Below are 115343 nucleotides of genomic sequence, written 5' to 3' on the forward strand. Positions count from 1 at the left end.
AAACACATCATTATGGGCAACATGAATGTTGTCACTCATACCCACATAAATTGCGGCATCTTCAATGCCTGAGATCACGTTGTATTCAACAATGCCATTCTTGCCAAGCTGAGGGAATATGCCGTAGACACCTGTGTCTTCGATAATGTTGTTGCGAATTTCAAAGTTATTGCCCGCTTGGCCCATCACCCCATTACCCTTGTATCGAGTGATCAAGAAATTCTCCACGACAAAGTTATTACCAGAATACAAAAACGCGTCGTTTAGCACGCCCTTACCATCGAGCATGGCACGTTTGCCATCTTTAATGACACCAATAATGCGGATGTCGTCTTTATCGATATATACAGTTTCATGGTAGGTCCCTGGCATAACCTGAATAGTGTCACCGGGTTTGGCCGCTTGCACCGCCGCCATAATACTGTCGCCATCATTGACCACATGAATTTCGCCCACTTCCGTGCGCTGTTGCACCGCTGATTTCTTGGTTGAAGTTTGCAGCTCTGCATCTTTGGCTTGGTCGTAGCCGCCACCGTAACTGGCACCGCTTGCAGTGTTGGTGATCACAGGTGCTGCATTTTGACTATTGCCGTAATACACCCCTGCGGCAAAGGCACCTGCTAGCAGCAGCACACCGATTACTTTTTTAGTCGCCATAGTTTTCTCCGCATTATCAGTTTGTTGTGATTCTTAGTTATTGTTTTTATGTGCTCGGCAAACACCTAGGGGGTTATTGCAATGCACGGCTTTTGGCATACTTTTCATCAACGACAGCCAACCCTGAAGGCACTTCCTCGGGGATCGGTGGCGTTAAACTTTCATCCGTTAGCGCCCCCATAAACTCCACCAGTAACTGCATTTCTTCATCGGTTAAATTAGGTTCTGAAATATGCCAATGCAGCAGCAAATCTTGATCTTCGGGTACTGAATTGCCACGCCCATCGTTATAAAATTTCACCGTATCGAGGAGGTTGTCGTAACGACCAGAGTGCATATAAGGCGCTGATTTAGTGATATTTCTAAGCGTTGGCACTTTAAAGCCGCCACGTAATTTAGGCGCGTTGTAGGTTTTCTCTGCGCCAATATCAAATGGCCGACCTTCTGGCTCTGGTGCACCAATCACCGCCACTTGGTTATTGGTAAAAAGCGGCGGTTGATGACACTCAGCACAACGGGCTACGAATGAACGAAACACATTCATTCCGGCAATTTCGCGAGGTGTCAGCGCCTCATGATAACCATGAGCGTATTGGTCATAGCGACTATTGAGTGAAATAAGCGAAGCTTGGAACGCTGCCAGCGCTGTGTATACCTGCGGTAATTGAATATCACTACTTTGCGCAAAATCATCGGCGAAGGCCTGGGCAAACAGGCTGTTGTACTGTTTATTGCCACGCAACGTTGTCAGCAATTGCTCTGGCGTATTGCCCATTTCTTTGGGGTCAAACAATGGGCCTACGGCTTGCTCTTCTAATGTTTTTGCGCGTGCATCCCAAAAGAACTTATCTACAAAAGCCACATTCCATAGCGTGGGGGCTGAGCGCGCTACCTTGTCACCCGTAATGCCGATACTGCGGTCTTCACCATCACTAAAGCCTTTGTCAGGTTGGTGACAACTGGCGCAAGATAAAGAGCCATCTTTAGATAAAATCGGATCAAAGAACAGATACCGACCTAAGTCGATTTGCGCAGGGGTAAAACCATCGCGATGTGGTGGTAAGTTCGTTTTGGTGCCGCCCAACCCTTTGTTTTGCACCGAGTCGTAAAATTGATATTGGGTTAGTAGTTTGCATACCCCAGTTTCAGTCAATTCGAAACTCGGTGGGCAACGTTGTGATAAGGAAAAGTGCTCAACGTCAAGATCTGCTGAAGTTAACACTGCGTGCTCATCAACTTCATAGAATTCAGGCTCTGGTGGCATGATACCGAGTGCATGCACTGCGGAGTAAAAACCAAACAACGCAATGCTAACAGCGAAAAACAGCACCCACTTCTTCATCGCCAATTACTCCTGAACCGCGATGTAATGCAAAATGTCGTCGAGTTCTTTACCAGAGGTCGTTTTAGCCATCATCGCCATTTGCCGACCGTATTTATCTTCGCTGTGCGTACCGCGCAACCCCGTTGCAAAGTTGTGCATTTGTCTTTTCAGATAATCAATATCCTGACCAGCGAGACGCGGTGCATTAAAAGCCTCATTACCCTGCGCTTGGCCACCATGACAGGCGCCGCATTTACCTTGGTAGTAACGAGTGCCATTGGTTAAATCACCTTGAGTTTGTTGCGCTACATTCACGGGAGTGAGATTGGCCAAATAGGCAACGAGCACTGGGATGTCTTTGTCTTTATCCAGCCCTTTTGTCATCGCCTGCATCTGCTGGCCTAGTGTGTCTTGTGAGTCACTGCCGCGTATACCAGAGTGAAAGTTAACTAATTGACGCGCCAGATACGTTTGCGAAAGCCCCGCAATAGCTGGTGCATTGAGCGAGGGATTTCCTTCACCCGATGCGCCGTGACATGCCGCACATTGTTGATACTGTGCTGGCGATTTAATCTGCTGAGCATTGGCGATAGGAGAAAAAGCCACATTGAAAAATAATACTGATGTTACAGCAACGACCGCCCTCATTGTTGCAACATAGTCGGTGTAGAGTTGGCGCGCAGATGAAAAGAAACAACGCATAGTAAAGTACACTCAGAAGTTACGGTGACCCCACTATAGAAAGCGCGCTTGAAAATAGCTGACGAATTCCAAAAAAAGTCTGACGAATTCTAAAAATTGCGTAACGGATTACTTTAAAAACTAAAATAGCCTTTAAAAATCATAATATTATGATTTTTACTTTTGGCATTATTCGGCAGGGGGAAATAACAGAGTATGGGATGGCGGCTCAGATGTACTCGTATTTTGAACGTGTTTTTAAGTCAAAGCTGCCTAAAAGAAACTCACCAACATCAGTACTGCGATGATTATCGTTGCCCACAGAAAGTATTTTCCAAGCGTATGGTGTCCTTGATGCTCGCGTTCGCGCTGCGATTTTAATCGAGAAAGGCCCTGCTCATCTAAGTGACCACAATGTTCACACTGTGGCAGTTTGGCGGTGTACTGCAAACCACATCGAGAACAACGCTTCTTTTTTGGCTGCATTAAGCGCCACGCTAAATTGTGAATCATCTATCGCTTCCTTTGCGTTTTGGCAATTGCGCACTCAGATTAGCAAAGGAAGATAAAATCCCTAAATATTTTTTATCCGAAAAAGAACTGTGACAATGGGTGCTAGCAACACGAAATGCTGGCACCCGTGCGAGAAGTTATTTTGGCAAAATAGCGAATGAGTTTACCGCCATGCCAGTGGCGCCGCGAACGCGAGGCGGATTCATCACCAGCATAAACTCGAAGTTCTTTGCGCTAGCGAGCGCTGCACTTAGCGCTTCAAGGTTCATGTTTTCAACAATGTAGATACCGTTATCTGCTAGCAAAATTCGGTGCGCAGGGAAAATGGTGCCAGACTCCGGAACCACTTCGTAGCTTAATTGATCTGCGCCCGTCAGAAAAATATCTTTTTGTGCCAACCAGGTTGCCGCTTGTGCACCTGGGCCTGGACGCAAGCCCATGTATTTTTGTGCATCGTCATTAAAAAACTGGCCAAATCCAGTGCGAATAAGCACCGACATACCCGCTTCAATCGTCACTTTCTGCGCTTTTGCTGTTTCTTCTAGGTCTTGCACAGTAATTTCATAGCCCGGTGCTAAGTGATCAACGCCCTTGTAGCGCGCGACATCAAGTAACACTGCGCGGTTTAGTAAGCGTTCAGTTGGGTATTCTTCAATGCCTAATGACTTTAATCCGCGTGCCCCTTCGATTTCCTCGGTACTGATACCACCAAACGCTTGACCATTGTGGCCAATATGGCCGATCGCATCAATGTTTGGCGCCCCATGCTGACCACTGAAGTACATCATATCAGCAGCAAACGACAACTCAGGGATCATCCCTGCGGTGTCTTTGTGGCTATCAACCATACCCATGGTATAAGGCGGGTTAAAGCTCAATAGCGGAGAGTTAGCATCCCATACATGGTTTAACTCAATCACTTGTGCAGACGACAGCTGCTCCATAAGTCCATTGTTGGCAGCGCACGCTGAAGTGGTCGTCGCCATTGCCAACACAGCCGCAAGCCACGCGCTGCGCTTAACTTTATTAAATAGGTTCATTTATCAATCCCTTAAGACGTTGTTATTCGGACATTTGCGGGCAAGTATAAGCTAAAGCATCTCACAACATGTAAATAAAACGTAAATTAGATTCGTTAAGGGATGTAAACATTACCATCCATTGGTACTGAAGCAGCACGGCTTAGTCTCAACCACATAGGCCCGATTTCTGCGCAGTGCCAATCTGTGCTACATTTGCCGCGTTTTTCACCATATTGAGGCGGCTGTCGCAATGCTTGCGATTATTCTTGTTTTTCTAAGCGCATTTTTACTATTCCAAGTGCAACCCATCATGGCCAAAATGCTATTGCCAAGCTTTGGCGGTGGCACGCAAGTTTGGACAGCTTGCTTGTTGTTTTTCCAAACATTTTTACTTGCGAGTTATGGTTACGCACACCTTATTTCCAGCCGCTTGGCGCTCAAAAAGCAGTTTGTCGTACACGCGGGTGTGCTACTGGCTGGCGCTGCCGCATTGCCCATTGGCACGCAGATGCTGCAAGCGCAAAGCGAGACTCCCGCGTTGAGTGTGCTTATTCAGTTGGCAATGGCCGTGGGATTGCCCTACTTCGCTTTAGCAGCAACCGCTCCGTTAATGCAAAGTTGGCAAGCTAAAGTAGACAATGAGCATGCTTACAAGCTCTACAGCTACTCCAACATCGGCTCCTTCTTGGCATTATTATCTTACCCTTTTGCCCTCGAGCCTTGGCTTGGATTATCAGAGCAATCATGGCTCTGGAGTGGTGTATTCATTGCGTTCGCTGCGACGTTTTATGGCTACATGGCACATTTTTACAAACGCGCAAAGCAACTAGGTAGCACAGAACAAAGTGCATTTCGTGGCGGTGTACACCGCCACTGGTTATTATGGCTAGGACTCAGTGCTTGCGGTGTAATGGTGCTCACGGCAAGCACAAATGCCATGACACAAAACATTGCGCCCGTGCCATTTTTATGGATTTTGCCACTGGCGCTGTATTTGCTGACATTCGTGTTGTGTTTCCACTCGCCAAGAGCCTATCATCGACTGTTTTGGCTCGCGACCTTGGCAGTTTCTGTGTTTATTGCCTGCTTCTTGTTCTTCATCGGCAGTCAATTCGATATCGTCAGCCAAGTGATTCTCTATTCCTTGGTGCTGTTTGCCGCCTGTATGATTTGCCACGGAGAGCTAGTTCGCGCCAAACCAAGTACACAATTCCTCACCCAATTCTATTTAGTGATGGCGTTAGGTGGAGCCCTTGGCACCGCAGTAATTACCTTTGTTGCCCCACAAGTATTCACACTCTACTACGAATATCCGTTAGCTATCGGTGCCGCCTTGGTGCTGTTCGCTACAGGTATTTGGCTCGATAAAAACTCGCCTAAACGCACCCTTTTGAGCGCCAGCGCACTGAGTTGCGCCGTGCTCGCCGCTGGCTTGTTTGTGTGGCTCGATGGCCAGTTTAAAAGTAACGACATTGAACGCCTGCGTAACTTCTATGGCCTACTAACCGTTACCGAAGTAAACATTGAAGGGCGCACAGAGCGCCGTTTGATTGATGGCACGACGACACACGGTGTGGAAGTACTTGAAGGCGCAGGTAAAGGCGAACCACAAAGTTATTACCGCCCAGAAACCTTGGTCGGCCACTTATTGCAAGACTTACCTAATGGTTCTCATGTTGGTTTTATTGGCTTGGGTGCAGGGACGCTGGCAGCCTATGGTAAAAGCCAAGACACTTATACCTTCTACGAGCTAAACCCGAATGTACTCACGACCGCTCAGGCGCAGTTTAGTTACTTGAATACCTCGCAAGCGGCACTGGAATACCACTTGGGTGATGGCCGAGTTACGCTTAGCGCTCAGCAGCAACAAGGGCAAGAACATGGCTTTGATGCACTGATATTGGATGCTTTCAGCGGGGATGCGATTCCCATGCATTTGCTCACGCAAGAAGCAATTGCACTCTATCTAACCCAGCTAAAAGACGACGGTGTATTGGCGGTGCATATCTCCAACACCCACTTGGACCTTACCCCGTTGATGCGTGGGCTCGCACAGCAATTCGATTTAGCCATTGTCTACGGTGAAGCCAAAGCCCAACAAAGTCATGGTCATGATGTACGTTGGGTATTGCTTAGCCAAGACCACGCGCGCTTAAGTGCTTACCGCAGAATTCAGTCGCCATGGCCAAGCGCCACCGCCACCTTTGTGTGGCGCGATGACTACAGCAACCTGCTGCAAGCCATGAAGTTTATGGGTGAGTAGGCTTGTTTAATATTTAGTGGCGCAGGGCTAACAAAGACTGCGTCATTGTTTTATTTATCGCTTTTACTTCATTTTCAGAAAAGAGATGTCTAGTTGTTTGGGGGAAGATCAATTTCAAGTACACGTTGCTTTTACTCGCAAACCAAATAAAAAGAACATGTACTCCATTTCTTTTTAAGGTGGCTGTCCTGTTTAAGCCTGTCCTGTTTAAGCCTGTTCTTAACCAGTATCAGTTGGTTTATGCGGGTGCTCAACGAGGATATTGCCCGACAAGCTAATAAAGAAGATAACTGCACCGGTCACTTTTGGGAAGGTAGATTCAAATCCCAAGCCCTGCTAGATGAAGCAGCGCTCGCCGCATGCTTAGCCTATGTCGATTTAAATCCCATTCGCGCGAAAATGGCTGAACTGCCTGAAAAATCAGAGTTTACCAGTGCCAAAGTGCGTATTGAGGCAGCCAAAGAAACAAAACAACCAAAAAGCCTTCTTCGCTTTGCCGGCAACCCGCGCAAACATATGCCCAAAGGACTGCCATTTGAGCTCTGTACTTACCTCGAGCTCCTTGATTGGACTGGCCGTTGTATGCGAGAAGATAAACGCGGAGCTATTCCCGATGCAGCACGCCCTATATTGGAACGCCTCGATATCAGCCATGATAACTGGCTCAAACTAACCACCACTTTGACTAAGGTATTTAAAAATGTCGTTGGCAAAGAGTCTGCAATCACCACCTACGCCAACCATATGCATCGACAGCGACGAAGTTGCCTTAATAACAGCAAAGCCTTATTTGCTTAACTCATAGACCACTACAGATTTCATAATGAGCCAACCCGCTTTGGCCAACCTATGTCTGAAATTCGTAAAAACAGATATTTCAGGTGAATTAACCGTTTGCTTTAACCACATTGAGTACAAAAACACGCGTTTTTACCAGCAAACCAAAGAGAAAAGTCATGAACTTTTTTCTTTTTAAGATGGCTGTCTTGTTTAGTTTAGCTGGAGTTGACCAGAACAGCCATCAAACAACGAACAGACAGGATAAAAGCAACAACAGCTATCAGACTATTTTTGAAAAATGGGTCTGAGGGCTAAAAAGAGCTTGCATCAGCGGGAGCGTCCATATATGTCTTGGTTATTTGCTTCTACTATGTCGAAGCAGCTCCCCTAACTCCTCAGCAGAATATTTATACCCCTTCTTCTTTTTATAAGAAACCACCTCAAGATTCGGAAACTCCATAAAGTCTTCTACATCTTTATCGAGAATTTTTGTTTGCTGTCCAAGAACAATTTTCTTCAAGGTAGGTTTGGGTAGGCATCGCAATGACCTCAACTCTTTGTTCTCAAAAAATAGCTCTTCTAAATTTGATATTTTTTTTAGAACAGCTTCATACTCGATTGAATTACAGCTTTCAATTTGTAAACATTTTAAATTCTTACATAATTCCAACTCTGAAACATCCTGTAATTTTCTCATATTCCATAGGCTAAGCTCACGTAAATTAGTGAACCGCTTAAGTCCATGCAAACTAGTTAAAGAGCCCGTAAGACCAAGTGTACTTAGATTACTGGCTGTCTCCTCGCAAAAATCTAACAGCTGTCCTGAAAACTTTGACAAACTAAGGCTTCTTAGCTTTAAGCGGGACGAAATAATTCCCTTGGAGGTAGCGCACCAATCTATTTCACAATGGGAAAGTGCTTTCAATTTCGAAAAGTCGATACTCCCTTTTATTTTTCCCTTTATCGATAATGAATCGATAGAACTCAACATGCTGACCCAAGATACATTTTGAGCTTCAGAGCATTGAAGTTTCATTTCTCCATGAATGCATTCGAGAGGAAGCTTAACCATCTCTTCAAAATTACCATAGTAAAGCCAAAGACAATCATATTCATTTTTAAGAATCTTTTCGATTGCAGGCTTTGTCAGTCCATTTCTGAGAATTAGCGTTCTCTTTCCGTTAGAAAGGACCTCAGAATAAACATCATTAGAAATCATTTTTTTTCATCTATCATTTGGGACATATCTTAAACTTATCCATTAAATCTTTGAGATATTTTCTCTTATCTTTGGTTACATCTACCTGGTTTCGCTTGTTCGCTGAGCCACCACTTTGACCCTTCTTTCCCCCCGGCCCATTAAAGTCATCGATAAAAGACTGCTCCAATGCATCAAGAACGTCATGAAGCTTATCAGACACACCGGGAGCAACAGACACCGGAAGCACATGTGTTACATTATCTATATACGTTCGAGTAACCCTAAAATGAGAGTTTAATCTATCTACGATATTACTTTTGGATTGCCCTACATACGGCTTGTTGACTAAGATATCATCAAAAATATAAAGACCCACAGCTTGTGATATTGCAGCCTCGGCCATTTCTTCAACTACGAAACATGCGCCATTCCATAATAGACGCCTTCCAGCCGCATTAGCACCCGCCCTTGTCCCGATTGTGGTTAATACGCCTTGAACATTGACCGCACCCATAACATCGGATAATCCGAAGTACCCACTCGGATCCACAAAATTCACAGGATCCGCATGAGCATACACATACTTATTCAGCGTAACAGGTTCACCATCACGGCCCATCCACTCATCTTGCTGAGTAAACCGCCCTACACTCTGGTCGTAATAACGTGCACGCAGATAGTACTGGTCTAAATCGCCATCAAACTGCTCACCAGCGAATAAGAAGTTATTCTCCGTGGTGCCCGTTTGATTAAGCAGCTCACCAAAGGCGGCATAGGTATAGCTGTCGCTTTGTGTGCCTGAGTCGTCACTGAGTAAACGCGTTGAGCCTAGGCCGTCGTAGTGATAGGTATTGGTGGTATTGCTGGTGTCTGTTTGACTGAGTAAGTCATCACCGTAAAGGTAGGTTTTGAGGCGTGTGCCAAGGTCGTTACTCTCAGCAATCACTTGTGCATAATCACGGTTGTTATCAACCAGATAATGCGTTGCCTGCCCATTAAGGGTTTTCGCAATACGAATGCCATCAATATTGTATTGATAGTCAGTCTTATCACCACCGACTGCAGTGGCATCCAGCGATATCATGCGGTTACGAATATCGTACACATACTGCACCTGCGCATTATCGATGGTTTTAGCTAGGGTATTGCCGTTGTCATCGTAGCTGTAGGTGGTGTTTTGCGTCGCACTCCTCTCACTGGTTATACGGTCATTGTCGTCATACACGTAGGTGGTCGTTTCACCATTGATGGTTTGTGTTAGACGGTTGCCCACATCATCATAGGTAAAGCGTGCAAGGTAGTTGCCTTGTAGTGCGTCAGTGACGCTTTCAGACGTGAGACGATAACGGTTATCGTAGCCATAATCTGAGGTTCTGCCTGTGCTTTGCTCTAACTTAGTACGGCGGCCAGTGTCATCCAGTGTGTAGGTAAACGCTTCAATTAACGCACCTTGGGCATTGTAATGTTGCACCTTGGTGAGGCGATTAAGCACATCGTACTCATAGGTTGTGCTGGTGCCGTTAGCGTTAGTTTGCGAGGTGCGATTACCATTATCGTCATAACCATAGCTTGCTTGCATCACGCCATCAACGGCTACCGAGATTAAGCGATTGAGCGCATCGTAATCTGCGCTTTCAGTGCGCGTTTGACCGTCTTGATAGGTGATAAGCGTTTGCACTTTGTTGCTGTTGTTATCATAGCTGTATGCCAACACCTCAGAGCTTGGCTTGGTTTCTTTTATCAAGCGGTTTTGCGCATCATACTCGTACTGCCATGTACCTTGTGGGCCTGACGCTTGCGTACGGTTACCATTGCTGTCGTAAGTGAAGGTTTCTACATCACCCTGTGAGTAAATCACTTTTACTAAGCGGTTATTGGTATCGTACTCATAACGAGTCAGTTCACCGTTAAAATCAGTGTGGGTAAGTTGATTGCCCACTTCATCGTAGGTGAAGTGCTCTGTTTGACCAAGGGGCAAGGTGCGGCTGAGCACATTACCACGTTTATCATACGCCCAGCGTGTAGTGCGGCCCAGAGCATCTGTTTGCGTGAGCTTGTTGCCTAACTCATCATAAGTGTAAGTGGTCGGGATACCCTCAACATCTTCCACCTTCGTTAAGCGGCCTGAGCCATCATAGTGGTAACGGGTGATAATACCTGCTTGGTCTGTTTGTGCAGTTCTACGACCACGAGCATCGTATGTTGTGGTTGTGAATGTGCCATCTGGGAAGGTGGTTTTGATTAACCTGTCTGCTAGGTCATAGTCATACTCGTAACGGTGCAACAATGCATCCACCATCGCAATGCGATTACCCCGTTTGTCGTATTCATAACTGGTCACTTGCCCATGCGCATCTTTCACTTCTATTTGCTGGCCAGCAGCATCGTAGCGATACTCAGTGCGGTTGCCTCTGCCATCAACAGTTGCCACCATGCGCCCTGCTTTATCGTACTCTTGGCGCATAATTGACGCATCTGGGTAAGTGGTTTTAACCAAACGATTGGCAGCATCGTATTCATACTGAGTGACTCTGACGCTGCGATCGGTCTCGCTAATTAGGTTATTCTCGGCATCATATGTTTTGGTGATCTGGGTGCCATCCGGATAACGCGTTTGCGTGTGGTTGCCTCGGGTGTCGTAATCCATCTCAGTGCGGCGCCCAAGTTCATCAACCATCGCCGTTTCGTTGTCGAATACGTCGTACTCTGTACGTGTTTCGTATCCCATTGGGTCTATGGTTTTAACTAATCGGCCTTTGTCATCATATTCATACTGAGTGACTAGCGATTCGGCTGTGCCATTGGCGAGGGTGCGCGTCATAGTTTCGCTCAGCTCACGGCCCATTGCATCACGCTGGTACTGAGTCACCACGCCATCAGCATCAGTTTTGCTGCCAATATAAAAGGCATCACCATATTTCTTATAGGTGAAGGCAGCTTGTGTACCTATATCGTCAGATAAAGATGCGAGTTCACCCAAAGATTCATCGTAGGTGAAATTAGAAACTTCACCGAGCGCGTTGGTGCTCTTTTCAATGTTACCGTCTCGGGCGTATTCATTTGTGATTAGGCGAACACCATCTGGGTCGTCTTCTGTCAGTAACCGATTGAAATTACCGTAGCTGAAGTTAACCGTATGGTTTAATGCATTGGTTTCACTCAGCTTGTTACGATTACCATCGTATGTCCACGCTGTGGTATTGCCTTCACCGTCGGTCATTGATAAGACGTTTTGTTCGCCATCATAGGAACGAGTGATGGTTTCACCTAGTGCGTTGGTTTGCGTAAGTACATTGCCCATGGTGTCGTAGGTCAAGACTTGCGTGTTGCCACGGCGATCTTTAATAAGCTGGCGATTCGCATCAAGCTCGTGCGTAAACTCAAGGCGATTGCCATCCGCATCTATTTGCGCAATAAGACGACCTTGTTCATCGTATTCATTACGCACAACTCGAACGCCATTTGCAGCAATAATATCGAGCAAGCCATGGCTTTTGTTGTAAGTAAACTCTGTACCTTGCTGCAATTGATCTTTGTGGACGATTAAATCGCCACTTTCATCATATTCGTAACTAATACTGGTGTTATCTGGCAATAGTATTTTTTCTATGCGGTCATTGACATCGCGCTCAAAGGTGATGCTCATCCCGCCACTGTGAATAATTCCATCCTTGGTGTAAGTGAGCGTGTGGCCAGTTGGCGTAGTAATACGCTCAATAGTAAAGCCTTCGTTCAAGTCAAAGGTATAGCCATCTGCTGTTATTAATTGATAATGAGTTGGATCAACTGCGTTTCCAGGGTCACCTAAGTCAACTAAGTCACCTGCATTTACACGTAGCAATCCATAGTCCTTTTGCGTCAGCGTAGAAGTAGTGCCTTCTATCGCCTCAAATTCCAAGGTTACGTCTTGTATCGGGATTATTTGATTACAATGCGGATTGGCCTTCGCTTTAAACTTCTCAACTCGGCCATCCGGTAAAGTGATAGTGACAATTGGGTCGCCATTGGGTTCCACACACCAGTTACTGAAGAAACCAGAACGATATTCGTTCAGCCCCCAGCCTTTACCAAGAATGCGAGATTCCTGAATACGGATATTCTGATAATCAACTCGCCAACCGTAACCGAAATCTAAATTTTTATGCTTATCGCGCGTATCATAGGTTCGCGTCACGCCAATGGGCATTCCCGCAACGGCAATATTTACATCTTCAAAGGTGATGGAGAAGTTACCCACTTTTAAGTCACCCTCAACCGCAATATTAACGCTTTCTTGAGACAACTGCCCAGATACGTCTTGCGCCTCTAACACCAGCGTATACAAGCCGTTGTTGAGCATCGTTGGGTCAAAGGTTGCAACAGCCTGTTGCTGGACATTCTGTTGACCATTTGCCAGCTCAATTGGGTTGTTGCCTTCAGTTCCACGCTCAAAATACACTAACCGCCAATTTGCCAGATTGGTATCTTCAACATTGATAACGACTTCTGTTGGTTCGGAAACTACTGCGTTATTAATTGGCGCAACTATCGCGAGTGTCGGTGGCTCAAGATCACTTGGATCCTTAACATAGAAGCTCGCGGTGATTTCAATACTGTTGTATGCATCTGTCACCGTCGCTTTGATTGGGTGTTCACCGATGCCTAAAGCGGTAATTTGCGCACTGTATGTTGAGTCTGTTGCAACAACCTGACCATCAACTTCTAATGCCACTGTAACAGGCGCAATAGCATTAATTGGATTAACTTTAATAGTGACTAGTTCGCCTTCATCAGCAAAGCCTGGTGAAGCGCTTATCGTTGCATGAAGCACAGTATCCGCACTATTAACTGTGATAGTCCAGCCTTGCTCTACATAGCCTTGGCCGTCACTGACTCGTACGCGCACAGCGGCCTGTTGTTGCGCATCTGGTTGCCACGAAATTGCACCGGCGTCATCAATGCTCATGCCATCTGGGGCTTGTTCCAAGGTATAAGTGAGTGCATCACCTTCAGCGTCTGACGCCTCAATTTGATATCGGTATAGGTAGGTTGCCCGTGCAACCGTCCCCGGCATTGAGCTAATAACAGGTAATGTGTTAGTTGCCGTGCCATCACTTACATTCAAGGTGAATGATTGGGTTGCGTAACCACCGCGGCCGTCTGACACAACTATAACTACTTCATTAGCGCCCAAAGTGGATTGCAATGGAGTCCACAGAACAAGTCCTGTTTCAGCATTGATGGTCATTCCTTGTGGGGATGACTCAAGTGCGAAGTTCAATGGGTCACTATCAGCATCCTGCGCGATCACTTGGTATGAATAATACTCCCCCAACCTTGCATCTAAACTTGGAACCGAAGATATGGTTGGAGGCTTATTGCCAGTGCCTGATTGAACTGAAAGATAGAACGATTGGCTACTAATACCACCAACTTGGTTATTAACACTGAATTCTACATGATATTCACCGCCCCAAGAATCCTTTGTCTGCCATGAAATCACGCCGCTGTCATTGATTTCCATACCGGAAGGCCAGCTCGTCAATGTGTAATCAAGCTGTGTTCCAGAGGAATCTTCAACTATAACCGAATAAACATAATTAGCACCCGCCTGAACGCTTGAAAGCGGCTCACTAACGATCTGAGGCTTTATAACTTCAGATCCATTTGGTAAATCTATATTCAAGACCCACTTCTGTCTTCCGATTAAACCCTGCTGATCTCTGACTTCCACTTCAAGTAGCGCGTATGCGCCACCCGGGTTCAAATTATGAAGGTTATGTGCCGCGTACCAATCGTATTCTTCTCGCGTTGGCGTCCAAGTCAGAATATTTTCATTGATTTGTGCACTATTCGGCCCAGAAGATAGGGCGAAAGTGAGTGTATCGCCTTCCTTGTCAACAGCTTCAATCGCGTATTTATATTGTTCCCCCACTACGGCTTGAGTTGGTGCAATAGAAGTTATCTCAGGCGCTATATTGTTGAGCGCTTTCAATACTTCTAAAGAAATGTGTTGGGATGCAGAATTATTGTCTTCGTCTGTAACAGTTACAACGAAGTCGTGAGTTCCCACCTGAGTAACAACAGGGCTCCATGATAAAACTCCTTTATCATTAATTTCCATGCCATTTGGCCCACTAACACTAAATGAATATTGGCCACTCCCGCCACTTATAGCTGTTGTATACACATAGTTGGCGTCTTGGTATACCTTGAGTGGAGCTTTGCTCACAAAGCTCAGCTGTTCATTTAAAGTAGACAACCAGAACTGCTGTTTCTTCTTCGAGCCTTCTATAGAAGTCGCCTCGACCGCGAACTTAAATAAATCCACTTCTGAGTTTCCAACATGACACTCGAGTAAGTCATTCAGAGGCTTTACAACAATTCGGATATCGCCATCAATTTCCTTATCGTATGTATAGGAATGTGTTACCTCTTTACCAGCACTTACGCCTGTGAATTCCTCGCTGTGAATGAGTTCTAAAGTGGAGTTAATCCTGGTGTATATTTGGATTCGATAGTTTGCAGAGGTGGTTAGGCCTCTGTTAAACACATCAAAATTGATATTGCTATTTGCCATCGAAGCTGAACTTATGACTAAATCAGCTTGCCATTTTGAAGGTTGCCCGACATTTTCAAGAACAGAAAATGCCCCCCATCCTTCTACGACACAATCTTCCCATGCATCATTATGCTGCCCGTTTATAACCCCAAAGTTATTTTCGCGCTCACAGACATCATGGCTGAGCCTTCTAGCCCAAGTATCATTATGAAAAGCTAATGCACGGTCTTTATAAGACTGTGTTGCAGGCACTTGATAAGCGTAAACCCCTGCCTCAAACCCAAGTAATTCTTCCCCATCATTACGAACGACAAGTCGCGTTAGGTAACCTTCCCATTCAGGCTCTTGAGTTGTATAAGCGAAAGTATTGAAATCACTAAACCAGCTTTTGGCAGCTAGCTCTCGAGCAAAAATACTGACTTCTTTTTGATTGTCGATAATACTTGTGTCGACATATTGATCTGGAATCGTCCCATAGAGTTTGGGTAGAACACCTGCCATGTGGTGTGATTCAACTGTTAATACGTGACTTCCAGGAGAGCCCACAACTAGACTTTCATAATCAACACAGGACAGAATTTCGAGTTTAGGCTCTAGAACATTTCTGTGATTAGGCTGCCAGTGAACTACGTTTCCAATAACATTTGCATTATCTGGGCCTATTAATAAGCGGTAGTCATCTGCAGGCGCGCCCGAAGTCTCAATTGAGTATGTATAGTTCTGAGTGTTGCTTGCTACTAATTCTGGCGTCGATGTTATGGCGAATTGATTCGTAACTGTCAGTACAAATGATTGATGAGTTGTCGCTTGTTCTACGTCAGTAACACTAACGCTAAACTCGTAGTCACCACTGTTTAAGGGGAGCCACTCGATTATACCTGTGCTTTGGTCTATTAAAGCTCCTTCAGGCCAAGTGTTCAGAGAGTAGGATAATGCTCCGTTATTATCTGGATCGAATGCTTGAACCTCATATGTATATAATTTATTCACCTCGCCAGAAGTTGAAGGGCTAGAGGTGATTACCGGTGGCTGATTGCCATCTGAAGGCCCAACAGTAAACGCTAAATTTAATACCGCTGAATAGCCTGCAAGGTCCTCAACTTTTATAGCAAATCTATGAGATCCGATCTGTGAAACTGTTGGTTGCCACGAAAACTCCCCTGTGTATTCAGCAAGCTTTGCGCCTACAGGAGGGTTGAGAAGTGTATATCTTAAAGCATCACCGATATTAATATCTGTTGCTTTAAAACTATATCGATAGAAGTCATTAACAGGTAAATTATGTGTCGCTTTGAGGTCTTCAAAAAATGGCGCTAAATTACCTTCTCTCGTGACAAGAATGAATATTTGCTCATCAGATAGTCCTGCTATATCTGTTACCTGTACTCCAAACAAAACAAACTTGCTTGCGTTGTTGTTCTCGATACATTCGGATACAAGTTGTTCCTCGTCAAGGACAATGATTAAACTATTCCCAAATTCACTTTTAGGAATATCTGGAAAGTCCAAAATGACTCTTTCGCCACTTTGAATCCTATCAATGATTTGAGCGCCGAGCAGTGTTAATTCACCATTGTCTGTCTCGCTGTATAATTTAACGGTGAACTGGCCGTTAACCTCCATTAGCCCCCGATTGAAAACCTCAGCTGAAACTATATAAAAATTACCATCTAGGTTATTAATAGTTAGGTTTGAACCCACAAGATCTGCTAATCCCGTCGGTTGCGAATTTTGAAAGCTGTTGAGCCTGAATGTATTTGTTGTAAGCCAACTTTGCCTTGGTTTTTGCGGAATAGACAAGTCATCATTTATATTTTCAATGCTGTAAGCATGTTGATTCCAGATACTTCTAGTAGCAACCCAAGAGTTAGACTGTGAGCTATACGCCCTCAAACCATTACCTGACGCACTGAAGTTAGATCCAAAAAGAATATCCGCACTACCATCTTTATCGATGTCAGCTACAACTGGATATTCTAATGTTGTACCTGACTCATTTGGTATTTTAATTAACTCATCACCTGTTTCGCCATCAAGTACATAAAAGTATATTTCATCGGCATATAAAACTTCAGCCCTTGAGTCCTGATTGAAATCAAATACAGATGACCCTGTTCTACTAGAACTATGATCTTTAACGAACTTAGTCCATTTAATAGCTCCATCATGTTCTAGCACAACATAACGATCTCTTCCTGCCACACCTATTTCAGGTAAACCATCGTTGTCGAAATCAGCAATCGTTGGCGCTCCGCCATAGCCACCACCGGGTATTGCAACTGACCAAATAATGTTACCTTGATGTTCTAATAAATGAACTTGTCCGTTAGCAACTAAGACAATCTCAGCATACTGATCGTTGTCAAAATTCCCCACTGCGTTAAAACCATCAGAAGGCAATTCCTCTTGATGCCACAATACATTCCCTTGGTAGTCGTATACCGTTCGTCCAGCGATAATTTCTTGAAACCCGTCTAGATCGATATCAGCTGCAAATGATAGATACCCATAACTTTGATATCCTCCTGAGTCCTGATCTCCACTCCACAACAAATTTCCATTTGCATCGAAAACGTTAGCCCCATGAATAATTTCAACATTTCCATCAGCATCGATGTCGGCAAGTGCAATTGCATCTCTGGGTTCTTCACTATGATAAGGTCCTGTTGCAGCCCGCCACTTCAATGTGCCGTCATGTTCAAATGCTAGTAACTCTTTCCTGCCATCGCCTCCAGCAACAACTATTTCAACGATGCCATCCGAGTCAATATCTCCTAAAGCTAAACTCCCATATCTACTGACATCAAACTGTTCAGAAGAAAAGATCTCTTGACCGGTCTTGCCGTCAATAATGTTCAACACTCCCGTACCACTAGTACTTCCTGAAGTGAACGCAACATCAGGAGTGTCCAAATGGTTAATTTCGCCATCGTCATTATCATCCGTAAATTGAGCAACAGATACCGGCCCAAAAACGCCATTTTTCGAGGGAGCTACGCTTGGTGATGTCCAATTCCACTTTATTACAGGGTCAAACTTCAGTTCGCTAGGGGATGCATAACAAAATGCATTTTGTAGGTCGTTAGAAAGTACGAATTCATGAGTGGGTACCCAGCTAATAGCGCCTGTTTTGGGATCAATATCCGATGCTCTTGGTCGAATTTCCAGAGCATATTGAAGTTCATCAACCGTATTTGGGTCTTGCGCTTCTACATCATACGAATAGATTGTACCCTCTGAAGCGTTTAAAGGCGGTGTACTGGTGATCACAGGAGGCTTATTGGCCTCGATAACATTAATCGTTACTTGCCCTAAATTAGAAACAAGGTCTTGATCTTTGGCAACAAAAGTAAAGTTATCGGGGCCAAAATAGCCTGCGTTTGGCGTATATGTGACTTGGTTGCCTGCTAATACAGCTACCCCGTTACTGGGTTGTGAGACTATCTCAAAGCTGAGCTCATCGCCTTCAGGATCAGTTGCCGTTAACTCCCCAACGAGAGTTGTGTTCTCGAGTGTCTGCCAATTTTCATTTTTAGCAATTGGTGCATCATTTACTGGCGTTACACTAATTTTGATTACTACTGATTCAGATTCTAATAATCCATCCGAGACTGTAAAAGTGAAGGCATCATCACCAAAAAAGTTGGGATTCGGTGTGTAAGTAAGAGTGGGTGGTTCACCAGAAATAATTCCATTGCCTGGAGCTGTATAATGCCCAACAGAGATAACATCGCCATCAACATCTGCGCCCGATAGGGTAATTGAAAGTGCTGTGTCTTCAGCCGTCGTGAGTGTTTGTGCAAAAGCTACTGGAGCATCATTTACAGGTGTGACAGTGATAGTCACAGTGGCAGTATTTGAGTTTTCTTCACCGTCGTTAACACTAAAAGTGAACTGATCACTTCCCACAAAATTAATGCTTGGAATGTATGTAAATTCAGGACCATCACCACTCAGTATACCGTGTTTAGGCAAACTCAATTTAGTGTAACTTAGGGGATCATTGTCTTCATCACTCGCTAGAGCAATAAAGGTTATTGCCGTATCTTCTTGAGTCGTTACCAAGGTGTCGTTCGCTACAGGAGCAACATTGTAGCATGTAGTGAACCCCTTGAAATTGAACGATAGCCAGCCTTTGCCACCTAGTCGATAGTCTGTTAACTCAACAATACCAAACTCTTGAATACGATAGTTTAAGCCTGCCCCTGAACCTGAATTCTCACCCCAAAATGGGACTATTATTTCCTTGCCAACCAACTTACTTAAATTCGCGTTGAGTTCTTTCGAGTTTTTAACTCCTGGAATACCTTGAACCCAATCACCAATCTCAACTAAGTTATCTGAACTGTCGTAAGGGCTAACATATTCATCGCTAGTACCCGGAGGGACAAGGCCCTGAGCTAATGTGTTGGCGTCATTTTTGCCACTCCAAGTTAACCAACTAAAGTTGCCGGAACCATTCCCTAAAGTCACTTTGTCATGATGACGGAGAACACCATCTTCAACGAGTTTATGGGGAAGCCCAACAGGGTACACTTCACAGAAGTCTTTGCTCGCAGCGGAGGCGGAACTAGCCGCAAAAACAAGGGCGACAAAAAGGAAGGGTTGAGATAGAAGTTTCATAATCGTTCCCACAAAAGAGACGTAGGAAACCGTGCTTATGTTGTTGATTCTGAGCACAACTTCCGTGTGTTAAATTCGAATTCCATTCGTAAACTAATAAAATGTTACATTATTAGGAACTTAATAACAATAATGTTCACATTAAATTCATTTTTTCAATTCAAATAGTAAGCAGCATTATGTTCTCACACTCTCGCGTAAAAACGTTGCCTTAGTTGGGCGAAGCTATTACTATCTAGTTTGACTACTTTTTGAGATCTATGCCAATGAACAACTAATCCTCCTTAGCTATCCCACATTATATATTTGGTTTACTAGGGTGATTGGTGCGCGTCATTTGGGCTATCTTCACTTCACATTTTATCGAGTCAATCCGCTGTTTGATGCGCGACATCACCCCATTTTTAAGGGGCGATTATGTCTGTATTATCTGTTCACGAACTTAACGTATGCTTTGACAACGGTGTACGTCTTTTTTCCAACCTTAGCTTCTCTCTTGAACACCCAGTTACCGCCTTAATGGGTCGCAACGGGGTGGGAAAATCGGTGCTTATTGAGGTATTAACTGGACGTAAAAAAGCCACCTCAGGCAATGTTGTTAGCACTCTATATATTGGTTACTTTAGTCAGCACTTAAACACTGATTGGCAGCAAAGCATAGCTCGCTTCCTTGGAGTTGATGACACACTTGCAGCGTTAGCGGCTATTCAGTCTGGCAGCTATGAGCAACAACATTTTGATGTTGTTGGCGAACAATGGCAACTACAAGAACAACTCGAAAATGAACTATTGCGCTTAGGGCTTCCCGCTAACACTCAATTACCTTTGGGCCACTTAAGTGGAGGCCAGCTTGCTAAGCTAAGGCTTCACGCATTGTTCTGTGCAAACTATGAATTACTGATTCTCGATGAGCCAAGTAACCACCTGGACGGTGAAGGAAGAGCATGGCTTTTGGAAAAAATAGCCACCTATACTGGCCAAATTTTAATTGTTTCTCATGATCAAAAACTGCTTGAGTACGTTGATTGCATTTTAGAGCTTACTTCGCTTGGCATAAACCAATACACAGGAAACTATCGTCACTTTAAAACCTATAAATCCATGCAGCTCAAAGCATTAGAAAGCCAACAGGCCAATCTCAAGCAAGCCATTAAACAACACGCTTTTAAATTTGAGAGAAATGCTCAAAAGGCGCAAAAACGTGCAACTCAGGGCAAGAAAAAAATCGGTAGCCAAGCGAAGGTGGTACTTAATGCGCAAAAAGAAAGTGCGGGGCAAAATCAAAAATCCCAACGTATTCGTAGTGAGCGAAAGCACACGCAACTCACTCAAGAGCATAATGCGGTGCGTGAAAAGGTAGAGGTGAATAAAACACAGCAACTTCACTTCAATAATTCACGCCCCGACTCACATAAAGACATACTTGTTCTTGAGAATGTACTCGTTCCCTTTGTAGAAAACGCCCCTATAAACCTGCTTATGAAAACTCACTGTAAAGCCCGTTTACACGGTAGTAATGGTTCAGGTAAATCCACACTGCTTAAGCTCATCGCAGGTGAGTTAACCGCCATATCCGGTTCCATTCATTGCAATTCAGATATGGTGTATCTCGATCAACATTGCAGTTGGCTGAATCATTGCGACACTCCCTTAATCGCCAAAGAACTTACGCTTTCTACATTGAGTGACAGTGAATGGCGCACGGCGCTTGCAGGAATCGGGTTACGCGGTGACAAAGCACTCCAAGCCATTACTCACTTAAGTGGAGGTGAGCGTATGAAACTCGCCTTGCTTGTTGTCACTCAGCGCCCCAATGCTCCTCTATTACTGCTTGATGAGCCTGATAACCATCTAGACCTTGAGGCGCAACATTATATCAGTGAAGCCCTATTCGAGTATGGAGGCGCTTTTATCCTTGTAAGTCATGATGAATATTTTTGTACGAGTTGCGGTGTAGAAAAAACAATCTATTTAACAGCGGGTTAGGCTTCAAAAAGTAAAGCAAACCAAACTCAATGTAAAATACACTTGACTTAAAGTCTAGCCAGGCTAACATTTAGTCAAGTTAAATTGCTTTCGAGGTGAAAGATATGAGTCAGACGGAACTATCGTTTAAGCAGCGTAATAAGCTAAACACATTGAACTTAGCCAAGTGGACAACAGCGTGGGTACTTACCTTAGCGGTTGCGTCATTTGGGCCCCACTTGATGTGGTCCAAAGAGCAAACCGTGATTAGCATTATCGCTGTTGCCGTAAATGTGTTGGTTGGTGTGATGATGATCATAGCCAACAAAAAACAGGTTTTAGGTTTGGATGAAATGCAACAACGCATACAGCTTAATGCCATGGGGATTACATTGGGCGCAAGCGTGGTATTTGGGTTAGCTTATTCTGTGGTGCAGTCTAGCGGCATACTCAACTACGATGAAGACATCTCCCATTTAGTCATCTTCATGTCGCTAACCTATCTAACAACCCTCATAGTGATGAATAAACGCCTGAATGATGAGGGCGAAGAATGAAAAATCGTTTAAAAGTGCTTCGGGCCGAGCGTGATTGGACGCAAGCTGATCTGGCTAATGCATTGGATGTCTCGCGACAAACAGTCAACGCCATTGAAAAGGGCAAGTTTGACCCGAGTTTGCCACTGGCATTTAAATGCGCACGTTTGTTTGGAATGCGTATTGAAGAAATATTTGAGGATGAATCTGCGTAGGTTAGCTGGTTCAAATACCCAGCCAATAAATAAGCCGCTCATGTGAGCGGCTTTTGTTCTCTCATCGGGGGTCTGTGATGAGCTTAGAAACTATAACGAGCACCGATGCTGTAACGTGGACCATACTGACGAGCAAATAGGAATTGCTCTTCGTAACGACCATAGCCACGCTCGGTTTCGTTGTTAAGGTTGATACCTTCGAAGAACACAGTCACTTGTTCATTGATATCGTAGTTGACGCTCAGATCCCATTGACCGTAGGTGTCACCAAATTGTGGTGGCGCATCTGAAGAACCTTGTGATTGACCCACACCTATCAAGTAAGAGTCACGCCATGCGTACGTCACTTTTACTGACAAACCATCTTTGTCATAGAAAGCTTGGAAGTTGGCAGAATCACTCAAACCAGTAAGCGGTGCTTGCTGCGTTAGGCTATCTACATCAAATTCAACATCACCATCAACGAAGGTTGCGTTGACACCTAAGCCGAAGCCCGTTTCGCCGAACAAGTGCTGTAGTGCGATTTCAAAACCGTCTACAGATTTGCTATCCGTGTTCTGTGGCTGCGAGATATTCCAAACCATAAGTGGATCAGAGCTCGTTGGCTCAATCGCGCCATCGGCATTGCCATAACCAAGCGCTAGCAATTCATTGAAGATTGCGTCACTGGTTGCTTGCTCACCACGCGCTTCAAGCGCCGCGACAGCTTCTTGGTAACGTGGACCATTTAAGATGTCGTATAGACCCTCAATGGTAGTTTCCGTAATTTGCGTTTGAATGAAGTTATCTACGTCTTTTTTGAAGTAACCTACAGACGCATAGCTACCTTCGCCGTAATAATATTCAAGCGACAAATCAAGGTTTGTTGACTCAAACGGCAACAAGTTCGTATTACCTTGGCCACCTGTACGTGAACCAGGTTTTGGGCTGCCTGTTAAGCTACGGCCACCGGCAAGGTTACCAAGTGGCGCTCGGGCCATGGTTTTACCCCAAGATGCACGAGCGACTAAATCTTCTGTCAGCTCAACTTTTACGTCCACATTCGGTAACCAAATATCGTAGTTACCTTCTTCAGTGTAGAAGTTGTCTGTGCCACCGGCTTCGTATTGCATAATCCATTCAGATGCACTTACCCAATTCACTTGTTTTTCAACACGTTGACGCACAGTACTGGTAACATCTGTTTCTTCGTAGCGAAGGCCAGCATTTACCTGTACGAAGTAATCCGCGACATCAAACTCCCACAAGGTATTTACGTAGAAGCTTTGCGTTTTCTCTTCAACATAGCTTTCACTGTCAATACCATCAAAGAAAGGGTCGATTGAGTAATAGTTATCACCTAATAGGTCTTCGTTTAGGAACGCAAGCTGGCGTGCTAGCGCTTCTTCAAAACTGTAGGTGTAGTAATAGTTCGGTTGTAAATCACTGCCGCCACCATCGAACTGATCAAGCAAGTCACCTGTTTCATTGTAAGTAAACATGCCATCAGGGAAGATTTCCGTGAATGATGGATTGAAGCCTGGACCACCGCGCAAACCACTCCATGCTGTGAAGCCACCCATGGTTTGTTTGGTGTGTGCCGCACCGAATTTCACTTTCACCAATGGGATTTCAAAACTGTCGTTTAACCAATCAGCGTGAAGCTGTGCTTGCTCAACGTTCGATTCACCCGGTGAGTAGATAAACTGGCTGAAGTTCGAATCAATCTCACTTGGATCAAGGACTGTAGTACCATTTTTCCAGTTAACGTAAGCATGTGGAATTTCACCAGTGCGGTAATCGTAAATTTTGCTACGTAGCTGATCAGAGCCTAGGATGATTTGACCATCTGAACCTAAACCGTCATCAGCACCATTGTCAGTTTCATTTTTCGAGTCGTGGTAATCGAATTCAACTTCCCACTCGTCATTGATTTGCCAATCCAGATTCAAACCGATAGAACGCGCTTTTACTTCAGTAGTGCCGCGGCTTGCGGTAAATGAACCATCGTTACCGCTGATATCTGCGTAAAGGGCTGTACCATTTTCGTCTAGCTCGTAACTATTGATGTTACTGCCGAACTCGTTCCAGATACCCCAACCCACCGTATTCACACCGGTGATTGCACGGCTAGCGGTGTAATCCAATGTCGCAACGAAGTTATCAACGGGCGCATACTGCAAGGTCACTTGGCCGTTAGTACGCTCACGTTCAACATCAGCGATGCTGTAGTTCATATCTTTCGGGAAGAAATGATTGCCAACGCGATTACCTTCGCCATCTACGGCACGTGGGTCGATAAACTCACCTTCTTCAAGTGTTGGTAAATCTACATTTGCCTGCCAACCTTGGATGTTAGCTGCTTGTTGTTGGAAATCACGCTCTTGATGCGAGAAAGAAACCGCAAAGCCAAGTGAATCATCCGCATAGGTATTGCTATACATTGCTGAGAACTCTGGCGTTACATCATCGCCTTGCTCGTTCGATGAGTCGTGAATCGCCTTAATCGATGAGCTAAATTGCTCACCTGGGCGTTGCAATGGACGCGTAGTCACAATGTTCACAGTCGCACCCAAACCACCACTTGGCACGTCTGCTTGCGCTGATTTAGCCACTTCAAGCGCGCTCACACCGTCCGCTGCAATGTTTTCTAGCGCATAAGAACGGGTGTAACCTGTGCCCGGCATTTGGCGACCATTTAAGGTGATCAAGTTAAACTCAGGACCAAAGCCACGCACGGTGATTTCACTGCCCTCACCGTTTGAGCGGCTTACTGAAACACCTGTGATACGTTGCAGTGATTCAGCCAAGTTTGTATCTGGGAACTTACCCATTTCTTCTGCTGAGATAGCATCGACTACGCCCGTTGCTTGGCGTTTCATATCCATGGCGCGGATCATACTGCCACGGATACCTTTGATTTCGATGACTTCCATTTTCTTTTCGGCTTGTTGCTCGTCTTCAAATGCATATGCATTTGAGATGCTGCCCACTCCTGCTGTCAGGATCATCGCTACCGACGCTGCAAGAGGTGTTTTTGTAAATTTTGTGCTTCTCATGATTACCTGCTTTTGCAAATTAATGTCATGTAATGAGGGTGCCTTTGTTGGCACCCATGGCCTGTTGTCTGATGTGGTTATGGGTTTGCGATTACCGCATTATCGATGCGATACACCGCACCTTCACCCATTCCCCATGAAGGGAATACCATGACAACGTCGATTGCACTGATATCAAGACCTGCGCTTAGTAAGTCAGAGAGCGTAAACGTATAGGTCTGCCACTCGCCAACCACAGGCTCAACACCTTCTTGGCTTGCGCTCAACGGTAGTTCAACTGCCTGACCGGCATCATTTGACTCAATTTTGAATAACCACTGTGCATCAAGGTTGCTTGCATTTGAAACAATCTTCATTTCAAAGCGAACGACACCCTCAGAGAGCATGTGTGATGCATCAAAATACACGCCATCCGCAGCTAGGAAGCCCATTACTGTTGGTTGCGCGCCGATTTGGAACTCGGCAACTGAACCGTGCGCTTCGTCATCGGTTTCTACAGTCGGTGTACTACCCGCGCAGCAATCCCAAATACTCCATTGGTCAGCAACATTGTCTGCAAATAAAGTGAGGTCAGACTGCGGCTGAGGTGCGTAAATACGGGCATTATCCACTCGGTAAACCGCGCCCTCACCTTGACCCCAAGCAGGGAAAATCATCACAACGTCGATGGCGCTCACATCCAAACCAGCTTGTAATAGTGTGCTGATTGGGAAGGTATATGTTTGCCACTCACCGGCAACCGGGTCAGCACCTTCAACACTAGTGTTTAGATTCACTTCTACTGCAGTTGCACCGTTATTAGACTCAACTTTTAGCAACCAAGGCGCATCTGGAGTGCTTGAAAGTGACGTCACTTTCATTTCAAATTGCAGCATACCGTCATCAACAAGTGGTGTTGCATCAAACATAGTGCCGCTGCCACCAAATTCAGTGCGGTTAATAAAGCCCATTACTGTAGGACTTGCACCGATTGAGAACTCAGCCGTTACACCGTGCGCTTCATCGTCAACAACTTCAACTGGCGTTGAACCACCACAGCAATCCCATAATGGCCAATCCGTGTTGGTTTCATCAGTAAACAGTGTCAGTGAAGGAAGTTCAGCCCCACCGTTAGTGATTTCTACGTTATCAACACGGTAAACAGCACCTTCACCTTGACCCCATGCCGGGAAGATCATTATCACATCGATAAGCGATACATTCAGACCCGCGTCTGATAACGCTTGTAGCGGGAAGGTATAGGTTTGCCATTCGCCAGCAACCGGATCAACACCTTCAGTACTGGTATTAAGGTTAACCTCTACGGCTGTCGCACCTTCGTCGCTCTCGATTTTAAATAACCAAGGTGCATCGGGCGTGCTCGGCAATGAAGTTACTTGCATGTCAAAGCGCACGTAGCCATCTTCTAACATACCGCTGGCATCAAATGGAGAAGCTTCGCCGTTTTCATCTGTAATAAATGCATCGCGACTAATAAAACCATTTACAGTTGGGCTTGCACCTACAGTAAATTCAACAACATCTCCACGGTCAGCGTCAGCAACAAGACCTGGCGTTGAACCACCACAACAATCCCATGCAGGCCAGTCTGGATTAAACGTGCCATCAAATATAGTTAAAGGCGTGACCGTGCCAGAACTTGGCGGCGTTGGCGCAGGCGCTTTACCTTCAACCAATGCGTCATTCAAATCGTCATAACCTGGACGAACTGTTTCACAACCTTTACCTGTATCTGGGTCTTGAGCACATTCGTAAACGCGAACATAATCAACTTCAAATGTTTGGCCGTTTTCAAACGCAGCTACATCGATACCCGTTTGGTTTACATTCTCAGGCCAATCGCCACCTACAGCGAAATTCAAGATCATGTAGAAGGTTTGATCGTAAGGTGTTTCGTCCCAGTGCGTTTCTAGTTCACCAGTAACTTGGTTGTAATACTCTGAATACCAACCGCGGTGCTTAAGCGCGAGCGCTTCGCCATTGGCGTTGTACAGTAATTCAGATTGGCGCTGTGTAGCGTAGAGATAGTTATCTACATACCAGCGAATTTCACCTTCTTGCCATTCAATTGCATAAGTGTGGAAGTCATCCGCTGGGTTAGAGTCTTGTGGGAAAGTATACGCTTTACCGCTTTGATCGTTATTTGGCCACTCACGACCATAGTGCAGCGTGCCGTAGATATTTGATTCTACGCCGTCATCAGTTGGCACTTTAAGGTTAACTGACTCAACGATGTCTATTTCACCTGATCTAGGCCAGCCACCGTATACTGAATCGGTTGGCATCATCCAAAATGCAGGCCAAGAGCCTTGACCACTTGGTAATTTCGCGCGCATCTCAAAGCGACCATATTTAAAGTCTGCTTTGTAGCGCGTATTCAAGCGTGCTGAGGTGTATGGCTTTGCCGCGCCTTCTTCAGCTGGTAACGCAACGATATTGAGAATACCATCCGCTACGAAAGCATTTTCTGCACTGTCTGTGTAACACTGTTTCTCATTGTTACCACCGCCTGCACAATCTACTTCGAAGTTCCATTTACCTTCGTCGATTGAATCGCCGTTGAAATCGTCTTCCCATACCATTACCCAATCTGAAACGGGTTCACTTGGGTCAATGGTATCAATTTTGGTATCTGTGGCTGAGCCACCGCACCCTGCCAGCGTCGCTACCGAAAGCGCGATGGCTAATTGCGTTAAGTGTGTTTTTACTCTGTTCATTGCGTTGAACCCTAACATCATTAGTTTGTTAGCATCTAGCTGATATATAGACGTTTTTATTAAAACCAGCTAATTTGTAAGCGCTTACAAATTACTTCAAATAAAAAGCACTGAGAATGTAAGCGCTTTCATAGAGTATGACAAGGTTGTTAAAACGTCAACAAAGTAAACGGTTTTTTAACCCATCCAAGCTAAATATTGATGATAATTTACACAAAATTTCGTTCATATGCCTTTGCAAACAAACGTGACATTGCTCAATTAGCCGGCAAAAAAGGAAGAGTTGGAGTCTAATGGCATCGATAGTGACGGCTGGTGTAAAATTAAAATCGATACCACTAGCTGCTATTTGGGATTGTTAATGGTTGTAAAGATTAGCCGGCTAATGTTGTGCAATAAGCTCGTAAGAGCGCAGCCTCGCCTTTTGATCATAGATGATCGCATTAATCATGATTTCATCTGCGCCAGTGCGTTGCTGTAAGCCTCTTAAACCTGCATGTACTTTGTCTTGGTGGCCAACAATAGACTCTCTGAGCATACGCATTACCTGCTGGCGCTCCGGTTCACTCCAAATCATATCCATGTTATCTGTTGGAGGAGGTATTAACCCTTCTTGTCCGCGGAGCATACTCAAAAACTTTTGCTGTCCTGTGGTTGCTAGGTATTGCGCCTCAGCGTCAGTGTCCGCAGCAATGGCATTAACCGCAATCATCACATAAGGTTGTTGCAACTGCGCGCTCGGCACGAAGTTCTCACGATAAAGCTCAACGGCCTTCATCATATAATCAGGTGCAAAGTGAGAAGCAAAGGCAAAAGGTAAGCCTTTTTTAGCCGCTAAAAGAGCCCCGTACGTGCTCGAACCTAGCAGCCAAATTGGTACATTGGTGCCCACACCAGGATAAGCTCTGACCTTCTGATTTGGTTTAGCCTCAGATAAAAAATACTGCAGTTCGTCTATTTGCGGCGCTAAGTCTTCAGCGGCTCTGATGTCTCGACGTAAAGCTTGTGCTGTGACCCCATCACTGCCGGGTGCTCGGCCAATACCTAAATCAATACGATCGGGGAAGAGTGTAGCCAAGGTACCAAACTGCTCAGCAATAATCATAGGTGCATGATTTGGCAGCATGACTCCACCTGAGCCAAGCCGAATTGTTTTAGTATGCGCACCAATGTATGCAAGCAAGGTCGACGTCGCCGCACTGGCGATGTCTGGCATGTTGTGGTGTTCGGCCATCCAAAAACGGTGGTAACCCAGCTGTTCGACGTGTATTGCGAGTTCTTTCGCACGCTCAAACGCCTCTTTTGCATTACTGCCCTGAACTACAGGAGCTAAATCTAAAACGCTTAACTTTGGTAACTGAGTCATGGTTCACCCGACAAGACGATAACAAGGTGGGCACAATAGCAAGTTTGCGTTATGTATTGCAGAGTGAAAAGGGCAAAGAAAAGTTGCCCATTTGGCATCAATCTTTATTGCTTTTGATGTCTGGACGGAAATTAAAGTAGGACTGATCCATCAACATTCGATGCACACCCGCAATATTTGCCTCTCGCCACTGTGCAAACATGGGTAAACTCTTAAACTCTGACAAAGTCAGCTGTTGTTGAATTTCCTCAACAGATAAACCGCTCAACATGCCATCGCGAACGCCGTCATACAGAGCTTTGATATATGAAAGGTAGTACTTAACATCATCACGCGTGCCCATGTCGGCATGCCCTCCAACGAGTACATCAAACGGCGCCATAGCTAAAACTTCTTCGGTGGAGCGGATCATGCCATGAATATCGTAACCTTGGAGGTCTTGGTACGGCATACGCCCAAGCACTATCCAATCAACAATATAGAGCACGTTCGCTGGCATAAAGCGCATACTCACAGAACCCCTGCCATTATTCGGGCCATGGTAAACAAGCTCTACCGAGTTGCTTCCCATGTTCACTTTAAGCTCCTGAGCAAAGGTAATGTCAGCCATACGTGTAGGCGCATCCGTCCATCGTAAGTCTTCATCTGCATAACGGTGCGCAATAACTTGCGTAGTGCTATCAGCTAGAAAACCACCGCCTTGAGTATGGTCGATATGATTGTGGCTGTACGCCATATACTTAATTGGCACATTAAAACGGCGCTTGATTTCGGCTTTGAGCCACTGAGCTGCATCACTATTGATGGGGTCGGTAACAAAAGCAGCGGATTCAGTAATCATAAAAACACTGTAATAGTGCCCCGCGTTAAAGCGATAGACGTTGTCTTTAACAGGCTCAATTTTGTACTCGTTCGAAAAGCAGGATAGGCTCAATACAACAAACAGACTCATAATCCATTTCATTTTTATTCCAACGCAGATGCCCAAATACAGAGTGTAGATTACGTTGACTCTATTGTATTAGTTCATAGCTATAATTGCTTCAATGCACTTGGTTTGTGTCATAAAAATAAAACACCCATTCACTAATATCGATGACTGGCGAATAAAAAGGACTTTATGTCAATGCGTTACCTACTACTCACACTTGTACTTTCGACAGTTGTGCTGGAGGGCTGTACCTTCCAACAAGTTCCAACAATCACGCAAATTGATGATACCCCCGCAGGATCGCAACCTAATGTGCACCTTGGTCCTCGCCCGTTCATGCTGATAGAAGCGATGCCTCAAAGTGAGCTAAAGGATAAGTTAATGTCCTGTGCCAACGCTGATTTCAAACCACACGTATTTTCAATTGGCCACCGTGGTGCACCTATGCAATTTCCTGAACACACCAAAGAAAGCTACATAGCTGCAGCGCGAATGGGAGCAGGCGTGTTGGAGTGTGATGTCACTTTCACTGCAGACAACGAATTGGTATGCCGTCATTCACAATGTGATTTGCACACCACCACCAATATTCTAGCTACAGACCTTGCAGCGAAATGCAGTGAGCCCTTTTCACCGGCTGCAAATGGTGAGCCTGCAAGAGCTAGGTGCTGTACCAGTGATATTACCGTAGAAGAGTTTAAATCGCTCAAAGGTAAAATGGATGGTGCGAACCCCCAAGCTACGACTGTCGCTCAATACCTCGAAGGCACTCCCAATTGGCGAACTAATTTGTACTCCACTCATGGCACCTTAATGACCCATGCGCAAAGCATTGCTCTCTTTACACAGCTCGGTGTGCGAATGACCCCTGAACTAAAGGAACCGGAAGTTGCCATGCCTCATAAAGGAATGAGCCAACAGGATTACGCAGCGAAAATGCTGGATGAATATAAACAAGCAGGGGTTACGTCAACGCGCGTGTGGCCGCAGTCATTTAATTACAATGACATTATGTATTGGATTGAGCATCACCCAGAGTTTGCTGCACGATCTGTATACCTTGACGGTCGCGATCAAATCGCAGGATTCGACCCTACAAACGCTTCAACCTGGTCACCAAGTATGGATGAACTGGTTGCAGATGGAGTACAGATCATCGCGCCACCTATTTGGATGTTGTTAAGCCTTGACGACAATGGTGAGATTATCCCTTCGGCTTATGCTGTTGCTGCAAAACAAGCAGGACTTAAAATCATAACTTGGTCCTTGGAGCGCTCAGGCCCATTACATAGTGGCGGCGGTTGGTACTATAAAAGTATCTCCAATGCGGTAGTTAATGATGGTGTGATGATGCGGGTGTTAGACGTACTGGCGCAAGACGTCGGAGTTATTGCTGTATTCAGTGATTGGCCCGCAACAACCACGTATTATGCCAACTGTATGCTGAGCACCGATTGACGCAAAAACACCGCTTTGCAATGAAATTCGCTGATGCTTAGTTGTTCAACGACTATTCATATTTTAGTAGCTCTATGTACATTGCAGTGGTAGTCTAAAACTGGTGCAAAATTAAACATAACGACCAAAATCAGCACCCTACAGGTCTTTTCTAAGGAGAGTATTATGGACCCTATTTCGCAAATCCTTGACATGTTATTCACTGTTGAGGCTTTCTTGCTCATTTTTGTGCTCGTAACATTAAAGAGCAGTGTGAAGTTCGTGCCACAAAACAGAGCATGGCTCATTGAGCGCTTCGGTAAATATCAATCAACAAAAGAAGCGGGCTTAAACTTTATTGTGCCTTTCATCGACCGCATTGCCGCGGATCGTAGCTTAAAAGAACAAGCGCAAGACGTACCTTCACAATCAGCAATCACTAAAGACAATATCTCTTTAATCGTTGATGGTGTGTTGTACTTCCGCGTACTCGACCCATATAAAGCGACCTATGGCGTAGACGACTATGTATTCGCTGTAACTCAACTTGCGCAAACAACCATGCGTTCTGAGCTGGGTAAAATGGAGCTAGATAAAACGTTTGAAGAGCGTGATTTACTTAATACCAACATAGTTGCAGCTATCAACCAAGCTGCTGAGCCTTGGGGTATTCAGGTATTACGTTACGAAATTAAAGACATCGTGCCACCAAATTCTGTTATGGAAGCGATGGAAGCTCAGATGAAAGCAGAGCGTGTGAAACGTGCACAAATTTTAGAATCTGAAGGTGATCGCCAGTCCGCTATCAACGTGGCTGAAGGTAAAAAACAAGCACAAGTTCTTGCCGCGGAAGCGGACAAAGCTGAGCAGATACTAAAAGCGGAAGGTGAAGCTCAGGCTATTATCGCCGTCGCGGAAGCGCAAGCTGATGCACTACTTAAAGTCGGTGAAGCCGCTGAAACTGAAAAAGGCCAAAAAGCAATTCAGTTAGATCTTGCGACAAAAGCTATTGCTGCCAAAGAAGCGATTGCTCGTGAGTCTTCAGTAGTGCTGCTACCAGAGAGCGGTACGGATGCTAGTGCACTCGTTGCACAAGGGATGTCGATTATCAACGCCCTCAATAGCAAGCAAAAAGGCAGCTAATTTATTTTAGGAGGTAGTATGGAGTTCCTAATGAATAACCTCGCAGAAACCTTGATGATTCTGGGTGTACTTGCTCTGATCATCGAAGTGGCCGTGCTGGGTATGTCGACGTTTATCCTATTATTTTTAGGATTGTCGCTGTTGTTCACAGGCTTGATGATGAACTTTTCATTACTCGATAGCACATTAACTACAGCGCTATGGAGTAACACCATCGTCACCACGGCACTGGCTCTGTTACTTTGGAAACCACTCAAACGGATGCAAGAGCAACGCGACAGCACCGAGGTAAAATCAGACTTTGCTGAACTAAGCTTTGTGCTTGAGAACGACGTGGATGACCAAGGCTTAACGACTCACACTTACTCTGGTATCAGTTGGAAGCTAAAAAGTGAGCACCCACTTACAACTGGCACAAAAGTGAAAGTTGTGAAAAAGGAGGTGGGCGTAATGTGGGTTGAAGCCCAGTAACTATTCTCTAAAAATCAAATTGTGACTTAATAAGCACGCTTGTCTTTATGGCATTGCGTGCTTTTTTATTGCGACTCGTGCAACAGCCTTCGCTCCCCTTGATCACACTTTACCTTTCTAAATGCCAATAAACGACTGTGTCTAATCTTATTGAAAGCGGTTTCAACACATACCTTAATAAGGTACATTATTGATGTAGATTAAGGTAGAGGCGCTACTTTTTCGTCATGATCGGCAAAGCAGGCGCTTCTCATTATAAAAATAACAATAAATATGTGTATTCAGAAAGCAGTTGAACACCACATAAAACAATAAGCGCGGTTTTTAGCTGACTTTCTTGAAACAGTAGTAATAGGACAATTAGGTATGAACCCACAATCTATCTCGAATTACTTTGTGGCTGATCACAAGCGCCTGGAGTGCTTGTATGCGAGCTTTAAGGCAAAATTGGGGAGTGATGAGGCACTGTGTTACTTTTGGGCTTTTAAAAAAGGCATCGAGCAAAATATCAAATGGGAAGAAGAAGTGCTGTTTCCATTTTTTGAGGAGAAAATGGGGATCAGCCATGACCCTACGGATGTGATGCTCAGCGAACATCGCGACATATTGGAATACCTTGTTGGTATTGATGAGTATTTATTGAGTAATCGCGATGTAGCGCCCCTGCTGCTCGCACTTGAAGAAGTACTCGAAGCACATAACCAAAAAGAAGAACAAATTCTTTTCCCGCTAATTGACGATTACAGTAACGGAGTAGAAAAAGCAGATTTATTCCTCGCACTTTGTACGACCAGAGCGTAAAAAAGCCCTCTGCGTGTGCCAAGCCTGTTACTCATAATAGGCTTGGTTAAACCCCATACACCCAAAGCGAAAAAATGACTCACTAAAGCGCTCTTAAGTGCACGTTATGATTTCGCGATTTCGACTCCCCGCAATACATTGCATAGGTCAAATCAAGGCATTACCATGGGCACAAAAATTTTGTCGTGCCTCTATGATGTTTAGAACTTACTTAATCGCTGCCATCCCAGCTCTGTCGCCTTTTGCTAGTCCCTCAGTGTATGCAACACAGGATAAGCAAGATATCGAGCGAATTGCGACAACTTCGTCACGCTTCGCAGTAAATGACGACATCAAAGCGCTGAGCATCACTAGTGTTAACCAGGAATTGCTAGAGCAAATAGGCGCGACCCACATAGAAAAAGCATTGCAAAGTGTTGCCGGTGCCAATATTCAGCATGGCAATGGCCAAGAATACCTCCCCGCTCTTCGCTCCCCAGTTTTCACCGGCTCAGGAGCATGCGGTTCAATTTTAACGCTTGAAGATGGCATCGCCCTGCGCGCAGCAGGTTTTTGTAACGTCAATGAGCTGTTCGAGGCACACAGTGAAATGGCCCAGCGCATCGAAGTCTTAAAAGGACCTGGCTCGGTGCTGTACGGCTCAAATGCGGTGCATGGTGTAATTAATGTGATCAGCCAAGATCCAACCCTAGGAAGCGGGTATTCCGCCATAGATGTGGGCTCTTATGGCTATAAACGGGCGAAGTTGCAAGCTGGCAAAGACGCGGGCAGTTATGGTATCGGTGCAAATATCAGCATGACTCGCGACTCTGGCTATCGTGAAGATGAAAGCGTCGAGCAAGAAAAAATGACACTGCGCCATCGCTACGACGGTCAATCTTGGTCGGTGCAAAATGGCATTGCGTACAGCAACTTGAATCAAGACACTGCGGGCTATATAGAGGGATTTGAAAGCTATAAAGACCCAGAGCTAGCGAAGCAAAACCTTAACCCAGATGCCTTCAGAGACAATCGCGCACTAAGAGCATGGAGCAAACTGAATTGGCACTATAGCAATGCGACTGATATTGCCATGACGGCTTACGCTCGCGACCAAGAAATGACTTTTTTAAAGCACTTTCTTCCCGGTACGCCTATTGAACAAAATGCGCAACATGGCGCAGGTATAAATGCCCTTGTTCAACATCAACTAACACCGCTGTGGCGATTACAGCTTGGGCTTGATAGCGAATTCACCCAAGGCAGCATGACACAGTACCAAGAAAATCCAACCCAAGGGTCTGCATTTTTGCAAGCCACCATCCCACAAGGCAAACATTACGATTACACGGTTAATGCATCTCAACTCGCCCCTTTTATAGCTTTGCAGTATCGTCAAGCAAGCTGGCAAGTCGATCTTGGCGCACGGTATGAGCATATCCGCTATGACTACGAAACTCATCTGCAAGCTGGGCGCACTAAAGAAGATGGCAGCGAGTGCGCCATGGGCGGATGTCGATATGCTCGCCCACCAAGTGCAAAAACTGAGTTTACCGACTTATCACCGAAATTCGCGCTGAGCTATCAATTCAATGAAAACCTAGTGACCTACGCCAATGTGGCCAAAGGTTATCGAGCTCCGCAAACATCCGAGCTGTATCAGTTACAACGAGCTCAACAAGTTGCCGACCTTGAAAGCGAAACACTCGACAGCATAGAGCTGGGTGTAAAGGGGGCTTACAGTGATTTACGCTTTACACTCTCTGGCTACGTGATGGAAAAAGACAATGTTATTTACCGAAACAGCGACTTTTTCAATGTTAGCCAAGGCCAAAGTAAACACCGCGGATTAGAATTAGAATTAGATTACCGCCTAAGCGACACGTTGAGTCTACAAACCGCCATAGCAAATGCTCTGCATACCTACGAACATGAGCAACTTCTGGGCGAGCAAAATATTCAAGGGAATATTATGGATACGGCACCGCGTTTGATCACAAACACTCGCTTAAATTGGCGAGCAAGTGACTCAGTGCTGCTATCCTTGCAGTGGCGCAGCATGAGCAAATACTTCACTGATGCAGAGAATCAACATGAATATGAAGGGCACGATTTACTCAGCGTACGAGGACAATGGCAAGTGAGCCCACAGCTACTGGCGACTCTCAGAATAGAAAATATTACCGATGAAGCCTATGCAGAACGCGCCGATTACACCTCGTTCAGTGGCGATCGCTACTTCCCAGGCAGACGAAGAACTGCACTATTCACGCTTAGATATGAGTGGGATTAACCCAAGTTAACCCCAAATAGAAAATATGGATTAACCAAGAGCCTCGGCTCTTGGTGTTTAAAACACGGCTTTATTCAGCCACAAGTGCACCACAATACTGGCGCCATAACCAAGGGCTATGACTGGGGTCCATTTTAGGTGCGAGGCAAAAGAATAATAACCGCGTGCCTGCCCCATCAAGGCCACACCCGCCGCAGAACCAATCGACAATAAGCTACCGCCTGTTCCTGCAGTTAACGTAATAAGCAACCATTGACCATGAGACATCTCAGGTTCCATCGATAGCACTGCATACATCACCGGAATGTTATCTATCACAGCCGACACCACACCGAGTACAGTGTTAGCGACCGTTGCGCTCATATTGCCATACAGTGATTCTGACAACAGACTCAAATACCCCATAAAGCCAAGACCGCCCACGCACAGCACAATGCCATAGAAAAACAACAAGGTGTCCCATTCTGCTCTAGAGACTTTGCTGAATACATCAAATGGCACCACGCTTCCTAACTGCTCCAATCGTTTGTTGTCACCTTGCAGCTCAGCCTTTTCACGTTTGCGCGCCAAAGAGCCTGGGAGGGTCATTCTCAAGAAGTAGCCAAAGAACTGTAAATAACCTAAACCCATCATCATGCCTAGAACCGGTGGCAAATGTAAAACGATGTGGCATGCCACCGCAGTAGCAACGGTCAGTAAAAACAAAAAGGTGATTCGCAGCGCGCCACGCTTTAACTCCACCTCGGCATCAACCCGAGTCGGTGTGCGGTTCTCAATGAACATACTCATCACCAAGGCAGGCACTAAATAGTTAACGACCGAGGGCACAAAAAGTCGCAAAAATTCGGTAAATGTTACTTGTCCAGCCTGCCACACCATCAGCGTGGTGATATCGCCGAAGGGGCTAAAAGCACCGCCTGCGTTAGCCGCAGTAACGATACTGACGCAGCACAGGGCAACAAACTTTTTGTCATTTTCTGCGACCTTCATCACCACGGCACACATTAGCAACGCCGTAGTAAGGTTGTCTGCAATGGGCGATATAAAAAATGCTAAGCCGCCAGTTATCCAAAATAGTTGTCTGTAGGTGAAGCCTTTTTTAAGTAACCAACCGCGTAAGGCATCAAATAGTCGCCGCTCTTCCATGGCGTTGATGTAAGTCATCGCCACTAACAGAAACAGCATCAACTCGGCAAATTCGAGGAGGTTATGACGAAACGCTGATTCAACAATGCTGGCATGCTCGCTCGGGTAGACGCTTGCGATTAAAATCCAGATCAGACCCGCGGCAACAAGCACAGGCTTAGACTTGCGCATATGAATCTTTTCTTCTGCCATAACAAGAATATAGGCAATGGTGAAAATAACGAGGGCTACATAGCCAACCCCAGATTGAGTCAGATTCAGCGCAGCAAAATTGGATTCGCTAGCCTGAGTCGAAAACGAACACAGCACAGTAAACAGTATCAGTAAAGTTTGCGTCATAGTTGTAACGGGCACTGCATTCGCCCTTCCCTCCCAGAAGATAACGGTAAAGTCCCAGCTCATTCGAAGTTGGAACCAGTGAACTCAGTTAAGTTACCACAAGAAGTACGAACAATTATGTAAGCAAAAGGTGTATATCGACCCTCACAGTAGCTAACCAGTTATAACAGTGAGAACACATAATGAGCCAGCTATATTTCGGTGTTAACGCAAGAGCATTCACTCACTTTAGATAATAAAAAGCATAATCAAGTAGTGATGATTATCTGCACTAATTCAACGTATTAAGTTGCAATCAATGATGAGCCATTCTAAAACTAGGGTTCACATAACCGCTAAGGATTGAGTATGAATATCACCAAAATGGCTTGTGCCTTGAGCCTCGCGTTGTCATCAGGTGTGATGGCAAATGACCTTTCCCCATTGCAACTAGAAGATGTATTTAATCTCGAATATGCCAACCAGATAGACATCAGCAACGACGGTAAACAAGTGTATTTTGTGCGCAATCGCATGGATATCAAAACCGATCGCAAGTTCAGTAACATATGGCAGGTCAGCACTGATGATAAGCAGCTTATGCCTGTAACCAGTGGTGTGCATCAAGATTTTGCGCCAGTGCTTTCTCCTAGCGGTGATCGCCTTGCTTTTATCTCTACGCGTGATGGCAGCGCGCAGTTGTATGTGAAATGGCTGAGCACGGGGGCGGTGAGTAAAATCAGTAACCTAACACAAAGCCCGTCAAAACCGACTTGGACCCCTGATGGCAAGTCTCTGGTATTCAGTATGTTTGTACCGGCCAAAGCGAAGACACCTGTTAGCCTTACGGGTAAACCTGAAGGGGCAAAGTGGGCAGACCCCGCTGTGTTCATCGATGATGTGTACTATCGCGCTGACGGTGCGGGGTACACCAAAGCAGGCTTTAACCATTTATTCAGTATTTCAGCCCAGGGCGGCAATGCAACCCAGCTAAGCCATGGTGATTTTGATCATGGTGGTAAATTAAGCTTTAGTGGCGACGGTAATACGCTGTATTTTTCAGCCAATCGTCATGAAAATGGGGAGTTAAAGCCCATTAACTCTGAAATCTATGCTCTTGATTTACAGAGCAAAGAAATCGTAGCAGTGACGGACAGAAATGGCCCCGATAATCAACCACAGGTATCACCTAATGGCCGCTACCTAGCTTACACAGGGTATGACGACAAGCGCACTAATTACGAAAACACCCAGCTGTACATACGCGATTTAGTATCAGGTGAAACACAAAGTTTAACGCCAGATTTTGACCGTGCAGTAGCTGATATTCAATGGTCGCGTGACAGTAAGGGCATCTACTTCAGTTATGACAGTGAAGGGCAAACCACCCTCGCTTATCAACCTTTACGTGGTGAGCACACTGTTATTACAGAAAAAGTGGGCAGTGTAGCCTTTGGCCGCCCTTATTCTGGCGGTGATTTCGACGTTAGCGACCGGGGCGACATCGCCTTTACCCTTGCCGATACCCAACGCCCAGCGGATGTGGCCATTACCAAACGCGGTGAAGCTCGTCGACTTACTCAACTAAACGAAGATGCGCTTGGCAACAAGGAGTTAGGTAAAGTTGAAGAATTATGGGTGAAATCCAAACATGATGGCTTGGACATACAAGGGTGGGTGGTGTATCCGCCTGGGTTTGATGCCAACAAAAAATACCCGCTCATTTTAGAAATTCACGGTGGGCCTGTTGCTAACTATGGCCCTCATTTTAGTGCCGAAGCGCAATTATTTGCAGCAAAGGGCAACGTGGTTCTGTATATGAACCCTCGTGGTAGTGACTCCTACGGCAAGGAATTCGCGCAAACCATTCATCATAACTACCCAAGTAACGATTACGATGACTTGATGACGGGGGTGGATGCGCTACTAGAGAAGGGCTTTATTGACCAAGATAAACTGTTCGTCACCGGTGGCTCTGGCGGGGGTGTGCTAACCTCATGGATTGTCGGCCACACCGACAGATTTGCGGCGGCAGTGGTTGCCAAGCCAGTGATCAACTGGTTTAGCTTTGTACTTACCGCGGACTTTTATCCATTCTTTACCGATTACTGGTTCCCTGGAAAGCCATGGGATCACATGCAGCACTATATGGAGCGCTCACCAATTAGCTACGTGGGCAATGTGAAAACTCCGACCATGCTGCTGACGGGGGAAGCGGATTACCGCACGCCAATTTCAGAGACTGAGCAGTTCTATCAAGCACTCAAGTTGCAAGGCGTTGATACCGCAATGGTGCGCATCCCTGATGCCTCGCACGGTATTACCAAACGCCCTTCTAACTTAATGGCAAAAGTAGCGTACATTCTATGGTGGTTTGAAAAACACGGAGAGAAAACCGCCGAATAACCTAAAATTCAACGAATAAAAAAGCGTGGTCACTTTAAGTGAGCCACGCTTTTTTTTGTGCTTTTACGGCGAATTTAAGTTAGTAAAAATATGATCTGAACGTCTTCGCTCGCAACGCTTAGAATTAGGCAATAACCAGCTCTACGTCGATGTTGCCGCGCGTAGCATTAGAATAAGGACACACTTGGTGAGCTGTATCAACCAGTGCACGCGCTTGTTCTTTGTCCATGTCACCTAAATTAATCGTCAGTTTTGCATCAATCGAAAAGCCTGCCCCCTTAGGACCAATCGATACTTCACCTGTGATCGACACATCGCGCGGCAATTTAATTTTTTGGTCACCGGCCACTTTTTTCAGTGCGCCAATAAAACATGCAGCATATCCTGCAGCGAATAACTGCTCGGGGTTAGTGCCCTGCCCATCATCGCCACCTAAACCTTTAGGCACAGATAGGCCGACCTCTAGACGACCATCGTCAGATTTTGCCGAACCGTCACGACCACCAGTTGCAGTTGCTTTCGCTGTGTAAAGTACGCTATCTAAAGCCATTATGTTTCTCCAATTTCTGTCTCAAATTTAAATTTACTTTGTATGCAAAATAAATAATAGAGGTGTTTAAGTTGAAGATCAAGTCTTTTGCATGCAAAATAATAAGACAGGAGACACTATGACCGACGAAATTCTTAAACTAGACAACCAGCTCTGCCATCGTTTTTATACGGTTGCGAATGCATTCGCGCGTGCTTACCGGCCGCTTTTAAGTGAGTTAGATATCACTTATCCCCAATATGTAGTGATGATGGCATTGTGGGAACAAGACAATATAACCATCCATCAGCTATTACACAAAACGCGGATTGATGGCGGTGCTATGAGCTTGATTCTCAAAAAGCTCACTACCAAGAATTTACTTAATGTTGTCAGCGATGAGCACGACAAACGTGTAAAGCGTGTGCTCCTTACCCAACAAGGAAAAGCAGCCAAAGACAAAGCGCTCGCAATCCCTAAGCAGATGCGCTGCAACTTCGATAACATCTCCAACGAAGAAGCGCTCGAACTCATGCGCTTGGTGGATAAAGTAAGCAACGGCCTCAATCAAGCATTGTGTGAAGTGAAGTGAGATGGTTAATGAGCGTGAAAAAGTACTCATTAGCGCATGTTTGTTAGGCAATAAGGTGCGCTACAACGCCAGTTGCCTCACAATTTCCCAAGCTGAATTTGACTGGCTGACAACGCACACTCAACTGGTCACACTCTGCCCAGAAGTCTCTGCAGGGTTACCAACCCCCAGAGCCCCAGCGGAAATACAACAAGGACAAGGCATTGATGTGTTGCAAGGGCATGCCTCTGTTATAGGCGATGATGGTGTTGATGTTACAGCGGAGTTTGTAAAGGGGGCTTCCAATGCCCTGAGCGTTTGTAAGCAACAAGGAATTCGCTATGCCATTCTCGCCGAAGGCAGCCCGTCGTGTGGCAGCACACAGGTATATGACGGTAGTTTCAGTGGCAAGAAAATAACAGGATTAGGTGTCACTGCTGCGTTGCTGGAGCAACAAGGCATCAAGGTGTTTAGCCAACATAGCATAGGCAAACTAGCTGCTGAGCTTGAGCACCAAAGCGCTCAAGAGTAACGACACTGATATAAGTTGTATGATGTGAGCACCGCTTTGCAGTTCAGCTACAATCGAACAGCGGTGCCTGAACAGTCATTACCTACCAGTTGGGCGTCTATTTCGCGACTGATTGCTTTTTCTTCCTTGTCCTTTTGCCCCATCTTGGTTGCGCTGGTTATTTGCGTTTGCAGGGCGTCGGCGTGCTTTATTAGCGTGGTGAGAATGGCCTCGCTTATCCGTTTGCTCTTTGTGCTTAGATGGCGCAGTTTGCCCTTCATTTTTTGGCGCTTGCGCTTGACCTTCAGCATCTACCTTGGGCTTTTTTGGCTTCTTCGGTTTTTTAGCCTTAAGCGGGCGAAGGGTACTCTCAGGCAACTCATTAGTAGGCTCAAACCCCGCAATGACTTTACGCGGCAACAGCTCCTGAATTAAGTTTTCGATGCCGTTCAAATCTTTGGCATCATCAGCGATGGCAAAAGAGATAGCTAAACCCGATGCTCCTGCTCGACCCGTTCGACCGATACGGTGCACATAATCTTCCGCTACGTTAGGGAGATCATAGTTGATCACACAAGGTAGCTGGTCAATGTCGATGCCGCGGGCGGCGATATCTGTGGCTACAAGCGCTTGAATACTACCCTCTTTAAAGCCAGCTAGCGCTTTGGTTCTTGTGCCTTGACTCTTGTTACCGTGAATTGCCGCAGATGGAATGCCACGAGCTTCTAAATTACGAGAGATACGGTTAGCACCATGTTTGGTACGGCTAAATACCAATACCTGCGGCCATGCATGTTCTTTAATTAGATGACTTAACAAGGCAGTTTTACGTGATTTATCAACTGGGTAAACCCATTGCTCAACGGTTTTAGCTGTCGTGTTAGGCGGCACCACTGAAATCTCGAGTGGATCGGTGACGATTGTCTTGGCTAATTCACGGATCTCTTCAGAGAAGGTCGCTGAATAGAGCAAGTTTTGACGTTTCGCGGGCAATAATTTAATGATGCGGCGAATATCGTGAATAAAACCCATGTCCAACATACGATCGGCTTCATCGAGCACCAGCATTTCAAGTTGGTTGAGTTTGATGGCATTTTGCTGATACAAGTCCATCAATCGACCCGGAGTAGCAACTAGGATATCCGCGCCGCGGCGTAACTGCATCATCTGCGGGTTAATTTTTACACCGCCGAAGACCACTGAATAACTCAGCGCTAATTGCTTCCCATAGGTTTCAACACTCTCACCAACTTGCGCAGCAAGCTCTCGAGTAGGTGTTAATACAAGAGCGCGAATATTATTATTTTGCGCGCGCTGACCTTTGCTTAGCAATTCAAGCATCGGCAAGGTAAATCCAGCTGTTTTACCCGTACCAGTTTGCGCTGCAGCCATCACATCTCGACCAGATAATACCGCAGGAATACCTTGAGCCTGAATTGGCGATGGGTGTTTATAGCCCTGCTGTTCGACAGCTTGCAGCAGTTTCGGCTGTAAGCCTAGGTCGCTAAACTGAATGTTATCTTCTGATGGGATGGAATGGGTCACTGGCACTGATTGCTGGTCGGTCATAGATACTCGATATGCATGGTGAAATAACGCTGTTGGTTATTTCACCAGAAATGTTTAAGGACGCGCAGACTAAAGGACTCTCGCCCTAATTGCAAAGACATTCGTACTTTTTCATGCCTCGCAAGTTTGCGTTCGTACTACCAATAATGGCAAGGTGCGCGCAATAGTCCAAGGCAAACGCGCTTGTTGAACGAACTAAATAAGTAATAGCCTAAATCGGGCGGTGTGTGAAGAAACACTGGCAAGCATGCTGCGGGTCTGTGCCCATTAGCTATCAACACACAAGGCTCTGCGTGTTTTTGGTATAAAAAGCAGCCCTTATAGGACTGCTATGATGAAGTTATAGACTATGTAGCCAAGTTACATCGATTGCTGGTACTTATCATTCCACGCATCATCACAATCAAAATAAGCGCCTGGCTCTGCTGGTGCCGGCACCATATAAATGAATCTTGTCGGCTTTGGTGAAGGCACTTTGCTTGAAATTTCCCAATCAGCGACTTGAGATGCTAACGCAGCGTACATTTGCTCACTCACCTCTCTGCATGTACCGAGTAATTCAGCGGTTCCATCACTATTGAGTAATACTTCTGCTTTGAGTTGGCGAAATGATATTTCCTTGAATAGTTCAGGATCCATTCCCATCACCATGTCCTTGATACTCCAAGTGTTAATCAATTCAGGCATGCTCATTAGTGGCAGTTTTTCAACGCTCTGCTCCACACCTTGAGCTTTCTGTTGAGCGCTCTGAGCTTTGATTTGTGATGAGCTGAGCCCTGCCAGCTGGATAACTTGATGATAAGTCAGACCATCAATCACTGATGGATACGAGTCTTGCTGCTCTGACGCTGCCCTTTTTGCTTCCAGCGAAGAGTAGCTCTTCACAAAATGCGCTTTTTCCTCATCCGACAACACTGTAAAAATTCTTTCAATAGATTGATTTTTAGTGTTGAGATCAGTGGCAACAATCGGTGCTGCGAGTCGGTTTGCTCTGAACGATGCAATATCTGATGATTCCGCTGTAAGTGCCGCCTCACAGTCATAAACTGCCGAAGGGTTTGGTGACAACGCAAAGCTTAACGACGTGTTCTGACGCTCAGGAATACGCTCGCTATTAGACTCTGTAGGGCTGTATCGCCACTGTTCTATGGCTTTGATTGCTGCTTTGTTAAACGTGTCTTGGTGGGAGCTTTTGAGCACCTCAAGATAAGTGGGCACACCATCACTATTGATGAAGAACTGTACGCTAACACAGCCTTCGAGTGAGTTCTTTACAGCTTCAATGGGGTACCTGGGCTCTACTCTTTCTTCCAATTGCCATTGCTCAGCCAAGACCCCTGCGCTGCTTAACGCACACGCCATGCATAGAATGCTAGATAGTTTTTTCATACCGTTCCCTGTAGATTGCTTATTTTTTATCTTTAGCTAACTTAATCGCAAAGAAGGTTAAGGTCAACATGACTGCTTCTAGACGAATTTGTTTATTAACAGCAGGTTAGGAATTCTCACAGGGGCGCACTATCGCGTGGTGCGTAATCTCAAGCCCCGTACTCCCTCTTTGCCAATGATGTCGAAGACACTTTTCTACAATAGCGCCTTGTTGCAATAAGTGCTTTTTTCGAACTCGTCGACATTCATGGCGATATGGGGCACTTCAGGGAACATAGCTACGAGTTTAGCGACAATCGCTTGAGATAAATGTGAACGTTGCTCAATGGTTCGCCCCTGCATGATGTTTGCGAAGACGTGAATAAAAGACGCCGTTTCTCCGCCTACCGAGTAAGTATTAAATGGCATAACACGGACTTTGATATCGCTTTGCTCAAATAACTGCGAGTGATGGGCTATGTGATGAATTTCGCTATTGATTTCGTGCTCTACTTTAAGCGTTAAAATATCGTTTGAGCAATGGATGACAAAGTGTGGCATAAGGCTTTCCCTCTTAATTGTTTTGCACTAACTTCCCTGTTTGCTGTTCAACACTATCACAGTGGCGGCAATAACATGTAACCAAGCTATGCCAAATTAGGCCCAGCTTGGTTTAAAACGTATCTCTGTGCATTTACTGCCATAGGTTCAGCGGCATAAAGCCCCAAAAACTCAGCACAACGCACCACTGAAGTACCAGAATCATCGATAGCGTATTAGCCACAACTATTCGCCCTCCCTCTGGCATTCTAAAAGAGCGCCACAAGCCGTATATCATAGCCAAAGGTAATAGCGCAGTTACAAGTGTCAACAAGCCACTAGCAAGCGTCAGGTCACCCAACTGCAAAAAGGATTGGCTAAAAAATGCAGGAATGGGCAGCAACAAGGCAATACAGGACATAAAAGGAGCGAACAGCGCCGATGAAACCGTTAATTTGCGCATAGCCAACGCGCCTACCCCACTTATTAACAGCCAAAAGATACCGAGCAGGCCCAATGCTAAACTCAGCCAAATGGGCACTATCTGCCATGCGCTGATTTGTTCATAGGTTCTAAAACCGTCGCTAACCAAGCGTTTACCATCTACAGATGTCATCAGTACATGAGATGCATGTGCGCGCTCCTTATCGCGAAACAGTGCACCACCGACAGGCACTAGCTCTTTGCCTTTACTTTGAAATGGTGTGAGCTGCATCACCTGCCCATTCCAATCTAGGCGCACAAAGTGCAAAACATAATCGAGATAAGCAAAACGTTCATTTCGACTTGGCGACAGCACAAAGTAACCCTGCCAATCGCTCACAGCACTGAGCGGCGCAGCTGCTGCTTTGACGACCTCAGGTTCAATACCTAGTTCAGCAATCAGCAGTTGGTCGAATCGTTTGTAATCAGCGGTTTCCACATCAGCATTAAAGGCAATAAAGAAGGCTTTTTTCTGTTTTGGGAAGATGCAGAAATTAGTCCGAAAGCCAACAGTGGAACCATTGTGGCATTTGCCTAGCACACCGTGCCTATCTCGGCTGGTCATCCCTAATGCATAGCCCACATTCGTAAGCCCTGCCAACGCCGCTTCTGTGGCCACAGGCACTGCCATTGCGCGAAGTAACTCGGGGGTAATAAAAGTGTCACCACTGATCTCCCCATTGCTCATTAAAAAACGGGCGAACACCGCCATATCGCTTGCGGTCGTGGTAAATTGTCCTGCAGGGCGAAGATAAAGCGGTAAAGTAGCTTGCGTGACTGAGTTTTCAAAATGCCCCATCGCCAGCGTGGAGTCTGCATGCGCTCCGTGTTGAGAAACATACGTAAACGTACTCATGTGCATTCCCAAAGGTCGTAGAAGGTGCGTATCAAGGTAATGCTCATAGCGCTCGCCCGTTACCCGTTCTATAACCATACCTATGAGCGTATAACCTTGGTTAGAATAGGACACACGGCTACCTGGTCGGCTGCGAACTAGCAGTGGCCCTTGTTGCATGCCGTCAATAAGGGGGGTGTCGGGTTGGGCTTGTATCGTCATAATCTGCCAAAGTGAGGCATCATCGAGCCCAGAGGTGTGATCCAGTAAGTGTCGCACTCGTACTGGGTCTGTTGCCGCCCATTGATTGTCAAATTGGATATCGGTGAGCACAGTTGCAACTGGTGTATCCAGAGTCAGCTTCCCTTTAGTGACAAGCCTAAGTACGCCTGTTGCAATTAACGTTTTAACCACGGAAGCAGTTTGAACCTTGTTAATGGTACTCATTGCCTCGTCGCTTTGCGCGTTTGCCAGTCCCACAGCGCCCGTAGTAATTTCATCCTCAGCGATGGTTGCCCATACGGCCCCAATCAGTTCTTCTTGCTGCAACGCTTGCTCTAGCTTTACTTGAAATTGAGTTTCAGCCACGTTTTCACTGGCATGAACTGGCTTAATAAACAATGTCAGCCAGACTAAAACCAACGTGAGTATCCATTTACACAATGTATTCATTTCTTCCCCATAATCAGTGACATCTAAATCGTCACCTCACTATTTTTGCACCTGCAATTTTGCAGCAATGCATGTTATTTTTCTTACTTAGCCCTAATTGACGCATTGACCGTTTTAGGGTCTTCATTATTGTTTGATTGGATGCGCAGCAAATTGTTGAGCGCTATCACCGATGGCGAGCCAACTGGGTTTGTCCGCAACAAATTCATGGAATGCGTTTTCCATAACAATATCGCTGTCGATGCAATGAGCATTAATCACAAATGAGGCAGAGGATGAGAGCAGCTCTCCCAATGCTGTACCACACACAGAGCAAAAACAGCGTGAGTATTGGTACTGCGCCGTCGCTTTGTAAACAGCAATAAGATTGCGCCCCGAGGTGATACGCAGCGTGTTTGCCTTTACAAAAGCAAGTGCGCTAGCACCGACTTTACGACACCTGCTGCAATGGCACATGCCCAACATGTCGGGCCTTTCATTCAACTCGAATTGCACCGCTTTACAACAACAACTTCCTTTGATCATGATTTAACCTCCACGACGTCACACAATGCAAAGTGTAACGATCAGGAGGTGAAATAAAGGTGAAATCGACTGTGAAAATTCGCTCTTTTAGCGCAGTTAAGTCGACTTTTTAGCACTTGGACTGTCTGGCCAATAAAAAGTGAGGGTGAATTTATTATCGATAAAGGCGCAGTCACAATGCCATTGCTGTGCGCTGGCAATGCGATTCACCAAATACAAACCTTGGCCGAAGCCTTTACTGGATTGCCTTTTGGTATGACGTGACATTGGGGATTCAGGCACGTGGAGTGCATCATTGCTAAATCGCCAATATTGCTGCGTCGCCTCTATTGTCAGTTGTCGGCTGGTAGCGTGATTGAGTGCATTGCCTAACAAGTTACGAATTAACACAATACAAAGTGCTTTGTGAGCCGTTATTTTTAAGTCATAAGGCACATTAATGATGAACTCAAAGGTATCCAACTGTTCAGGACTCAATGCACTCATCAACGTCTCTTCAATGGTTTGGCGTAGTGGCAAAGTATGCATTTCAGCTTCCTGTGCCCTCGCCAACGCAATGAGTGAATCCACGCAATTAGTTACATACTCAACTTGCGTCGTGAGCTCCGCTAATTCGTTTGGCTGCAGGGTTCGCCCTTGCTGCAACGTCAGGTAATTTTTAATCACCGCCAGCGGAGTACGTAATTCATGGCCAACATCACGAGTGAAGTCGCTCTCGCGCAGCAATGAGCTTTGCAATGCACTTAATGCGCGCTCAAATTCTCTGGCAAGTACACCTATTTCATCAGATCTTTTGAGCACGCGTGAGGTCGTTATTAGGTGTGACTGTGTCGATAAAAGCTCAGTCAACTCGATAAGAGGCGAGGTGATTTTCCGCGTTAACAGGTATGCAAACACCAAGGCGATAATCAGCGAGACAACTATCAGAACCGACAATAGAATCGTCATATTTTCTTGCAACGATGGCATAGCCAGCCACTGCGTGGCGTTGAGAAACAAATAGGCCTGTTTGTTATTAGCCAACTCAAGCCTTTTAATATGCCAATGTTGTCCGTCGGCCCCTGTAACTTCAGGATCTCCCGAGGACGCCGACGCGAGCAGTGATTGGTATTGCTCTGGCAATGCCATATCAGGAGCAAAAACAATGATATTGGTAAATCGAGAACCGAGCGTTAGCCCATCTTGATAACGCGCTTGCAGGTATTGCGCCTCTTGCGTTAACACGTTTTCGATCATTTGATCTTCGGTCGCAAAGCTTACTAAAAAGGCGATCCCTGAGAACATGGCCGACAGCAGAAATGCAAAAGAAACAAGTAATATCAGAACCTTACGCTGAATACTATTGTTCATGTGCTGTTGCCAACTCTAGTCGATATCCCAGATTTGTTACGGTTTTGAGCATAGGGTACGCAAAATTTTTATCTAATGCCTGTCGTAACTGATAGACATGGGATTTGAGCGCGTCGGTGTCCGGTGGGGTATCGCCCCAAATTTTATGAATAAGCAAAGCGCGGCTCACGGGTTGCGGATAGGCCGCCACCAGTAGTTCAAGAATTTGAAAAGGGATCTGCCCAAGCTGTAGCGGTTGCTCGCCTCTACTGGCTGTTTTAGCTACCGTATCCAACGTCAGCTCTCCCACCCTAGCTACCTTCGGCTGGTATAATTGATGACGACGACAAAGCGACTGACACCGCAGCAGCAATTCATGCAAATCAAATGGCTTTGTGAGGTAATCATCCGCTCCTGCAGCAAACCCCTCGGTTTTATCAGCAATGGCGTCTCTTGCTGTTAGCATTAGTACAGGCAGATGGATACGTGATTGTTGCTTAATAGTAAGAGTTACATCAAAGCCGTTGCCATCTGGTAGCATTACATCGACGATGATCACATCATAAGTTTCGCTGAGTGCCAACGTCGTGCCCTGATGCGCATTCATAGCATGATCTACAATCATCGTTTGTTCTTCCATAAACTCGACAATCTGCCTTGCAAGCACCTCGTTGTCTTCGATCAGTAACACCTTCATTGGCGACTTAGTTCCTCACATTCCAATTATCAGTTCTCGCGTAAAATTCTTGGCTGCTGATAGCAAACGCCAAGTGAATTCAGCTGGGTAAATAGCGGGTGAAATGCTGATAAACGCGCTATGTTGTTATTTTAATTGCGCTTAACTCATTGAAGAAAAAGATAATACCTCGCTTGTATTGAAATTAGAAGCGATGCAAGGGTCTTTCCCCTTGCCGCTGAGTTTGGAAACCCGTTATTCAGCGCATTTCCTTGGCGTGGGCATCACAGAGAGTTAGTGTTTTAATCAGTGTCTCGACAGTCACTTTATGCCAACAACCTAGCCGTATTGGACTACAAAAATAAAAGGCCATGAAATGAAACGACAAACCTCTGCTCTCGCTGCGGTTCTGCTGCTTAACCTGACTCCTGCACATGCCGAGTATGATGTATTTGAGCCCCAACGAGCCATGATCCACCTTGGTGTGCAAGCAGTCCTTACATGCAATGGCTTGTTTACGTCTAATCGCACCCTTGAGCAGATTAACGCGCAAGAACTCAAGTACATTCCCGGTAAATTTGGCGTGGAATCCTCGCCTTTAGTGAATATAGATAACGAAGCACGTGGCGTGGCAATTAGCAACGAGTCTGGCATGACCATCCGCGCAATTTATCGCGATGGCATAGGGTGTGTGGTGCTGCGCCCAGACCAAGATTTTAATGTTGCCGATACCCTGCCTAGTATCAAATTAGCGCCAGTTCCGAAAAATTACGCTACAACCCCTTGGCCTTTGGGTGATGCGACCACTGATTATCAATTTACATCCGCAAAACAACAGCAAGCCATAGACGCAGTTGCTGAGTGGGCGTTCAATACGCCAACGGATGAGCAAGACACCTTAAGCCTTGTTATTGTTCATCGCGGTAACATCATGCTGGAGCGCTATGCTGAGGGCGTAAATCGTGACACCAAAACGCGCACCTGGAGCACAGCAAAAAGTGTGTTTGCAACACTCGCAGGCATCAAAGTCGACCGTAAAGAAATGGCAGTAAATGACTCGTTGAATCTAGAGTGGTCGCCACAGTTAGCCAACCCAGAGGACGACCCGCGCAACAAAATCACCTTGGGGGATGCCCTACAGATGTCTTCAGGTTTATACCCTGTAGATAGCTTTAATATGGAATACGCCAACGGTTCAGGCCTTGCCTATTGGGCGGGTGAGAGTTCCGCGAAGGGCGCGGTGAATCGTGGGCTTGTGCGTGAACCCGGCACATTTTGGGACTATGAAAACTACGACACACTGTTGGCGACCATGTCGTTCAAAAACACCTTTGATAATGAGCAGGAGTATCATCAATTCCCATCACGCGCTCTATTCAATAAGTTAGGGATGTACAACACACTTGTGAGCACAGACCAATATGGCGACTTCATTTTTAGCAGCCAAATGTACACCACGGCGCGAGACTTAGCACGATTTGGTATGTTATACGCCAACGGGGGGGAGTGGTTTGGTGAGCAAATCATCTCGCCACAGTGGATTGCCTATTCAACCACTCCCGCGCCCGCATCCGCTTCGCGAGGCTTTGATTACGGTGCACAGTGGTGGCTACGTAAGGCAGATAAGAACAATGGCCCAGCAAAAGCCTTTACCACACGTGGTAACCGCGGCCAATTTGTGGTGGTGATCCCTGAAAAAGAACTGGTGATTGTTCGCCGTGGACTCGACTATGGCAAGCAAGGATTCAACCCTTGGGAACTCGCAGATAAGGTGCTAGAAGCATTGGAAGAGTAGGTAATTCTTTAGCAACTACAACCGACGTGACACAAGATTAAGAATATCTTTAATCACCACATAATGAGGGCGTTACACGCCCTCGATTTAGTTCACTCTTGTAAGCTTTTAATAACCGCGTCGACTTGCTCTTCAGCAAGACCAAGGTAAGTATGAGGGTCAAAAAGCCGGTCAAGGGTGTCTTGATCAAAGTGAGTAGCTAATTCTTGGTCATTCTCAATCAGATAACGCAAAGACACTTGTTGCTCTAGGGCTTTGGTCGCTAGCTTATGCAGCTTGTTGTTCGCTGTCGTTTTTCCTATTTTCTCAGCCAGATAAAAGGCCACCCTCTGCGCCATTATCAATCCATGCGTTTTATTTAAATTCTGCGCCATGACCTCAGGCTTTACCTTTAGTCTTTTTATCAAACGCTGTGCGGCAAGCACCATTTTTTCGGCTTCAAGAGAAATGTCGGCCAACTCTCGGTTGGTGCGGGAAGTATTATCTCTTTCAAAAACATTAACCATGTCATCCAAGACCACTTCAGCCATGCGAGGTATTTTTCTGGAATAGAAAATAAGGGCTTCCGATTGGCTAGGATTCTTCTTGTGCGGCATGGTACTTGAGCCCACAGCAGAACTTGAACGAACTTCTTCCGTTTCTCCAATGTCGGTCATTTGCAAAGAAAACAGCTCATTACCGATACGTCCGAGCGATTTGCTTAAAATTGCGAGTGTCATCGCGTATTCGGCAAACACATCTCTGCTACCATGCCAGTCATCGGCATACGGCTTATCCATCCCCAACTCTTGCGCGAAATATAGTTCGAGTTTGATGGCCTCGTCACCCAAACCTAAGTAGCTGCCGACAGCCCCTTTGAGAATAGCTGAACGTTTTAGCTTGGCTTGTACATTTTCCAACCTTTCTATATTGCGTTGGTTTTCACCAAGCCAAGTGGCTACCTTTTTACCAAAAGTGATGGGCAAAGCATGCTGACCTAAGGTACGACCAATCATAACCGTGTCTTTATGTTCAACCGCCAAGGTGGTCATCTGTGCTTCCAGTGATTTAAGTTCGGAGATAAGCACCGTGGAGGCATCAATCAATTGCAACACAAGAGCTGTGTCGTAAACATCCACTGTTGTTGCGCCGAAGTGGATGTATTCGTGCGCGTTGTTTTCTAGCGAGCGTTGCCAAACATTTAGCAGCGCGACCATGCGGTGGCGAACAACTGCGTATTCCTTAGCTAGACTCTCCTCAGAGACGTATTTTATGTTTGCTTTATCAGTTATTTCTGCCGCAGCCCAGTCGGGAATAATCCCCAGTCTTGCTTGGGATCTCGCCAACGCACTTTCCACATCCAATACTTTTTGTGTTTTAGTCTGAGCAGAAAAAACAGCTTCCATATTTTCTGAAGCGCTGAAGCAAAAAAATGAGCAAGAAATGAACGCTGTGCTGGTGAACAATTTTGTAATTTTGCTATACATAATCTTATTTCTTCATCTGGAGAAATGGCCAATTAAATTGGCCATTGTATGAACATCAAAGCCTCTGAGCCCTTTATCCTAAAACCCATGGAGCCAACCACATTGCCACTACAGTTAACAATCCCAAGCCAATAATGTTCAGCACGAAACCGGCCCTGATCATTTGCGGAATAGTTAACATTCCCGAGGCATAAACAATTGCATTAGGCGGTGTGGCCACAGGTAACATAAATGCACAACTTGCAGCCAGAGTAATTGGAACACTCAACGCTAGTGGTGACAGGTCTTGCTGAAGGGCTATGGCAGCCATTACAGGTAAAAATGTTGCCGTGGTTGCGAGGTTACTCGTTAATTCAGTAAGAAAAATCACTAAAAGGGTGGCACTTATAATTAATAACAGCACCCCCATTCCACCGATAGGCGCAAGACTTTCTCCTAACCACTGCGCTAGACCTGAAGATGAGACGGCACTAGCTAAACTTAGCCCTCCGCCAAAAAGAAGTAAAACTCCCCAAGGAAGGCGACTGGCGTCATTCCAACACAAGAGTTGACTTTGTTCTTTTTGACCACTTGGAAGGATAAACATAATAATCGCTGCAGCCATCGCAATCCCTGCGTCTGATATCCCATCAAGACCCAGTTTAGCCGTCAAAATAGGACGCAGCATCCATAATACAACTACACCTAAAAATAAGATGGCAACCCGCTTTTCTGCGGATGTCATCGGCCCTAATTGCTCTTTGAGTTTCACAAGTAAAGAATGCGCTTCGTCGTTGGCAACGATATCCACTTTAAAAATCCAGTGCGTCAAAACAAACCACGCAATTGGCAACATACATAAAGAAATAGGAACACCAATCATCATCCATGTTGCAAAACCAATTTCAATACCATGGTTTTCGCTTAAATACGCCGCAAGTAAAGCGTTAGGAGGTGTACCGATAAGAGTTGCCAATCCACCTATGGTTGCGCCGAATGCCAATGAAAGAAGCATTGCAGCCTGAAAATCAGTTCTCTGTTTTTCAGTTAGTCCTGTCACACTGTCTAATATCACCTTGGTTACCGATAAACCGATAGGTAATAACATCATGGTGGTGGAGGTATTTGTCATCCACATTGATAGCAAAGCCGCAATAGCCATAAAGCCAGCAATTAGGCGCCGTCCATCAGTTCCCGTGTGAGACAATATCAACAGTGCAATTCGTTTGTGTAAATTCCAGCGCTCGACCGCTGCAGCTAGAATAAACGCACCTAAAAACAGGTAAATAACCGGGTTTGCATAAGCGGCAGCAGCTTCTTTAATGCTAGAGATCCCAAGAAAATCAAATGCAGCAAGAGGTATAAATGCAGTAACTGGCACAGGAATAGCTTCAGTTGCCCACCATATTGCCATCCAACCGCCGACAGCCGCCGTTCTCCATGCCTCTAATGACATAGTTTGTTGTGAAGCATCAAATAGCATCATAAATGCGAAAAATGCGGGTCCAAGCACGATGCCGATATCTTGGTGCTTGGCTCGAACTGTATTTTGAAAATCAGCTTTGATATTTTCAGTCATCAATTAAGCCTATGTAATAATTAAAAAAAGCCACCCAAAGCAGGTGGCTTAGCTAATAAAGGAATTAGAAAGACAGTGACATGTCTAGATAGAAGTAGCGACCATAGTCACTGTGGGCGTCACCATAAAAACCAAATGTATTGTCTGTGAGCGGCGCTCGTTCATCGGTTAAGTTTTTAACCCCGAATCTCGCTCGACTTCGCCAATCATTAAATTGAAAGCGATAATCAACAGTCGCGTCATACGTTTGCATTGATGGAACTTCATAACGCGTACCGTCTTCCAACGTCAGGCCGCTTTGATAAAAGTCTCCAATGTAGTTAGTACTCACTGACGCGCCCCAGTTGCCGTTCCGCCAACGAATCTTGGCTGTATAACGTTTTTCTTGGTTACCATCTTTACCTATTAGGTCAGCAAAACCTGAAACCTCAGTTCCTTCAGGTAACACGCCTTGCTCTTTAGCATCAAAAATTTCTTTGATGACACCTTCAGCTTTTTGATCATATTTGTCGAGTATTGACGCATTAACTTTAAAGTTAAAGTTACCGATTGACGTGTCTAAATCATAATAAACACCAATATCATGACCTTTAATTACCCGGCGGTCGAGGTTGGCATACTGGTCGTCCACATATGCAACTCGACCAGCAGGGCACAAACCAGCCGATTCAAATAATGCGGTTTCTTCATCTGTAGCTTCATCACGAACAACATTTGCATTCCCTTGACAAGAGCCACTCTCTAAACGGTCCAACAAGTCGATGATCATGTGATTTTCTTCACCGATCAGGCCGATTGTATTTTCTTTATCAATAGACCAATAATCGAGAGTCAATGTTAGGCTCTGCGTAGGCGTCCAAACAAAACCGACTGATGTATTTTCTGACTCTTCTGGCTTAAGCTTGTCACTTCCTTGCGCGATGCGCTGAACAGTGTAATCACACTCTACGTCACTAGTATCAAACCCTACAGCGTTCGCTACTGCGTATTCACATAATGCGTCTTGGCGGCTTTGGCTACGCGCGACAACCTCTTCATTAACTGTTACCAGATTAGGAGCTCTAAATGCTGTTGAGTAGGAGCCACGGACTAACAAAGATTCGAATGGGCGATAACCGAAAGCAAGTTTGCCTACTGTTGTGTCGCCAACGTCAGAGAAGTTTTCGTAACGAATTGCCGCTTGAATATCTAAATTATCCAGCACTGGCAACTGAAATTCCGCGAACAAAGACGTGACGTTGCGGCTACCATTGCTATCGGGGGTAGGGCTCGAGTTAACCACATCAGAGATAGTAAAGAAACGCGAACCATCGGGTAGTATGATAGATACATCATCTTCACTCTCTCCTTCTGGAATGAACACAATCGTACCGTCCAGTCTGTCATCACGGTCATCTTTGTACGACTCTTTTCGGTACTCTGCACCCACCAACAAAGCTGCATAGCCTCCTGGCAACTCGAATAGATCACTGTTACTTGCTTTTACATCAAAGGTAGTAAGCTTTGTCTCACTTAATCTTTGAACACTGATGAGGGCACGTTCAATGTTTGAGTTTTCTCCGCCTGAAAATGGGTTGTAAGCGGCCTCTGTACTGTCATTTAACGCTTCTTGAATTAGGGTGTTGGACACTCGATTATGCGTAATATCAGATTTCTCAGCTTTTGAGTGAGATACTGCACTTTCCCAATACCATGCACCAAGATCCCCTCTAAAGCCCTGTAATACGCGGTAGCTATCACCATCGTTATCGACCGAGCGTAAACGTTCTGCAAATCGATAGTTGTCGATCTCTAATCGAGCGCCGTTTGGCTTGTCATCATCACTTAATGAATCTAAGCGATTTACTGAACCAATCGGTCCAAAAGGGTTGTAGTAGTTTGATGCGCCAACGTATAAGTCAGCAAATCTAGGATAAGTTGCACCACGAACTAGGTTAGTTTCAGATTTATACAACATTAGTTCTGAAAATGACTCAAGCCCACTATCAAAGGCGTGATTAACAAAAACGAATAAGTTATGACGTGTTAAGTCTGACGCAATATCGCGACCTACGGCATTGAAGTCGTAACGTTCCATTCCCGTGCCATCAGGCAACGCACAATGACTATCAGATACAGAATAACTACCTGGAAAGCTACACTTCTCACTCGATTTCGGGAATATTTCGAACTCACCACGACTGTCTGTAAAGCCAGCAACTTGGCCACTCATGTCAAACTGCGCTTCGTCTATATTGTGAGCACTGTCATTTCGAAAATCAGTCGTTTCTGCCCACGGAGACCCCTCAGGAAGACGATCACGAAAATCAGAGCTAGACCAACGCTCATCATCAAGTGAACTCACTCTATCGCGATGATAATAGTTATAAAATGCGCTCAGATTAGTTCGGCCTTCATTAAAAGTCTGCCCTAATTTAAGCGTTAAGGTTTCATCATTTCTAGGCAGGTTTTCGAAATCTTTAAACTTGAAACTGATATCAAATCCTTCAAAATCAGTTTGCACGACGTTGTTGACTACGCCAGCTACTGCGTCTGCACCATAGATAGCAGATGCTCCATCTCTCAATACCTCAACTCGCTTTAAACCTGCTACAGGGATCATGTTCGAGTTGACGGTATTAACAGGCACAAAACTGCCCCCGACTTCCTCTGTTTGGTAGGAAGCTGCATTTACCATTCTGCGACCATTAAGCAGCACCAAGGTATTGCCGGTGCCGACATTGCGCAAGTTAACGCCGCCAATGTCGCCTCGGGCAGCGTTTACACCACCTGTATTTTCAGCTTCGGAGAAAAAGTTTTGTCCATTTTCGGGGATTAAATCGAGTAGTTCATCACCTGAATCGATACCAAATTCGGCTATGTCATCACTTGATAATACCGATACAGCAAGTGACTCAGCCATTTGCCCGCCGCGAATCTGTGTTCCCACAACTGAGATTTTTTCGATATCTTCTACTTTATTGGAGGGGGTTTGCTCTTGTGCTGCATAAACCCCGATAGGGCAGGATGCAATTGTCAATGCAAGAACCTTGCAGGAGTTCCCGTGTATGCCTGTTCTAACTGCTTTACATAGTGTGCTCAACATAGATAGACCTCTATTGTTATTTTAATGTCCTCTATCTATGTCGAATGAGTGGGTAATATCCCCTATAAGAAAAATATAAAATTTAGATAATAGCTAAAACAAAGCCCAGTACTATCAGACCTATTCCAATATAAGGCGCAATAAGAGAGTTATGGGGATTTTCATGGTCTGTCGTGTTGTTTGAGTGCTTCTCTGATTCTGGGAATGGCACTACTTCACTGGTTTCAAGCTTATCGAGTACATCAGTGAGCGTATTCAACTTTGCCCACCCTTCAGCGAGCTCTTCAAACGCCCAACGATTTTCAGGCAGCTCATCCAACCATATTAGAAATTCTCGCTTTTGAGCATCACTACACTGCTCACTATCAAGAACCGATATCCAATGGCTTGCCTGCTTAATTGTTGCTTGCTCAATTCCAAAGCATGACCACTCGTCAAACGCCATGACATACTACCCTGTATCCGAAAAGAGTTTCTTGGAAGAAACTTTCTGGCTATATTTTTGGCACAATTTAATACCATTGCTTATATGGTTTTCAACTGTTTTTACGGAAATATTTAATCGTTGAGCTATCTCTTTATAAGACAAGTCATGGACTTTACGAAGAACAAATACATTGCGGCATATTGGCGGTAACTTATTGATCACATCAGCCAAATGCTGCCGTTCAGACTGAAAAACTATGTCTAATTCTGTGCTATCTGGCTCGATGGCTTTTTGCTTTATTTTATCAAAGTGGCCTTTTCTGCGTACTCGGTCTATCGAAATGTTACGTGAAATACGGAAGATAAATGCTCGCGGGTTGTCTATATGCTGCGTTTGTTTAGCAACATAAAACTCCATAAAAGTATCCTGAATAACATCATCAACTTCACTGGTATGAAGATAACGCCCCAATGCATTTTTTAGCTTAGGAGTTAGCTCATTAACCAGTCGCTTGAACTCTAATTCGTTATCCATGTTGTGCAATTCTATATTATTGTTATTTTCAAAATGACATAACTTTTTAACTTACACCGTTTTTACAATTTATCCAATAAAGTGAGATGGGAGTGCATAAAACTGAGATTTTGAGTTCATAAAATTCTTTGCATCACAGGTGAATAACCGCGTTTTTTTATCTGCCCAATCGCGTGTGGGTGGACTCGACTATGGCAAACAAGTGTTTAACCCTTGGGAACTCGCAGATAAGGTGCTAGAAGCATTTGAAGAGTAGAGTGTAAATCAGCCTCGTAACAGTGAGTGATAGGATCTCTTCACATTAAAACGTCGATATTAGCGTCTCTACATAATTATTGGCAGCTTGGCTAGAATTCACTGGTAGTCAGCTCTGCGGTAAAACTTACACCGCAAGATTGCTTGATTAAGACTCAGTTACTTTTAATTGTTTAATTGAAGATGCAATAGCCACTAACTCAAAAGCTATGTCGTTTAGGAACTGAAATTTTAAGCCATCTAAATAACCTTGATTATTGACCATGCTCCAACACCAAACCAATTCGGAACCAACACAATTATGAAATATTAAACTCGCATTGGATTCTTTAAGGTCTTTCAAATCAATATGTTCAGACAGTGAAATTTCATCTGTGCTCTCTAATAGTTGAACCGCACAAGATAAATGTTGAAAGCGCAATTTAATCGCAGCAATTTCACCCTCTAATTCAGGGAAGCTGTATGCTTTCGCGTCTTCTAGCTTCCCTGCGTGTTGAACCAATTTTGAAAGTTCCATTATGCCTCCTACGTTTTTTCACTCCACCATTTGTGGGTGGGCGTAGCTCGTTCGCACTCAAGCCTTATTATTCGTTTATTAATTTTCCAAAGAAAAATTTCTCATAGTGCGCGTAGTAAATAATCCATGCTCCGTTTTCAGGCCATATAAAAACGTCGTCACAAGACGGGTAGCAGAATTCATCCCAATATTTAGCGAAGAGAGTTGAAGTCATTCTTACTGCTAACTTAGGTTGCCAAAAAACAACAATATGAGTGTCAGCCATTTTCGCCTTTAGCCAAGAATTAATTGTTGTTGACTCAATGGCATCTATAATTTCGATTGAATCGAAACGCTCGGAATTTGGAGAGAAATGGGCGTCTTGATCAATAAAGTTCAACGAGCTGTCCCATATTTCTTTCGCGTAGTCAGGAAACAAAGGTTGAATTTGGCACAGCTCTTCGTGTGAGAGAATACAATGCTGTTCATCAGTCCATCTCCACTGCAAAGGAAACTCATCCATAGTGATGAACCTAATTGTTTTCGACTCTTTGTTCGGCATAGTGACGTATTAAAAACTTATTGTAGTTAGCTAGAACACGAAGTGCAGCGGAACAAAGCAAACCCGATACATCTAGCCTTATCAGTGTGTTACAGGTAAATTACTCGTTACCAGCCTTACCAGCCTCTAAAATTGGTAAGCCTGCCTCCGTCGGAATATATATGCGCTCACCGGTACCATCTTGTAAGCCTTTAATCCAAATATAACGAAGATACTCTTCATTACCTTTCAATGACTCTCCAATTATTTTATTCGCTTGTGCTGCAGCTTTTGCTCGTTCAATATCAGCCTGCCCTTCGGCTCTAGCCTGAACAATCTTAGCTTTACCATCAGCCTCAGCCAGAGTCACTCTTGCTTTTGCTTGCATCAAGGCCGCCGCCTCACGAGCCTTTGCCTCTTCAATTAATATCTGTTTGCTCCATTCAGCTTCTTTTAACGCGGCAATACCATTCATTTCTAATTTATATACTTTGTATTTAGGCCAAGCCCACAAAGCTAAGACAATCAATAAAACGAAAAGTAAAACAAGGCTGATAAGACCACCAAATGCGATAGCATTCCTATTCGGATGCATAAACTCTCCTTAGTACATATAACGCCTCACTTAACCGGCGCAAAATAGCAGGCTAAAATTAGCGACGAAGGAGCGCAGCCTGCTGTTTTTCGCCCCCTAGGTAAAAGTGTTTGTTATGTTGTTTTTACTGGATCTCGAAGTTATCGTATTCCTTTGTAGCATTTATACGGTATTCAAATACTTTCGTTGACTCAAACACAGGGGATATCAACAGAGTTTTAGCATATGGATTGTGATAAATATGTAACGTTAAACTATCGTCTTGTATATTTTTTATCATTAAACCTACAGCACTTGTAGTTGTATTTTTTTTATCTGTTGTTGTTTTATTTTTAGCAAAAAGATCCGCTTTGATTTTACCTGTATTTACACTTAACCACGTAACTCTATCACCAAACATAGCAAGTTTTATCTCTTCTTGAGGCATGCAGCTACGTGTAAAGAAATGTCGGACATCCTGAATTATTACTAAACCGGCCTCATTAGATGTACAGCTCTTTTTTAACTGTTTATTTGCCGTTTGTATTGAAGATCGAAAACGTTTTCCTATTTCACAAGAATCATAACCACTTACTCGCTCTTTCTTATCAATTTCACTAAGCAGTCCTTTTTCTTCTTCATTTTCATTGATTTCCTTCACTTCAATAAAAATCTTCTGGTTGTCAGTCTCGACAAAAAAGTCTGGTGTTTGCTCAGCTCCTTCAGGAACTCTAAATAAATTGACTTTAATATCATTGAAAAGTCTGATTGTATCTTCTTCTGATTCGGTCATTATCGTTGGACTATCGAAACAACATAACTTGTTATTAGAAAGGCCTTACAAAGTAACATTTCACCTTGTAAGGTAACAGCCAACACCTGACAGGCGCTGGCTTCTGCCGAAAAATGCCATAAACGTATGTTGGTACAATTAGCCAATACTTACTTTTCTGAGTTCTGTGCCAGCAGTTCTTTGATAAAGTTTCGCGTGTCTCTTAATAGTGACACTCTCGCAGGTTCGTGAACATACATCATGTGCCCGCCTTGATAATAGTAATAATCGATTTTGTCAGCGTTTATTCCATGTCGGTTTAACGTATATTCTGCATCAAAAAAAGGTGTGACCATATCATAATACCCGGAGGCTACCATTACTTTCAGCTGCGGGTTACTTCTTAAAGCATACGATAAATCCGGTGCTGTGTTCACGTATTTAGGCTCCCAGCTAACGCCATCAGGAGCCGTTCGCCAGCGCCAATTAGAAGATAATGCTGGATCAGAAGGGTTTAAGTATTTTCTTTGCCACTGTACATTTAAGTCCGTCCGCATATAGTGCATTAATGCAGCTTTATACGCTGGTGAGATGACTTTCGCGGCGTCTGTCTTGGGGTCTGCAGATACATCATCCCTTTCATCAATTTTATAACGTCCATCGAGCAACCCAATTGCAATTCCATCTTCTCGCAATAATTCTTTGGCAAATCTAAAAGCGTTAATGCGTAAATCAACACGCTCTATGTATTGCTTGCTTAGACCTGTATAACGTTGTAATCCCTCAACTATTCGTGCTCTTTCAGCTGCACTTAGAGTATTACCCCTAAATAATGCAGGCAGTAATTCATCAACGGCAAATTGTCGGCTCGCATCGATAAACTCTTCAAAACTTCCGGATGTGTCTACTTTTTGGTGATACCAAGCTGTTGCTGCCATTGTTGGTATGTAAGTGATGTAAGATACGATGTTATCGTCCACATAAGGGCTAGAGCCTTGATAGTCCAAAGCTTGGGACACAAAAATGATGCCATTTACATTAATAAGGTGTTTATCCATGAGCACTTTAGAAACAGCCGCCGCTCGAGTCGTACCATAACTTTCCCCCAATAAAAATATTGGCGCATTCCAGCGATTTTCTTTCGTTAGCCACTGCGCTATAAAATCAGCAATAGAGGATGCATCCTCATTCAAGCCCCAAAAAGCTTTACTTTCAGTTTCACCTAATGCGCGAGAGTAACCTGTGCCAACTGGGTCCACAAAAACCATATCAGTAATATCGAGTATCGTCTCTGGCGCTTCTTGCAATTCATAAGGAGCCGTTCCAGGGTGAGCAGCATCGCTAGGTACAACAACACGCTTGGGACCATAGCCACCCATGTGTAACCAATTAGAGGATGAACCTGGGCCACCATTCCATATAAATGTGACTGGTCTATTGTTTTTTTCGTCTCCTACGAGGTAATCAAAGGAAAAGATTGAGGCTGTCGGTTGTTCATTTTTATCCAATAGATAGGTTTCACCAGCGACAACCTTGTAATTCAGCTTTTTACCATTAAAGGTGCCTTTGTGCTGAGTCACAAATTTAGTGGCCTCAGGAATAGGTTTGTTGCTTTTGTTTGTCTCTGGCACTTCCGTTGCAAATACTGCATTTGAAGTTAAAGTGAACAATGTAAACAGCATCACCATTTTAAAATTTGTAAAATATGCCATGCCTTATTTTTCCTTCGCGGTTTACCTACATTTCTTATCTGTATCGCAATGCAGCAGCCTTGTACATTAGTTTCTGATAAATGGGGATTTCCTCTGGAGAATATTACTCCCCCATGGTTGTTATGCTGTTTATTTAGTCGGCGAAGCAAAGTTGGTGCGCGCGGCTTGCTTTAAATAACACGTTGTATGAACAACACACCCAAGCTATAGAGTTTGTAAATCCCAACAAAAGCAAGGTAAACCCTACGAATGAGCTTATCTGTACTGATCTGTTGGACGCCTAGCAGATTCAAGAAGTCATCGCTGGCTCACACAGTTTTAGTCCACGGCTGGGCAACCTAAACCGAACAGCGCCCGAAACCAAAAAGCTCCAACTCGCTTTTTCACACATCATCATCAAATAACATTGTGCAACTCGCCAACACCACCAACCTAAACAGATAAATTAAGAATAATTTATTGCTTAATGAAATATTAACAAAAATAAAAAGACCCAGAAAAATTCACCGTAAAATAAAAACGGCTTTCATTCACCATTAGCCTTACTGCATAAACATGATAAATATAAATTTTTTAAAGGTTAAGTGAAGAAGTTAAAAGTACAGAAGGCAATATCACAAGCAAGCCTTACAAAATTAAAAAACAAAAGACTATAAATAAATTATTCCTTAATATTTGTGTTTTCTGTACTAAATTAACATCGCAAACATGTTTTTTACATGTTGCGACAGAGTCACTCGTTAATACAAATAAAAGCAATAACCCAAACCTCTAACGTTTGGTGTTAACGAGTCACATTACAATAACAATGATTTTTAAGGTGCAACATGAAAGCTCTTCGCTTATCAAAAATGACCATCGCTATTCATTCAGCCATATGCTTGACAGCGTGTATGTCTATGCCAACCTTTTCTCAGGAGGTAGAAAAGGAATTAACCACGAAACAGACCTCTGAAAAACAACTTAACGAAGATGAAATGGAAGTAATTGAGGTTACTGGCATTCGCTCTTCACTGCGCGATAACTTGAATAACAAGCGCTACTCCAATGCAATTGTAGACTCCATTAATACCGAAGATATTGCGAAGAACCCCGATAAAAATATGGCAGAAGCACTACAACGCGTCGCTGGGGTTCAAATTGAACGTCAGTTTGGCGAAGGCTCTAAAATATCAATTAGGGGGACCTCTCCAGAGCTGACAAACACCTTGGTAAATGGTCAGTCGGCCAAATCTGCATCCTATTTGCCAGGACAATCCGAAAGTAACGCATTTGATTTTTCTAACATTCCAGCAGAACGTGTTTCAAAAATAGAAGTGCATAAGTCAGCACGGGCAGACCTAGATGCAGGTGGTATCGGTGGAACGGTCATATTGCATACCAAAAAACCATTGGAGCAAGAAGACGGGTACGGCTATTTTAATGTTGAGTCCGAATACAATGACTCATCAGAAAAATACTCTCCACAAATATCAACGGCTTATAACTTTGTTTCTGACAGCAAAAAGTTTGGCGCGTCAATCAGTGTTAGCAGACAGCAACGCAATGCGTTTCGTACGGGGTTTGAGTCTGATGGTATTGCCGGTAATGAAGGTGCGATAAGCACAGGCTTTGCGCAAACTGATGCAATCAATTGCCCAACTGAAGCATGTGCAAGCAGCGATATAAATCTACGTCACATGAACAACCATGCATTAATCATTACTCGGCATATGGCATTAAATGGTTATACGTATGGCGATCTAGAAGCAGTTGCTAATAATGGCCCTTATTGGCCTACAGAAGATCCCCTAAACTCAGGGGTGTGGAACAATAGCACGCAAAATTGGGGGCAACTTGATGAAGTAATCGATCCCACCTATATCGATCCTGTCTGGGGTCTTTTTTGGGGAAGTCGCAGAAGTGCTGGTTTAGGCCAAACACCTGGAAGAACTTTGGGCAATATGGTTTATGCGCCTGCGTTTTCTACAGATGAGAGCCGCCTTGACACCACGATAAACTTACAGTGGGCACCCACCGATACGTTAAGCCTTAATCTAGAGGTTAACCAGAATAAATCTGATCGAGACAACAAAAACGATAACCTGTACGCGCAACCTCACCGAATTGTCCAACTCTTGTACAGTAATGAAGTTCCGGGTATTGACCCTCGACTAGTAATGGATTCCGAGCGCGATATCGTTTTATCTGCGACCTACCCTGTAGATGGCACTAATCTAGTTCGCGGTGCAGGTATGGTGTGGGATGGAAACAATTATTACGCAGGTGATACACGCTGGGGGGAGATGCTCCGCAGAGACTCTAACGATAGAAGCGGCACAGAAACAGAGCAAAACAGATATCACCTCACCATAGACTATGAACTAGATGATTTCGAAATCAAACTACAAGCTGGCCATACAGAGGCAGATAGCACTGTATTGGATCGTGCAACCACCCTTGCGAGTCGCTATGGGGATTATGAAACCCCATACTCGGGTGATCAGGCGTCTCTTAAAATCCCAACCTATGAGGGTGTAAACTTAGGCTATGGTTACAACCCAGACACAGGAAAAGTGTACTGGGGGCTCGAAGCCGATCCTTCACTTACAGGACAAGCACTATTAGATGCACAACAGCGTGCTAAAAACTTCTTACTAGCGCCGACTAATGAATTCTATCTCCTCACTGGAGGCTTGAGAAATACCGCTCGTTATCGTGATAACACTGAGGATTTCTTACAAGGGGATTTTACTTGGTCTTTCGAGAATGATTTTTATATCGATAGCGTCAAGTTTGGTGCTAAATACCGAAACATAGAGCGAACACAGAGCTACTTTACTGAAGATGCCCGCTTTCATGGTTACGCTAATGAATCCAGTGATTTTCCATTGATTCTAGCCGAGCAAATTGTCGGCGGCACCGTGTCTGGTTTGGACTCCGCAGGCCACGATATTCCTAATGAATACTTCGATATAGACCAAGACAAACGCAATGCGTTATTAAATGATCACTTTTTATTACTCAATTCAGAAGGCACTCCTAATGAAGGGGCGTGTGCTGACGCCATCGCTAACTCTGCAAATTCAGAAAACTATTACGGTTGTCGCTCTGGGTTAACAGAATCAGCGGGATCAGCATATGAAGTTAGTGAAGAGTTACTTGCTTACTACGCAATGGCTAATTTCAGTGGTGAAATATTCCGTGGTAACGTGGGTATTCGCGTTGTAGATACACAACGGGAATCAATTGGTAACGAAGTCGCCAAAGATGAAAATGGCCAATTGCTATCTTATCCACTTGATCCGAGTGACCCTAGCTATATTGCCGAGCTCGCAGGCTTCAACCAATACACTCCCTTAGTACAAGAAAGTAGCACTAAGGATTACCTGCCTAGCTTCAATATTGCGGTTGATTTGGCTGATGATATCGTTCTCAGAGCGGCCGCATCTAAGAATATCTCGCATCCAAGCTTAACTCAGCTAAGAAGTAACTTTAGCTTGGTTACGCAGCGTTACAGACTATATACCGATGGTAGACAGCAAGACCTAACCCCTAACGGCGAAGCTGAACGTCTTCCAATGGACTCACAACGAAGAGGTTCTGTAGGTAACCCTAATTTAGGCTCATACAGCTCTGTAAATACTGAACTAGGCGCAGAGTGGTATTTTGCAGAATCTTCAATATTAGCCGTTACCGCTTTCCAAAAAGATATTAAGGATATGGTGCGCTCTACTTCGCAGGTTCAAGATCTATCCTACCTTGGTGATGAAGGTAAAACCGATGATAATGGCTATCCCATTAACGGAGACTACGTCGTTAGCTCGTACTTCAATACAGGTGAGCAAAAAGTAAAAGGTCTTGAGTTTCAACTTCAACATGACTTTGGGAATGGCTTTGGTGGCTTAGTCAACTACACCTACACCGATGTACCTGATCAGAAATTTACAACCTCTACTTTTTCTTATGAAATCGCTGATATGTCTGACACGGAAACGCATTTAAGTGATCCATCTCAGCGGGAATACTTTGAAGTAACAGGATTCAGTACCAAAACAGTAGGCCAAACAGAGCCAATGTTTGGGCAATCCAAAGACACGCTAAATGCGTCTTTATACTATGAGAATGATACGTTCTCTGCGCGTCTTTCTTATAATTATAGAAGTGAGTTTGCTAACGCAAGTTATACTGACGGTATCCGCTACACAGGCGCGCGCCAACAAGTCGACTTCAAAGCGACCTATCAAATCTTAGATAATCTAGTTGCAAGTTTTGCGGTGACCAATTTAACCAATGAAAACGTTGTTCACTACATGAAAACATCGCAGATCGTTAATGATCCAGTAATCAATAAAATGAAGTGGGTTGATGAAATTGGCGAAGATGGCGTAGCAACAGGCAATAGAATCGTCGCAACGGATGAGAATGGTAACGAAATCGTTGAATCTTCAATTACTGGAGAAGAGGCCTTCGAAATTCTTTCACAGGCAAGCGGTATTCCTGTTGATGAGTTAAAGCCGTACTACGAAAACCATCTAGACAAGATATATGTAAACGAATGGACCAACGGTCGCCGTTATTATCTCGGCTTAAACTGGACGTTCTAACTACGTTTATCGCCTAGATAGACTATCCCTGAGGCTGCTGCAAAACACACTGCAAAGGCCAATGCCCTTAATGAGTGGGTATGTAAGTACCCACTCATTAGTTTTACCATACCAATCCAAAAAGAGTGATTAGCGAATAGCTCGAACATCATTTCACAGATTTCAGCTCAATCGACAATATCCACATAACGTTTGCTTGATAACTAGGATTAACATTTAAGTGAGCTTTAGGGTTAAAGTTGTTACCACATCAATATGCTCGTAGAAATCACATGCAAACAATACTCGGAGCCAGCGGCCAAATTGGCACTGAATTGGCGAAAGCCTTATACCAAGAACACACTCACGCTATACGCCTTGTAAGTCGCAATCCAAGCAAGATAAACCCAACAGATGAGCTTGTAAGCGCAGATTTGTTAAACGCTGAGCAAACCCTTGATGCGGTAGCGGGATCGAGTATTGTTTATTTCACTGCGGGGCTGCCAATAGATTCAGCAATTTGGGGGCAGCAATGGCCAATTATGATGGCCAACGTGATCAAGGCATGTGCCGCTCACAAAGCCAAGTTGGTGTATTTCGACAACACCTACATGTATGAGCAAAGTAATGTGCCACAAACCGAAGATGCCCCCTTTAAGCCTTATGGTGCCAAAGGCGGCGCTCGGGCTCAGATCACGACTATGTTGTTAGATGCCATCGATAGGGGCGTCGTTGAAGCCATGATTTGTCGAGCACCCGAATTCTATGGGCCGGGAAAAACGCAAAGTATTACCAATGCCACTGTGCTGGATAAACTACGCGCCAACCAAAAGGCCATGGTGTTTTTGCGAGACGATACGCTGCGCACCTTGATTTACACCCCTGATGCAAGCCGCGCAATGGCGCTGTTGGGTAATACCGAGGATGCATACAATCAAACATGGCACCTGCCCTGCGACGATAATCGTCAGACCTACAAAGAAGTCATTGCCATAGCAGAGCAAGTGCTTGCTCGCCCTTGCAAGCATAAGGTACTGAAAAAATGGCAGCATTCATTGGTGAGCTTGTTTAATAAGCAAGTACGAGAAACCAAAGAGTTGCTGCCGCGCTATACCACAGACAATATTTTTGTCTCAGACAAGTTCAAAGCACGTTTCCCCGATTTTGAGGTAACCAGTTATGAACAAGGTATTCGCTCAACACTGTTACAGAAGTAGCCATATGACACCTGAAACGTGTTGGCTAGTTGAGCGCCTTAACCTACAAACAACTCAGGATTGTTAGAAACCTGCTCGAACCAATTGCGCAGACTATCAATGGCTGCGCGTGTTTTCGCAGCAACCGTATCGCGATGAGGCGTTACTGCATACACGCTGTAATGAGGCAGGTGCCACTGCGGACATAAACGTTTTAGCTTGCCGTTCGCTATCAAGTGACGTACTTCTGGCTCTGGTAACATGCCATAACCAATACCATCAAGCGTAAGCTGGATCACCGCCTGCATGTTGTTAACAAGTAATCTTGGCGGGCATAACGAGTGAATAGCGCCTGACTCTTGATGTTTGAGGTTATTAGCAATACGAGTCGTATTTACATGGCCGATATGTGCAAACTCTTTTAGCACACAGGGCTCCTCCGTTGCCACTTTCGCTAATGGGTGTTCGTCGCTCACGCATGGAATAAGCTGCCAATCGGCAAGGTGGCGCGCGATTAAACTTGAGTCGTGTAAAGGGCCTATACAGATAGCTAAATCAACGCCGCTAGCGATGATGTCGAAGGGCTCATCGGTCAGGGTAAGTTGTATAGCTATCTCGGGAAATTGCTCGGTTAAATGTTTTAGCGGTTGACTCAACAAACCACCACCAAAACCAATCGGCGCGGCAATTTTTAACTGCCCGGAGGGTGTACTTTGCAAATACTCGAGAGCTTGCTGCGCCTCTTCTGCTGTCGCCAATAGCTTTAAAGAAGATTGATAATAAATCTCTCCCGCCTCAGTTAGGGTTAACTTGCGTGTATTTCGATTAAACAGACTTAAACCAATATCTTGCTCAAGCTTAGTGATCTGCTGGCTTACCGCTGATGCAGTCATATCAAGTTGCGCAGCAGCTTGGCTCATATTGCCCATTTCCACCGTTTTCGCGAACACTTTAAGTGCGCAAATAATCTTGTTGTTCATAATGTTAGGTGTTCCTGATACACACGATTAGCGTAGACAGATTGCTGATAACTTCACACATCATAACATCAAATGATAATTAATATCATTTAATAATACTTAAAACATAGCTACTTTTCTCTGAGCATTACGTGGTAACTCCCCCTACTTTTAAAGGCGCATCAGCTCCAAATCTCACTAAGGCTCGTGTAAACGGGGTTTACAACATATCCATGTATTGACTTTATCTTTATATTTTTCAAGCAAGTAACACTCAATCACAGGTGATGTGCAAATTCTCACATTTACTTAGCCTGCTAACCAAATTAAAATACTTAGCATGCTAACTAATTTGAGTGCCCTTTATGTCTACTCTGCCATTTCATGAAACTTTGGATTTAAGCCTGTGCGGTCAACTTGGACGCGTGCATCGCGCATGTAGAGAGGCTGTGTCAGTGGCAGTCGCACCATTGGGTTTTACTCAACCACGATGGACGGCCATGATGCATATTCATCATCTCGGAGAGGGCTGTACCCAGCATCAAGTTGCTAACAGCTTAGGCATTGAGATGCCGAGCCTAACACGCACTCTGAAACAGCTCGAACAGAGCGATATCATTGTTCGTAACGTTGATAGCCAAGACAAGCGTTGCCGCAGAATCTATTTTACCGAACAAGGTTTAGCCGACTTAGCGCGCCTGAAGCAGCGCATTAGCGAAATAAAAGAGCTTCTGTATCACGGGCTGAGCGATGAACAACTCAATATCATCGCCCATGGCCTAGTTCAACTTGAAGAAAATGCCCTTAAATTAGCCCACAAGGAGGTATCTCTGTGAGTCAGCCACGTACACCAGACCAACAATTTGCCCGCTATGTGAAGGTCGCTATTGCGCTCTTTCTCTTGCTGTTTGGCTATTTTGTAGTTGCTGACTTATACATGCCAATGACGCCGCAGGCGCGGGTTTATCATCAGGTTACGCAAATAACGCCACAGATCAATGGTGATATTGTTGAGGTATCAGTGCGCAATAATGAGCAAGTGAAAAAAGGCCAGCTATTAATGCGTATCGATGCACGCCCGTTCGAACTTGCGGTGCAAAAAGCAGAATTAAACCTTGCTCAAGTAAAACTGCAAAACCAGCAACTTGACGCTGAAATAGCTGCGCTAAAAGCCGATTTAATTGCCGCTGACGCACAACTCGATGAGCAACAAAGGTTATATGCGCGTAGCAACGCACTACTGGCATCAAAAGCTATTTCCGTGCAGCAAAGTGATGAGATAAATGCCAATTTAGCGACTGCTCGCGCACAAGTGAGTGCAGTAGAAGCTAAGCTACAAGCTGCCAAAATTAAGCGTGGCGCTCATGGCGCAGACAACGTGGCTTTGCAACAAGCAAAAAATGCGCTGGAAGCAGCCCAACTGAACTTAAGTTACACCCAAGTGATCGCACCGCACGATGGCGTTGTCAGCAATCTACAAGTGACGACTGGTACCTATGCCAAAGCAGGCACAGCCATGACAGGCTTGGTCGCAAACCGCCTTGATTTAGCAGCCGACTTTCGGGAAAAGTCGCTCTACCATGTGCACGTTGGCAAAGCAGCATTAGTCAGTTTTGATGCCCTGCCCGGCAAAGTATTTAATGCGCATGTCAGTGAATTTGCCGCAGGTTCCAGCGACGGTCAGCTCAATGCTAATGGTGCATTAGCACAAGTGGAAACATCAAATCGCTGGGTACGTGACGCACAACGCCAGCGTATACACTTACAACTTGATGGCAGCACCAAAGATGCCTTTGCACACCTACCCAGTGGCGCTCGTGCTACGGTACAGATTGTGCCAGAAAGTGGTATTCGCGCATTTTTAGCCAAAGGACAAATCAAGCTTGTGAGCTTAATGCACTATGTGTACTAAGCTGTGGGAGGTGAGCATATGACTCTCAGTGCCAACGACGTACGCCAAATGCTGCGCATCGCCACAGGTGCCACCATTGGCTTTACACTCAGCAAGCTGTTTAATTGGCCCAATGGTATCTTCTTTACCGTTTACCCTATGCTGTTGTTAGGTTTGGTACCTGTGATTAATGCGCACATTGCTCGCCAATTTATCGCCAGCGCGTTGTTTTGTGCTTTTGTGGTATTGGTGATTCAAGGTCTATTTGGCTTTCACCCTGTCTTGATGTCGCTGCTTGCCTTCGTCGTATTTGCTTTTTTGTTTTACCAAATGAGCAAAGGCGTGAATTTTCTCTTCGGAGCAATGAGCGTCGTAGGCCTGTCTATTCAGCTGCATTTTGCTAGTTACGGCACCACCACTTTAGGCTTGTACCCACTTATCGTCAGCAACCTGTTGGCAGTAGCTGTTAGCCTATGCAGCGCCTATTTGATGCATTACGTGTTTCCTGATGTTGCACCTAGAAACATGATGCCGCGCCCAACAAAAGACAGCGCCAGTGTGCGTCATGAAGTCTTATTGTGCGCAAGCGTTACGACCATTTCCTTTATTGTCTTTCAGGTATTGGATTTGCAAGATTCGGTATCTGCTCAAGCTGCATCGATTCTAATTCTCTTCCCTTTATGCTGGAAAGCTGCGGGCATGGCAGGCTGGCAAAGAATAATAGGGACATTAATTGGTTGTAACCTCGCCTTAGTCGCACAATTATTGTTGTTTAATTACAGCCAAATACTTGTGTTCCCTGTGATTGTGCTTTGGATTTTAACCTTTGTTTTTAGCCGTTACCATGTGCTCGCTGGCGGTATGCCGGGTGTGGGTTTTGGTGTAATTACGACATTTGGAATTTTATTTGGGCAATCTTTAGCACCTAACCAAGATCTGGTGTACAGCGCTTTGTATCGCTTTAGCTCTGTGTTTGTAGCAGTTGCGGTGAGCTTGTGCTTAGTGTATCTCATCCATCATCTACTCAACCGATACAGCGCCACAAGGCACCATACGTTTGACTGAGAATGGCACCCATCGCTTTTGTTTTGCAGCCTTTATCAGTAAGATTTGCATGCAGTGTAGTTGATGACAAAGGAGCGTACATGACATTACAAGGCACACTATCAGCTAAGCACAAAGTGTTAAAACTCGTTTTAGCGGCAGTTTATATTGTATTACTTGGCGTGGCATTAATAACCCAAAACACCAATCTAATCGCCCTTTCCTCTTTGCTGGCTGTACCGCTTGTTTTAGCCAATTTATCTGCAAAACAGATATCACTGGGTAACCCATTCGAGCATTTGAAAGTCGAACAAGGGGTGCTTAGTGTTCAAGGCACACTTGTGCCCATCAATGAAATTCGTAAAGTGGTGGTAGACAGGGTAAAAGACCAAGGCATCTTCCAGTTGCCCTATAACAGCGGCGGTGACATTAGCCTCGTATTCGATCAAGAACATGTAGAAGAGCTCAAAGAGTACTTAACTCGCACAATTCCCGGCGTTGAAATTGTGACGTAACTTGTCAGAAAAATCCCTACATTTTGGGCATCTTGCGCAACTCTTTGGTTCGTCCGCGCTGTACTTTTTTGTCAACGCGCTTGCGCTGCGAACTGCGCGTTGGCTTGGTCGCATGACGCTTCCTTTCCACTTTAGTTGCAGCAAGAATGAGCTCTTTGAGCCGCGCTAGCGCGTCTTCACGATTCAACTCTTGAGTGCGATGACTTTGTGATTTGATAACGATAACGCCGTCTTTAGTGATACGACTATCTCGGTAGGCGAGCAGACGCTCTTTATAGAAATCAGGCAACTTGGAACGTTTAATATCAAAACGAAGATGAATCGCTGTTGCAACTTTATTGACGTTTTGACCACCCGCACCCTGTGAGCGAATTGCAGATAATTCGACTTCCCACTCATCAATGGTTACGTTGTTTGAGATCTCTAACATCACTGCCTCAGCGTATACTAAAATTGTAGTTTACCATTTTATAGCAAATTGACCCAAGCCCTCACAGCATATAAGGCTTTGTATTTAGCGCGTAAAATCACCAATTCGTCGCGCCAATTCTACAGATAAATAACTTTGTTCTACAGTTAGTTAGATTCAGCCAACAAATAAAAAAGCAGGACTAACAATGAACAACAGCAATAAGTCTATCATCCCGCAAGAAGCCTTTGATTGGTACGACGAATACGCCCACGGCATGATGGACCGCCGCACATTTATGAAAAAGCTCGGCACCCTAGTAGCAGTAGGTTATTCAATGACAGCACTTACAAGCGCTCTGCTGCCTAACTATGCGCTGGCTGAGCAAGTATCATTTAACGACCCTGATATTATTGCCCGTTATCAAACCTTCGCTTCCCCTGCAGGTCATGGGGAAGGTAAAGGGTATCTTGTTACGCCAGCGAATATAGCAACCAACGCAGACACCAAGCTGCCTGTGGTGTTAGTAGTGCATGAAAACCGTGGCTTAAATCCCTACGTAAAAGATGTAGCCCGGCGCTTGGCCAAAGCAGGGTTTATCGCTTTTGCGCCAGATGCCCTGCATCCGCTTGGCGGCTATCCAGGAAACGATGATGAAGGACGAGCGATGCAGCGCTCATTGGACAGAGGAAAAATCCAAAATGATTTTGTGGCCGCGGCAAAGTTTTTAAAAGCGCACAAAAATAGTAACGGTAAATTGGGCGCGGTGGGGTTTTGTTTTGGTGGCTACATCGTTAATTATCTTGCCGCCGTAGACTCTGACTTACTCAGTGCGGGCGTGCCTTTCTATGGCACACCGGCAGAAGAGTCGCTGCGCCAGAACATTAAAGCCCCTCTTTTGGTGCAATTGGGTGAACTCGATGAGCGCGTAAATAACACTTGGCCCGCCTACGAAAAAGACTTAAAGGCGTTGGGTGTGCAATATCAGATGCACATGTATAAAGGTGCCAAGCATGGCTTTCATAACGACTCCACAGCGCGTTACGACGAAGAAAATGCCGAACTTGCTTGGCAGCGCACTATCGCATTCTTCACTCAAGAGTTAGTGGGTGCCTAAGGTCTGTTGATCTTTGAAGTATCAATTTTGTTCAAATCAAAGGCGTTCAATGCAAGGAATGGGTTATGTTGCATAGTGAGCTATGTTAATAGCCCATGACAGAGCAGTGTAAGCCTTTGGTTGAACCCTTTGGGCAGCCAGTATGAACCAGCTTGCGCGTTAGAAAGGCTGGCATCAACCAAGGTGCCTCGTCATAATGTCTGCAAACTAAAGTAATTCGATTCTGTATATGACTTATCTTTTAGCCACGACCTTATTGTGGGCATTTTCTTTTAGTCTGATTGGGGTGTATTTAGCAGGCCAAGTAGACCCTTGGTTTTCTGCGCTCACGCGCATTGCACTCGCCACAGTGGTCTTCCTACCCTTTATGAGATTGCGCTCATTGTCACGAGAACTATTCATCAAACTTATGGCCATAGGCGGGATACAATTGGGTTTGATGTATGGTTTTTACTATCATTCGTTTTTGTACCTCAGCGTGCCCGAGGTATTGCTGTTTACGGTAATGACGCCTCTATACGTCACTTTATTAAACGATGCGCTAGACAAGCGCTTCAACCTCGGCTTTTTTAGCGCCGCCATGCTGGCCATTATCGGTGCGATTGCTATTCGCTATGACGGCGTAAATCAGGGCTTCTTGATTGGCTTTGCCATCGTGCAAGCAGCAAACATGTGTTTTGCCAGTGGGCAGGTGCTGTACAAACGTTTGATGGCAAAACATCAAGGAGTCACCCAACATCAAGTGTTTGGATGCTTTTTCATAGGTGCCTTGGTGGTGTCGTTGCTTTGTTACGCCCTATTTAGTAATCACACGCAATTACCCAGCAACCCAACCCAATGGGGAGTACTTATTTATTTAGGTTTAATTGCCTCGGGTCTGGGTTATTTTGCGTGGAATAAAGGGGCAACACAGGTTAATGTGGGTACGCTTGCGGTCATGAATAACCTGCTAATTCCCGCTGGAATTCTCGTTAATGTACTTATCTGGAATCGTGATGCCGATATTGTACGGCTGAGTATTGGTGGTGCCTTAATAATGGCGGCGTTGATCATCAATGAAAAGTACTTCAATAAACACCACAGCGCATAATTTTGGCAAGGGGGTTTACACCCCCTGTGCTTTTTCTACAGCATACTTTTTAGAACATCATCCTTTCGAATGAAGTGATGATACAGCGCAGCGCAAACATGCAAAGCTACCAGCGCTATCAAGCTCACAGCCAAGAATGAGTGCAACATAATAAACACTGCATATAGCTTAATGTCGGCAGATGACGCTCCCGCGATGTTGAACAAGGAAAACACCGATACAGGCCGCGCAGCAAAATACTGCATTAAGAGCCCTGAAATCGGCATTAAAATCATCAATACATACAAAGCATAGTGTGAACCATGTGCTGCTTTACGCTGCCAATTCGGCATGTCCCCGGGCAGCGTGGGGGGTGGTAGCATGCAGCGATTTACAAACCGAAAAATTACCAACACTGCCGCCAATACGCCTGTGCTTTTATGCAAAGAAAGTAACGCTACTTGCCACACTTCTAAGCTTTTAACCATCGCCAGTCCTGCACTGAGCATAGAAATAATCAATGCCGCCATCGCCCAGTGTAGCGCTCGCATGGACCAGTGGTATCGAATCACTCGACTAGTCATCACGCCCCTCCTTCACTTGGCCTGTTAGCGATTCAATCGCGCGGCGACGATATGATTCAGCATAGGCTGCTGAACGCGCTCGTAAAATAGGATCTTTGGTCGCTTGTATACCTGATGGAAGCACCAGAGGGTCAAAATTGATGTCATCGCACGGCCCCCCTGTTTGCGCTTGCCATTGCTCAATTACGACCTGACCAGCAACAATTTTCTGACGCGTGTTTGGCCAGCTCTTCGCTGGGTTGTTTTCATCATCTTCTGGTGCTGCAAGCGTAAATTCCCAATCAAACACCACTGGCGCGTTCGCTAGGCGTTGTTGTAACTCATTAAATAAGGCGTTCTCACCTGTGAATCGCTCCACTGATACAGGGGTCACATTCGCTGGCTTCATGGACCAGCGCACCGCTTGGTGTTCTTTGTTTTCATTCACTAAATAAAATGCATTGATACTGTGATAGGTCTCATGAGCAAAGCTATTCGTAGGCATATAGCTGGATTTCCACACGCGAAAGTCCTCACTTTCAGGGTGCGCTGCAAAAAACTCGGCGATAGCTTTTGGTCCTGCTTTAATCGCCATAATTTGCTGATAAAAATCATGAGGGTTAGAAACGGCCATAACAGGCGGTGTATTCATTGCCACGCGCCACTGCTGTGTATTGTCGGCATTAAAGCTTAAGGCAAAACTGCGCACGGGGGCTTTTAAATCCGGCGCGTAAGGATTATTGCCAGCAATCGAGACTCGACCGACGAACGGCGTGATACCCGCCTCAAACACGGCGGCTGTACTGTAACTGTGTAAGTTACCATTAGAAATAAACTGGCCACTTACACACATCCCTTTTGCATGTGCACGGCGAAAACCTGGGTAGTCCGAGTCGCCCTGCTGTAAGTCAACAAACTGCTGCGCCGTTACTGTGGGTGCTTGCGCTAACACCGGGGCGCTAATCAGCAACAACAAAGCACTAAGATATTGGGTCATTTTGAGCATCCATATTTCGTTTGATATTAAAGATGAGATAAGGAAATACGCTTCAATAGACCTGTTAGAACATTATTTTATTTCAGCTTATTCTAGGGTTTTTGACCTTTGCTGTGTGTTTTTGCAGCAGCCCAAAGGGGTCAACCAAAGGCTTACACTGCTCTGTCATGGCCCATTAACATAGCTCACTAAGCAACATAACCCATTCCTGCATTGAAAGTCTTTGATTTGAACAAAATTCATACTTCAAAGGTCAACAGACCCTAATAATTGTCTGACACGCGCCTGCAATTGCGGGATAACATCTTGCTCAAACCAAGGATTGCGCTTAAACCAACGATTATTACGGGGGCTAGGGTGAGGCAAAATAAGTTGTTCAGGCCAGCTTGAACGCCAATCTTCAACGGCCTCAGTGACCGTTTTATAGCGCATTTTACTGTGATAATTCATAGCGTATTGACCCAAAACCAGCGTTAGTTTTCGATTTTTTAACTGGGTCATAATATCAGCTCGCCAAGTTTGCGCGCACAGTGGCAATGGTGGCAGGTCACCATTTTTGCCTGTACCAGGGTAGCAAAATCCCATAGGCACAATGGCAAAGTTGCTAGGGTTATAGAATTCAATCTCAGAGACACCGAGCCATGAGCGCAGACGTACACCACTTGGGTCTGAAAACGCCTTACCCTGCTCATGGGCGCGAATACCCGGCGCCTGCCCTGCAATCAATATTGGGGCGCTATCGGTTAACTGTAAAATAGGTTTTGGTGGCTGTGGTAATCGCTCTTTACACAAGGTACAGGCGCGAATTTTATCAATCAGTTCCATAACCTTGAAACCTCCCTGACAACAACTTGTCTGTTTGAGTGCCCTACACCGAGTAAATTTAGAATCGGTATAGATCACTATTTTACTAACTTAATTATCGCTAACTCATTTAAGTGTACAAACAACATAGCGTGTTCATTGTTATCACTTAATCATTACAACCAATTGAAATATAGAACTATTTTTACGATTCATGCCATCTACTTTAGCAATTCAAGTTAGTAAAATAGCGATCTGCGATCGATGTAGATCAGAGTTTTACTAACTTAGCCAAAGAATATTAGCCGCTCTTCTTTGTAATAGCCCTTTAAGTCACTAAAAAAGCCATACAATGCGGTGCATTATATGGCTTCGGTGATGGGTAATCTTACATTGCGTTATTGCGAGTGGCGCAGATCAGATTTTTACTAACTTAACAGCTCTCTGTTAGTAAAATCATGATCTGTAAACCCCCTTTACAACTTTATTCCTATTTATTGGTCCACCAAAATAAGCTTGTCTACTTCGAATCCACGTTGTGCCAATGCTTGTTTGAAATCATTGATTCTCTGCTCATCAACTTCGGGCGTGCGCGATAATAACCAAGCATAATCGGTGTTAAAGCCGCTGATATAGGCGTATTGGTAGTCTTGCTGGTCCAAATCAAAAATTACGTATGAAGAATAGAAAGGGCCAAAAAACGACACCTTTAAGTGCCCTACATCACTGCTGTCAACGAATTTAGCCTTACCCTCTGCGCTTGACCATTCATTTTGCTGTGCATCGTACCCTTTGTTAAGCACCTTCACAGACCCGTCATCGTTGATACTGTAAGTTGCCGTCACCTTCGATAATCCTTCTTCAAATGAATGCGGCATTCTAGCGATTTCATACCAAGTACCCGTATAGCGAGACAATTCAAATGGTGTGACAGGCTTAACCTGCTCGGGCATTGACGTGCAGGCACTGAGCACCAAGGTTAGTAAAATAATGATCTTATTGCGCATTGATTGTCCTCATCATGCATTGTAGAAATTGATTAATATTAACTATTTACGTTTAATCCAGTGGGATGGTTTAATTAACTGTAGATTTAATTTTTGATTTTTAACAGCCTACACAGCTTAATGCGTATTACTGTATTGGATCAAAATTTTACCAAGAGCATCGAAATATATGACCCACGAAGTAGGCTTTGGTGATAGCCAAGCAGCGATACGCGTGTATGTGAAAAATCGCCCGAACCTCATCCAATTCCACCAACTGGACCGCCTTATTGCGCTGAACAAACAGGCTATCGAGCAAATCAATGCTGAAGCTGGGAACGGTTGGCGCAAAGTCTTTAATGTCTATGCGAAATGGCTATTCGCTTTGCGACCACAATACATCGACTTTTCCGACATTCGATCATGGCAATCCTTACGCGATGACGTCTTGCTCACATTAGGCTCAAAAACCGCCCTGCTATTTAGCAAGCCAGAGTTTACAAAGCCCGCGCTACATGTCATTGCAGGACGACAATATGCGAAAGAGCTCGGAAAAGATGATTCAGTTGGTATAAATCTGATCTGGTTGGATGATGAATTTGCTATAGACGCCCACAAAAATTTAATAGTCTGCCCTTATTTTGACTACCGCCAACTTAGTAATATTAAGATAGATAGACTCTGTACGCTTATCAAAGACATGGAAGCGCGTCGGTGCGAGCCTTTATAATTGTGTAAATTAAGCACAGCGCCTAAATTTAACTACACTGAAAACATGAAATCTGTTGCTAGGATGCCTTGTGAAAATACTCGTTGTTGACGATATGCCGCTGATGCGTCACGTGATGATTAACATGCTGCGAAAATTGGGCTACAGAGATGTTGTGGAAGCAACGGATGGCAGCCAAGCGCTGAAGTTGTTGCAATCGACCAAGTTTGACTTGGTGTTAACCGATTTAAATATGCCAAAAATAAGCGGTAAAGACTTGTTTATGACGATTCGCAGCAACAAAGAATGGGGTTATATACCCGTTATCGTTGTGACTTGCGAAGACCAAAAAGACATAGTGACAGAGCTTATAAGAGCCAATGTGGATGGCTTCATTGTAAAACCTTTCAACCTAGCTACGCTGAAAAAACAAATCGACCACCTTCAAAAGGTCCAAACTCAGGCTACTGACAGCGCACAACAAACCCAGTAAAGCTCAGAGCTTTAAAATAACAATGTGCGACCCCAAAACCATTGTGCTCCAATAGTTCAGCAAAACGCATGCGATCGAGTGCAAAGAATTCTCGTTCAAATGCGGCTAGAGTGCGTTCTACGCCGATATCCGTGAGTCCTAGTTGCTGGCATACCTGAAACTGTGCGTCACGTTCAAATGGTGTCTCTGGCTTCATTAAATCTGCAATCCAAAGCCAAGCGCCGCTAACGAGCTGATTGCGAATCGCCTGTAACAATTTCGCTTTAGAGCCGTCATCCGGCACGAAGTGCATCACCAATAAGCACAGAGCCGCATCGAATTGCCCTTCTAAGGCGTTTAAATCACCACAATGGATTTGCACCCTGTTAGCGATGCCAGCTTGGTCAAAATGCTGCTGCGCTATCGCCAACATATCCTCGGATATATCTTGAGCGACGAAGTGCATATTCGGGTTAGCTTGTGCCAACGCAATCACCTCTTTGCCTGTGCCTGCGCCAACAACCAAGACTTTCGCGTCAGCCTCTAGTTGCACTTGGCACTGCGCAAATGTCAGTTGATGCAACAACTCATAACCAGGGACGAGGCGCTCTATGCGCTCATCGTAGTTTGTCGCTTCATCACCTTTAAAACTTGGCATGTTGCCTCCTAAGCCTTTTATTCACACACTACTTCAGAATAGCCGCCGGGGCGCTTCTTAACCTTGATCTGAGTCGCAACACGCTCAGTTAGTTGCGCAACGTGAGAAATCACACCAACTTTACGCCCCTGAGCCTGAAGGTTATCCAACGCGTCCATGGCCACATTAAGAGTCTCAGCATCCAAAGTGCCAAAGCCTTCATCAATAAACAAGGACTCAATTTTAACCTTGTTCGATGACAAAGATGCCAGACCTAGAGCCAGTGCCAACGACACCAAGAAAGATTCGCCGCCAGAGAGCGTATTGACGCTGCGTTGCTCGTCGGCCATATCTTGGTCGATGATGGCAATATCAAGCGTACCTGGGATCCTAGTAAGGCGGTAGCGTTTAGATAACGTGCGTAAATGCTGATTAGCGTAAGCAAGTAGGATAGCCAAAGTTTGACTCTGGACTAGGTTGCGCAAGCGCTTACCCTGCGCATCTCCAAGAGCTGAATTCAATGTGCTCCAAGTAGCCAACTCGCTCTGCAACGTCTGTAACTGCGTTGCTTTATCCGCGAGCTGACGTAAATTCTGCTGATGATTCTCAAGCTTAGCTGCCACTAAGGTTAATTCTTGTTGAACCTGTTCAAACGCTTGCTCTGCTTGAACCTTTTGAGCGCCTAAAGCCTCCTCACCGATTGCCGGTCGAGTCGCTTTGTGCATCTCAAGTTTCTTAGCAGTTTGTTCAGACTGTGCCTCAATCCTGATTAAGCTTTGTTGCAACTGCGCCTCACGCGACAGCGTCTGCTTAATCTCATCTTTGTTTCGAGTTAGTAAATCCGTGATCTCAACTTGAGTGAGTTCAATCCCTTGTGCATGTTGGTCTTCTATCCAACGCTTAATGTTCGTTTCAAGCTCAGCAATGTCAGTGTGTAACTGAGAACAATTTTTTACTAAGTGCTCGTGTTCTTTGCGCTCTAGCTCTAGTTGGCTTTGCTGCTGTTGAAGAGCTTGTTGTGCTTGCGTCAGGAGTTTTTGTGCCTGCACAGCGCCTTGTTCTAACTCCTCAAGCATTGCTCTTGGATCATCACTGTCTTTGACTAACTCATTACGTTTAGTTAGTAAAATCGTGATCTGGTCGCGGATTTCCGCCTCCTGTTGGCACACTTTTTTATGCTGCTGTGTATGACTGTCTAACTTAGTAAAATTCTGATCTCTCACTTTAGAGATTTCTGTCAGCCGTTGTTCCATAGCAGCAATTTGTTGCTGATTTTGCTCAAATGCTAGCTTTTCTTGTTCGCGCTCAGGCCAAAGTAAAGCCAGCGCTTGTGCATCTGCCTGCCACCACGGGGCGGCCGAAAACACCTGCTCTAAATGCTTTATAGACTCATTGACTTGTGCTTGCTCGTTAGCTAGCTCATCACTTACACGTTGACATTGCAGTTGTAACTGCTGGTGTTGTTGTTGGATTTGCGCATAATGCAACTGCAATTGTGATTCTGTCTGGGCTATTTTTTGTTGCTCAGATCGCAATTTTACTAACTGCTCCTCCAACGATTGCGTTCGCAACACTTCATGTTCGAGGTCTACAATCGGGTTAGTAAAATAGTGATCGCTCAAGTCATCAAGCGCTTGTGCTCCACACAGCTCCTGCAAGCGCTCTGCGAGCTGCGCCAATTGCTGCGTTGTTTGTGCAAGGTTATCTTTAGTAGCAGATAGCTGCTGATCACCTACACGAATAGACGTTCGGATCTCATTACAGTTAGTTAAATATTGATCCAACTCCGCTTTAGCACGATGTGATTGCTGTTCAAAATCACCAACCAGTGCCCTAAAAGCCTCTGAACTAGCACCATGCTCAGCAAATGGATGGTTTGTAGAGCCGCACACCATACACGGCACTGAGTCCTTTAGCTGAGTACGTAAATGCGTGATCTGTTCACTTGCCCTCAGTTGTACCTGCTGCAACGTTTGCTGTGCTTGCAAAAGGCTCTGCTCTAGCACCGCTTGCTTCGGTACTAATTCATTGAGCTGCTCATTGTAGTTGCTTTGCTGCTGTTCTATTGCTGCTAGGCTAGATTGCAGCTCATCACGCTGATTACGTAACCCTTGCCATGCGCGGTAATTTTCTAGGCCTTGGCGCCATTGATTAAGCTGCGATTGCAATTGCGCAGCAGAGCGTCCTTGGGTCTTCGCTTGCACATCATCTATTTGCTCATTGAGTACATCGCGCTGCGCACGGATGCTTGTGAGCTTCTGCTCAAGCTCGGCCGAAGATGTGGCGCTGCTTTGAAGTGATACCTTAAGTTCTTGTAACTGAGCATTTTTCTGGCCGCTGCGCTGATGGAATAAGGTGATACTCGACCATAAATGTTGATAGTGAGACCAATTTTTTACTAACTCAACAAGCCAAGGTTGCGACGCATGCTTTTCTTGCGTTGTGAGTAATTGGGAGTTAATACTTGCAAGCTCCTGGTCCAGAGCAAGATTAGCGTTATTGATTGCCTGCATCGCCTGCTCAATATCGTCTTGCTCTGCCCGCACCTTTTCCAAACTACCACGACTCTGCGCCAAGCTTATATCCAATTCAATAGCTTGATTTAGGCGTGGTTTTGAAAAATTAAGGTGTTGCTCTGCTTGCGTGGCCGAATTTTGACTTGCGCTTACGTTTGCAGCTGCCGATTCAACGCGCTGCGCTGCGCTGCTTTCTTTGAGCGTATCAAGTCTCGTTTGATGCTCCGCCAGGCGGGCGCGAGCACGCTGTTCATTTAAGATCGTATCTTCAATCTGCCAGCACGCAGAAACACGTTTTGCATCAGCAAATTCATGTTCAGATACAGTAACCTGTGTTTTTATATCGTTGAGTTGTTGCTCTAATGAGGTTAACTCATCACTTAACGAGCGCTCATTTTTAAACCACAATAACTCAGACGCCAGCGCTTCAATGGTTTGCTTACGTTGCGTTTGCGCCTCTCGCCCTTGAATTAGTGCGTCATTCAACTCACTTTCTTCTTCTTCACTAAGCAGATGCACCGCATTCATTGTCTGTTGGAACAGCTCAACTTCATTTAACTTGGCCTTATAGCCTTCGAACACACGCTGACCAACGAGTGAATATTTTTGTGTGCCGCTTAAACGCTCAAGCAGTGCCGCTCGCTCATCACCTTGAGCTCTAAGAAACGCTGCAAACTCGTTCTGCGCTAACATCACAGCTCGTGAAAATTGCTCGAAGTTAAGTCCAACCAGACGCTCAATCACTTTCTTAGTTTCCGATTTTGCATCAGTCACCAAGGTTTCATCAGGCATTAGATACAGCGCATGGGTAGGGGCTTGCAATCGCCCCTGCGCTTTTTTACGCGCCCGCGCCACTTGCCAAAAAGCGCGATACTCTTTGCCATCTATGGCTATAAAATCAACTTTAACCCAACCGGAACCTGTGCCTCGGCGCAAAAGATGGCGAGGATCGTTTAGACGAACATTATCGCCATTGAAGTCTATTTTTTGTGTGCTTTCGTTGCTTAATCGAGCAGTCTTGTCATACAAGGCCAAACACAGCGCATCCAACAATGTACTTTTCCCAGCGCCTGTATCACCGGTAATTGCGAACAAGCCGGTATCACTGAGTGGCGATTCGGTAAAATCAATATCAGCGTCAACTAATGAAGCTAAGTTATGTATTTGCAGACGATTAATCTTCATCAACTCGCTCCTGCTCAATATCAGATACCAATTTACTGAATAGTGCTTTGACTTCTTCAGTCACATCCTTTGCTTCTAATTCGGGGTGCTCGTTAATGGCAATTTCCAGCAGCCGACCAGCGTCAAGACGTTCTATTTCATTTAAATCTTTTAGCTCTAGTTCGTCAGCGGTTTTATCGAGTTCTTGGCGAACACGCTCAATACCACAAAACAATAAATCTTTACCCTCTAATGCTTTATCAATTTGCTCCCTAAAATCGGGCGCCATTTCCTTACTCGATAAGCGTACACGGATATAACCAGCACTCTCATCGCTTGCTGGCAGTGCCTTTATCTGCGTACAAACTTCCTGTAACGTCGCTAGGCCTTTGTCAGGCACTACATGCAGGTGCTTAAATTTAGGTATGTAAAGGGGGTTTACATTAATCGAGTTTTCGCCTAGCAAATCAACAATAACACACTGATGTTTATAGTTTTTCTCTGAAAAAGACATGGCGAATGGCGTCCCGCTATAGCGGATATATTCATTGCCATTGACGCTTTGTGCTTTATGCAAATGACCAAGCGCGACATAGTCGGCTTGTTGAGGAAACACATCTGCGCCTATCGCATCCTCACCACCAATCACCAACGCTCTCTCTGAGTCTTCACTGACTGCCGCACCACGTGCATGCAAATGACCCATAGCGACAATTCTTGCATGTTTGGGTAATTCTTTGGCAGCCAATATCGCGTGATAAGCTTGTTTTACAGACGCACTATAACTTTGCTTAAGATTTAAGATATCGCAGGCGCGTAGATAGGGCAGGGCAAGAATCGCAACATAGTCTTGGCCTTTTTCAATCTCTATCAAACAATTTTCAGGATTTTGCGATTCAAAATGACCAACAACCTGGGTATCAAATTGCGCCAGTAAAGGCTTGGCTGTGGTGATACGTTTGGCTGAATCATGGTTGCCCGCGATCACTACAATATGTAACTCAGGACAGGCTGCCTTTGCTGATTTGATAAATTGATAGAATTGGTTTTCGGCTCGGGTAGGGGGGTTAGCGCTGTGGTAGATATCGCCACTGATGAGCAAAACATCAATTTCTTGCTCAACTAACTGAGTGAGCAGCCAAGCTAAAAATGCTTGATGCTCATCGAAACGCTCGTGCTCGTAAAAGAGCTGCCCTAAATGCCAATCTGAAGTGTGAAGTAAGCGCATGAATTAGAATTATTAACTTCTGATGCGCTCACTATATCACGGATAAAAGAGATAGAGAGTGTTAGTGGGTGAACTGCCACCAACTCACTATTAACACCGGAATGGCAACAACAATGGCCATCAAAGGCACACGAATGCCGCGTTGATATTGGGACTTAGTTCGACGAATAGCGGTTGTCTCATCACACGCTGCTACCTTATCAATGTAAAAGTAACCATTGTCTAGGTATTGCTTACAATCCTGCTCATCTGCAGGAATTGCAATTAACTCGTTGTTCTTTTTGAGGACATAAAAATCCATAGCACCACCAATTTTTTATCTGCTATGTGCGAATCTAGTGAGCTTCCTTTCGCTTACTTTATGTAACAATAAATGTGCCAAAACACTTATTGTTGTCCCTGTTTTATTGTTCACGAATTAAAAAAGTGTGCGATTCTAAAATTAATTACCTCCCAATTTCAACCCCTGAACTGGTTATTTTACTGCCATACTGGCAACCCCCTTTACAGGGTATTGTGTTAACAACATGAATTTGCACAGCTATTGACCGCAATTGCCTGCACTTTATCGCGTTCTCGTTGCACCTGTTGACTACTTTTGCAACATTGTTGACCCTGAATTAGCTATAAAAATAAATCATGTATAAATATAAAGGTACCGCCCTTGCTGTTGGGGCGTTGGCGCTGTTAAGCCAAAGTGCGCTGGCGAGCATTTCGCAAACAAAAGGCAGTTTTGAAGACAAGTTCCGTCAATTAGATGAAACTCTCCCTACACCGAATATTTACCGTAGCGCCGCAGGTGAGCCTGGAGAGCGTTATTGGCAGCAAAAAGTCGATTATGATATCGATGTAACCCTAGACGAGAAAAATCGCCGAATAAGCGCCTCACAGCGTATTGAGTACAAAAATAACTCCCCTCATACGCTTCGCTACTTATGGTTACAATTAGACCAAAATATTTTTAAAGCAGACTCCATTGCCGAGCGCACCAAGACCTTTAACTCAGGTCTTGAAGCTCAGCCTATCGGCAAAGCGAGCAAGTTAAGCTTGTCACAACTTCGTCGCATGCAATTTCTTGCGGATAATGAGCCAGGTTTTGTCGTTAGCAATATCAAAGACGGCAGCGGCAAAGAGTTAAAAGCCACCATCGTCGATACGTTGATGCGTATTGACTTGAACGAGCCTCTGCGCCCTGGAAAAAGCGTTGAATTTGCCATGGACTTCAACTTCAACATTATTGAAGAAGACGCAGTCGGCGCACGCAACGGTTATGAGCACTTTGAGAAAGATGGCAATGACATCTTTTTAATGGCGCAATGGTTCCCGCGTCTTGCGGCATACACTGACTATGAAGCATGGACCAATAAAGCCTTCTTAGGTAGCGGCGAGTTCACTCTTGAATTTGGTGATTACGATGTCGAGATTACAGTGCCAGCAGACCACATCGTCTCTTCGACAGGTACTTTGGAAAATGCTCGTTCAGTGCTTACCGCAGAGCAGCGTAAACGTCTGGAGCAAGCCAAAACAGCAGAGCGACCTGTCTTTATCGTGACTGAAGAGGAAGCCTTAGAGAACGAAAAGGCAGGCACTGAGGACACAAAAACATGGCACTTTAAAGCGGATAATGTGCGTGACTTTGCGTGGGCGTCATCACGTAAGTTCATGTGGGATGCTAAAGGTTATCAACAAGGTGGCAGCGAGCAACCTCTTGTGATGGCGATGTCTTTCTACCCGAAAGAGGGTGGGGACCTATGGAAGAAGTACTCTACGGAGTCAGTGATCCACACTATGGAAGTGTATTCGCGTTATTCATTCGATTACCCTTACCCAGTGGCGCAGTCAGTCAATGGTCCTGTTGGCGGTATGGAATACCCAATGATCACCTTCAACGGCCCACGTACGGAGCTTCGTGATGACGGTACGCGCACCTATTCGCAAGCAGAAAAACGCTTTCTCATCGGCGTTGTTATCCACGAAGTAGGCCACATTTATTTTCCAATGATAGTGAACTCTGACGAACGTCAGTGGACGTGGATGGATGAGGGCTTAAATAGCTTCCTCGATGGCGTTGCTGGTCGTGAATGGGATCCTAACATTCCGTGGGGTGTTGAGCCTCGCGATATTGTCGAGTACATGAAATCTGAGCACCAAGTACCGATTATGACGCAATCAGACAGTGTGTTGCGCTTGGGTCCAAATGCTTATACCAAACCAGCTGCAGCGTTGAATATTCTTCGTGAAGTGATTCTAGGTAGAGAATTGTTCGACTTTGCATTTAAAGAATATGCCAACCGTTGGAAGTACAAACGCCCAACACCGGCTGATTTCTTCCGTACCATGGAAGAAGCGTCAGGGGTTGACCTAGATTGGTTCTGGCGCGGCTGGTTCTACAGCACAGACCACGTGGATATTTCTCTAGACAAGGTATATAAGCTTCGCCTTGATACCATGAATCCAGACATTGATTTCAATCGCCTACGCGAGATAGAGATGAATAAACCGTCGTCTTTATTTGTTGAGCGAAATAAGCGTGAAGGCCGTGAGCTTTGGATTGATAAGAACAAGGATATCACCGACTTTTACGATGAAAACGACCGTTTCACCGTCACCAACAAAGAGCGCAACAGTTATCAAAAAATGCTGAGCAAACTCGACCCATGGGAAAAGCGCACGCTTGATAGAGCCGTAGCCGAAGACAAAAACTACTACGTACTGCAATTTAGCAACCTAGGTGGTTTGGTGATGCCTATTCTATTAGAGCTCACTTACGCAGATGGCACTGTAGAGGAGCGTTATATTCCAGCAGAAATTTGGCGTCGTAACAGTCGTAATGTTGAGAAACTTATCGTTACCGATAAAGACAAGGAAATCACTAGCATCGCTGTCGATCCAGGTTGGGAGACGGCTGACGTTGACGTATCAAACAATTATTATCCGCGTCGAATTATGGAATCACGAATCGAGACGTATAAGCGTAAACAAAGCAAAGACAAGGTGAGACGTGACATTATGCACGACATCAAAACTGAGCTTAAAGACGTGAACAAAGACGAGGAGAAAGAACAATAATGCCAGCACTTAAACAAGTGATAGTGCCTGTTATTGTTGCCGCTTCTGCGCTGCTATTTAGTAGCGCAAGCCTCGCGCACCAATTAAAGAGTTCGGTCACCACCGTACTCTTTAACAAACGAACGCACAACATCGAGCTGATGCATCGCTTTTATCTGCATGACACCGAGCATGCGATTGAACATATTGTTGGCAAGCAGGCTGATATGCTCAATTCCAAATCAGATCAACTTCAGTTTGCTGACTATGTGGCACAGCATGTCGCTATCAAAACACCTGAAAGTGAATCGATAAAGCTGAAAAACGTAGGTTTCGAAGTGGATGGAAAGTTCTTTTGGGTTTACCAAGAAGCCCCCATGCCTGCAGAACCACTTAGCGGCCTACAAATGAGCCACGGTGCCTTGCAGGAGCTTTGGCCGACGCAAGTCAACATGGTCAATATTGAAGGGCAAGGCAAGGTTCGTACAGTGTACTTTGACCAGCAGAATCAGTGGCACACTGTCACCTTCTAACATTCTCCCCCAACCGACGTGCACATCAGGGATGATGTCGGTGTGCGCGTTTTTTCTCGCTTTGTCTCTCAATTAAGATAAACAACGCCCCCGCATTTGAACTGTGATAGTGTGCGATTATCTAGGTTGTTACGTATCTAGAACACATCAAAAAGCAAATAATGAGATGCAACTTACAATGAACAATCCCCTCAAAGGCGTAATTTTTGACATGGACGGTACGCTGTTTAGCTCGAATCTAAACTTTGCCAAGATCAGGGCGCAAATCAATTGCCATCCGAATGAAGATATTCTCGATTTTGTTGCACGCCAAGATAGGGCAGGGCAGTTACGATCAGAACAAATTATTCTCGACTACGAGTTAGCTGATGCGCACCAAGCCAGTCTATTACCTGAAGTCGAAAATTCGGTTACCACGTTATTCAATCGCGACATTCCTATGGCAATTGTCACTCGCAATTGCCACCAAGCAACGCAAATAAAAGTTGCTCGTAATCCTTTGCCTATCGACCTCATTCTCACTCGAGATGACGCTCCGGCAAAACCAGATCCAAGTGCATTGTTGCAAATAGCCCAGCAATGGCAGATTGCACCACAGCAACTGCTTTATGTCGGTGACTATAGATACGACATTGAAGCGGCGCATAATGCCAATATGCAAGCCTGTTTTTACGCACCCCATGCGCTTCCAGAATATGCGCAAAGGGCAGAATACATCATTCAATGTTTCAGTGAATTACCTGTGCTTTTCAAAGATTATGTTAAATAGGCTTTGTTTTTAATTTCGCCTAGCGTTGTTGACGATTTATAAAAACATGGTACTAGCCCAATCAGCCTTGAATTGTTAAAATCCATCGCAGAAATAATATTCAAACTTGAGAGATTGAAAATGGGCAGAGCGTTTGAAGTTCGTAAAAACGCCATGGCGAAGACAGCCGCGGCAAAAACAAAAGTAAACTCAAAATACGGTAAAGAAATCTACGTCATTGCAAAAAATGGCGGTGCTGACCCAGACACTAACCTTTCTCTACGTCGTTTGATCGACAAAGCGAAAAAAGATCAGGTTCCTGCGCACGTAATCGATAAAGCAATCGAAAAAGCAGCAGGTGGTGCGGGTGAAGATTACTCAGCGGCACGTTACGAAGGTTATGGTCCTGGTAACTGCATGGTTATTGTTGACTGTTTGACCGACAACCCTAACCGTACCATCAAAGACGTGCGTCTTCCGTTTACAAAAACTGACTCAAAAATCGGTAGCCCGGGCTGTGTTGCGCACATGTTCGATCACCTCGCTATTCTTGGCTTTGAAGGCGACGATGACGAAGCAGTATTAGAAGCACTGATGATGGCGGATGTTGACGTAACTGACGTTGAGTTAGAAGACGGAAAAGTTTCTGTATTCGCACCACATACAGAGTACTTCAAGGCAAAAACAGCGCTAACTGAAGCGTTTGAAGGTATTAACTTCGAAGTTGATGAAATCACGTTTGTGCCACAAACACACATCGAGATCACAAACGAAGATGATATCGCAAACTTTGAAAAATTCATTAATATGCTAGAAGACTGTGATGACGTACAAAACGTTTATCACAACGCGATCGTTAATAAGTAGCAACGCTCGCAATATAAAGATAAAGCTATTTAACTCAATCACATAGCTTTATCTTAAGCATAAAAAAAGCCGGATTTTCATCCGGCTTTTCTGTGTAAAGGGGCTTTACACAATTAGGACTCTTTGAATAATCGACGATAATGATGCAACAACGGCTCCGTATATCCACTTGGTTGCTCACATCCTTTGAACACCAGATCCATAGCCGCTCTAAACGCAAAACTTTGCGACAAGGATTGTTCATCTTTTGCCATAGGCAGGTAATTAGCATCCCCTGCATTTTGCTCATCAACAACCTTTGCCATACGCTTCATCGTCTTAGTGACTTGCTCGGCGGTACACACATTATGACGTAACCAGTTCGCTATATGCTGGCTTGAGATTCGCAATGTCGCCCTATCTTCCATTAAGCCAACATTATTGATGTCAGGCACTTTAGAGCAGCCAACTCCTTGCTCAACCCAACGCACTACATAGCCCAAAATACCTTGAGCATTGTTGTCTAGTTCAAGTTGAATATCCTCTGGGCTCAAGTGTTGATGATTATCGATAGGTGGCGTTAGCAACGCTGCTAATGAATTACCAGCCAACAGCGGTAAGGTTTTTTGCACAGCAAAAACATCCTTTTGATGATAGTGTAAGGCGTGTAGAGTAGCCGCAGTAGGGGAGGGCACCCACGCTGTATTCGCCCCTGAATTAACATGGCCAATCTTCTGTTCCATCATTAATGCCAACTTATCAGGCATTGGCCACATGCCTTTACCGATTTGCGCTTTACCACTTAAACCGCATTCTAGACCAATGGCAACATTACGTTTTTCATAAGCATCAATCCAAGGTTGCTCTTTAATTTTGGCCTTAGGCAATACAATGCCAGCCTCCATCGCGGTGTGAATTTCATCACCCGTTCTATCAAGAAAACCTGTGTTAATGAACACCACGCGATTTTTCGCTTTTGCTATGCACGCTTTTAGGTTCACAGAAGTTCTGCGCTCCTCATCCATAATACCCATTTTTATTGTGAACGCTGGCAAACCGAGTAACTTCTCAACTTCGCTAAATAGCTGGTCTGTAAATGCCACCTCTTCAGGGCCATGCATTTTCGGTTTCACAATATAAATGCTGTTGGTGCGGGAGTTTTTAAGCGCACTTTTACCCAAAAATTCAGGCAACGCACACAAGGATGTGAAGATGGCATCCATGAACCCTTCGAATACTTCGTTACCTTCGCTATCAACAATGGCCGGGTTAGTCATCAAATGACCCACGTTGCGAACGAACATCAAGCTACGTCCATGCAAGGTCACTTGCGCACCGGATAAGCTAGTAAAATTTTGATCTGTATTTAATGTGCGCGTCAGCGTTTCGCCACCTTTGTTAAATTGGCAGCTTAATTGCCCCATCATCAAGCCGAACCAATTACGATACACATTAGTTTTATCTTCGCCGTCCACTGCAGCGACAGAGTCTTCACAATCCATAATGGTAGTGAGCGCCGCTTCCATAATGATGTCTTTGATACCAGCTTTATCGTCGCGACCAATGCGGTGATGCGGGTTAATCGCTATGATGAAGTGCAGACCATTATGCTTAAACAGCAGTTCAGTGGGGCGCTGCGGCTGACCCTGGTAACCAATGAGTTGCGATTTATCGGCAAGCGTAACCTGTTGCGAGTCACCCAGCGTAACCACCAGTTCGCCGTTGTTAATGGCGTACTCAGTACTTTCAATATGCGAGCCACTGCTCAAAGGTAAGGTCTCATCGAGGAATTGACGAGCAAAAGCCATGACCTTAAAACCGCGTACAGGGTTGTATTCCCCCCCTTGCTCAGCACCTTCGCCTTCACCGATTACGTCACTGCCGTACAAAGCGTCATAAAGTGAACCCCAACGCGCATTCGCGGCGTTAAGTGCAAAACGTGCGTTACTGACAGGCACTACAAGCTGCGGCCCCGCCATGGTAGCGATTTCTGCGTCGACACCTTGGGTTTCAATAGTGACATGCTCAGGAGCTTCAACTAAATAGCCGATCTCTTTAAGGAACGCGGTGTATTCATCAAGGTTATGTTCGGTATTGCCCTGATAGTAGGCATCAATCTGCGATTGCAAGGTATCGCGCTTGGCAAGCAAAGCACGATTGATAGGTGTCAAACGTTTGATGATGTCGGCCACACCTTGGAACAAGGTGTCGGCATCGATAGGCGTATGCGGCAGTACCTCTTGAGTTACAAACTCATACAGGCACGCGTCAATAGACAAACCGCTGTGAGAGATGCGCTGTGTCATGAACAATTCCTTTAAACGAACAAGTTGTTATTTCACTGTAAACGAAAAATCATGAATGTGAACAGCAAAACCATTCATCCAAAATATAGTGGTAATAACAACTATAAATTTAATAAATCACCAAAAAAACGCCTAGTTTAAAAATACGACGCGGCAACCTCTCACATTCGTTGACGCAACACATAACCGTTACTCGTTCAAAGGATACGCACAATGAAACATTACAACGCACAGATCGATAACCTAGCGACTTTATGCCAACAGAACGGCTCAGCATGGGGCACAATCAGCCCAGAATATGCGGCTCGTATGCAGCTACAAAACCGCTTCAAAACAGGTTTGGATATTGCAAAATATACGGCAAAAGTTATGCGTGAAGACATGGATGCATACGATGCTGACTCAAGTAAATACACCCAGTCTCTTGGTTGCTGGCATGGTTTCACAGCACAACAAATGATGATGGCAATCAAGCGTCATCAAAAAACGACTAAACGCAGCTATGTTTACTTAAGCGGCTGGATGGTTGCGGCACTTCGCTCTGAGTTTGGTCCACTACCAGACCAAAGTATGCACGAGAAAACGTCGGTTCCTGCATTGATTGAAGAAATCTACACTTTCTTGAAACAAGCCGATGCACGTGAGCTTGACCACCTCTACAGAGACTTAGATGCAGCGCGCAAAAATGGTGGGGATACTAGCGCTATTGAGGCGCAAATCGATAACTTCGAAACGCATGTAGTGCCAATCATCGCTGACATCGATGCGGGTTTCGGTAATGAAGAAGCAACCTACTTACTCGCGAAAAAAATGATTGAAGCTGGCGCCTGTGCAATTCAAATTGAAAACCAAGTATCGGATGCAAAACAGTGCGGCCACCAAGCCGGTAAAGTTACCGTGCCACACGAAGATTTCCTTGCGAAAATCAATGCGGTTCGTTATGCATTCCTAGAATTGGGCGTTGAAGACGGTATTATCGTGGCGCGCACGGATTCATTGGGAGCAAGTTTGACGCAGAAAATCCCTGTTAGTAAAGAGCCAGGCGACCTTGCAAGTCAATACATTAGCTTCCTAGATGCGCAGCCAATTAACAGTGTTGATGACCTCGAAGACAACGAAATGGCAATTAAACTGGGCGGCAAATTATGCAAACCAGTGCGCCTTGACAACGGCCTATACCAATTCCGTGAAGGCACAGAAAAAGACCGCGTGGTACTGGATTGTGTCACCAGCTTACAACACGGCGCTGACTTACTATGGATTGAAACGGAAAAGCCTAATGTCGCGCAAATCGCAGAACTTGTTAATCGTGTGCGTGAGCAAGTACCTAACGCCAAGCTAGTTTACAACAACTCGCCATCATTTAACTGGACGCTGAAATTCCGTGAGCAAGTATATGCTCAGTGGCAGCAAGAAGGTCGTGACCTAAGCACCTACCCAGATCCAACAAATGATGCAAAAGTCCTTATGGATGCGAGCCTTGATAACTCTGAGCTTGCGAAAGAAGCAGATAAGGCAGTACAAAACTTCCAGCGTGACGGCGCTCGTGAAGCAGGTATTTTCCACCACCTAATCACTCTGCCTACATACCACACTGCGGCGCTAAGCACTGATATCTTGGCTGAAGGCTACTTTGGAGACCTTGGCATGCTAGCGTACGTTCGTGATGTGCAGCGTCAGGAGATTCGCCGTGAGCAAGCTTCTGTGAAACACCAAGACTTAGCAGGCTCGAACATGGGTGATACCCATAAAGAGTATTTCTCTGGTGAGAATGCACTCAAAGCCGGTGGTGAAGCGAATACGATGAACCAGTTCTAATCAAAGTGTGTTGCAAAACGAAGGGCCCAAATGGGCCCTTTTTTGTTGGATCAGATTTTTACCAGCTTTTCCCATCAGCACAAATTACCTTGCCTGAGCATTACAGAACAAATTTTTACTAACTGTCTTGGTCCGGTTTTGACTTTCAAACCACGTTTTTACTAACTGGCTAGACGATCGCAGAACAAATTTTTACTAACTTAACTGAATCACAAACAGCAAAAAGGCCATCAGTTAAGCGATGGCCTTTTCAAATTGATTATTAACAACAATCCAGTTATCTAGCACTGTAGAGTTAGGCTTGATGGCGCCTCAATGGCACCACTGAGCTTTGCTCGATATGGCTATCAGGCTTTGGGTTATCACCTGGGTGTTGAGCAAGTGCGTTGAGTCGCGCGCGGATACTTTGCGCGTCAACCTGAGCAGATTTCGCTGCCTGGTTTAAGCGAGTTCGCACGATATCTACTTGCTGTTGCTGTGGGTCTTGAGGGGCAATTGTGTCCACTGATACACCTTCGTTTGCCATCATTTCTGTCAACGACTCTGACGGTAAATTAAGGGCATTAACAACAATATCTATGGTCTCTTTGAACGTTACTTTTTCAGCCAAGCTAAATGTTTCAAGCGCTTGCTTAAGCTTGGGGTAATCGAGAAAAAGCTGAGCTAAATGATTTTGCAATACCGATTCAGAAGTATCATGATTTGGCTTTTGCAGCGGTGCATAGGCATCAGTAAGTAAACCTTCTTCGCGCATCTTACGGATCAACTCAATGGAAGGCATTTTCAAGTCGGTAAAAACCTGATCCAAATTACGCTTCACACGAATAGCTTCAAGCATGCTTAACCGCGCGAAAGCGCGACTTAAATTATGATGGTCCGTAAGTATCGCAAACATAACGATTCCTGTTATTCAAAGACAAGGTTAGGGTCCGTTTACCAGTGCTGCACGATTAAGCAAAACGGTAAACGGACAGTAACAGCCAAATATTAAAATTTAATTACAGCACCCACACTTCAACACGGCGATTGCGTTCACGCCCTTGCTCACTGTCATTGTTTGCAACAGGCAACACTTCACCAAAACCTTGAGTATCGAACACTGGAATACCACGGGCGTTAAGTTCAGTTGCGACGGATAGAGCACGTTGTGTCGACAAAGATTGGTTCTTATTGTTGTCTCCTGAGTTATCGGAGAAGCCCATTAACACCACTCGTTTTTGCGGATATTCCTCAAGATAAGCTAACAAACGTTGTAAGTCGCGCTTACCCTTATTGTCGAGCTGACCACTGCCATACTGAAATCGGAAGGTGAGAGAAAGGCGCTCACCTTGGTCGGCATATTGTTTATATAAGGCTGGGGCCGTGTTTGGTGCCTTGACCTGTTCAACATGGATATTTTGCGAAATAAGTCCTGTATCAGCGACAATCTCCTGACCCGAAAATGAAATCGCATAGTGTGCAAAGTTCTTCACAAACATGTCTGCGGTAGTCGGGGTATACAAATACAAACGGCGCGACAATGCATAGTCTTCCGTACCTATGGTGAAGCGGGTAGGGTAGATAGGCGCAGTTTGTTGGCCTTCAGACACAGCAATGGCTTTGTTGTGAACAATGTAGTTAAGACCAATGAAACCAATACCAAACTCATCTTGTGATACCAACTGGGAAAGTTCTGAGCTTGATTCAAATCGCTGCGCTGCATCGCTGAGCGAGGCATTGTGTTTCTTCAACACCAAGTTTTTGAATGTATCCCAGGTGCCCGATTTGGCATCCCGAGCATATATATTAATAGGTGCAGAGCTGCCTCCAAGATCTCGCCAGTTGCTAATTTTACCCGAGAACACATCAGCAAGTTGCTGGGTAGTTAAATGGCTAATTGGGTTGTTCTGATTCACTATTACAGCCAAACCGTCCAAGCCGATAATATGCTCATTTCCAACCTGGCTAAAGTCGCCAAATTGCGGTTTCAGGTTGGTAACTTCTTTTTCTTTGACCTTACGTGATGCCATTGCCACATCCGCATTTGCAGAAAGGATATCGGCAAATCCGGTACTGGAACCATGCGCATGTAGCTCAATGTAATAGGGCTTGTCGTTGAGTTGATAATGAAGTTCACGTTCCACAACCACGTTACCCTGTTGCCACTGAAAATCTTCAGCGCCTTGTTCGCGCAAATACCCTTCAAGTAAAGCCGGAGCTAATTTTTCACCTATCGTGTTCGAGCCGTGAATTCTAAAGGCCAACTGCGCTTGCGGCTCTTTCGGGCTGGTGACAACAGTTTTAGCTTGAGCGGTAATCGCCTGCTCTGTAACAGGTATTTTTACATCCTTTTCAACTGGTTGCTGCACATCACTACTTTGCCCCGTAAACACTAAATAGCCAGCGACAACAAGCGCAATAGCAACGGAAGTCGCAGCGAGCATCAAGGCTAAGGAGTTCTTACTTCCTTGTGCTGGTCGCTCTGGTAATGGAGCAATCTCAGGGTTAGGCTTTTTAAGTGCCTCAATCACGCTGTTTAACTCTGAGTCGCCAAGCAAACCCAGCTCACTGAGCACTAAATCCCGATAGTTATCGTCATTGATAAATTTTTCTGTGGCAATTTCAATACCATACTTATTTTGCGCTACACTTTGTAATTGTTTTAGTTGTTCGATAAAACTCTGTTGATGAGGATTCATGTGATCAGGCCCATGTCAATTTTTGGGCTCAAGAATAGAGCAGTTAAATGACACTTTTATGAATTGTAAAGGGGGTTTACGGCACCTTTTTTACATTTAAAACAACAATTTACCCATTTTAAAAACACACTAGGGAAAGATGATGGTAAAGATATCGGGATGGTTGTTTATCGGCAGCGCGATTGCATTTGCAGGCGCAGGGTATTTAGGAGAAATGTTAGGGTTATACGTTGTCGCCGTGGTGTTTTTGGTTATCGGTGTTATTCAAATTATCCGACCCGTTCATGACAGCTAGATTGACGGTGACAATTAAGGAGCAAGTCGTTTCACTCACTCCTCAAGTCGGTGAAAACCAAAAGCCAGTATTTTAGTCGCAGTGCTTCAATTCCAGCTCGGCCTTTTCGACTACAGCTTCGGGTAATTCTTTTTGCACAGCAACCCCCAACTCTTTGAAGTCGTTGGCTTGTTTAATTAAGTTACCTTTGCCGCTGTACAGTTGAGCATAGGCTTTATCGTATGTTTCTCGCGCTTTGTCCAACTGCTTTCCTACACCGTCCATAGACACTAAAAACGCATTCAGCTTGTTATAAAAACGCTCGGCTCGTTTGGCCAGCTCTTGGGTGTGTTTTGATTGATCCTCAAAGCGCCATAGTTGTTTAACAATATTCAAACTCGTCAATAGCGTGGTTGGGGTTGCCACTAGGATATTCTTTTCTATGGCCCTTTGATACAGGTCTGGTTGGTACTTAAGGGCTTCTACGAATGCGCTCTCAATGGGCATGAACATAATTACCACTTCGGGAGAATTTAGCTGATCCAAACGATGATAGTCTTTGCTAGCTAACTCATTAATGCGGTCATTAACTGCCTGCACGTGCTCACTGAGCGCCTGTTGTGCCTCAAGTTCAGTTTGGGCATTCACATAGCGAGTGTAGGCAGCAAGAGAGGTTTTAGCGTCGACAACGATGTGCCTGTCTTTTGGCAAATATACCACTACATCAGGGCGAAAGCGGCCTTGTTCAGAGTCTAAACTGACTTCACGGCGATAATCCTGATTTAAACGCAGCCCAGCGCTGTCTAAGACGTTTTCGAGCATTAACTCGCCCCAATTACCTTGAGTCTTCTTTTGGCCTTGTAAGGCCGTAGAGAGGCGTTCTGCCTGCTCAGTAATGGATTGGTTGAGCTTCTGAAGATGGATCAGTTCAGCTTTGAGTGCCGCTCGTTGTTGTAGTTCTTGCGCATGGATGTGCTCCATTTTATCGCGAAAACCTTTGAGCTCTCCTTGCACCGGCTTAAGTAGTTGTTCAATACTTTCTTGGTTGAGGTGCTTAAATTGCTTTGATTTGTCTTCAAACAGCTGATTGGCGAGTAAAGAAAACTCTTTTTTAAGCACTTCTTTGGAATCTTGTAACAGTGTAAGTTGCTGCTCAAAATGACTTTCTTTTTGCTCTAGTGTGGCCTTTATCGATTCATAACGGCCATGTAGAAGCGTCACTTTTTGCTGCAGCTGATTTACATTGTCTCTTTCAGATTGTGCTTGTTGCTGTAAATCATCGCAACGCACTGAGGCGCTTTGCAGCTGGTTTTGTAATTCACTCAATTGCTCTTGATAGCGCAATTGGTCCTGTGATTCTTTGTTTTTTAAACGATTCACCCGAATAGCTAAATAACCACTTAGTGTAAAAGTAACAGCTAAGGCTCCGAGTAGGGCGGGGGTGTTTTCAGACAGAAGAGCGATCATAGTGATCTCGCGTTTTTATTATTGTCTATAAGAGATAATACCAATTGTATCAGGAAAGTAACTACTTGCCGTTGTTGAATAAAGGCAAAAAAAAAACCAGCTTACAAAGCTGGTCTTAAAATCAAAATAATCAGGGAAATCAACATAGGGTGCTTGCATCACAAGCATAATAGTAGAGTCGCCATTTGCGAGAAAGTTCACAAATAATTACGGTTTTTCTGTATTTTCTAGATTTAACATTTCAAGCAATTGATTATCATCAATTTTTTTATCTGATAATAATGTGCCATTTAGGAACTCATCCACCAAGTTGCGCTTTTTATCCGCCAGTGCCATCACTTGCTCTTCGACTGAATTAGCCATGATCAGCTTATATACAAACACCGATCTATCTTGACCCATACGATAGGCTCTATCGGTAGCTTGATGTTCAACTGCTGGATTCCACCATGGATCAAAATGAATTACGGTATCTGCTTTAGTTAAGTTGAGGCCGCTGCCACCGGCTTTTAGACTTATCAGAAAAACACTTTTACGCCCTTCTTGGAAGTCATCAACCTGCTGCTGGCGATTACGAGTCTGGCCAGTTAATAATGCGTAATCAATGCCAATTTCTTCGAGTTGGCGGGCTATCAAACGCAACATTGAGGTAAACTGGCTGAATATAATGACGTGATGATTTTGCACGAGCATCAATGGCAAGTGCTCTTTGAGCCACACTAATTTAGCGCTACTTTGTTCGTACTGCTCATCAACCAAGTGTGGATGGCAGCAAATTTGCCGAAGTTTTAGAAGCGCATCAAGAAACTGTAGTTTGCTTTTGCCCATACCTTGGGTAGACACAAGATGGCTCAGTTTATTATGCAGCGCTCGGTGGTAACTTTGGTATATCTTCGCCTGCTCGGGCAACATCTCCAATTGCTTAACCAATTCGGTTTTACTTGGCAATTCAGATAACACATCAGCCTTAGCACGACGTAACAAATAAGGCCGGATCACCTGGCTTAGCGCATTGCGCCCAAATAAATCTTGTTCCACAAAGTGGCTTCGAAAAGCGCTGTCGGAACCCAGTAAGCTTGGCATGGCAAAATCAAATACGGACTTGAGTTCGAGGAGGTTGTTCTCAAATGGCGTGCCGCTCAATGCCAATCGGAATCGCGCTTTGAGTTGCTTAACCTTCTGGCTCAACTGAGCTTGGGCATTTTTGATAGCCTGCGCCTCATCGAGCACTATAGTGTGGAAATCGACACCATGATAAAAGGCGAAGTCACGTTTGAATAAGGTGTACGTGGTGATAATAACCTTACACTTGTGCAAGTTACTTAGCGTAGCCACACGATTAGTTCCGCCAACTACTTGAACTGGAATTTGCGGCGCAAAACGTGAGAATTCATTGAGCCAATTTCCAACTAAACTGGTTGGGCAGATAATCAAGTGAGGTTGGGATATCGACTCCTCCAAGGAGCTAAGATAGGCAATTACCTGCAGAGTTTTACCTAAGCCCATGTCGTCGGCCAAGACTGCGCCTAAGCCTTGAAAAGACAACAGCTGCAACCAGTTAACACCCGCTTGTTGGTATTCTCTTAGGGTGACATTTTCATTTAGATTGACGGGACGCAAAGAGGCCAAGGTCGGCTTTTTCAACAAAACCTCGATACCACCCTCGATTTCGGTCTGCCAAAACTCGCATTGACTAATATCCTCAAACAAACTGCGTGGGATTGAGCAGAAACTGCGATTAGGTGCATCACCGTAGCGCTTGAGGTACTCAAGCATTTGTGTCGCCGCGTCAGCATTACAGGCAAAGATTGCGTGTTCACTTGCTACATAAAAATGCTCGCTACTGTAGGCCCCCACATCTTCTAACATTTGCTGGGTCAATAAAACAGTTTGCTCATCTAGGGAAAGCTGAAAATAACCAGTGAGGCGATGGCCTTTAAGGCCTTTGAGAGTCAACTTAGCTTTGCAATGTTGGACTTTTTTCAGCCCAGTTCTGGGCACATTGAGTAAACGCCCCCCAAGCGCTGACAGTCGGTTAGCGATTTCAAATAACTGTCGAGAAAGCTCCATCTGCTCTGAACAAGTCAGCAAATATAGGCTGCGTAAAGCCCCTTTACATGACTCAAACCCAAGATTGCTCAATGTCGATTCAGTTGGTAATTGCCCTTCAAGCTCAACAAAAAAAGGAGCGTGTTTAGTGATGAATCTTACTGTGAATTGGCTTTTTGGCTTTTTTTTTTGGCCAAGGCTCAAAACAGGACCCAGTTTTTTATTAATGCGCTTAGTAAGGTCTTTTACATCGTCAATAAGCACTTCAGGGAATTTACCCAACTGCTTTATTTGCTTCGCATCTAGGTGCGTTTCTAAGGCAATAACTTCATTATTATGCACATCCAAATAATGAGGAGGGGAGGTGTTAAGAACACAGCCAAAATCAAAATCAGGAATGTTCGTAACTATGCTGGCTTTGTCATTTTCGTAGCACCAAGAGTACTCAAGGCGCAGAGGTTTGCCCGCTAAGAGAGGTTCTCGGTTCTTGCCAGCAAACAGACGACCTCGGCTTAACAGTTGATGTAACGCGCGACTCCCCCAGAGGCCTGATAGCGATGTTTGTCCGGGCATATTCTGCGATTTAACCCAACTAAACAGCCGAAAATCATCTTCGTCTAATCCTTTGGGAGTGACTTGCGCGTGCGCTTGCTGCTCGGTTAAAAAACGACCTTGTGAAACCAGCCCCTCAGGAGAATTAGGAGTCATCTTAGGGATAAGCTGTAAAGCACCATTGTGATGTTGAAGTTCAAAAAGTAGCACGAACTCACTGGCAGGCGGTGCTGCAATTGCTTCACCCAATTCCCCGAACCAGTCTTCAATTTGATATTGGTGCGCAAATTCTCCTTGGCTTTGCAATTTTAACTGCAGTAAAGCGCTAGCTACATGCTTACAGCGTATTTTTGCTGAACAACTGCAATGAGCCTCAATTTCAGGGGGTGTTTTGGCACAATTAATGGTGATTTGTTGGTCAAACGTTGTGCCATCATCATCCATAACTTGGGCATCAACTTGTGTGTAGTCATCATTGCTCTTTACCCAGAGGATTTGTTCATCACGCAACATTTGTTGTGCGCGACTATAAACACCTTTGGTGAACATATTTTTGAGCATTTGTTCAGAAAAAGGAAAGTCAGCGCCTTGCGAATTGATTTCCGCAAAGACCGCGAGTAAGTCTTCCTTAGTGAACGACGACGACATGAGCCAACCTACAAACTGAAATAGGCCAGTATATCTGTTTTGCAGAGCAGGAAAAAGCCCTCGGGGGCCTTACCAGAGGGCAAATAAAATAAAAAAAGCCTCTGTCGTGAACAGAGGCTCTGAAACCAACTGAAAAAGTGGATATTAGTTAAAACTCTCTAGCACTTTGGCTAACTGAGAAAAACGTTTATCTGTCATAACCTTATTATCAATTCTAATAGTCAGGTCACCGCTTTTACTGTGCTTTTGAATGCGAACGAAATCATTATCAAGCTTGATGTCTTCATTGCGTTTAACAGCCAGCGGTGCTTCACACAGGTATTTCGTCACTGCTAGGGCTGCTTTATCATCAGTATCGAATTCACTGTCTTCAAAAGCGCTTACACAGCTTTCGACACGCGCGTTAAAGTCACTTTCATCCTTCTCTCGCGCTTGTATAAGCTTCTTCGCGACTTCGCGGCCAACGTGATTAGCCGTTGGGTAGAGGGCCAGCACTTCTTTAGGAAGGCACTCATAAGCCTTGATGGCATCGGCAATCGCAGTGTGGGAGACGCCTTCAATTTGCGCAATTTCTCGGTAAGATCCCTTCTTACCCTGAAGCTTGAGGTCTTCACGAGTGGATGCATAGGCTTGACCTAATTCCCACAAGCTTGGCGCAATATACTGGTCAGATGAAACAGCGAGTATTTTGGCGTCTTCGTCGTTAAAGTCAGGCGAACTAAGCACCAAATAATCAGCCTTTGCCAAAATACAGGCTTTACGGCGACGCGATCCAGCTAGAACAAACAATCCATCATCATGCTCCCACGCAAGCGCGGGGTGTTGGTTGCGTCCATCTTCAGTAATAGCTGGGAGAATGTCCGCCACCGATTTTTCGGTTAATAACGCCTGCACGCGTCTATTCTTGCCATACACTTTTGTTCGGCTTTCAATATCAGCATGAGGGATCACTTGGCAAGTCAGGCGAATCATGCGGTTTGGATCACTTGGTGAAGGCATACTGATTACATCACCGGCACGCGCTTGCTCTAATAATTGATCCAAACTGCTACTCTCAACTGCCGTTGCAAATGGGTCTATTCGGGTATCGTTTTTGCGTTTTTTTACCATGGTAATGCCTTACTGAGCAGCTTTTAATTGTGATTGTGTAGACACCCAATTGGAGCGAATGAGCATTTCTAACTCATCAACCACATCTTTAATATTTTCTTGTGCTTTAACCAAAGACTCTCTGCTAGCGAGGCTATCAGAAGTTTTTTGGTCAAAAATAGTATTGAATGACGACGAACTGGCCGTAATCGCGCTGCTATGGTTAATTGGATAACTCATTACTTGTCTGCCAAATGCGGAGCGCACATCTTTAACTATGTCTCGTTGTGAATGATTCCCTTTAACATAGTTAGTCACTAAAAATTGCATGAAATCCCAACCATCGTGACCTAGTGCAGCAACGGTGTGATATATCTCACCCAAACGCTTGAGATACTTATTGTTCGCATCAAAATCAACCGCTTCTGGATGAACAGGAATTAGCATGGCTGTAGAAGCCATTAATGCGTTATAAAACATAAAGTTAAGAGAAGGAGCTGTATCAATTAAAATAACATCAAACTGATCCTGAACGGGCTCGATGACCTTCTCTAAAAGCTTATGATAATGACGTGTTGAATCGTAATCACCACTCTCTCTCAACGCGGTCGCTATTTCGTGTTCAAAATAGAAATCATCCATACCAGAGGGGAGAATACGGATGTTTGGAATATGCGTTGGCAAAAAAGCATTACTCACTATATCCGTCCATGTTTCACCATCTTCAAGCTCAATACAATCACGCATTAAGTCTCCAACAGTAATAGGATCGGGCTCTCCTGGTGGGAAAAAGCTAGAAGATGACCCTTGCGGATCTAAATCAATAATGCCAATTCGATAACGCTTAATGTTAGTAGTGGCTAACGCTGCAGCAATGTTTACCATACTGGTCGTTTTTCCACATCCACCTTTAAGTGAATTAATAACAATGACTTGTAATTTATCAGTCGCAGCGCGGTGATCTGGATTGATCCCCATGACTTCAGCCATTTGATAAATATTTGCTAGGGTATACGCATAATGGCCATTGGCGCCTCTTCGAATTTCAATGTGATCGAAATCCCCTTGATCGTGGCGGCGTTTTAACGTTCGATTGTTACAACCTAACAGGTCAGCAGCTGCTTTTTGTGTGTAAGTACGGAGCTCTTTTTCATCAGATTTTAAGTGAGCTCTGTAATGTTGGATTCGTCCTTCTAAGGATTTTTCGGCAACATCTGCAGTAGCTTTTAGTAATTGGTAGGTATTTAGCGCACTTTGTTTAATTGTCATACTTGTATCCCTAACGTTGAGCTTCAAGTATAATGTCCACTTCTTTTGCTGTAAACAGATATTTAAGACGACATTACATAAAAAACAAGAAAGATATTTACTGATAACTTTCCTATAAGGTAATAAGACGTTTAAATTAGTTTAATATATAAGGTAATAGAAGGTTAAAGAGCCAAAAAGAGAACTTAACTAACTGTTTTTATTTGATTTAATTGTTTTTATTAGATCATAGTTTTACTTGGTATAGATCTGATTCCTACTAAGTGGCAGATCAGACTTTTACTGAGCCTGAAAATAATATTTAAGTTATTCACAGTTTTGAAACAAAGATATCCACAGATATGCCCGTTCAGATCACTTTTTTACCAAGATAAAGACTTCACTTATACACAACTGAGAGCCTTTAAGTGACTGAATAGTAATAATAGATCTGATCTTTACCTGCTATAGATCAGATCTCTACTAAGTGAATCCACAGTTATCAACATGGGCATCCAATTGAATATCTAATTTGGATAAAAAACATTCGATACAGACGAGAAAGTAACTTTAAGCGGGGAAAAAGAGAGCTTAAGTTGGTAAAAAACTGATCTGAAGTAAGCTTGTTAGTAAAAACGTGATCCAAAAAAGGCGATATGAACATAATTCAGACGTAAAGTTAGTAAAATAATGATCCGGATGATTTATCCATCGATTGGATCAGATTTTTACTAACATAGAAGATTAACTTTTTGTTCTAGATGTGTTGATATAACCCTTAGCATCGATAGCAATGGAAAATAATAATGAACCGCAAGGTAAATATCTCGGTAGAAAACTTACCAGACTCTTTGCGAGGCCAAATCAATGGCGTTGAAAGTGCAACGGATAATGAAAACTTAGCGTTATTCACAGACAATAAAGACGTACGAATCTCGATTGAAAGCTCAATGCACGGCTTAAGAGCCTATTCGAATACGTTTAATCACTATGATCTGTGGGGACGATTTGTTCGTTCTGGTCACAAAAAACTGCCGCTTGAAGATGCACCGAAGAAAACCATAATCACCCGAAGAATATCTGAGAAAGTAGATGGTATTCTTTATGAAGGTGAAATTAAAATTACTCCCGCTGTTGTTAGCACCCGTCAAGAGGGTGAAGAAGTTGAGTGCCTGGTATGGCCTTCAGACAGAGAAGAGAAAGTAGAGCGAGCGCTGATCCGATTAGCGTCTAAAGGCAAGATTGTAAAAATCAATTTTAAATCTGGCATCCAATACGCAGTTATCTTTTCAATGAACGAATTAGCTCAAGAATTGAAAGCGGTTGGTCAATCAATGCCATACCCGCAAATCAAAGAATCTTTGGAAGCACTTCAAGGTTCCAAGCTTTCATTCAAATATACGGCAACGGATACAAAAAACTCCAACATAGATGACTCTTTTTATGAGTCGAATATGAATTTCTTAAGCTCATTACACTTCAGTGGTAAAAAAGGGCAGGGCGGTAATGTTAAGTGCGTTGCATGCTTAAACGCATTTGTTCACAACATGATCGATAACCTTGAATACAAAGGTTACTATTTCAACCGTGCACAAGAATTAAAACGCGGTTTATCGCGTTGGATGATGTTACGTTTATATCATCTTTGGCGATATGCTGCCCCAGGGAAAACGTATCATTTTCGCCTGTTATCCATCATGGAGAAGTATGGAACTATCTATGCTGATGATGAAATTACAGAGAATAAACTCAAAGCATTGCGCCGCGATATGACAACCACCATGAAAGACCTGATCGATAAAGGTGCTATTTCTGATTACTCCATTTCGAATGTGAAGGAAGACAGCACGGGTAAAATTATCGATTACGTTTATGAAATGCATCCTTCGGATGAGTTCTGTGAAGAAATCCTAACGCTAAACAAGCAAAACAAGCGCATAGAGATACAAGGCGGTAAGCGCATCGTTGAAAATGCTGAAATTATCGACGAAGACCGTTTAGAAGAAATCGTAGAGAAGTAATACGTAAAGCCTACTATTCTACTAGCCCACAAAAGTGGGCTTTTTAACATAACAAAAAGTAAGTTTGTACTTACTCACCTTTGGCTAAATAAAGGCGTTCAACGAGGTATTCATGCTCTTGTTTACGCGGGTCTGATTTAGGCTGATAATTTGTTAAGGTACCAATCTTCAATTCGGGATTGTCATCAAACACTAAGAATGGCAACGCTCCGCTGACATGGTAACGGCGGTTATCCGCAAATCTAACGTTCACTTCCGGAGTGACACGAATGGGTCTACGAATACGAAGTTTTTCATTCTCACTCAAACTGGCAACTTTACGTTTTTCTTGTTCTACGAGCTGTTGCCAATGTGACTGATCTATCATTCTAGGATTTGAATAAGCGCTGCTTCTTTCTAACATAGTAAGCGCTAACTTACGTGTAAGAGATTTAGTCGAATGCTTCGTCATCCAGGTGAAGCGAATAGAGTAGGGGTCGTTGGCCTGATAATGGATTTGTCTGTAGAAAGACAAGGTCATCAAACCGGGAACGGCACTATGCACTGCGTCAAAGCGAGCATCATTATTATCCAACGTCAGCACCAAATTTTTAAACTCAGTTTTAAGAGCATTAATTTTTGATAAATAGGGCTCAAAAACTTCAAAATAACGTTTAGGCAAACACGCAATACCTGGATGGCGCTTGGCTAATCGCCCACTTTGGTCTTTATCCCTTAGAAAATCTAGATATGCACGTTTAATTTGCCCGAGTGCGAGTTCACCACTTATGTGATTGACTTCAATATTGGTGAGAGGTTTAGACTCTAAGTCAGCATTTGGCATAGGAAGTTTGAAATAATCCAATTGTCTAAACTCGGACTCTTGTAGCTGCTGACAAAAACCTTCTAAGTATTCATTAGTTAAATCAAAAATACTACGCAGCTTTGTTTGAACATTTGCCATATAAAGAACACATCATACCTTTTCATATTTATAGTTTAACCGCTAGCGACCTTGGTTTCACTAATTTAATTAAATATCCAAATGCTGAGGTGTGTATAAGCATTATAAATTGTATGATGTGTTCATTGGTATGGACTTTATAACTCCAGATGTGTTTTATTAAGTTTTTGATACATCAAAGGGGAGTTAGTATGAGAATAATGTTTGTTTGTCTTGGAAACATATGTCGCTCACCTACGGCACATGCTATTGCCGAGACTATTGGGAAACAACGTGGTGACAACTATGTCATATCAAGTTCGGGGACGTCGGCATACCACATTGGTCAAAGCCCTGATCCGCGTTCGGTTCAATGCGGACTATCTCGAGGATACAACCTAAATCATATCCGCGCACAAAAGCTCGAGGTTCAGGATTTCTACACTCAAGACTATATATTGACAATGGACCAGCAAAATTATCTAGATGCAAAGGAAATCATGCCAGATGATGCCCACGCAAAATTGATGCGGTTAATGGAATTCCATCCGGATTCAAGTGTAAACGACGTTCCAGATCCCTACTATGGTGGGACAAAAGGCTTTGACGAGGTCGTTAGCTTATGCGAAGTAGCAATTACCAATCTGTTTAATGAGTTAGGTTCAAGTTAAATCATAAGCTGAGAGTGCGCCTTTGGCACATATTGTATGATGTGTTCATTATTTCAGTATTACATATACCTTTTTATTTACCCAAATTTGGGCTTTTACCCTTGCGTCAGGGCCCGCCATTCGGTACTTTCGACTGTGAGGTAACAATAGGAATGAGGAAAATTTAAAAGTGAAACCTTGGAGCCCAAATAGTTGGAGAGACTTCCCAATAGTCCAACAACCAACTTACCCTGACGAGAGTCAATTAAGTACCGTTGAAAGTGAACTTAACAGTGCGCCACCTTTGGTATTTGCGGAAGAGACACGCAGTCTTTTCAAGCAACTAGAAGACGTCTGTGAAGGTCGTGCATTTTTACTGCAAGGCGGTGATTGCGCAGAGTCGTTCGCAGATTTTAATGCCGCGAACATTCGTGACACATTTAAAACGCTACTACAAATGGCTGTTGTTTTAACCTATGGCGGTAAGTGTCCAGTAGTAAAAATAGCGCGTATGGCAGGTCAGTTTGCCAAACCACGCTCTAGTGATTTAGAAACGATTGACGGTGTTAGCCTACCTTCTTATCGTGGCGACATTATTAACAGCTACGAATTCACAGAAGAAGCACGCGTCCCTGACCCTCAACGTTTAATGAAGGCTTATCATCATAGCGCTTCCACATTGAACTTGCTGCGCGCGTTCGCTCAAGGTGGTTTAGCAGATTTACATCAGGTAAATCGCTGGAATATGAGTTTTGTTGCCGCTAATCCACTAAAGGAAAAGTATCAACAACTCGCTGATCGAATTCAGGATGCTCTCGAGTTTATGGAAGTTTGCGGTATCAACTCCACAAACGCACCTTCATTAACCGAGACGTCTCTTTACACTTCTCACGAAGCATTGCTGCTTGGTTATGAGCAAGCGTTAACGCGTCGCGACCACTTAAGTGGGGATTGGTATGATTGCTCAGCACATTTCGTATGGATTGGTGAGCGTACTCGTCAACTTGACCATGCACACATCGAATTCTTCCGTGGCATCAAAAACCCAATAGGCGTAAAAGTGGGCCCAGGAATGGACCCTGACGATTTGATTCGTTTAATTGATGCAGTCAATCCTGATAATATTCCAGGCCGTTTGACTTTGATTACGCGTATGGGAGCAGATGTTTTACCTGAAAAACTGCCAGCACTAGTTCGTCGCGTTCAACAAGAAGGCCGTAAGGTCATTTGGAGTTCTGACCCAATGCACGGTAACACGGAAAAGGCGAGTTCCGGCTATAAGACACGAAGCTTTGATAACATCTTACGTGAAATAAGCCAGTTCTTCGCAGTGCACAAGGCAGAGGGTTCGTATGCCGGCGGCGTACATTTAGAAATGACTGGCCAGCATGTTACTGAATGTACTGGTGGCGCTTATGGGTTATCTGATGATGACTTGGCACAACGTTATCGCACGCAATGCGACCCACGTTTGAATGCCGACCAGGTACTTGAACTAGGATTCTTAGTCGCGGACTTACTCAAAGATGCTCGTGCATAAATCATAGTACTTCAAAAAAGCGCCCCCGAGGCGCTTTTTTAGTATCGGACATTTAATACATTTAGTATTTACGGCGTTGTAGCCCCGTCTCTGCCATGATTTTGGCAGACATTTCCTCAACTGAGTGATGCGTAGAATTATAATGCGGTATGCGAAAACGTTTATACATCATTTCAACTTCTCGTATTTCTAAACGGCATTGACGCAACGATGCATATTTTGAATTAGCCATACGCTCGTTACGAATAGCCGCGAGACGTTCTGGCGCTATCGTTAAACCAAACAGTTTGTTTTTGTATGGTTGTAAACATTTGGGGAGCTCACCTGAGTCTAAATCATCAGGCGTTAGCGGATAATTTGCAGCTTTAATTCCATATTGCAGTGCAAGGTACAAACTTGTTGGTGTTTTACCACTTCGACTCACCCCTACCAAAATCACGTCCGCTTGTTGATAGTCTTTAATATTAGCGCCATCATCATTGGCCAACGCATAGTTAACCGCTGCTATACGGTAATCATAACTTTGCTCGTGAATACTGTGGGTACGGTGAACTTTAGGTACGGGCTCGACGCCCAATTCATTTTGAAGCTGATTACTGAATGTCGCTATAAAGTCATAGCACACAGCGTCACTTGAGAGAATAATCTCACTCAACTCTGGATTTACAAAGGTAAAAAACACAATAGGTTTTTCATTACTTTTTGTCGCCGCTTGTTCTATTTGTTTCTTTACTTCAAGGGCCTTTTTTTTCGTTTCAACAAAAGGAATAGTAGTGTGTTCAAACTCCATCGGAAACAGTGACAAGGTCGCATTACCAAAAACCTCGGCAGTGATGGCAGTACCATCTGAAATGTAAAATGCGCTGCGCATATGGGTCCTTTTTTTAATTAACACCGGATAAACCGACTGTTGGCGGTTTACGCATGAGTGTTTGCCAGTGTAGAATGATGGCGCCTCATTTAAAAGGTCATTATTACGATGACCAAACTTACAATTTGTTTTTTGGAGAAAGTTCCGTGCAAGAATACGTTCTCTGGTATCAAGAACTTGGTATGCATGATGTGCCGAGAGTAGGGGGCAAGAACGCCTCTCTTGGTGAAATGATTTCGAACTTAGCAAACGCAGGTGTGCAAGTTCCAGGTGGTTTCGCAACGACATCATATGCTTTTAACGAGTTTCTTGAGCAATCTGGATTGAATGCTCGCATCTACGACGTACTAGATAAATTAGACGTAGAAGATGTAAATGAATTGGCCAAAGTTGGTGCCGAAATCCGTCAGTGGATTATCGACACACCTTTCCAAGATGCTTTAGATAAAGCAATCCGCGAGGCCTACGGCCAACTACACGCAGATCCAACCCACGACGTATCTTTCGCAGTACGTTCATCAGCCACCGCAGAAGATATGCCAGACGCCTCATTCGCTGGCCAGCAAGAAACCTTCTTAAACGTGCGTGGCATCGATGCTGTAATGACAGCCATCAAACATGTTTTCGCTTCTCTATTTAACGACCGCGCAATTTCATACCGTGTACACCAAGGCTACGACCATAAAGGCGTTGCTTTATCTGCAGGTATTCAGCGCATGGTTCGTTCAGACAAAGCATCTTCAGGTGTAATGTTCAGTATCGATACCGAATCTGGTTTCGAGAACGTTGTATTTGTTACATCGAGCTTTGGTCTAGGTGAAATGGTTGTTCAAGGTGCAGTAAACCCAGATGAGTTTTATGTGCACAAAGGTACTCTTGCGAAAGGCAAGCCAGCAGTAGTTCGCCGTAACATCGGTTCAAAAGCTATTCAAATGGTGTATTCGCAAGACCAGGCTCACGGAAAGCAAGTTGAAATTGTCGACGTTGCTCCAGAGCAAGCGAACACTTTCTCTATCACAGATGAAGAAGTTATGGACCTTGCGAAGCAAGCCGTGATCATCGAACAACACTATGGTCGTCCGATGGACATCGAGTGGGCAAAAGATGGTAACGATGGCAAGCTCTATATCGTACAAGCTCGCCCTGAAACAGTTCGCTCAAACGAAGACGCGAACGTAATGGAGCGTTTCCAGCTTAAGCAAACTTCAAGTGTTGTTGCTGAAGGCCGTGCAATTGGCCACAAAATTGGTTCAGGTGTTGTACGTGTCCTTAATTCAATCGACGAAATGGACAAAGTACAACAAGGCGACATCTTAGTTACAGACATGACTGACCCTGATTGGGAGCCAATCATGAAGCGCGCTGCAGCTATCGTAACTAACCGTGGTGGCCGTACATGTCACGCGGCAATCATCGCCCGTGAACTGGGTATCCCTGCTGTTGTTGGTTGTGGTAACGCAACAGACCTTATTAAAGCAAACCAAGAAGTGACTGTTTCTTGTGCTGAAGGTGACACAGGTTATATCTACCAAGGTCAGTTAGAATATGAAGTACTTACTTCACGCGTTGATGAAATGCCTGACCTACCATTAAAAATCATGATGAACGTCGGTAACCCAGACCGTGCATTTGATTTCGCACGTTTACCTCATGCTGGTGTGGGTCTTGCTCGTCTTGAGTTCATCATTAACCGTATGATTGGTGTTCACCCGAAAGCGCTTTTAAACTTTGATACTCAGTCACCTGAACTTCAGGAAGAAATCAAAGACATCATTGCTGGCTATGAATCACCGCGCGAATTCTACATCGCTAAATTAGTTGAAGGTATTTCAACACTAGGTTGTGCGTTTGCACCGGAGCGAGTAATCGTTCGTATGTCAGACTTTAAGTCTAACGAATACGCAAACCTTGTGGGTGGTCAGCAATACGAGCCGGAAGAAGAAAACCCGATGATCGGCTTCCGTGGTGCTTCACGCTACATCAGTGAAGATTTCCGCGAGTGTTTTGCGCTTGAGTGCGAAGCCATTAAACGCGTTCGTAACGAAATGGATTTAACTAACGTTGAAATCATGATCCCATTCGTGCGCACACTCGAAGAAGGTCAGCGCGTAATCGAATTACTTGAAGAACATGGCCTTAAACGTGGCGAAAATGGTCTAAAAGTAATCATGATGTGTGAGCTTCCTTCGAACGCATTACTTGCAGATGAATTCCTAGAATTCTTCGATGGTTTCTCGATCGGTTCAAACGATTTGACTCAGTTAAGTCTTGGTCTTGACCGTGATTCAGGTCTGATCGCTCACTTGTTTGACGAGCGCAACCCAGCCGTTAAGAAGCTACTTTCAATGGCAATTAAAACAGCCAAAGCGAAAGGTAAATATGTAGGTATCTGTGGCCAAGGTCCTTCGGACCACGAAGACTTTGCAGCATGGTTGGTACAAGAAGGTATCGACTCTGTATCACTTAACCCAGATACGGTACTTGAAACTTGGTTGTACCTAGCGGACAAGCTAAAAGGTAACTAAGTAAAAAGACAAAAGGGCGAAATCTTCGCCCTTTTATTTTTTTGCCAGCTTTTGGTCTAGCAACTGGCACCCACGCGTTAATGTATTTTGACATATTCTCAAATACTTACGCGCAAATGGGTAATGAAAAGCCAGTAAAGTTAAGCCAATCAAAAAGAAAATCACTGTCGGTCCTGGTACCACAACAAATATCAAACCCAATAAAAAACAAACTGCAGCTGCAGCATTCATTAACCACTTTTTCATTCAACTCGTCCATTAAGTGTTTATATTTTCACCTTAGCGCACTTGAACCAAGAAAGTCGTTTCATTTTGTAACAATCTGTATATTCTTCAATTTAGAACTTAAAAGCCCGTGTTATAATGACCCGGTCGTTCCTTAAATATATGTCTACCATGATAGCAAAGTTGAGTGTCGAGCAAGTCAGTTCTGAACTGGTCCTGCATTATCTAAAAACAATAAAAGCGGAAGGGTTTATTGGCGATGTTGACGCAAGTTACGGCACACGTTTACTTGCCGCCACAGATAACAGTGTTTATCAAACGATACCCCAAGGGGTCATATTCCCAAAAACCGACAAAGATGTGCAAGTAGCACTCAACATAGCATCACGTGATCCATTTTTATCTTTGACGTTCGGCCCGCGCGGTGGGGGCACAGGCACTAATGGTCAGTCACTCACGCCCGGGATTGTTATCGACTTATCTCGTTACATGCGAGAAATTTTAGAAATCAATGAAGAGGAAGGTTGGGTTCGCGTTCAAGCTGGTGTTATCAAAGACCAACTTAACGATTTTCTCCGCCCATACGGATATTTTTTCGCACCAGATTTGTCGACCAGCAATCGCGCAACCGTCGGAGGGATGATCAACACCGACGCGTCCGGCCAAGGTAGTTTAGTTTATGGCAAAACATCCGACCACACTTTAGCTATTAAGGCATTTCTCGCCGACGGCAGTGAACTCAATACACAAGCCATCACATTAGAAAAAGCAAAGTTAATAGCAGAGCAAGATTCAACTGTAGGACGACTTTATAAAACAGTTCTTGATGTCGCGACCAGTAAACGCGAACTTATTTTAGAAAAATTCCCAAGACTTAATCGTTTTCTAACGGGTTACGATCTAGAACATGTTTTTAATGACACTATGACCGAATTTGATATCGGTCGTGTGCTCACAGGTTCAGAAGGCTCGCTGGCAATCATCACTGAGGCCAAATTTAACATAACGCCAATTGCACGATTCAAAACCCTTATAAATATTAAGTACGACAGTTTCGATTCAGCACTTCGTAACTCACCATTTTTGGTAGAAGCCCATGCAACATCGGTGGAAACCGTTGATAGTAAAGTACTTAATCTTGCTCGCGAAGATATAATCTGGCACTCAGTATCGGACTTAATTACTGATGTCCCAGGTCAAACAATGCAAGGACTCAACATGGTTGAGTTTAATGCAGAGCGAGAAGAGGACATG

At 44.6% G+C, this 115343-nt stretch carries 84 protein-coding genes and 1 pseudogene (2 of these 85 running past the window's edge); 35 read left to right on the plus strand and 50 right to left on the minus strand.

Annotated elements, in window-relative coordinates:
• From V1358_RS09665 to V1358_RS09685, 5 genes are all read right to left on the minus strand, one after another.
• Window positions 1-657, minus strand: partial view of a parallel beta-helix domain-containing protein gene (locus V1358_RS09665; RefSeq protein WP_347393401.1) — the beginning only. 867 nt of this gene lie to the left of the window's left edge; 657 of the gene's 1524 nt are visible here — the first part of the coding sequence; it begins with the start codon at window positions 655-657; the stop codon falls past the left edge of the window.
• A 73-nt stretch (window positions 658-730) separates the two neighbouring features.
• The gene (locus tag V1358_RS09670) at window positions 731-1999 is read right to left on the minus strand and encodes a cytochrome-c peroxidase (protein WP_347393402.1); all 1269 of its coding nucleotides are present in this window, start codon (window positions 1997-1999) and stop codon (window positions 731-733) included.
• A gap of 6 nt (window positions 2000-2005) precedes the next feature.
• Window positions 2006-2683: a c-type cytochrome gene (locus V1358_RS09675; RefSeq protein ID WP_347393403.1), complete on the minus strand. Its 678-nt coding sequence runs from the start codon at window positions 2681-2683 to the stop codon at window positions 2006-2008.
• 252 nt (window positions 2684-2935) lie between these two features.
• Window positions 2936-3175, minus strand: coding sequence for a hypothetical protein (locus V1358_RS09680; protein ID WP_347389781.1), 240 nt, complete (start codon window positions 3173-3175; stop codon window positions 2936-2938).
• 137 nt (window positions 3176-3312) lie between these two features.
• Window positions 3313-4215, minus strand: coding sequence for a cyclase family protein (locus tag V1358_RS09685; protein ID WP_347393404.1), 903 nt, complete (start codon window positions 4213-4215; stop codon window positions 3313-3315).
• 232 nt (window positions 4216-4447) lie between these two features.
• Between V1358_RS09685 and V1358_RS09690 the strand changes: the two genes are divergently transcribed.
• The gene (locus V1358_RS09690; protein ID WP_347393405.1) at window positions 4448-6460 is read left to right on the plus strand and encodes a fused MFS/spermidine synthase; all 2013 of its coding nucleotides are present in this window, start codon (window positions 4448-4450) and stop codon (window positions 6458-6460) included.
• Between the two features lie 219 nt (window positions 6461-6679).
• A pseudogene (locus V1358_RS09695) lies at window positions 6680-7258 on the plus strand (transposase); the annotation flags it as partial.
• A 337-nt stretch (window positions 7259-7595) separates the two neighbouring features.
• On the opposite strand, the gene V1358_RS09700 reads toward V1358_RS09695, so the two are convergent.
• Both V1358_RS09700 and V1358_RS09705 read right to left on the minus strand, forming a co-directional pair.
• On the minus strand, window positions 7596-8459 hold the full coding sequence (locus V1358_RS09700; RefSeq protein WP_347393406.1) for a hypothetical protein: 864 nt from the start codon (window positions 8457-8459) through the stop codon (window positions 7596-7598).
• A 13-nt stretch (window positions 8460-8472) separates the two neighbouring features.
• Entirely contained in the window at window positions 8473-19605 is an 11133-nt protein-coding gene (locus V1358_RS09705) for an Ig-like domain-containing protein (RefSeq protein WP_347393407.1), read from the minus strand.
• A gap of 417 nt (window positions 19606-20022) precedes the next feature.
• On the opposite strand from V1358_RS09705, the gene V1358_RS09710 reads away from it, so the two are divergent.
• The 3 genes from V1358_RS09710 to V1358_RS09720 all read left to right on the plus strand — a co-directional run bounded on the left by V1358_RS09710 (window position 20023) and on the right by V1358_RS09720 (window position 22321).
• Complete coding sequence (locus V1358_RS09710) at window positions 20023-21591, plus strand: ATP-binding cassette domain-containing protein (RefSeq protein WP_347393408.1); 1569 nt, start codon at window positions 20023-20025, stop codon at window positions 21589-21591.
• Window positions 21592-21695: 104 nt separating this feature from the next.
• Complete coding sequence (locus tag V1358_RS09715; RefSeq protein ID WP_347389788.1) at window positions 21696-22127, plus strand: hypothetical protein; 432 nt, start codon at window positions 21696-21698, stop codon at window positions 22125-22127.
• Window positions 22124-22321: a helix-turn-helix transcriptional regulator gene (locus V1358_RS09720; protein WP_347393409.1), complete on the plus strand. Its 198-nt coding sequence runs from the start codon at window positions 22124-22126 to the stop codon at window positions 22319-22321. Before V1358_RS09715 ends, V1358_RS09720 begins: the two co-directional genes overlap by 4 nt.
• 83 nt (window positions 22322-22404) lie before the next feature.
• On the opposite strand, the gene V1358_RS09725 is transcribed toward V1358_RS09720, so the two are convergent.
• The 4 genes from V1358_RS09725 to V1358_RS09740 all read right to left on the minus strand — a co-directional run bounded on the left by V1358_RS09725 (window position 22405) and on the right by V1358_RS09740 (window position 30406).
• On the minus strand, window positions 22405-25359 hold the full coding sequence (locus V1358_RS09725; RefSeq protein ID WP_347393410.1) for a TonB-dependent receptor: 2955 nt from the start codon (window positions 25357-25359) through the stop codon (window positions 22405-22407).
• A gap of 77 nt (window positions 25360-25436) precedes the next feature.
• Window positions 25437-28076 carry a family 16 glycosylhydrolase gene (locus V1358_RS09730; RefSeq protein ID WP_347393411.1) on the minus strand — a complete coding sequence of 880 codons (2640 nt, stop codon included), beginning with the start codon at window positions 28074-28076 and terminating at the stop codon, window positions 25437-25439.
• 382 nt (window positions 28077-28458) lie between these two features.
• Window positions 28459-29442 (minus strand): LLM class flavin-dependent oxidoreductase, encoded by a 984-nt coding sequence (locus tag V1358_RS09735; protein WP_347393412.1) that lies wholly within the window; start codon window positions 29440-29442, stop codon window positions 28459-28461.
• A gap of 97 nt (window positions 29443-29539) precedes the next feature.
• Complete coding sequence (locus V1358_RS09740; RefSeq protein ID WP_347393413.1) at window positions 29540-30406, minus strand: MBL fold metallo-hydrolase; 867 nt, start codon at window positions 30404-30406, stop codon at window positions 29540-29542.
• A 162-nt stretch (window positions 30407-30568) separates the two neighbouring features.
• Between V1358_RS09740 and V1358_RS09745 the strand changes: the two genes are divergently transcribed.
• The 5 genes from V1358_RS09745 to V1358_RS09765 all read left to right on the plus strand — a co-directional run bounded on the left by V1358_RS09745 (window position 30569) and on the right by V1358_RS09765 (window position 36497).
• Window positions 30569-31831, plus strand: a complete 1263-nt coding sequence (locus V1358_RS09745; RefSeq protein ID WP_347393414.1) for a glycerophosphodiester phosphodiesterase family protein — start codon at window positions 30569-30571, stop codon at window positions 31829-31831.
• A gap of 165 nt (window positions 31832-31996) precedes the next feature.
• Window positions 31997-32953: an SPFH domain-containing protein gene (locus tag V1358_RS09750; RefSeq protein ID WP_347389795.1), complete on the plus strand. Its 957-nt coding sequence runs from the start codon at window positions 31997-31999 to the stop codon at window positions 32951-32953.
• An 18-nt stretch (window positions 32954-32971) separates the two neighbouring features.
• On the plus strand, window positions 32972-33424 hold the full coding sequence (locus tag V1358_RS09755) for an NfeD family protein (RefSeq protein ID WP_347393415.1): 453 nt from the start codon (window positions 32972-32974) through the stop codon (window positions 33422-33424).
• 366 nt (window positions 33425-33790) lie between these two features.
• Window positions 33791-34225, plus strand: coding sequence for a hemerythrin domain-containing protein (locus tag V1358_RS09760; RefSeq protein ID WP_347389797.1), 435 nt, complete (start codon window positions 33791-33793; stop codon window positions 34223-34225).
• Between the two features lie 196 nt (window positions 34226-34421).
• Window positions 34422-36497: a TonB-dependent receptor gene (locus tag V1358_RS09765; RefSeq protein ID WP_440589883.1), complete on the plus strand. Its 2076-nt coding sequence runs from the start codon at window positions 34422-34424 to the stop codon at window positions 36495-36497.
• A gap of 57 nt (window positions 36498-36554) precedes the next feature.
• Here V1358_RS09765 and nhaD read toward each other — a convergent pair whose 3' ends face one another.
• Window positions 36555-37982 (minus strand): sodium:proton antiporter NhaD, encoded by a 1428-nt coding sequence (nhaD, locus tag V1358_RS09770; RefSeq protein WP_347393489.1) that lies wholly within the window; start codon window positions 37980-37982, stop codon window positions 36555-36557.
• Window positions 37983-38345: 363 nt separating this feature from the next.
• On the opposite strand from nhaD, the gene V1358_RS09775 reads away from it, so the two are divergent.
• Complete coding sequence (locus tag V1358_RS09775; RefSeq protein ID WP_347390097.1) at window positions 38346-40367, plus strand: S9 family peptidase; 2022 nt, start codon at window positions 38346-38348, stop codon at window positions 40365-40367.
• Between the two features lie 124 nt (window positions 40368-40491).
• Here the strand turns inward: V1358_RS09775 and V1358_RS09780 are convergent, their stop codons facing one another.
• Window positions 40492-40917 carry an organic hydroperoxide resistance protein gene (locus V1358_RS09780; RefSeq protein ID WP_440589698.1) on the minus strand — a complete coding sequence of 142 codons (426 nt, stop codon included), beginning with the start codon at window positions 40915-40917 and terminating at the stop codon, window positions 40492-40494.
• Between the two features lie 118 nt (window positions 40918-41035).
• On the opposite strand from V1358_RS09780, the gene V1358_RS09785 reads away from it, so the two are divergent.
• A complete protein-coding gene (locus V1358_RS09785) occupies window positions 41036-41488 on the plus strand; it encodes a MarR family winged helix-turn-helix transcriptional regulator (protein ID WP_347393417.1) in 453 nt (150 codons plus the stop codon).
• Between the two features lies 1 nt (window position 41489).
• Window positions 41490-41999, plus strand: a complete 510-nt coding sequence (locus tag V1358_RS09790) for a 2-thiouracil desulfurase family protein (RefSeq protein WP_347393418.1) — start codon at window positions 41490-41492, stop codon at window positions 41997-41999.
• 78 nt (window positions 42000-42077) lie between these two features.
• On the opposite strand, the gene V1358_RS09795 is transcribed toward V1358_RS09790, so the two are convergent.
• The 7 genes from V1358_RS09795 to V1358_RS09825 all read right to left on the minus strand — a co-directional run bounded on the left by V1358_RS09795 (window position 42078) and on the right by V1358_RS09825 (window position 49996).
• Window positions 42078-43493 carry a DEAD/DEAH box helicase gene (locus tag V1358_RS09795; protein ID WP_347393490.1) on the minus strand — a complete coding sequence of 472 codons (1416 nt, stop codon included), beginning with the start codon at window positions 43491-43493 and terminating at the stop codon, window positions 42078-42080.
• A 414-nt stretch (window positions 43494-43907) separates the two neighbouring features.
• Entirely contained in the window at window positions 43908-44936 is a 1029-nt protein-coding gene (locus V1358_RS09800) for an energy transducer TonB (RefSeq protein WP_347393419.1), read from the minus strand.
• A gap of 195 nt (window positions 44937-45131) precedes the next feature.
• Window positions 45132-45476: a 5-carboxymethyl-2-hydroxymuconate Delta-isomerase gene (locus V1358_RS09805; protein WP_347393420.1), complete on the minus strand. Its 345-nt coding sequence runs from the start codon at window positions 45474-45476 to the stop codon at window positions 45132-45134.
• A gap of 133 nt (window positions 45477-45609) precedes the next feature.
• Window positions 45610-47445 carry a serine hydrolase domain-containing protein gene (locus V1358_RS09810; protein WP_347393421.1) on the minus strand — a complete coding sequence of 612 codons (1836 nt, stop codon included), beginning with the start codon at window positions 47443-47445 and terminating at the stop codon, window positions 45610-45612.
• 126 nt (window positions 47446-47571) lie between these two features.
• Window positions 47572-47970 (minus strand): GFA family protein, encoded by a 399-nt coding sequence (locus tag V1358_RS09815; RefSeq protein WP_347393422.1) that lies wholly within the window; start codon window positions 47968-47970, stop codon window positions 47572-47574.
• 96 nt (window positions 47971-48066) lie between these two features.
• Window positions 48067-49320, minus strand: coding sequence for a sensor histidine kinase (locus tag V1358_RS09820; protein WP_347393423.1), 1254 nt, complete (start codon window positions 49318-49320; stop codon window positions 48067-48069).
• Window positions 49310-49996, minus strand: coding sequence for a response regulator transcription factor (locus V1358_RS09825; protein WP_347393424.1), 687 nt, complete (start codon window positions 49994-49996; stop codon window positions 49310-49312). The genes V1358_RS09820 and V1358_RS09825 overlap by 11 nt, the downstream gene beginning before the upstream one ends.
• Window positions 49997-50351: 355 nt before the next feature.
• On the opposite strand from V1358_RS09825, the gene V1358_RS09830 reads away from it, so the two are divergent.
• On the plus strand, window positions 50352-51770 hold the full coding sequence (locus tag V1358_RS09830; protein ID WP_347393425.1) for a serine hydrolase domain-containing protein: 1419 nt from the start codon (window positions 50352-50354) through the stop codon (window positions 51768-51770).
• Window positions 51771-51862: 92 nt separating this feature from the next.
• Here V1358_RS09830 and V1358_RS09835 read toward each other — a convergent pair whose 3' ends face one another.
• From V1358_RS09835 to V1358_RS09880, 10 genes are all read right to left on the minus strand, one after another.
• Window positions 51863-53236: a lyase family protein gene (locus tag V1358_RS09835; protein ID WP_347393426.1), complete on the minus strand. Its 1374-nt coding sequence runs from the start codon at window positions 53234-53236 to the stop codon at window positions 51863-51865.
• A 73-nt stretch (window positions 53237-53309) separates the two neighbouring features.
• Complete coding sequence (locus V1358_RS09840) at window positions 53310-54794, minus strand: SLC13 family permease (RefSeq protein ID WP_347393427.1); 1485 nt, start codon at window positions 54792-54794, stop codon at window positions 53310-53312.
• A 64-nt stretch (window positions 54795-54858) separates the two neighbouring features.
• A complete protein-coding gene (locus V1358_RS09845) occupies window positions 54859-57813 on the minus strand; it encodes a TonB-dependent receptor domain-containing protein (RefSeq protein WP_347393428.1) in 2955 nt (984 codons plus the stop codon).
• A gap of 148 nt (window positions 57814-57961) precedes the next feature.
• On the minus strand, window positions 57962-58324 hold the full coding sequence (locus tag V1358_RS09850) for a DUF4880 domain-containing protein (protein WP_347393429.1): 363 nt from the start codon (window positions 58322-58324) through the stop codon (window positions 57962-57964).
• A gap of 6 nt (window positions 58325-58330) precedes the next feature.
• The gene (locus V1358_RS09855; protein ID WP_347389812.1) at window positions 58331-58840 is read right to left on the minus strand and encodes an RNA polymerase sigma factor; all 510 of its coding nucleotides are present in this window, start codon (window positions 58838-58840) and stop codon (window positions 58331-58333) included.
• 403 nt (window positions 58841-59243) lie between these two features.
• Window positions 59244-59612 carry a DUF6334 family protein gene (locus tag V1358_RS09860; RefSeq protein ID WP_347393430.1) on the minus strand — a complete coding sequence of 123 codons (369 nt, stop codon included), beginning with the start codon at window positions 59610-59612 and terminating at the stop codon, window positions 59244-59246.
• Window positions 59613-59679: 67 nt separating this feature from the next.
• On the minus strand, window positions 59680-60114 hold the full coding sequence (locus V1358_RS09865) for a hypothetical protein (RefSeq protein ID WP_347393431.1): 435 nt from the start codon (window positions 60112-60114) through the stop codon (window positions 59680-59682).
• A 139-nt stretch (window positions 60115-60253) separates the two neighbouring features.
• Window positions 60254-60727: an SPFH domain-containing protein gene (locus V1358_RS09870; protein ID WP_347393432.1), complete on the minus strand. Its 474-nt coding sequence runs from the start codon at window positions 60725-60727 to the stop codon at window positions 60254-60256.
• A gap of 124 nt (window positions 60728-60851) precedes the next feature.
• The gene (locus V1358_RS09875; protein ID WP_347393433.1) at window positions 60852-61499 is read right to left on the minus strand and encodes a hypothetical protein; all 648 of its coding nucleotides are present in this window, start codon (window positions 61497-61499) and stop codon (window positions 60852-60854) included.
• A gap of 149 nt (window positions 61500-61648) precedes the next feature.
• Window positions 61649-63190, minus strand: a complete 1542-nt coding sequence (locus V1358_RS09880) for a S10 family peptidase (protein ID WP_347393434.1) — start codon at window positions 63188-63190, stop codon at window positions 61649-61651.
• 827 nt (window positions 63191-64017) lie between these two features.
• Between V1358_RS09880 and V1358_RS09885 the strand changes: the two genes are divergently transcribed.
• Both V1358_RS09885 and V1358_RS09890 read left to right on the plus strand, forming a co-directional pair.
• Window positions 64018-67776 carry a TonB-dependent receptor domain-containing protein gene (locus V1358_RS09885; protein WP_347393435.1) on the plus strand — a complete coding sequence of 1253 codons (3759 nt, stop codon included), beginning with the start codon at window positions 64018-64020 and terminating at the stop codon, window positions 67774-67776.
• Between the two features lie 272 nt (window positions 67777-68048).
• On the plus strand, window positions 68049-68972 hold the full coding sequence (locus V1358_RS09890) for an NAD-dependent epimerase/dehydratase family protein (RefSeq protein ID WP_347393436.1): 924 nt from the start codon (window positions 68049-68051) through the stop codon (window positions 68970-68972).
• A gap of 38 nt (window positions 68973-69010) precedes the next feature.
• Here V1358_RS09890 and V1358_RS09895 read toward each other — a convergent pair whose 3' ends face one another.
• Window positions 69011-69931 carry a LysR family transcriptional regulator gene (locus V1358_RS09895; protein WP_347393437.1) on the minus strand — a complete coding sequence of 307 codons (921 nt, stop codon included), beginning with the start codon at window positions 69929-69931 and terminating at the stop codon, window positions 69011-69013.
• A gap of 344 nt (window positions 69932-70275) precedes the next feature.
• Between V1358_RS09895 and V1358_RS09900 the strand changes: the two genes are divergently transcribed.
• From V1358_RS09900 to V1358_RS09915, 4 genes are all read left to right on the plus strand, one after another.
• The gene (locus tag V1358_RS09900) at window positions 70276-70746 is read left to right on the plus strand and encodes a MarR family transcriptional regulator (RefSeq protein WP_347393438.1); all 471 of its coding nucleotides are present in this window, start codon (window positions 70276-70278) and stop codon (window positions 70744-70746) included.
• Window positions 70743-71822, plus strand: coding sequence for an HlyD family secretion protein (locus tag V1358_RS09905; RefSeq protein WP_347393439.1), 1080 nt, complete (start codon window positions 70743-70745; stop codon window positions 71820-71822). The genes V1358_RS09900 and V1358_RS09905 overlap by 4 nt, the downstream gene beginning before the upstream one ends.
• 18 nt (window positions 71823-71840) lie before the next feature.
• On the plus strand, window positions 71841-72866 hold the full coding sequence (locus V1358_RS09910; RefSeq protein WP_347393440.1) for a DUF2955 domain-containing protein: 1026 nt from the start codon (window positions 71841-71843) through the stop codon (window positions 72864-72866).
• An 80-nt stretch (window positions 72867-72946) separates the two neighbouring features.
• On the plus strand, window positions 72947-73360 hold the full coding sequence (locus V1358_RS09915; RefSeq protein WP_347393441.1) for a hypothetical protein: 414 nt from the start codon (window positions 72947-72949) through the stop codon (window positions 73358-73360).
• Between the two features lie 16 nt (window positions 73361-73376).
• Here the strand turns inward: V1358_RS09915 and arfB are convergent, their stop codons facing one another.
• Window positions 73377-73790, minus strand: coding sequence for an alternative ribosome rescue aminoacyl-tRNA hydrolase ArfB (gene arfB / locus V1358_RS09920; protein ID WP_347393442.1), 414 nt, complete (start codon window positions 73788-73790; stop codon window positions 73377-73379).
• 187 nt (window positions 73791-73977) lie between these two features.
• Between arfB and V1358_RS09925 the strand changes: the two genes are divergently transcribed.
• Window positions 73978-74886, plus strand: coding sequence for a dienelactone hydrolase family protein (locus V1358_RS09925; RefSeq protein ID WP_347393443.1), 909 nt, complete (start codon window positions 73978-73980; stop codon window positions 74884-74886).
• A gap of 229 nt (window positions 74887-75115) precedes the next feature.
• Window positions 75116-75976 (plus strand): carboxylate/amino acid/amine transporter, encoded by an 861-nt coding sequence (locus V1358_RS09930; protein WP_347389823.1) that lies wholly within the window; start codon window positions 75116-75118, stop codon window positions 75974-75976.
• Window positions 75977-76011: 35 nt separating this feature from the next.
• On the opposite strand, the gene V1358_RS09935 is transcribed toward V1358_RS09930, so the two are convergent.
• From V1358_RS09935 to V1358_RS09950, 4 genes are all read right to left on the minus strand, one after another.
• Window positions 76012-76539 carry a cytochrome b gene (locus V1358_RS09935; RefSeq protein WP_347393444.1) on the minus strand — a complete coding sequence of 176 codons (528 nt, stop codon included), beginning with the start codon at window positions 76537-76539 and terminating at the stop codon, window positions 76012-76014.
• A complete protein-coding gene (locus V1358_RS09940) occupies window positions 76532-77524 on the minus strand; it encodes a catalase family peroxidase (protein ID WP_440589881.1) in 993 nt (330 codons plus the stop codon). The genes V1358_RS09935 and V1358_RS09940 overlap by 8 nt, the downstream gene beginning before the upstream one ends.
• A 237-nt stretch (window positions 77525-77761) precedes the next feature.
• Window positions 77762-78340 (minus strand): uracil-DNA glycosylase family protein, encoded by a 579-nt coding sequence (locus V1358_RS09945; protein ID WP_347393446.1) that lies wholly within the window; start codon window positions 78338-78340, stop codon window positions 77762-77764.
• A 473-nt stretch (window positions 78341-78813) separates the two neighbouring features.
• Window positions 78814-79326 (minus strand): lipocalin family protein, encoded by a 513-nt coding sequence (locus tag V1358_RS09950; RefSeq protein ID WP_347393447.1) that lies wholly within the window; start codon window positions 79324-79326, stop codon window positions 78814-78816.
• Window positions 79327-79495: 169 nt separating this feature from the next.
• Between V1358_RS09950 and V1358_RS09955 the strand changes: the two genes are divergently transcribed.
• Together V1358_RS09955 and V1358_RS09960 are read left to right on the plus strand one after the other, a co-directional pair.
• Window positions 79496-80035, plus strand: a complete 540-nt coding sequence (locus V1358_RS09955) for a DUF6942 family protein (protein ID WP_347393448.1) — start codon at window positions 79496-79498, stop codon at window positions 80033-80035.
• Window positions 80036-80105: 70 nt separating this feature from the next.
• Window positions 80106-80507 (plus strand): response regulator, encoded by a 402-nt coding sequence (locus tag V1358_RS09960; protein ID WP_347393449.1) that lies wholly within the window; start codon window positions 80106-80108, stop codon window positions 80505-80507.
• Here the strand turns inward: V1358_RS09960 and V1358_RS09965 are convergent.
• From V1358_RS09965 to V1358_RS09980, 4 genes are all read right to left on the minus strand, one after another.
• On the minus strand, window positions 80479-81144 hold the full coding sequence (locus tag V1358_RS09965) for a class I SAM-dependent methyltransferase (protein WP_347393450.1): 666 nt from the start codon (window positions 81142-81144) through the stop codon (window positions 80479-80481). The genes V1358_RS09960 and V1358_RS09965 overlap by 29 nt on opposite strands.
• A gap of 17 nt (window positions 81145-81161) precedes the next feature.
• Window positions 81162-84824 (minus strand): AAA family ATPase, encoded by a 3663-nt coding sequence (locus V1358_RS09970; RefSeq protein WP_347393451.1) that lies wholly within the window; start codon window positions 84822-84824, stop codon window positions 81162-81164.
• On the minus strand, window positions 84814-86031 hold the full coding sequence (locus V1358_RS09975) for an exonuclease SbcCD subunit D C-terminal domain-containing protein (RefSeq protein WP_347393452.1): 1218 nt from the start codon (window positions 86029-86031) through the stop codon (window positions 84814-84816). The genes V1358_RS09970 and V1358_RS09975 overlap by 11 nt, the downstream gene beginning before the upstream one ends.
• Before the next feature lie 61 nt (window positions 86032-86092).
• A complete protein-coding gene (locus tag V1358_RS09980; RefSeq protein WP_347393453.1) occupies window positions 86093-86332 on the minus strand; it encodes a hypothetical protein in 240 nt (79 codons plus the stop codon).
• 338 nt (window positions 86333-86670) lie between these two features.
• Between V1358_RS09980 and V1358_RS09985 the strand changes: the two genes are divergently transcribed.
• The 4 genes from V1358_RS09985 to V1358_RS10000 all read left to right on the plus strand — a co-directional run bounded on the left by V1358_RS09985 (window position 86671) and on the right by V1358_RS10000 (window position 91227).
• Window positions 86671-89100 carry a M1 family metallopeptidase gene (locus V1358_RS09985; protein ID WP_347393454.1) on the plus strand — a complete coding sequence of 810 codons (2430 nt, stop codon included), beginning with the start codon at window positions 86671-86673 and terminating at the stop codon, window positions 89098-89100.
• A 23-nt stretch (window positions 89101-89123) separates the two neighbouring features.
• A complete protein-coding gene (locus tag V1358_RS09990; RefSeq protein ID WP_440589707.1) occupies window positions 89124-89612 on the plus strand; it encodes a DUF6702 family protein in 489 nt (162 codons plus the stop codon).
• Window positions 89613-89790: 178 nt separating this feature from the next.
• Window positions 89791-90381, plus strand: a complete 591-nt coding sequence (locus tag V1358_RS09995; protein ID WP_347393455.1) for an HAD family hydrolase — start codon at window positions 89791-89793, stop codon at window positions 90379-90381.
• A 120-nt stretch (window positions 90382-90501) separates the two neighbouring features.
• On the plus strand, window positions 90502-91227 hold the full coding sequence (locus V1358_RS10000) for a YebC/PmpR family DNA-binding transcriptional regulator (protein WP_347389837.1): 726 nt from the start codon (window positions 90502-90504) through the stop codon (window positions 91225-91227).
• Between the two features lie 113 nt (window positions 91228-91340).
• Here V1358_RS10000 and V1358_RS10005 read toward each other — a convergent pair whose 3' ends face one another.
• Window positions 91341-93512, minus strand: a complete 2172-nt coding sequence (locus V1358_RS10005) for a malate synthase G (RefSeq protein WP_347393456.1) — start codon at window positions 93510-93512, stop codon at window positions 91341-91343.
• A gap of 213 nt (window positions 93513-93725) precedes the next feature.
• Between V1358_RS10005 and V1358_RS10010 the strand changes: the two genes are divergently transcribed.
• Window positions 93726-95330 carry an isocitrate lyase gene (locus V1358_RS10010; RefSeq protein WP_347393457.1) on the plus strand — a complete coding sequence of 535 codons (1605 nt, stop codon included), beginning with the start codon at window positions 93726-93728 and terminating at the stop codon, window positions 95328-95330.
• A gap of 295 nt (window positions 95331-95625) precedes the next feature.
• Here the strand turns inward: V1358_RS10010 and V1358_RS10015 are convergent, their stop codons facing one another.
• Both V1358_RS10015 and V1358_RS10020 read right to left on the minus strand, forming a co-directional pair.
• Entirely contained in the window at window positions 95626-96225 is a 600-nt protein-coding gene (locus V1358_RS10015; RefSeq protein ID WP_347393458.1) for a hypothetical protein, read from the minus strand.
• Window positions 96226-96328: 103 nt separating this feature from the next.
• A complete protein-coding gene (locus V1358_RS10020; protein ID WP_347393459.1) occupies window positions 96329-98008 on the minus strand; it encodes a substrate-binding domain-containing protein in 1680 nt (559 codons plus the stop codon).
• A gap of 142 nt (window positions 98009-98150) precedes the next feature.
• On the opposite strand from V1358_RS10020, the gene V1358_RS10025 reads away from it, so the two are divergent.
• On the plus strand, window positions 98151-98303 hold the full coding sequence (locus V1358_RS10025; RefSeq protein ID WP_347393460.1) for a hypothetical protein: 153 nt from the start codon (window positions 98151-98153) through the stop codon (window positions 98301-98303).
• 72 nt (window positions 98304-98375) lie between these two features.
• Here the strand turns inward: V1358_RS10025 and V1358_RS10030 are convergent, their stop codons facing one another.
• The 4 genes from V1358_RS10030 to V1358_RS10045 form a co-directional block, all read right to left on the minus strand.
• Window positions 98376-99749, minus strand: a complete 1374-nt coding sequence (locus V1358_RS10030) for a DNA recombination protein RmuC (protein ID WP_347393461.1) — start codon at window positions 99747-99749, stop codon at window positions 98376-98378.
• A 207-nt stretch (window positions 99750-99956) separates the two neighbouring features.
• Window positions 99957-102998 (minus strand): SNF2-related protein, encoded by a 3042-nt coding sequence (locus V1358_RS10035; protein ID WP_347393462.1) that lies wholly within the window; start codon window positions 102996-102998, stop codon window positions 99957-99959.
• A 144-nt stretch (window positions 102999-103142) separates the two neighbouring features.
• Entirely contained in the window at window positions 103143-104108 is a 966-nt protein-coding gene (locus V1358_RS10040) for a transcriptional regulator (protein ID WP_347393463.1), read from the minus strand.
• Between the two features lie 9 nt (window positions 104109-104117).
• The gene (locus V1358_RS10045; RefSeq protein WP_347389846.1) at window positions 104118-105356 is read right to left on the minus strand and encodes an AAA family ATPase; all 1239 of its coding nucleotides are present in this window, start codon (window positions 105354-105356) and stop codon (window positions 104118-104120) included.
• A gap of 785 nt (window positions 105357-106141) precedes the next feature.
• Between V1358_RS10045 and V1358_RS10050 the strand changes: the two genes are divergently transcribed.
• Complete coding sequence (locus tag V1358_RS10050; RefSeq protein WP_347389847.1) at window positions 106142-107356, plus strand: replication protein A; 1215 nt, start codon at window positions 106142-106144, stop codon at window positions 107354-107356.
• Window positions 107357-107426: 70 nt separating this feature from the next.
• On the opposite strand, the gene V1358_RS10055 is transcribed toward V1358_RS10050, so the two are convergent.
• Window positions 107427-108299, minus strand: a complete 873-nt coding sequence (locus V1358_RS10055; RefSeq protein WP_347393464.1) for a DNA replication terminus site-binding protein — start codon at window positions 108297-108299, stop codon at window positions 107427-107429.
• A gap of 191 nt (window positions 108300-108490) precedes the next feature.
• Here V1358_RS10055 and V1358_RS10060 point away from each other — a divergent pair, with 191 nt between their 5' ends.
• Window positions 108491-108949 (plus strand): low molecular weight protein-tyrosine-phosphatase, encoded by a 459-nt coding sequence (locus V1358_RS10060; protein ID WP_347393465.1) that lies wholly within the window; start codon window positions 108491-108493, stop codon window positions 108947-108949.
• A 169-nt stretch (window positions 108950-109118) separates the two neighbouring features.
• Window positions 109119-110468, plus strand: a complete 1350-nt coding sequence (locus V1358_RS10065; RefSeq protein ID WP_347389850.1) for a class II 3-deoxy-7-phosphoheptulonate synthase — start codon at window positions 109119-109121, stop codon at window positions 110466-110468.
• Between the two features lie 61 nt (window positions 110469-110529).
• Here the strand turns inward: V1358_RS10065 and ppsR are convergent, their stop codons facing one another.
• A complete protein-coding gene (gene ppsR / locus V1358_RS10070) occupies window positions 110530-111339 on the minus strand; it encodes a posphoenolpyruvate synthetase regulatory kinase/phosphorylase PpsR (protein ID WP_347389851.1) in 810 nt (269 codons plus the stop codon).
• A 146-nt stretch (window positions 111340-111485) separates the two neighbouring features.
• Here ppsR and ppsA point away from each other — a divergent pair, with 146 nt between their 5' ends.
• A complete protein-coding gene (gene ppsA, locus V1358_RS10075) occupies window positions 111486-113864 on the plus strand; it encodes a phosphoenolpyruvate synthase (RefSeq protein WP_347389852.1) in 2379 nt (792 codons plus the stop codon).
• A 33-nt stretch (window positions 113865-113897) separates the two neighbouring features.
• Here ppsA and V1358_RS10080 read toward each other — a convergent pair whose 3' ends face one another.
• Window positions 113898-114110, minus strand: coding sequence for a PGPGW domain-containing protein (locus V1358_RS10080; protein ID WP_347389853.1), 213 nt, complete (start codon window positions 114108-114110; stop codon window positions 113898-113900).
• A 150-nt stretch (window positions 114111-114260) separates the two neighbouring features.
• Here V1358_RS10080 and ydiJ point away from each other — a divergent pair, with 150 nt between their 5' ends.
• Window positions 114261-115343, plus strand: partial view of a D-2-hydroxyglutarate dehydrogenase YdiJ gene (gene ydiJ, locus V1358_RS10085; protein WP_347393466.1) — the 5' portion only. It continues 1959 nt past the right edge of the window; 1083 of the gene's 3042 nt are visible here — the first part of the coding sequence; it begins with the start codon at window positions 114261-114263; the stop codon falls past the right edge of the window.

It is taken from the genome of Pseudoalteromonas pernae (assembly GCF_039831865.1).
GTDB classification, from domain to species: domain Bacteria; phylum Pseudomonadota; class Gammaproteobacteria; order Enterobacterales; family Alteromonadaceae; genus Pseudoalteromonas; species Pseudoalteromonas pernae.

What these genes read in the sequence shown, in the direction of transcription:
- V1358_RS09705 (WP_347393407.1), bottom strand. Translation starts at nt 19,605, where the DNA reads ATGAAACTTCTATCTCAACCCTTCCTTTTTGTCGCCCTTGTTTTTGCG.
- V1358_RS09815 (WP_347393422.1), bottom strand. Translation starts at nt 47,970, where the DNA reads ATGATCAAAGGAAGTTGTTGTTGTAAAGCGGTGCAATTCGAGTTGAAT.
- V1358_RS09740 (WP_347393413.1), bottom strand. Translation starts at nt 30,406, where the DNA reads ATGAAATGGATTATGAGTCTGTTTGTTGTATTGAGCCTATCCTGCTTT.
- V1358_RS10035 (WP_347393462.1), bottom strand. Translation starts at nt 102,998, where the DNA reads ATGTCGTCGTCGTTCACTAAGGAAGACTTACTCGCGGTCTTTGCGGAA.
- V1358_RS09885 (WP_347393435.1), top strand. Translation starts at nt 64,018, where the DNA reads ATGAAAGCTCTTCGCTTATCAAAAATGACCATCGCTATTCATTCAGCC.
- V1358_RS10060 (WP_347393465.1), top strand. Translation starts at nt 108,491, where the DNA reads ATGAGAATAATGTTTGTTTGTCTTGGAAACATATGTCGCTCACCTACG.
- V1358_RS09760 (WP_347389797.1), top strand. Translation starts at nt 33,791, where the DNA reads ATGAACCCACAATCTATCTCGAATTACTTTGTGGCTGATCACAAGCGC.
- V1358_RS09950 (WP_347393447.1), bottom strand. Translation starts at nt 79,326, where the DNA reads ATGCGCAATAAGATCATTATTTTACTAACCTTGGTGCTCAGTGCCTGC.
- V1358_RS09860 (WP_347393430.1), bottom strand. Translation starts at nt 59,612, where the DNA reads ATGGAACTTTCAAAATTGGTTCAACACGCAGGGAAGCTAGAAGACGCG.
- V1358_RS09745 (WP_347393414.1), top strand. Translation starts at nt 30,569, where the DNA reads ATGCGTTACCTACTACTCACACTTGTACTTTCGACAGTTGTGCTGGAG.
- V1358_RS09925 (WP_347393443.1), top strand. Translation starts at nt 73,978, where the DNA reads ATGAACAACAGCAATAAGTCTATCATCCCGCAAGAAGCCTTTGATTGG.
- V1358_RS09890 (WP_347393436.1), top strand. Translation starts at nt 68,049, where the DNA reads ATGCAAACAATACTCGGAGCCAGCGGCCAAATTGGCACTGAATTGGCG.
- V1358_RS09985 (WP_347393454.1), top strand. Translation starts at nt 86,671, where the DNA reads ATGTATAAATATAAAGGTACCGCCCTTGCTGTTGGGGCGTTGGCGCTG.
- nhaD (WP_347393489.1), bottom strand. Translation starts at nt 37,982, where the DNA reads ATGACGCAAACTTTACTGATACTGTTTACTGTGCTGTGTTCGTTTTCG.
- V1358_RS10000 (WP_347389837.1), top strand. Translation starts at nt 90,502, where the DNA reads ATGGGCAGAGCGTTTGAAGTTCGTAAAAACGCCATGGCGAAGACAGCC.
- V1358_RS09945 (WP_347393446.1), bottom strand. Translation starts at nt 78,340, where the DNA reads ATGGAACTGATTGATAAAATTCGCGCCTGTACCTTGTGTAAAGAGCGA.
- V1358_RS10050 (WP_347389847.1), top strand. Translation starts at nt 106,142, where the DNA reads ATGAACCGCAAGGTAAATATCTCGGTAGAAAACTTACCAGACTCTTTG.
- V1358_RS09830 (WP_347393425.1), top strand. Translation starts at nt 50,352, where the DNA reads ATGAAACGACAAACCTCTGCTCTCGCTGCGGTTCTGCTGCTTAACCTG.
- V1358_RS09685 (WP_347393404.1), bottom strand. Translation starts at nt 4,215, where the DNA reads ATGAACCTATTTAATAAAGTTAAGCGCAGCGCGTGGCTTGCGGCTGTG.
- V1358_RS09730 (WP_347393411.1), bottom strand. Translation starts at nt 28,076, where the DNA reads ATGAACAGAGTAAAAACACACTTAACGCAATTAGCCATCGCGCTTTCG.
- arfB (WP_347393442.1), bottom strand. Translation starts at nt 73,790, where the DNA reads ATGTTAGAGATCTCAAACAACGTAACCATTGATGAGTGGGAAGTCGAA.
- V1358_RS09790 (WP_347393418.1), top strand. Translation starts at nt 41,490, where the DNA reads ATGGTTAATGAGCGTGAAAAAGTACTCATTAGCGCATGTTTGTTAGGC.
- V1358_RS09810 (WP_347393421.1), bottom strand. Translation starts at nt 47,445, where the DNA reads ATGAATACATTGTGTAAATGGATACTCACGTTGGTTTTAGTCTGGCTG.
- V1358_RS09715 (WP_347389788.1), top strand. Translation starts at nt 21,696, where the DNA reads ATGAGTCAGACGGAACTATCGTTTAAGCAGCGTAATAAGCTAAACACA.
- V1358_RS10025 (WP_347393460.1), top strand. Translation starts at nt 98,151, where the DNA reads ATGGTAAAGATATCGGGATGGTTGTTTATCGGCAGCGCGATTGCATTT.
- ppsR (WP_347389851.1), bottom strand. Translation starts at nt 111,339, where the DNA reads ATGCGCAGCGCATTTTACATTTCAGATGGTACTGCCATCACTGCCGAG.
- V1358_RS09710 (WP_347393408.1), top strand. Translation starts at nt 20,023, where the DNA reads ATGTCTGTATTATCTGTTCACGAACTTAACGTATGCTTTGACAACGGT.
- V1358_RS09725 (WP_347393410.1), bottom strand. Translation starts at nt 25,359, where the DNA reads ATGAGAAGCACAAAATTTACAAAAACACCTCTTGCAGCGTCGGTAGCG.
- V1358_RS10020 (WP_347393459.1), bottom strand. Translation starts at nt 98,008, where the DNA reads ATGAATCCTCATCAACAGAGTTTTATCGAACAACTAAAACAATTACAA.
- V1358_RS09865 (WP_347393431.1), bottom strand. Translation starts at nt 60,114, where the DNA reads ATGGATGAGTTTCCTTTGCAGTGGAGATGGACTGATGAACAGCATTGT.
- V1358_RS09780 (WP_440589698.1), bottom strand. Translation starts at nt 40,917, where the DNA reads ATGGCTTTAGATAGCGTACTTTACACAGCGAAAGCAACTGCAACTGGT.
- V1358_RS09995 (WP_347393455.1), top strand. Translation starts at nt 89,791, where the DNA reads ATGAACAATCCCCTCAAAGGCGTAATTTTTGACATGGACGGTACGCTG.
- V1358_RS10030 (WP_347393461.1), bottom strand. Translation starts at nt 99,749, where the DNA reads ATGATCGCTCTTCTGTCTGAAAACACCCCCGCCCTACTCGGAGCCTTA.
- V1358_RS09870 (WP_347393432.1), bottom strand. Translation starts at nt 60,727, where the DNA reads ATGCATCCGAATAGGAATGCTATCGCATTTGGTGGTCTTATCAGCCTT.
- V1358_RS09975 (WP_347393452.1), bottom strand. Translation starts at nt 86,031, where the DNA reads ATGCGCTTACTTCACACTTCAGATTGGCATTTAGGGCAGCTCTTTTAC.
- V1358_RS09735 (WP_347393412.1), bottom strand. Translation starts at nt 29,442, where the DNA reads ATGACTCAGTTACCAAAGTTAAGCGTTTTAGATTTAGCTCCTGTAGTT.
- V1358_RS09895 (WP_347393437.1), bottom strand. Translation starts at nt 69,931, where the DNA reads ATGAACAACAAGATTATTTGCGCACTTAAAGTGTTCGCGAAAACGGTG.
- V1358_RS09875 (WP_347393433.1), bottom strand. Translation starts at nt 61,499, where the DNA reads ATGACCGAATCAGAAGAAGATACAATCAGACTTTTCAATGATATTAAA.
- V1358_RS09720 (WP_347393409.1), top strand. Translation starts at nt 22,124, where the DNA reads ATGAAAAATCGTTTAAAAGTGCTTCGGGCCGAGCGTGATTGGACGCAA.
- V1358_RS09955 (WP_347393448.1), top strand. Translation starts at nt 79,496, where the DNA reads ATGACCCACGAAGTAGGCTTTGGTGATAGCCAAGCAGCGATACGCGTG.
- V1358_RS09965 (WP_347393450.1), bottom strand. Translation starts at nt 81,144, where the DNA reads ATGCCAAGTTTTAAAGGTGATGAAGCGACAAACTACGATGAGCGCATA.
- V1358_RS09680 (WP_347389781.1), bottom strand. Translation starts at nt 3,175, where the DNA reads ATGATTCACAATTTAGCGTGGCGCTTAATGCAGCCAAAAAAGAAGCGT.
- V1358_RS09785 (WP_347393417.1), top strand. Translation starts at nt 41,036, where the DNA reads ATGACCGACGAAATTCTTAAACTAGACAACCAGCTCTGCCATCGTTTT.
- V1358_RS09935 (WP_347393444.1), bottom strand. Translation starts at nt 76,539, where the DNA reads ATGACTAGTCGAGTGATTCGATACCACTGGTCCATGCGAGCGCTACAC.
- V1358_RS09940 (WP_440589881.1), bottom strand. Translation starts at nt 77,524, where the DNA reads ATGCTCAAAATGACCCAATATCTTAGTGCTTTGTTGTTGCTGATTAGC.
- V1358_RS10055 (WP_347393464.1), bottom strand. Translation starts at nt 108,299, where the DNA reads ATGGCAAATGTTCAAACAAAGCTGCGTAGTATTTTTGATTTAACTAAT.
- V1358_RS10040 (WP_347393463.1), bottom strand. Translation starts at nt 104,108, where the DNA reads ATGGTAAAAAAACGCAAAAACGATACCCGAATAGACCCATTTGCAACG.
- V1358_RS09690 (WP_347393405.1), top strand. Translation starts at nt 4,448, where the DNA reads ATGCTTGCGATTATTCTTGTTTTTCTAAGCGCATTTTTACTATTCCAA.
- V1358_RS09930 (WP_347389823.1), top strand. Translation starts at nt 75,116, where the DNA reads ATGACTTATCTTTTAGCCACGACCTTATTGTGGGCATTTTCTTTTAGT.
- V1358_RS09700 (WP_347393406.1), bottom strand. Translation starts at nt 8,459, where the DNA reads ATGATTTCTAATGATGTTTATTCTGAGGTCCTTTCTAACGGAAAGAGA.
- V1358_RS09880 (WP_347393434.1), bottom strand. Translation starts at nt 63,190, where the DNA reads ATGGCATATTTTACAAATTTTAAAATGGTGATGCTGTTTACATTGTTC.
- V1358_RS09835 (WP_347393426.1), bottom strand. Translation starts at nt 53,236, where the DNA reads ATGTATAGCAAAATTACAAAATTGTTCACCAGCACAGCGTTCATTTCT.
- V1358_RS09900 (WP_347393438.1), top strand. Translation starts at nt 70,276, where the DNA reads ATGTCTACTCTGCCATTTCATGAAACTTTGGATTTAAGCCTGTGCGGT.
- V1358_RS10045 (WP_347389846.1), bottom strand. Translation starts at nt 105,356, where the DNA reads ATGACAATTAAACAAAGTGCGCTAAATACCTACCAATTACTAAAAGCT.
- V1358_RS09820 (WP_347393423.1), bottom strand. Translation starts at nt 49,320, where the DNA reads ATGAACAATAGTATTCAGCGTAAGGTTCTGATATTACTTGTTTCTTTT.
- V1358_RS09980 (WP_347393453.1), bottom strand. Translation starts at nt 86,332, where the DNA reads ATGGATTTTTATGTCCTCAAAAAGAACAACGAGTTAATTGCAATTCCT.
- V1358_RS09670 (WP_347393402.1), bottom strand. Translation starts at nt 1,999, where the DNA reads ATGAAGAAGTGGGTGCTGTTTTTCGCTGTTAGCATTGCGTTGTTTGGT.
- V1358_RS09850 (WP_347393429.1), bottom strand. Translation starts at nt 58,324, where the DNA reads ATGGCGTTTGACGAGTGGTCATGCTTTGGAATTGAGCAAGCAACAATT.
- V1358_RS09915 (WP_347393441.1), top strand. Translation starts at nt 72,947, where the DNA reads ATGACATTACAAGGCACACTATCAGCTAAGCACAAAGTGTTAAAACTC.
- V1358_RS10005 (WP_347393456.1), bottom strand. Translation starts at nt 93,512, where the DNA reads ATGACACAGCGCATCTCTCACAGCGGTTTGTCTATTGACGCGTGCCTG.
- V1358_RS09765 (WP_440589883.1), top strand. Translation starts at nt 34,422, where the DNA reads ATGTTTAGAACTTACTTAATCGCTGCCATCCCAGCTCTGTCGCCTTTT.
- V1358_RS09750 (WP_347389795.1), top strand. Translation starts at nt 31,997, where the DNA reads ATGGACCCTATTTCGCAAATCCTTGACATGTTATTCACTGTTGAGGCT.
- V1358_RS10010 (WP_347393457.1), top strand. Translation starts at nt 93,726, where the DNA reads ATGAAACATTACAACGCACAGATCGATAACCTAGCGACTTTATGCCAA.
- V1358_RS09910 (WP_347393440.1), top strand. Translation starts at nt 71,841, where the DNA reads ATGACTCTCAGTGCCAACGACGTACGCCAAATGCTGCGCATCGCCACA.
- V1358_RS10080 (WP_347389853.1), bottom strand. Translation starts at nt 114,110, where the DNA reads ATGAAAAAGTGGTTAATGAATGCTGCAGCTGCAGTTTGTTTTTTATTG.
- V1358_RS09775 (WP_347390097.1), top strand. Translation starts at nt 38,346, where the DNA reads ATGGCTTGTGCCTTGAGCCTCGCGTTGTCATCAGGTGTGATGGCAAAT.
- V1358_RS09970 (WP_347393451.1), bottom strand. Translation starts at nt 84,824, where the DNA reads ATGAAGATTAATCGTCTGCAAATACATAACTTAGCTTCATTAGTTGAC.
- V1358_RS09855 (WP_347389812.1), bottom strand. Translation starts at nt 58,840, where the DNA reads ATGGATAACGAATTAGAGTTCAAGCGACTGGTTAATGAGCTAACTCCT.
- V1358_RS09800 (WP_347393419.1), bottom strand. Translation starts at nt 44,936, where the DNA reads ATGAAAAAACTATCTAGCATTCTATGCATGGCGTGTGCGTTAAGCAGC.
- V1358_RS09825 (WP_347393424.1), bottom strand. Translation starts at nt 49,996, where the DNA reads ATGAAGGTGTTACTGATCGAAGACAACGAGGTGCTTGCAAGGCAGATT.
- V1358_RS09840 (WP_347393427.1), bottom strand. Translation starts at nt 54,794, where the DNA reads ATGACTGAAAATATCAAAGCTGATTTTCAAAATACAGTTCGAGCCAAG.
- V1358_RS09675 (WP_347393403.1), bottom strand. Translation starts at nt 2,683, where the DNA reads ATGCGTTGTTTCTTTTCATCTGCGCGCCAACTCTACACCGACTATGTT.
- V1358_RS09805 (WP_347393420.1), bottom strand. Translation starts at nt 45,476, where the DNA reads ATGCCACACTTTGTCATCCATTGCTCAAACGATATTTTAACGCTTAAA.
- V1358_RS10015 (WP_347393458.1), bottom strand. Translation starts at nt 96,225, where the DNA reads ATGTTTGCGATACTTACGGACCATCATAATTTAAGTCGCGCTTTCGCG.
- V1358_RS09755 (WP_347393415.1), top strand. Translation starts at nt 32,972, where the DNA reads ATGGAGTTCCTAATGAATAACCTCGCAGAAACCTTGATGATTCTGGGT.